The 115,343-nt window shown below is 70.3% G+C and carries 99 protein-coding genes and 1 pseudogene (1 of these 100 running past the window's edge); 60 read left to right on the forward strand and 40 right to left on the reverse strand.

Annotated features, from left to right (window positions below; translation table 11 throughout):
• Window positions 1-321: 321 nt before the first annotated feature.
• On the reverse strand, window positions 322-1,194 hold the full coding sequence (locus FJ091_05690; protein ID MBM4382844.1) for a 3-keto-5-aminohexanoate cleavage protein: 873 nt from the start codon (window positions 1,192-1,194) through the stop codon (window positions 322-324).
• A gap of 182 nt (window positions 1,195-1,376) precedes the next feature.
• On the opposite strand from FJ091_05690, the gene FJ091_05695 reads away from it, so the two are divergent.
• Window positions 1,377-3,242 carry a TonB-dependent receptor gene (locus tag FJ091_05695; GenBank protein MBM4382845.1) on the forward strand — a complete coding sequence of 622 codons (1,866 nt, stop codon included), beginning with the start codon at window positions 1,377-1,379 and terminating at the stop codon, window positions 3,240-3,242.
• A complete protein-coding gene (locus tag FJ091_05700; GenBank protein MBM4382846.1) occupies window positions 3,239-3,925 on the forward strand; it encodes a TonB-dependent receptor in 687 nt (228 codons plus the stop codon). Before FJ091_05695 ends, FJ091_05700 begins: the two co-directional genes overlap by 4 nt.
• 73 nt (window positions 3,926-3,998) lie before the next feature.
• Here the strand turns inward: FJ091_05700 and FJ091_05705 are convergent, their stop codons facing one another.
• On the reverse strand, window positions 3,999-5,447 hold the full coding sequence (locus tag FJ091_05705) for a thioredoxin family protein (GenBank protein ID MBM4382847.1): 1,449 nt from the start codon (window positions 5,445-5,447) through the stop codon (window positions 3,999-4,001).
• Window positions 5,448-5,531: 84 nt separating this feature from the next.
• On the opposite strand from FJ091_05705, the gene FJ091_05710 reads away from it, so the two are divergent.
• The 3 genes from FJ091_05710 to FJ091_05720 all read left to right on the forward strand — a co-directional run bounded on the left by FJ091_05710 (window position 5,532) and on the right by FJ091_05720 (window position 10,491).
• Window positions 5,532-6,527 (forward strand): glutathione S-transferase family protein, encoded by a 996-nt coding sequence (locus tag FJ091_05710; protein MBM4382848.1) that lies wholly within the window; start codon window positions 5,532-5,534, stop codon window positions 6,525-6,527.
• A gap of 634 nt (window positions 6,528-7,161) precedes the next feature.
• Window positions 7,162-8,391, forward strand: coding sequence for an acyl-CoA dehydrogenase family protein (locus FJ091_05715; GenBank protein MBM4382849.1), 1,230 nt, complete (start codon window positions 7,162-7,164; stop codon window positions 8,389-8,391).
• 120 nt (window positions 8,392-8,511) lie between these two features.
• Entirely contained in the window at window positions 8,512-10,491 is a 1,980-nt protein-coding gene (locus FJ091_05720; protein ID MBM4382850.1) for an N-6 DNA methylase, read from the forward strand.
• A 15-nt stretch (window positions 10,492-10,506) separates the two neighbouring features.
• Here FJ091_05720 and FJ091_05725 read toward each other — a convergent pair whose 3' ends face one another.
• The 7 genes from FJ091_05725 to FJ091_05755 all read right to left on the reverse strand — a co-directional run bounded on the left by FJ091_05725 (window position 10,507) and on the right by FJ091_05755 (window position 18,687).
• On the reverse strand, window positions 10,507-11,190 hold the full coding sequence (locus FJ091_05725) for an FkbM family methyltransferase (protein MBM4382851.1): 684 nt from the start codon (window positions 11,188-11,190) through the stop codon (window positions 10,507-10,509).
• Between the two features lie 30 nt (window positions 11,191-11,220).
• Window positions 11,221-11,940 carry a DUF429 domain-containing protein gene (locus tag FJ091_05730; GenBank protein ID MBM4382852.1) on the reverse strand — a complete coding sequence of 240 codons (720 nt, stop codon included), beginning with the start codon at window positions 11,938-11,940 and terminating at the stop codon, window positions 11,221-11,223.
• The gene (locus FJ091_05735) at window positions 11,937-12,644 is read right to left on the reverse strand and encodes a PaaI family thioesterase (protein ID MBM4382853.1); all 708 of its coding nucleotides are present in this window, start codon (window positions 12,642-12,644) and stop codon (window positions 11,937-11,939) included. Before FJ091_05735 ends, FJ091_05730 begins: the two co-directional genes overlap by 4 nt.
• Before the next feature lie 35 nt (window positions 12,645-12,679).
• The gene (locus FJ091_05740; GenBank protein ID MBM4382854.1) at window positions 12,680-15,547 is read right to left on the reverse strand and encodes a transglycosylase domain-containing protein; all 2,868 of its coding nucleotides are present in this window, start codon (window positions 15,545-15,547) and stop codon (window positions 12,680-12,682) included.
• Window positions 15,548-16,058: 511 nt separating this feature from the next.
• Window positions 16,059-16,961 carry an SDR family oxidoreductase gene (locus tag FJ091_05745; protein ID MBM4382855.1) on the reverse strand — a complete coding sequence of 301 codons (903 nt, stop codon included), beginning with the start codon at window positions 16,959-16,961 and terminating at the stop codon, window positions 16,059-16,061.
• A 5-nt stretch (window positions 16,962-16,966) separates the two neighbouring features.
• Entirely contained in the window at window positions 16,967-17,359 is a 393-nt protein-coding gene (locus tag FJ091_05750) for an MAPEG family protein (GenBank protein MBM4382856.1), read from the reverse strand.
• Window positions 17,360-17,385: 26 nt separating this feature from the next.
• Window positions 17,386-18,687: an MFS transporter gene (locus FJ091_05755; GenBank protein ID MBM4382857.1), complete on the reverse strand. Its 1,302-nt coding sequence runs from the start codon at window positions 18,685-18,687 to the stop codon at window positions 17,386-17,388.
• A 117-nt stretch (window positions 18,688-18,804) separates the two neighbouring features.
• On the opposite strand from FJ091_05755, the gene FJ091_05760 reads away from it, so the two are divergent.
• From FJ091_05760 to FJ091_05780, 5 genes are all read left to right on the forward strand, one after another.
• Window positions 18,805-20,106, forward strand: coding sequence for a M48 family metallopeptidase (locus FJ091_05760; GenBank protein ID MBM4382858.1), 1,302 nt, complete (start codon window positions 18,805-18,807; stop codon window positions 20,104-20,106).
• Window positions 20,103-21,041, forward strand: coding sequence for a tetratricopeptide repeat protein (locus FJ091_05765; protein MBM4382859.1), 939 nt, complete (start codon window positions 20,103-20,105; stop codon window positions 21,039-21,041). Before FJ091_05760 ends, FJ091_05765 begins: the two co-directional genes overlap by 4 nt.
• A gap of 13 nt (window positions 21,042-21,054) precedes the next feature.
• Entirely contained in the window at window positions 21,055-21,759 is a 705-nt protein-coding gene (locus FJ091_05770) for an iron-containing redox enzyme family protein (GenBank protein MBM4382860.1), read from the forward strand.
• Window positions 21,760-21,842: 83 nt separating this feature from the next.
• Window positions 21,843-23,051 carry a CoA transferase gene (locus tag FJ091_05775; protein MBM4382861.1) on the forward strand — a complete coding sequence of 403 codons (1,209 nt, stop codon included), beginning with the start codon at window positions 21,843-21,845 and terminating at the stop codon, window positions 23,049-23,051.
• Between the two features lie 27 nt (window positions 23,052-23,078).
• Entirely contained in the window at window positions 23,079-23,687 is a 609-nt protein-coding gene (locus FJ091_05780) for a DUF1134 domain-containing protein (protein MBM4382862.1), read from the forward strand.
• A gap of 461 nt (window positions 23,688-24,148) precedes the next feature.
• Here FJ091_05780 and FJ091_05785 read toward each other — a convergent pair whose 3' ends face one another.
• From FJ091_05785 to FJ091_05810, 6 genes are all read right to left on the reverse strand, one after another.
• The gene (locus FJ091_05785) at window positions 24,149-25,150 is read right to left on the reverse strand and encodes a phosphotransferase family protein (protein ID MBM4382863.1); all 1,002 of its coding nucleotides are present in this window, start codon (window positions 25,148-25,150) and stop codon (window positions 24,149-24,151) included.
• Between the two features lie 5 nt (window positions 25,151-25,155).
• On the reverse strand, window positions 25,156-25,542 hold the full coding sequence (locus FJ091_05790; GenBank protein MBM4382864.1) for a hypothetical protein: 387 nt from the start codon (window positions 25,540-25,542) through the stop codon (window positions 25,156-25,158).
• Between the two features lie 89 nt (window positions 25,543-25,631).
• Window positions 25,632-26,615 carry an RNA polymerase sigma factor gene (locus FJ091_05795; protein MBM4382865.1) on the reverse strand — a complete coding sequence of 328 codons (984 nt, stop codon included), beginning with the start codon at window positions 26,613-26,615 and terminating at the stop codon, window positions 25,632-25,634.
• 69 nt (window positions 26,616-26,684) lie between these two features.
• On the reverse strand, window positions 26,685-27,764 hold the full coding sequence (locus FJ091_05800; protein ID MBM4382866.1) for an LLM class flavin-dependent oxidoreductase: 1,080 nt from the start codon (window positions 27,762-27,764) through the stop codon (window positions 26,685-26,687).
• 5 nt (window positions 27,765-27,769) lie between these two features.
• Complete coding sequence (locus FJ091_05805) at window positions 27,770-28,240, reverse strand: hypothetical protein (GenBank protein ID MBM4382867.1); 471 nt, start codon at window positions 28,238-28,240, stop codon at window positions 27,770-27,772.
• The gene (locus FJ091_05810; GenBank protein MBM4382868.1) at window positions 28,237-29,424 is read right to left on the reverse strand and encodes a CoA transferase; all 1,188 of its coding nucleotides are present in this window, start codon (window positions 29,422-29,424) and stop codon (window positions 28,237-28,239) included. The genes FJ091_05805 and FJ091_05810 overlap by 4 nt, the downstream gene beginning before the upstream one ends.
• Window positions 29,425-29,537: 113 nt before the next feature.
• Here FJ091_05810 and FJ091_05815 point away from each other — a divergent pair, with 113 nt between their 5' ends.
• Window positions 29,538-30,245 carry a class I SAM-dependent methyltransferase gene (locus tag FJ091_05815; protein MBM4382869.1) on the forward strand — a complete coding sequence of 236 codons (708 nt, stop codon included), beginning with the start codon at window positions 29,538-29,540 and terminating at the stop codon, window positions 30,243-30,245.
• A gap of 46 nt (window positions 30,246-30,291) precedes the next feature.
• Window positions 30,292-31,098: an enoyl-CoA hydratase/isomerase family protein gene (locus tag FJ091_05820; GenBank protein ID MBM4382870.1), complete on the forward strand. Its 807-nt coding sequence runs from the start codon at window positions 30,292-30,294 to the stop codon at window positions 31,096-31,098.
• Here FJ091_05820 and menE read toward each other — a convergent pair.
• The 11 genes from menE to FJ091_05875 form a co-directional block, all read right to left on the reverse strand.
• Window positions 31,078-32,586: an o-succinylbenzoate--CoA ligase gene (menE, locus tag FJ091_05825; protein ID MBM4382871.1), complete on the reverse strand. Its 1,509-nt coding sequence runs from the start codon at window positions 32,584-32,586 to the stop codon at window positions 31,078-31,080. The two genes, FJ091_05820 and menE, sit on opposite strands and share 21 nt — an antisense overlap.
• A complete protein-coding gene (gene menC / locus FJ091_05830) occupies window positions 32,583-33,698 on the reverse strand; it encodes an o-succinylbenzoate synthase (protein ID MBM4382872.1) in 1,116 nt (371 codons plus the stop codon). The genes menE and menC overlap by 4 nt, the downstream gene beginning before the upstream one ends.
• A complete protein-coding gene (locus tag FJ091_05835) occupies window positions 33,668-34,582 on the reverse strand; it encodes a 1,4-dihydroxy-2-naphthoate polyprenyltransferase (protein ID MBM4382873.1) in 915 nt (304 codons plus the stop codon). Before FJ091_05835 ends, menC begins: the two co-directional genes overlap by 31 nt.
• A complete protein-coding gene (gene menB, locus FJ091_05840; protein ID MBM4382874.1) occupies window positions 34,570-35,421 on the reverse strand; it encodes a 1,4-dihydroxy-2-naphthoyl-CoA synthase in 852 nt (283 codons plus the stop codon). Before menB ends, FJ091_05835 begins: the two co-directional genes overlap by 13 nt.
• Before the next feature lie 37 nt (window positions 35,422-35,458).
• A complete protein-coding gene (gene menH, locus FJ091_05845; GenBank protein MBM4382875.1) occupies window positions 35,459-36,313 on the reverse strand; it encodes a 2-succinyl-6-hydroxy-2,4-cyclohexadiene-1-carboxylate synthase in 855 nt (284 codons plus the stop codon).
• The gene (menD, locus tag FJ091_05850) at window positions 36,310-38,073 is read right to left on the reverse strand and encodes a 2-succinyl-5-enolpyruvyl-6-hydroxy-3-cyclohexene-1-carboxylic-acid synthase (protein MBM4382876.1); all 1,764 of its coding nucleotides are present in this window, start codon (window positions 38,071-38,073) and stop codon (window positions 36,310-36,312) included. Before menD ends, menH begins: the two co-directional genes overlap by 4 nt.
• Window positions 38,060-39,487 carry an isochorismate synthase gene (locus tag FJ091_05855; GenBank protein ID MBM4382877.1) on the reverse strand — a complete coding sequence of 476 codons (1,428 nt, stop codon included), beginning with the start codon at window positions 39,485-39,487 and terminating at the stop codon, window positions 38,060-38,062. Before FJ091_05855 ends, menD begins: the two co-directional genes overlap by 14 nt.
• Window positions 39,484-40,185, reverse strand: coding sequence for a ubiquinone/menaquinone biosynthesis methyltransferase (locus FJ091_05860; protein MBM4382878.1), 702 nt, complete (start codon window positions 40,183-40,185; stop codon window positions 39,484-39,486). The genes FJ091_05855 and FJ091_05860 overlap by 4 nt, the downstream gene beginning before the upstream one ends.
• Entirely contained in the window at window positions 40,182-40,961 is a 780-nt protein-coding gene (locus FJ091_05865; GenBank protein ID MBM4382879.1) for a MerR family transcriptional regulator, read from the reverse strand. Before FJ091_05865 ends, FJ091_05860 begins: the two co-directional genes overlap by 4 nt.
• Before the next feature lie 87 nt (window positions 40,962-41,048).
• Entirely contained in the window at window positions 41,049-42,206 is a 1,158-nt protein-coding gene (locus FJ091_05870) for a hypothetical protein (protein MBM4382880.1), read from the reverse strand.
• Between the two features lie 112 nt (window positions 42,207-42,318).
• Window positions 42,319-43,419: a phosphotransferase family protein gene (locus FJ091_05875; GenBank protein ID MBM4382881.1), complete on the reverse strand. Its 1,101-nt coding sequence runs from the start codon at window positions 43,417-43,419 to the stop codon at window positions 42,319-42,321.
• A gap of 227 nt (window positions 43,420-43,646) precedes the next feature.
• Here FJ091_05875 and FJ091_05880 point away from each other — a divergent pair, with 227 nt between their 5' ends.
• Both FJ091_05880 and FJ091_05885 read left to right on the forward strand, forming a co-directional pair.
• Window positions 43,647-45,830 carry a molybdopterin-dependent oxidoreductase gene (locus FJ091_05880; protein ID MBM4382882.1) on the forward strand — a complete coding sequence of 728 codons (2,184 nt, stop codon included), beginning with the start codon at window positions 43,647-43,649 and terminating at the stop codon, window positions 45,828-45,830.
• A 385-nt stretch (window positions 45,831-46,215) separates the two neighbouring features.
• Window positions 46,216-46,746 carry a hypothetical protein gene (locus tag FJ091_05885; protein MBM4382883.1) on the forward strand — a complete coding sequence of 177 codons (531 nt, stop codon included), beginning with the start codon at window positions 46,216-46,218 and terminating at the stop codon, window positions 46,744-46,746.
• 13 nt (window positions 46,747-46,759) lie between these two features.
• On the opposite strand, the gene FJ091_05890 is transcribed toward FJ091_05885, so the two are convergent.
• Complete coding sequence (locus FJ091_05890) at window positions 46,760-49,177, reverse strand: CoA transferase (protein MBM4382884.1); 2,418 nt, start codon at window positions 49,175-49,177, stop codon at window positions 46,760-46,762.
• 427 nt (window positions 49,178-49,604) lie between these two features.
• Here FJ091_05890 and FJ091_05895 point away from each other — a divergent pair, with 427 nt between their 5' ends.
• From FJ091_05895 to FJ091_05925, 7 genes are all read left to right on the forward strand, one after another.
• A complete protein-coding gene (locus FJ091_05895; protein ID MBM4382885.1) occupies window positions 49,605-50,558 on the forward strand; it encodes an alpha/beta hydrolase in 954 nt (317 codons plus the stop codon).
• Window positions 50,559-50,633: 75 nt separating this feature from the next.
• Window positions 50,634-51,683, forward strand: coding sequence for a saccharopine dehydrogenase NADP-binding domain-containing protein (locus FJ091_05900; protein MBM4382886.1), 1,050 nt, complete (start codon window positions 50,634-50,636; stop codon window positions 51,681-51,683).
• Window positions 51,684-52,184 (forward strand): hypothetical protein, encoded by a 501-nt coding sequence (locus tag FJ091_05905; GenBank protein ID MBM4382887.1) that lies wholly within the window; start codon window positions 51,684-51,686, stop codon window positions 52,182-52,184.
• Between the two features lie 69 nt (window positions 52,185-52,253).
• Complete coding sequence (locus FJ091_05910) at window positions 52,254-53,606, forward strand: TolC family protein (GenBank protein MBM4382888.1); 1,353 nt, start codon at window positions 52,254-52,256, stop codon at window positions 53,604-53,606.
• Window positions 53,603-54,850, forward strand: coding sequence for an efflux RND transporter periplasmic adaptor subunit (locus tag FJ091_05915; GenBank protein MBM4382889.1), 1,248 nt, complete (start codon window positions 53,603-53,605; stop codon window positions 54,848-54,850). The genes FJ091_05910 and FJ091_05915 overlap by 4 nt, the downstream gene beginning before the upstream one ends.
• Window positions 54,851-54,863: 13 nt before the next feature.
• The gene (locus tag FJ091_05920; protein ID MBM4382890.1) at window positions 54,864-57,974 is read left to right on the forward strand and encodes a CusA/CzcA family heavy metal efflux RND transporter; all 3,111 of its coding nucleotides are present in this window, start codon (window positions 54,864-54,866) and stop codon (window positions 57,972-57,974) included.
• Between the two features lie 82 nt (window positions 57,975-58,056).
• Window positions 58,057-58,908, forward strand: coding sequence for a glucose 1-dehydrogenase (locus tag FJ091_05925; protein MBM4382891.1), 852 nt, complete (start codon window positions 58,057-58,059; stop codon window positions 58,906-58,908).
• A gap of 58 nt (window positions 58,909-58,966) precedes the next feature.
• On the opposite strand, the gene FJ091_05930 is transcribed toward FJ091_05925, so the two are convergent.
• The 3 genes from FJ091_05930 to FJ091_05940 form a co-directional block, all read right to left on the reverse strand.
• Complete coding sequence (locus FJ091_05930) at window positions 58,967-60,400, reverse strand: hypothetical protein (protein MBM4382892.1); 1,434 nt, start codon at window positions 60,398-60,400, stop codon at window positions 58,967-58,969.
• Between the two features lie 251 nt (window positions 60,401-60,651).
• On the reverse strand, window positions 60,652-61,824 hold the full coding sequence (locus FJ091_05935) for a hypothetical protein (protein MBM4382893.1): 1,173 nt from the start codon (window positions 61,822-61,824) through the stop codon (window positions 60,652-60,654).
• A gap of 16 nt (window positions 61,825-61,840) precedes the next feature.
• Window positions 61,841-62,536, reverse strand: coding sequence for a hypothetical protein (locus FJ091_05940; protein ID MBM4382894.1), 696 nt, complete (start codon window positions 62,534-62,536; stop codon window positions 61,841-61,843).
• A gap of 123 nt (window positions 62,537-62,659) precedes the next feature.
• Between FJ091_05940 and FJ091_05945 the strand changes: the two genes are divergently transcribed.
• From FJ091_05945 to FJ091_05955, 3 genes are read left to right on the forward strand one after another with little or no spacing between them, the layout of a single operon-like run.
• On the forward strand, window positions 62,660-63,898 hold the full coding sequence (locus FJ091_05945; GenBank protein ID MBM4382895.1) for a beta-lactamase family protein: 1,239 nt from the start codon (window positions 62,660-62,662) through the stop codon (window positions 63,896-63,898).
• Window positions 63,898-64,539 (forward strand): sulfotransferase family protein, encoded by a 642-nt coding sequence (locus FJ091_05950; protein MBM4382896.1) that lies wholly within the window; start codon window positions 63,898-63,900, stop codon window positions 64,537-64,539. The genes FJ091_05945 and FJ091_05950 overlap by 1 nt, the downstream gene beginning before the upstream one ends.
• A 3-nt stretch (window positions 64,540-64,542) precedes the next feature.
• Entirely contained in the window at window positions 64,543-65,004 is a 462-nt protein-coding gene (locus FJ091_05955; protein MBM4382897.1) for a hypothetical protein, read from the forward strand.
• On the opposite strand, the gene FJ091_05960 is transcribed toward FJ091_05955, so the two are convergent.
• Window positions 64,989-65,513 (reverse strand): DUF4440 domain-containing protein, encoded by a 525-nt coding sequence (locus FJ091_05960; protein MBM4382898.1) that lies wholly within the window; start codon window positions 65,511-65,513, stop codon window positions 64,989-64,991. The genes FJ091_05955 and FJ091_05960 overlap by 16 nt on opposite strands.
• 153 nt (window positions 65,514-65,666) lie before the next feature.
• On the opposite strand from FJ091_05960, the gene FJ091_05965 reads away from it, so the two are divergent.
• The 3 genes from FJ091_05965 to FJ091_05975 all read left to right on the forward strand — a co-directional run bounded on the left by FJ091_05965 (window position 65,667) and on the right by FJ091_05975 (window position 69,235).
• On the forward strand, window positions 65,667-66,506 hold the full coding sequence (locus tag FJ091_05965) for a hypothetical protein (GenBank protein MBM4382899.1): 840 nt from the start codon (window positions 65,667-65,669) through the stop codon (window positions 66,504-66,506).
• A 306-nt stretch (window positions 66,507-66,812) separates the two neighbouring features.
• A complete protein-coding gene (locus FJ091_05970; GenBank protein ID MBM4382900.1) occupies window positions 66,813-68,234 on the forward strand; it encodes an HAD-IB family hydrolase in 1,422 nt (473 codons plus the stop codon).
• A complete protein-coding gene (locus FJ091_05975; GenBank protein MBM4382901.1) occupies window positions 68,234-69,235 on the forward strand; it encodes an NAD(P)H-dependent glycerol-3-phosphate dehydrogenase in 1,002 nt (333 codons plus the stop codon). The genes FJ091_05970 and FJ091_05975 overlap by 1 nt, the downstream gene beginning before the upstream one ends.
• On the opposite strand, the gene FJ091_05980 is transcribed toward FJ091_05975, so the two are convergent.
• The gene (locus tag FJ091_05980) at window positions 69,157-69,876 is read right to left on the reverse strand and encodes a hypothetical protein (GenBank protein ID MBM4382902.1); all 720 of its coding nucleotides are present in this window, start codon (window positions 69,874-69,876) and stop codon (window positions 69,157-69,159) included. The genes FJ091_05975 and FJ091_05980 overlap by 79 nt on opposite strands.
• Window positions 69,877-70,081: 205 nt before the next feature.
• Here FJ091_05980 and FJ091_05985 point away from each other — a divergent pair, with 205 nt between their 5' ends.
• Window positions 70,082-71,326 (forward strand): sulfotransferase, encoded by a 1,245-nt coding sequence (locus FJ091_05985; GenBank protein MBM4382903.1) that lies wholly within the window; start codon window positions 70,082-70,084, stop codon window positions 71,324-71,326.
• A 509-nt stretch (window positions 71,327-71,835) separates the two neighbouring features.
• Window positions 71,836-72,963: a DUF1214 domain-containing protein gene (locus tag FJ091_05990; protein ID MBM4382904.1), complete on the forward strand. Its 1,128-nt coding sequence runs from the start codon at window positions 71,836-71,838 to the stop codon at window positions 72,961-72,963.
• On the opposite strand, the gene FJ091_05995 is transcribed toward FJ091_05990, so the two are convergent.
• Both FJ091_05995 and FJ091_06000 read right to left on the reverse strand, forming a co-directional pair.
• The gene (locus FJ091_05995) at window positions 72,956-73,132 is read right to left on the reverse strand and encodes a hypothetical protein (protein MBM4382905.1); all 177 of its coding nucleotides are present in this window, start codon (window positions 73,130-73,132) and stop codon (window positions 72,956-72,958) included. The genes FJ091_05990 and FJ091_05995 overlap by 8 nt on opposite strands.
• Window positions 73,129-73,926: a methyltransferase domain-containing protein gene (locus FJ091_06000; GenBank protein ID MBM4382906.1), complete on the reverse strand. Its 798-nt coding sequence runs from the start codon at window positions 73,924-73,926 to the stop codon at window positions 73,129-73,131. The genes FJ091_05995 and FJ091_06000 overlap by 4 nt, the downstream gene beginning before the upstream one ends.
• Window positions 73,927-74,238: 312 nt before the next feature.
• Here FJ091_06000 and FJ091_06005 point away from each other — a divergent pair, with 312 nt between their 5' ends.
• From FJ091_06005 to FJ091_06020, 4 genes are all read left to right on the forward strand, one after another.
• A complete protein-coding gene (locus FJ091_06005; GenBank protein MBM4382907.1) occupies window positions 74,239-75,336 on the forward strand; it encodes a hypothetical protein in 1,098 nt (365 codons plus the stop codon).
• 15 nt (window positions 75,337-75,351) lie between these two features.
• Window positions 75,352-75,660, forward strand: coding sequence for a hypothetical protein (locus FJ091_06010; GenBank protein MBM4382908.1), 309 nt, complete (start codon window positions 75,352-75,354; stop codon window positions 75,658-75,660).
• Between the two features lie 5 nt (window positions 75,661-75,665).
• Window positions 75,666-75,893 carry a hypothetical protein gene (locus FJ091_06015; GenBank protein ID MBM4382909.1) on the forward strand — a complete coding sequence of 76 codons (228 nt, stop codon included), beginning with the start codon at window positions 75,666-75,668 and terminating at the stop codon, window positions 75,891-75,893.
• 600 nt (window positions 75,894-76,493) lie between these two features.
• Window positions 76,494-77,075, forward strand: a complete 582-nt coding sequence (locus FJ091_06020) for a thrombospondin type 3 repeat-containing protein (protein ID MBM4382910.1) — start codon at window positions 76,494-76,496, stop codon at window positions 77,073-77,075.
• A 30-nt stretch (window positions 77,076-77,105) separates the two neighbouring features.
• Here the strand turns inward: FJ091_06020 and FJ091_06025 are convergent, their stop codons facing one another.
• Entirely contained in the window at window positions 77,106-79,682 is a 2,577-nt protein-coding gene (locus tag FJ091_06025; GenBank protein MBM4382911.1) for an insulinase family protein, read from the reverse strand.
• Window positions 79,683-79,732: 50 nt separating this feature from the next.
• Between FJ091_06025 and hemW the strand changes: the two genes are divergently transcribed.
• The 17 genes and pseudogenes from hemW to FJ091_06110 all read left to right on the forward strand — a co-directional run bounded on the left by hemW (window position 79,733) and on the right by FJ091_06110 (window position 98,820).
• Window positions 79,733-80,920 (forward strand): radical SAM family heme chaperone HemW, encoded by a 1,188-nt coding sequence (gene hemW / locus FJ091_06030; GenBank protein ID MBM4382912.1) that lies wholly within the window; start codon window positions 79,733-79,735, stop codon window positions 80,918-80,920.
• Window positions 80,921-81,079: 159 nt separating this feature from the next.
• Entirely contained in the window at window positions 81,080-82,135 is a 1,056-nt protein-coding gene (gene hrcA, locus FJ091_06035; GenBank protein ID MBM4382913.1) for a heat-inducible transcription repressor HrcA, read from the forward strand.
• Window positions 82,132-82,824, forward strand: coding sequence for a nucleotide exchange factor GrpE (gene grpE, locus FJ091_06040; protein MBM4382914.1), 693 nt, complete (start codon window positions 82,132-82,134; stop codon window positions 82,822-82,824). Before hrcA ends, grpE begins: the two co-directional genes overlap by 4 nt.
• Before the next feature lie 36 nt (window positions 82,825-82,860).
• Window positions 82,861-84,681 carry a molecular chaperone DnaK gene (gene dnaK, locus FJ091_06045; protein ID MBM4382915.1) on the forward strand — a complete coding sequence of 607 codons (1,821 nt, stop codon included), beginning with the start codon at window positions 82,861-82,863 and terminating at the stop codon, window positions 84,679-84,681.
• Window positions 84,682-84,754: 73 nt separating this feature from the next.
• The gene (dnaJ, locus tag FJ091_06050) at window positions 84,755-85,864 is read left to right on the forward strand and encodes a molecular chaperone DnaJ (protein ID MBM4382916.1); all 1,110 of its coding nucleotides are present in this window, start codon (window positions 84,755-84,757) and stop codon (window positions 85,862-85,864) included.
• Entirely contained in the window at window positions 85,864-87,954 is a 2,091-nt protein-coding gene (locus tag FJ091_06055; GenBank protein ID MBM4382917.1) for a penicillin-binding protein activator, read from the forward strand. Before dnaJ ends, FJ091_06055 begins: the two co-directional genes overlap by 1 nt.
• An 81-nt stretch (window positions 87,955-88,035) precedes the next feature.
• Window positions 88,036-90,456 (forward strand): endopeptidase La, encoded by a 2,421-nt coding sequence (gene lon, locus FJ091_06060; protein ID MBM4382918.1) that lies wholly within the window; start codon window positions 88,036-88,038, stop codon window positions 90,454-90,456.
• A 348-nt stretch (window positions 90,457-90,804) separates the two neighbouring features.
• Window positions 90,805-91,761 carry a thiamine-phosphate kinase gene (gene thiL / locus FJ091_06065; protein MBM4382919.1) on the forward strand — a complete coding sequence of 319 codons (957 nt, stop codon included), beginning with the start codon at window positions 90,805-90,807 and terminating at the stop codon, window positions 91,759-91,761.
• A 131-nt stretch (window positions 91,762-91,892) separates the two neighbouring features.
• On the forward strand, window positions 91,893-93,158 hold the full coding sequence (locus tag FJ091_06070; protein MBM4382920.1) for a hypothetical protein: 1,266 nt from the start codon (window positions 91,893-91,895) through the stop codon (window positions 93,156-93,158).
• Complete coding sequence (locus tag FJ091_06075) at window positions 93,155-93,619, forward strand: chemotaxis protein CheW (GenBank protein MBM4382921.1); 465 nt, start codon at window positions 93,155-93,157, stop codon at window positions 93,617-93,619. Before FJ091_06070 ends, FJ091_06075 begins: the two co-directional genes overlap by 4 nt.
• Window positions 93,616-93,984, forward strand: coding sequence for a response regulator (locus FJ091_06080; GenBank protein ID MBM4382922.1), 369 nt, complete (start codon window positions 93,616-93,618; stop codon window positions 93,982-93,984). Before FJ091_06075 ends, FJ091_06080 begins: the two co-directional genes overlap by 4 nt.
• Before the next feature lie 157 nt (window positions 93,985-94,141).
• On the forward strand, window positions 94,142-94,561 hold the full coding sequence (locus FJ091_06085; GenBank protein ID MBM4382923.1) for an Hpt domain-containing protein: 420 nt from the start codon (window positions 94,142-94,144) through the stop codon (window positions 94,559-94,561).
• A 50-nt stretch (window positions 94,562-94,611) separates the two neighbouring features.
• Entirely contained in the window at window positions 94,612-95,775 is a 1,164-nt protein-coding gene (locus tag FJ091_06090) for a chemotaxis protein CheW (protein ID MBM4382924.1), read from the forward strand.
• On the forward strand, window positions 95,772-96,362 hold the full coding sequence (locus tag FJ091_06095) for a chemotaxis protein CheC (protein MBM4382925.1): 591 nt from the start codon (window positions 95,772-95,774) through the stop codon (window positions 96,360-96,362). The genes FJ091_06090 and FJ091_06095 overlap by 4 nt, the downstream gene beginning before the upstream one ends.
• A gap of 89 nt (window positions 96,363-96,451) precedes the next feature.
• Window positions 96,452-97,201, forward strand: a pseudogene (gene larB / locus FJ091_06100) (nickel pincer cofactor biosynthesis protein LarB).
• Between the two features lies 1 nt (window position 97,202).
• A complete protein-coding gene (gene larC / locus FJ091_06105; protein MBM4382926.1) occupies window positions 97,203-98,582 on the forward strand; it encodes a nickel pincer cofactor biosynthesis protein LarC in 1,380 nt (459 codons plus the stop codon).
• A 25-nt stretch (window positions 98,583-98,607) separates the two neighbouring features.
• Window positions 98,608-98,820 (forward strand): NFYB/HAP3 family transcription factor subunit, encoded by a 213-nt coding sequence (locus tag FJ091_06110; protein ID MBM4382927.1) that lies wholly within the window; start codon window positions 98,608-98,610, stop codon window positions 98,818-98,820.
• A 39-nt stretch (window positions 98,821-98,859) separates the two neighbouring features.
• Here the strand turns inward: FJ091_06110 and FJ091_06115 are convergent, their stop codons facing one another.
• The 3 genes from FJ091_06115 to groES form a co-directional block, all read right to left on the reverse strand.
• Window positions 98,860-100,248: a response regulator gene (locus FJ091_06115; GenBank protein ID MBM4382928.1), complete on the reverse strand. Its 1,389-nt coding sequence runs from the start codon at window positions 100,246-100,248 to the stop codon at window positions 98,860-98,862.
• Between the two features lie 331 nt (window positions 100,249-100,579).
• Window positions 100,580-102,223, reverse strand: coding sequence for a chaperonin GroEL (groL, locus tag FJ091_06120; GenBank protein ID MBM4382929.1), 1,644 nt, complete (start codon window positions 102,221-102,223; stop codon window positions 100,580-100,582).
• 44 nt (window positions 102,224-102,267) lie between these two features.
• Window positions 102,268-102,555 carry a co-chaperone GroES gene (gene groES, locus FJ091_06125; protein ID MBM4382930.1) on the reverse strand — a complete coding sequence of 96 codons (288 nt, stop codon included), beginning with the start codon at window positions 102,553-102,555 and terminating at the stop codon, window positions 102,268-102,270.
• Window positions 102,556-102,801: 246 nt separating this feature from the next.
• Between groES and lexA the strand changes: the two genes are divergently transcribed.
• From lexA to FJ091_06140, 3 genes are all read left to right on the forward strand, one after another.
• Complete coding sequence (gene lexA / locus FJ091_06130; GenBank protein MBM4382931.1) at window positions 102,802-103,413, forward strand: transcriptional repressor LexA; 612 nt, start codon at window positions 102,802-102,804, stop codon at window positions 103,411-103,413.
• Window positions 103,414-103,457: 44 nt separating this feature from the next.
• Window positions 103,458-104,036, forward strand: coding sequence for a GTP cyclohydrolase I FolE (gene folE / locus FJ091_06135; GenBank protein MBM4382932.1), 579 nt, complete (start codon window positions 103,458-103,460; stop codon window positions 104,034-104,036).
• Between the two features lie 521 nt (window positions 104,037-104,557).
• Window positions 104,558-106,114 (forward strand): sigma-70 family RNA polymerase sigma factor, encoded by a 1,557-nt coding sequence (locus tag FJ091_06140; protein ID MBM4382933.1) that lies wholly within the window; start codon window positions 104,558-104,560, stop codon window positions 106,112-106,114.
• A 74-nt stretch (window positions 106,115-106,188) separates the two neighbouring features.
• On the opposite strand, the gene FJ091_06145 is transcribed toward FJ091_06140, so the two are convergent.
• Complete coding sequence (locus tag FJ091_06145) at window positions 106,189-107,781, reverse strand: peptidylprolyl isomerase (protein MBM4382934.1); 1,593 nt, start codon at window positions 107,779-107,781, stop codon at window positions 106,189-106,191.
• Between the two features lie 191 nt (window positions 107,782-107,972).
• Between FJ091_06145 and FJ091_06150 the strand changes: the two genes are divergently transcribed.
• The 5 genes from FJ091_06150 (at window position 107,973) to rodA (ending at window position 113,646) form a co-directional block, all read left to right on the forward strand.
• Window positions 107,973-108,998 (forward strand): rod shape-determining protein, encoded by a 1,026-nt coding sequence (locus FJ091_06150; GenBank protein MBM4382935.1) that lies wholly within the window; start codon window positions 107,973-107,975, stop codon window positions 108,996-108,998.
• A gap of 142 nt (window positions 108,999-109,140) precedes the next feature.
• Window positions 109,141-110,046 (forward strand): rod shape-determining protein MreC, encoded by a 906-nt coding sequence (mreC, locus tag FJ091_06155; GenBank protein ID MBM4382936.1) that lies wholly within the window; start codon window positions 109,141-109,143, stop codon window positions 110,044-110,046.
• Window positions 110,043-110,579, forward strand: a complete 537-nt coding sequence (mreD, locus tag FJ091_06160) for a rod shape-determining protein MreD (GenBank protein ID MBM4382937.1) — start codon at window positions 110,043-110,045, stop codon at window positions 110,577-110,579. Before mreC ends, mreD begins: the two co-directional genes overlap by 4 nt.
• On the forward strand, window positions 110,579-112,531 hold the full coding sequence (gene mrdA / locus FJ091_06165) for a penicillin-binding protein 2 (GenBank protein ID MBM4382938.1): 1,953 nt from the start codon (window positions 110,579-110,581) through the stop codon (window positions 112,529-112,531). Before mreD ends, mrdA begins: the two co-directional genes overlap by 1 nt.
• Window positions 112,528-113,646, forward strand: a complete 1,119-nt coding sequence (rodA, locus tag FJ091_06170; GenBank protein ID MBM4382939.1) for a rod shape-determining protein RodA — start codon at window positions 112,528-112,530, stop codon at window positions 113,644-113,646. The genes mrdA and rodA overlap by 4 nt, the downstream gene beginning before the upstream one ends.
• Window positions 113,647-113,863: 217 nt before the next feature.
• Here rodA and trxA read toward each other — a convergent pair whose 3' ends face one another.
• Entirely contained in the window at window positions 113,864-114,187 is a 324-nt protein-coding gene (gene trxA, locus FJ091_06175) for a thioredoxin (protein MBM4382940.1), read from the reverse strand.
• Window positions 114,188-114,396: 209 nt separating this feature from the next.
• Here trxA and FJ091_06180 point away from each other — a divergent pair, with 209 nt between their 5' ends.
• The gene (locus tag FJ091_06180; GenBank protein MBM4382941.1) at window positions 114,397-114,954 is read left to right on the forward strand and encodes a macro domain-containing protein; all 558 of its coding nucleotides are present in this window, start codon (window positions 114,397-114,399) and stop codon (window positions 114,952-114,954) included.
• Window positions 114,955-114,961: 7 nt separating this feature from the next.
• Window positions 114,962-115,343: the start of a cytochrome c biogenesis protein CcsA gene (gene ccsA, locus FJ091_06185; protein MBM4382942.1), read on the forward strand. The gene runs 410 nt beyond the window's last position; only the first 382 of its 792 coding nucleotides appear in the window; it begins with the start codon at window positions 114,962-114,964; its stop codon lies off the right edge, out of view.

Genomic DNA, 115,343 nt, shown 5'->3' on the forward strand with positions numbered 1-115,343 from the left:
ACACCGTCCGTCCGCACTCGAGTCTCGGCAATCTCACGCCGGCAGAGTTTGCCGCGCGAGGTCGATCAACAGAGCAACCAGGGGCCGTTCTCTAGAGACCGTTGGTCCGAGAAATGCCAGCAGGTCAGCCGCGCTCTCACGGCAGCCCGAGCATGGCCGCCGCCTCGGCGCACGTCGCGAGCGGGCGACCCACTTCGGCGCACAGCGCCGCGGCTTCGCGCACGTGGCCGGCGGGGACATTCCGCAAGTAAGTAAAGAAACTCCAGCTTTACTCACTTGCGGAACGTCCCCGGTCTTCCGCCTGCGTCCGCCGCCGCGTACTCACGGCAGCCCGAGCATGGCCGCCGCCTCGGCGCACGTCGCGAGCGGGCGCCCCACTTTGGCGCACAGCGCGGCGGCCTCACGTACCAGTTCCTCGTTCGTGGGCGAGCGGCCCGGCGCGTAGAACTCCTCGATCCCGACGTGCAGGTGGCCGCCGCGTTCGAGCGCGGCGCGCGCGACCGGCGTCGCCATCAGGTCGCCGCCCCACACCGAGACCGACCACGGCAGGCCCGAGCCTTCGAGCATCTCTAGGTAGGCGTCGAGCGCCTTCAGCGTCGGTGGAAGCCCGAACGTCACGCCCGGTTGCATCGCGAAGATCCCGTAGTCGCCGCCGAAGTAGAGCTTCACGAGCGTGCCGCGCGGGAGCTTCGCGCGGCGGTGATAGAAGAGCGTGGTGCGGAGCGAGCCGGGCTCGTAGATGCCGAGGCTCGGGCCGAGCCGGAGGCGCTCGCAGAACGCGAACGCGTACTTCACGTCGTCGTACGAGACGCCGTACACGACGCCCGCCGGCAGGCCGTCGGGCCCCGGGCCGCCGAGGTTGGTCGAGCCGGGATCCCAGCCCGCGAGGCGCAGCGGCACCTCGCGCTGGATCGCTTCGAGGTGCGCGAGCATCCCGGCCATGCCCTGACCGGCCGCGAGGGTCGGGTACCAGAGCGCGTCCGGCTTCGCGGCGAGAACGCCGCGCCACGCCGCGAGGTAGTCCTGCGCGGCGGCGTCTCCGCTCAGCGCATAACTGCTGTTATGCGCATGCACGATCGACGCGCCCAGCTCGAAGCAGCGCAGCGCGTCGCGCGCGATCTCGGCGTGCGTGACCGGCACGCTCGCGTTCTTCTCGCGGCTGGTGCCGCCGTTGATCGCGGCCTCGAGGATCACCGGGAGATCGCGCCGACTCGTCGTCATGCGGCCACGGTGGCACGGCGTGCGCGCCGAGACGAACGGGCGCGCCTTCTAGAACGCGTTTCAGGTTTTTGGCTTGACCCAAGCGTGCCGACCTGGACACAGTGCCGCTTCCGCCCGGCAGGATGCGCCCTGACCGCGGCACGGAGGTGCACTCGATGCGACTGCTGCAGAAGCTCGCCACAACCACTCTTGCCGCGTTCGCGGCCGGGGCGATCGCGTCCGCCCAGGACGCGGCTCCCGCGCCGGCGCCCGAAGCTCCGCCCGAGTCCGCACCGTCGCCCGCGGACGAGGGGGTCGAGGAGATCGTCGTCACGATCACGAAGCGCGCGGAATCCGTGCAGGACATCAGCGGAAACGTCGCCGCCTTCAATCAGGACACGATCGAGAGCGCGAACATCGAGAACGTCGGCGACCTGATCGGGTTGCTGCCGAACGTGACGGTCAAGAGCGAAGACACCGACATCTCGGTCCGCGGTGTTGCACGCGTCGCCTTCGATTCGCAGTCACCCGTGGCCTACCACATCAACGGCGTATACCAGTTCAACTCCCTCAGCTACGTCGGGCAGTTCTACGACCTCCAGAACGTCGCGATCGCGCTCGGGCCCTCGGGAACGCTCTACGGGCGCAACGCGAACGGCGGCGCGATCAACATCGAGTGGCGTCGCCCCGACAGCTCTTGGGGCGTGACGGGCGACGTCACCTACGCGCCTCGTTTCGACAACTACCAGTTTCGAAGTGTCGTCAACATCCCGCTTTCGGGAGAAGACAACGACCTCTTGAACGCGCGCTTCGTACTGACGCGCGAGGTAGGAGACGGCGCCGTACGCAACCCAGCGGGCACCGAGCGAGAGGGCGCCGGATCGAAGGACGACTGGTACTCGCGGCTCTATCTGACTTCCCAGCCGACGGAGAATCTGCGTCTCGATCTGCGCGGCTCGTACCTGAAGAGCGACAAGCGCTACGCCGGTGGTGTCTCGCTGCTTCCGCGCGGAACCGTGCCGCAGGGTGTTCTCCCGTTCGGCGCACTCGGCTCGTTCCCCTTCGACTGGGCGAGTGGCTTCGTTCAGTTCAAAACCGCGATCCAGAACTCGCCACTTCGCCCGATCATCGGATTCATCCGCCTGCAAAACCCCGGAATCTCGTTGAACGCCGCGACGGAGCTGTTGCTGTTGCAGGGCTTCCCTGCGTTCAACGTGCCCCCGCTCGTGCGCGACCCCCAGTTCTTCACTCCCATCTCTGCCGCCGAGTTCGCGAGGGGAGAACGGGCATCGGACTCGCGGCTCTTCGACCTGGGCTCGGGCAGGCTGGAAATCTGGAGCGTCGATGGCGGGCTCGAGTGGAACCTCGAGGGCCTGCCGCTGTTCGGTGATGTCGACCTGTTCGCGCTCGCCGGATACAGCCGCATCGAGAACGAGGGGCTATCCGACTCCGACGCCACCTCGTACGGCGCCCTCGACACCGAGAGCTCTCAGCTTCCTGAGACCAAGCGAACGTTCGAGTTGCGCTTCCAGTCCAACAACGAGTCGTGGCTCAACTGGACCCTCGGCTTCTTCTACGTGAACAACAAGGTCGATCAGGTCCGCAACACGCTCACGCCGCTGACGATCTCGGGGGCCTCGCTCACGCAGCAGGACAAGGGTTACGCGCCCTTCGCGAACGTCGTGCTCAAGCCGATCGACCCGATCGAAATCTTCCTCGGCGTGCGTTGGAATCACGACGAGTTCAGCCGCAACGAGGACCCGAATCCGACGCCGTTCGACCCGGTGGCAGCGCCCTTGCTCGGGCTGAACAACACCTTCCGCGAGACGACCCTGGACGCGAGCGTGAAGTGGTTCATCAACGAAGACCACATGGTCTACGTGAAGTGGGCACGCGGCTACAAGGCTGGCTTCACGCAGGTGCTGCCGGCGTCGAGCTTCGGCGGCAGCGTCTTCCCGGCCCGGCAGAACGTCGTTCAGCCGGAGACCAACATCGCGACGGAGATTGTGGGGCCAAGACGTCTTGGTTCGACGGTCGGTTGAACGCGAACTTCTCGGCGTTCCACTACGACTACTCGAATCTGCAAGTGCCAATGATTCAGTTCACCCAGATCCTCAACATCAACGCAGAGAAAGCGACGATCTGGGGCGCGGACGCGACGCTCGACATCAATCTGGTCGACAACTGGACGAACCGCTTCGCGATCGGCTGGTTGTCCGCTGAGATCGACAAGGCGTGCGCGAACGACCCGCTGGTGAACCTGACGCTGACGCCCCCGCCGCCGGACCCGGCGTGCGCGGCCCGACAGGCGGGCCTCGGCCCCCAGGATCGCAACTTGGTTGGTGACCAAGACCTCGCCGGCAGGACGCTCGAGGATGCGCCGGAGTGGAAGCTCTCTTTGCTCTCGACCTATCGCTGGGATCTCGGGGGCGCCGGCGTGATCACACCCACGCTCGAGTTCACGTGGACCGCCGACACGTGGCGGCGCCCATTCAACAACCCCGATGCGGACATCGTGGACGCATACACGAAGACCGACGTGCGAGTCCGCTGGTCCGAGCCGGAGCAGCGCTACTGGGTCGAGGCGTTCGGAGAGAACCTCGAGAACAAGTACGTCTACCCGCGCGGCATCGTGGTCGCGCTGACGGGCACGGCGCAGGGTTTCGGCTTGCTGCAGCCGCGCACCTACGGCGTGCGACTCGGGTTCAACTGGGGCGCGAAGTAGCGCGCTTCGCTCGCTTTCGAAGGAGCGCCCCATCGCCTCGCGGCGGTGGGGCGCTTCGCATTCGCGACGGTTGTTAGGCGCGAATCTCGCGCCACACGGGCGTCGAGCCCGTCGCGCCGTTCGCCCAGCCGCCGATCACCGCGGAGAAGAGCCCGGCGCCGCCGCCGCACTGCACGATCAAGAGGCCGTTGTTCGGGCGGAACTTCGGGAACTCGGCGTCGAGCGCCGCGCCGGTGAACGGAAGCCCTTCGGCGATGCCGCCGGCGCCGCGCGCGAGCTCGTGGCCCGACACGCGCGTCAGCTCGTTGATGCGTTCGGCGACGCGCTGCTTCGTCCAGCCCGCCTCGCGGTAGATGCGCGCGTGCTCGGGGCCGATCGCGAGGATCGCGTCGAAGCCGAGCACGAGCTTCGGGTGGTGCACCGCGCGCAGGTTCAGCGCGAAGGTGCGCGACAGCGATTCCGGATCGCGCGAGAGCTGGTCGACGATGCTGCGCGGCCCTTCGCCGGGGAACAGCGTCACGGTGTTCGCGCCCTGCGGCGCGCCGAGGTCCGCCGAGAGCGGACCCCACGGCGAGTTCGCTTCGTCCTCGGCGAAGCAGAACGCGATCTTGCCGGGGTTGCCGAACGTCGCGCGGTCGACGTCGCCGGGCCGCCCGCCGCCCACGTTCCGAACCACCAGCTGGAGCGCGCGGCCGATCGTCAGGTTCGCGCGGTTGCCCTGGCCAAACACGTTCTTGCCCGCGTTCATGCCGATCGCGCGCGCGATCGGGCCGTTCACGACGATCACGGGGCCGACGGGCATCGTCGTCGCGAGCACGCCGTGAATGTTGAACGTGTCGTTGCAGGCGGCTTCGACCGCGGCGATCACGACGGGCAGGTACTCGGGCTTACAGCCCGCCATCACCGCGTTGATCGCGATCTTCTCGACCGTGCACTCCACGAGGTCCGGCGGCACCGTCGCGACGACTTCCTGCGGCGCGCGCGTCGTGCCTTCGAGCATCGCGAGCACGCGCGCCTCGGTGGGCGGCACCACGGGCAGGCCGTCCGTCCAGCCCTTCGCGAAAGCCGCCTCGAACTCGTCCTCCAGCGCTGCGAGCTCGACGCGGCGCGCGTGCAGCTTCGAGCCCGAGTACTTCGCGCGCAGCGCATCGACGCGATCCGGGTCGACGGAGAGCGAGCCGCAGCCGGGCCGCCACTCGGGCAATCCCGCGCCGACCCCGCGCACGCCCGTGAATTGCTCCCACTCGCCGCGCTGCCAGCCGAGAATGCGCCCCGTCTCTTGGCCGCTCTCCACCCGTAACAACGTCGGCACCGCTTCGATCTCGTAGTGCCACGAGCGCGCGAGCGCGGTGTCGTCTTCGGGCGAGAGGCCCTCGGGAAACGCGAGATCGTCTTGCGTGTAGACGGTGATCTTCGTCTTCGCAGCGATCTCCGCGAGCACGGACGCCACGAGCACGCAGGTGGGGCAATCGCGCTTCACGAACGCGACCAGGCCCGAGGGCAGTGCGGGCTTCTCCGCCATCACGACTCCTTCCGCGCGCAGCGACGAAAACGCGCGACAAACGAGGATGGCATACTCGTTCGCCCTCGTTCGCAGGAGAACCCCATGAGCGCGCGATTCCAGATCTACGGCTCCGAAATGTCCCCGTACTCCGTGAAGGTGCGCTCGTACTTCCGCTACAAGGCGATCCCGCACGACTGGAACGTGCGCGGCCCCGCGAATCAGGCCGAGTACGCAAAGCACGCCAAGCTGCCGCTGATCCCGCTGGTTGTTACGCCCGACGACAAGGGCCTGCAGGATTCGACGCCGATCCTCGAGACGATCGAGGCGCAGTTCCCGCAGCCGAGCATTCACCCCGCCGATCCCGTCGCCGCGTTCGTCTCCGCGCTGCTCGAAGAGTGGGGCGACGAGTGGGGCAACAAGTGGATGTTCCACCTGCGCTGGGCGCGCCCCGCCGACCAAGACTCCAGCGCGGAGCGCATCGCGCGCGACATGACGGGCGGCGCCAGCGGCGACGCGCTCGCGAAGGCTGCGGCGATGGTGAAGGAGCGCATGGTCCCGCGCGTGTGGTTCGTCGGCTCGAACGCCGAGACCGCCCCGCAGATCGAGCAGTCCTACCTCGATACCCTCGCACTGCTCGAAGCCCACCTCGCCGCGCGCCCCTACTTGTTAGGCGCGCGCCCCGGCTTCGCCGACTTCGGCGTGTGGCCCCAGCTCTACGAGTGCTGGACCGACCCCACCGCCGGCGCCTGGCTGCGCGACAAAGCCCCGCTCGTCGCCGGCTACGTGCAGCGCATGCTCGATCCCAAAGCCCTCGGCGCGTTCGAGAGCTGGGCGGCACTCGCTCCCACCCTCGAACCACTCCTGACCCAACAAGTCGGCGCGATCTTCCTCCCCTGGAGCGACGCCAACGCAAAGGCCATCGCCGCGAACGCCGAAGAGTTCAGCGTCGAGCTCGGCAGCGGCAAGTGGACCCAGAAGCCGCAGAAGTACCACGCGCGCTCCCTCCAAACGCTGCGCGCGAAGTACGCCCAGGCGAAAAGCACGAACCTCGACGCCGTACTCGCGAGAACGAACTGCCTGAAGTGGCTCGCCACCTAATCACTCGCGCGCAGCACGCCACGCACAGCAAGCAGCACGCGCCGAGCGCCGCACCCGCACTAGAAGCAGCAACCCACCCGCGCCGCGCGAGTCCGCGACGCGCGGGCTCGTGAACCTCGCTGACGCGAACACGCCGACCATCTCCCTCACACCTCGGTAGAGAGCGCCGCCGCTGCGGCTCAACGCCGCAGCGGCGGCGCACGTCCTCCCAACCCACGAGGTGGCACTGCCGCACAGCAAGGAGCGCGGGGCGGGACCGGGGGTCTGGCGCGCAGGGCCGTAGCCTGCGAGATCGCCGCACACCTCGATGTGCGTGCGCAAATCGGGCGCACGCATACGCCCAGATCCCCAGCCAACCGGCGCGCGAGCGGAAGCGCATAACCCACCCCGCTGCCCGCACATCTCGCCGGCTGCACTGCACCCAAGCGAAGGCCCGGAGTCGCCAGGGCCCCCTCCCGCCCCGCGCGGCGTCCCGAGCGAGACGAAGTCCCCAGCAACCACCCCCCGCGCCAAGTTCCGCGCGCGAGGAGTCCGCGACCTCGCGCGCTCTTCGCCCCGGGCCCCGATGCACCGCAGCAACCGCCCGTACTACCGTCACTCCCTTCCAACAAATCCCTGGCACAGGAGCCGCGCCATGCAATTCGAATACACCGACAAAACCAAATACCTCATGAAGCAACTCCAAGGCTTCATGGACGAGCACATCTACCCCAACGAGAAGAAGTTCTACGAGCAGCACGCCGCGCAGGCGGACCGCTGGCAGATCCCGCCGCTCATGGAAGAGCTGAAGGCGAAGGCGAAGGCCAAGGGCCTGTGGAACCTCTTCCTCCCCGAGTCCTCGCACGGCGCCGGCCTGACGAACATGGAGTACGCGCCGCTCTGCGAAATCATGGGCCGCGTCGGCTTCGCGAGCGAAGTCTTCAACTGCGCCGCGCCCGACACCGGCAACATGGAAGTGTTCGAGCGCTACGCGAGCCCGGAGCTGAAGAAGCGCTGGCTCGAGCCGCTGCTCGACGGAAAGATCCGCAGCGCCTACGCGATGACCGAGCCCGCGGTGGCGTCGTCGGACGCGACCAACATCGCGACCGAGATCAAGCGCGACGGCGGCGACTACGTCATCAACGGCCGCAAGTGGTGGACGAGCGGCATCATGGATCCGCGCTGCGAAGTGCTGATCGTGATGGGCAAGAGCGACACCAGCGCGTCGATCCACGCGCAGCAGTCGATGATCGTCGTGCCGCGAAACACGAAGGGCATCAAGGTCGAGCGCTACATGCCCGTGTTCGGCTACGACGATGCGCCGCACGGCCACGGCGAAGTCACGTTCGACAACGTGCGCGTGCCGGCGGACCACATCCTGCTCGGCGAAGGTCGCGGCTTCGAGATCGCGCAGGGCCGCCTCGGCCCGGGTCGCATCCACCACTGCATGCGCGTGATCGGCGTCGCCGAGCGCGCGCTCGAGAAGATGTGTCAGCGCCTGATGACTCGCACCGCGTTCGGCAAGAAGATCTACGAGCACTCGGTGTGGGAGGAGCGCATCGCGAACGCGCGCATCGAGATCGAGTGCGCGCGCCTGCTCACGCTGAAGGCCGCCTACATGATGGACACGGTCGGCAACAAGGTCGCGCGCGCCGAGATCGCGATGATCAAGGTGAAGGCGCCCGTGATGGCCCTCGCGATCATCGACGACGCGATCCAGGCCCACGGCGGCGTCGGCGTCACCGACGACTTCGGCCTCGGCAAGACCTGGGCGTCGATGCGCACGCTGCGCCTCGCCGACGGCCCCGACGAAGTGCACCGCCGCACCGTCGCGAAGCTCGAGCTGAAGAAGCAGGCGGAGAGGGCGGGAATCAAGCTGAAGTAGTTAGGTCTGCGGACCCAATGGGCCCGGCGAGCACACCAGCTCACCGGGCCCGTTGATTTCTGTGGCGACGAAGCGCCTGCTCTGCTCGTAGAATCGCCTCGATCGCTGGAGACGCATACTGTGCCGCTGAAGAAATCCGAGCTCTACTCCTCCATCTGGAAGAGCTGCGACGAGCTGCGCGGCGGCATGGATGCGTCGCAGTACAAGGACTACGTGCTCGTCCTCTTGTTCGTGAAGTACGTCTCGGACAAGGCGGCGAGCCAGAAGGACTTCCTGCTCGACGTGCCGAAGGGCGGCGGCTTCGCCGACATGGTCGCGCTGAAGAGCGACAAGGCGATCGGCGAGAAGATGAACACCATCATCTCGAAGCTCGCCGAGGCGAACGATCTGCGCGGCGTGATCGACGTCGCGGACTTCGACGACCCGACCAAGCTCGGCAGCGGCAAGGAGATGGTGGATCGCCTCACCAACCTGGTGGCGATCTTCGAGAACTCGGCGCTCGACTTTCGCGCGAATCGCGCGGACGGCGACGACCTGCTCGGCGACGCGTACGAGTACCTCATGCGCCACTTCGCGACGGAGTCCGGCAAGAGCAAGGGCCAGTTCTACACGCCGGCGGAAGTCTCGCGGGTGATCGCGAAAGTCATCGGGGTCGGCGCGGCGAAGGATCAGGCCGCGACGATCTACGACCCCACGTGCGGCTCGGGCTCGCTCTTGATCAAGGCGGCCGACGAAGCGCCGCGCGGCATCACGATCTACGGGCAGGAAAAAGACAACGCGACGCGCGCGCTCGCGAAGATGAACATGATTCTGCACGGCCACGCGACCGCGGACGTCGCGCCGGCCGGCAGCAGCACCCTCGCGAATCCGCACTATCGCGACGCGAAGAGCGGCGGGCTCAAGACGTTCGACTTCGCGGTCGCGAATCCGCCGTTCTCCACAAAGGCCTGGACCAGCGGCTTCAATCCAGAGCACGACGAGTTCGGGCGTTTCGCGTTCGGCGTGCCGCCGGCGAAGAACGGCGACTACGCGTTCTTCCTGCACCTGCTCGCGTCGCTGAAGAGCAGCGGGCGCGGCGCGATCATCCTGCCGCACGGCGTGCTCTTCCGCGGCGGCACCGAGGCCGCGATCCGACGCGAAGTCGTCCGGCGCGGCTACATCGAGGGCATCATCGGGCTGCCGGCAAATCTGTTATACGGCACCGGCATTCCCGCCTGCATCGTCGTCGTCGATAAGCGAGGAGCCGCGGCCCGCAAAGGCGTCTTCATGATCGACGCCTCGCGCGGCTTCGTGAAGGACGGCAACAAGAACCGGCTGCGCGCGCAGGACATTCACCGGATCGTCGACGCCTTCACGCGCCAGCTCGAAACGCCGCGCTATGCGCGCATGGTGCCGCTCGCCGAGATCAGCGATCCGAAGAACGACTTCAACCTGAACCTGCCGCGCTACATCGACAGCAGCGAGCCCGAGGATCTGCAAGACATCGACGGCCACCTGCGCGGCGGCATCCCCGAGCGCGACGTCGATGCGCTGAGCCGCTACTGGGAAGTGCTGCCAGCGGTGCGCGCGCTGCTCTTCGAGTCTGCCGGGCGCGCGGGCTATCTCCGCTTGAAGCTGCCGATCGCGGAGGTGAAGGCCGCCATCTTCGCGCACCCGGAGTTCGGCGCGTTCAATGCCGGCGCGAGTGCGCTGTTCGCGAGCTGGCGGAAGGCGCACGCGCCGCGCCTGCGCGCGATCGAGAAAGGCGCGAACCCGAAGGCGCTGATCGAGACGCTCTCCGAGGCGCTGCTCGAAGGCTTCGCCAAGGCGCCGCTGCTCGATGCCTACGATGTCTACCAGCACCTGATGACGTACTGGGAGACGACGCTCAAAGACGACGTCTACCTGATCGCCGAGGCCGGCTGGAAGGACGCCGCGAAGCCGCGGCTGCTGGTCGAGTCGAAGGAGCAGAAGGCGAAGGAGCAGCCGGACTTCGTCAGGATCGATCGCAGTCATGGTCCGCGATTCATCCAGACGCTCGATCGACACCTCCCGCACTGGCGAGCGCTCCGAGGCGAGTTGAGCGCGGCGCCCCTGGCTCACGAGGAGTGGAGCTACTGACGCTCTGCGCGCGGATCAGATCGGTGGCGAGCACACCAGCTCGCCGGGCCCGATTCGTTCGATCGCGTAGCCGAGCTTCGAGAGCGACTCGCAGCAGCGCGCTTCGACGCCAGGGTTCGCGCGGTCGTGGGTGGAGAGGAAGAGCACGGGCTCGTGCGCGCGCAGCGTGCGCTCGCCGCCGCGCAGCACCTCGAGCTCGGCGCCTTCGACGTCGATCTTGATGCAGCGCGGTCGCAGCGCTCGCTCGCTCGCGATCTCGTCGATCGTGCGCAGCTCGACCTCGGCATCGCCGCGCGCGTCGAGGCGCCCGCGGCCGCTTCCCGCTCTCGCGAAGCGCGCGCGGCCGATGCGGTCGGAGAGCGCGCAGGGGAGGATCTCGATCTGCTCGAGCGCGTTTCGCGCGGTGTGTGCGCGCAGAAAGCCGAGATTCGTCGCGTCGGGCTCGCACGCGATCACGCGGCCACTGGCGCCGACTCGGCGCGCGGCGAGCAGCGCGTAGAAGCCCGCCGCTGCGCCGACATCGAGCGCGTGGTCGCCGGCGCGCAGACACGCGGCGAAGCGTCGCGCCTGTTCCGCTTCGTACGTGCCGAGCAGCATGCGCGCGACTTTGCCGCCGCTCGCAGGTAGCCAGCGCATTCCTCGCAGCGGGCCCGCGAGGATCGGCAGCGCGATGCCCGATGCGATCTCCGCCCTTCGCATTCGCACTGGGTAGCAGCGCGCGCCCTCGCACTACGCCCGCGGGCTCGGCGCGAGCACGAAGCCCTCGCGCCAGATTCCCTCGACGCGCGTCGGCTCCTCGCCCGCGAGCCCGTAGCCGTCGCGCGCGCCCTCGAGCAGCGCGAGGCCCGCGACGCCGGCGACGAGCGCCTGCAGCTCGTCGTGGCTCGGTGTGCGGTTCGTCTCGATCGCGAGCCGCGTGCAGATCTCGCGGTGCTTTGCGCGCAGTCGCTGCTCGGTGCACTTCGCCTTCGCGGGCAGCGGCTCCATCCCGAGGCGCTTCCACGCGAGGTGCGGGAACACTTCGACCGCGCGCCGCCGCGTCGCCTTCGAGTCCGCGAGGCGCGGCCAGCCGAGTGCGTGCAGCGCGTCGAACACGGCGACCGAGAACTCGACGAACGCGGTGTACGGCCGCGGCTTCACCTCGCCCGGCGCACCCACCTTCGCGGGCGCGTGAACCGCGCGGTCGCAGGTGCGCGAGTGCGGGCTCGGATTCGCGGGATGCTTCCATGCCTGCGGGCCGTCGAGCAGCAGCAACTCCGCGCCGCGCGCCTCGGCGAGCTGCGCGCACAGCGCCGCGACGTGCTGCGGCGTCGGGGCTTCGCTCTCGTCGCGTGCGAGCGCGACGAAGTCGGCGCGAATTCCTCGCGCGCGGCGTTCGATCACGCACACGCCGATGTCGACGTATCGCTTGTACGCGAGATCGACCGAGACGACGCGCGCGCGGCTCACGCTAAGGTGCCGGGCGGCTTCTTGCTCCGTGCGAGCTCCGCAAACTTCTCGCCGCCGACCTGGATGAACAAGCCATGCGCGGTGCTGGTGCGCACGCCGTTCGCTTCGCAATCGGCGGAGAGGAACAGCCGCCGGCCCTCGCTGCGCTCGAGGCGCCCCGTGAACACGAGCTCCACGTGCAGCGGCGTCGGGCGCTCGTAGCGGACGGTGAGCTCGCGCGTCATGCCGGGGTGGCCGGAAAAGCTCGTCGCGTACCCCAACAACTCGTCGAACGCGGCCGCGAGGATGCCGCCGTGCAGGAGGCCGGGCGCGCCCTCGTGCGCGGCGCCGTACGTCGCGCGCCCGTGCACGACGTTCGCCTCGAGGTCGAGGCGTAGGTCGAGCGGCGCGGCCATCGGGTTTGCGAGACCGACGATCGGACCGCGATCGTGAAAGTTCTCCATGCCGGCGTACATGCCGTCGCGCGGCGCGAGATCGAGCTGCGCGTGTCCCGCAGCCTGAAACATGCGCGCCGCATCCCGCACCTGCGCCGCGATCGCGCGGATCTCCGCTTCGTTTGCAGCCGTCGCGGAGATCTCCGCGAGCAGGCCACGCAGCGCCGCCGCCAGATCGCGCTTCGCGGGCCACGTACCGCCCGCACTCTTCACGTTCTCGCGCGACGCGACGATGCGCTCGAGGTGCGCGCGAATCTCATCGGACGTCATCGCGCGGAGATAGCTCGAAGCGAACGTCGTGTGCCTCAGTGCGCCGCGATTCGCTCCGGCGCCGCGAGCGCGTCGCTCGCGATCGGCGCGGCCCCCACGAGCGGGGCGATCGCCGGCGAGAGCGCACGCAGCACTTCCAGCGGCAGCGCGCTCGTGAACTTGTATTCGGCGGCGGATTCGCCCGCGACGTACGCGGTGACGACGCCGAAGTGGCGTTCGCCGATGATGAACGTGAACACGGCCGACCGGTTCAGCACGCGCTCGCCGGTCTTCACGCCGCCGCGCGAGAAGGTCTTGAAGCGGTGGTCGCCGGTGCCCGTCTTGCCCGCGATCGGGATGAGCGCGCCGTCCGCGCTCTCGAACGTCTTCGCGACGCGGCGCGCGGTGCCGTTCGCGACGACGTCGCCGAGCGCGCCGCGCACCGCGCGCGCGACATCTTCGTTCAGCACGCGCACGGCATTCACGTCGCCTGCTGCGAAGTTCGTCTCGTACGGCGTCGCGGTCGCGAAGGCGAGCGCTTCGACGCGGCGCTCGCCGAAGCGAACACCGCCCGAGGCGAGGATGCCCATCAGCTCGGCGAGCGTCGCGGGGCGATCGGCGGAGGAGCCGATCGCGGTCGCGTACGAGGGCACCAGCGAGTCGAACGGGTAGCCCACGCGCACCCAGCGCTCGTGGATGCGCAGGAACGCGTCCTGCTCGCGCAGCTCGTGGAGGCGGCGCTCGCGCGCGCGCTCGTTCTTCGTCTTGAACAGCCACTCCGAGGCTTCGAGCCGCGCACGGTCGCCGGCAGTGATCAGGTCTGCGCGCGACGCGGCGGGGTTCGCCCAGAGCTGCTGCGCGGTCCACAGCTCGAGCGGCTGCACGCCCGCGAGCCAGCCGCGGTCGGAGAGGCTCAGCTCCGCGGGATCGAGCACTTCGTAGAGCCGGCGGCGCGCGTCGGCGCTGAGCGCGATCGCCTGCGGCGCGCGCGCGAGCAGCTCGGCCTCGAACCAGGCGCGCTCGCCGCTCGGGTTCACGCTGCGCAGGATCGTCGCGACACGCTTCGGTGTCGGCTGCTTGCGCGCGACGAGGCGCGAGATCAGCTCGTGACGCGAGGCGTCCGCGAGCCGGCGATGCGCGCTCGCGACGATGCTGCGCCCCTCCTGATCCGCGTAGCGCAGCAGCGCGCTGTGGCGCTCCGCGGGCGTCTCGGCGCGCGCGATGCGCGCAGCCTCGTAGCGCGCGAGGTCGCGCATCATGCGCACGAAGGGCAGGTTCACCGAGCGCCGGAACGCCTCGCGCACGCTCAGCACGCGCGTGTTGTCGCTCGCGTCGAAGTTCGCGAAGTGGTGCACACCGCCGCCGGTGAAGAAGCGCTCGTGCGGGCTCGCGGAGTAGCGGCCATCGAGCGCGGCTTCGAGCAGCTCGGGCAGCGTGAGCTCCGGGTTCGCCGCCAGCTCCGACACCGCGAACTCGGTGAGCGGGTCGGGGAGATGGCTCGCATAGAGCGAGTCGCGCAGCGCAGCGAGATCTTTCGGGCTCTTGCCCGCGTGCTCGGCGTGCAGCTCGGCGAACACCTCGAGGTAGCTGACGAGCGTGCGCAGCTTCGCGGTGGAGCCGAGGTCGAGCTTGATGCCGTCGTTCACGTCGAGCTCGGCGCCGAGGCTGTCGGCGTGCACCCGTAACAAGTTCCCGCGCGGCGTCTGCTCGTAGAGGGTGAAGGCGTAGACGACGCCCGCCGGGTCGCCGCTCGCGAGCGCGTTCTTCTGGCGCAGGCCGAGCGCCTCGACCGCAGTGGGGCTCGCGAGCTCGCGCAGGCGCCGCGTCACCTCCGCCTGCGCGCGCGCGTCGAGCGTGGTCGCGACGCTGAGATCGAGGCGATCGAGCTCGTACGGCGACGCGCCGAGCGTCGTGCCGAGCCAGGCGCGCAGCCTCGTCACGCCCTTGCCCGCAGCGACCGCCTCCATGTCGCGGTGGCCGCGCGCGAAGCGCAGCGCTGCCGCGAGCGCGGCGTCGCGCAGCTCGGGTGTGATCACCCCGTCGCGCGCGAGCGCGCGCAGGTGCTGCGCGGCGAGCTCGTTCAGCGCGGTTTCGTCGCCGTGCAGAAGGCCCGTGGGGCGACGCGCCGAGAGCACGAGCGAGAGCGCCTGCCGGAACGCGAGGCCGCGCGCAGCCGCGTCGTCCAAGTTGTCGGGGGAGGCGCGCAGCAGCTCGGCCACGCGCGCGGGGTCGGCGTCGTAGTAAGCGCGCAGTCCGTCGCCCACGCCGAACACTTCGCCCCACTCGGGCGTCGCCGAGAGCGGCAGCGTGTTCAGGTACGTGAGCGCCAGCGCGCGGCGCTGCGAGGTCGTGTCGCGCCCCTGCGCGTAGGCGCGCACGCTAGCCGACGCGATCTGTCGCAGCTTCTCGCGCGGCTCCGAGGTGAGCCCGCCCGGCGAGTGGCGGTACTTCTCGATCTGCGTCGCGAGCGTGCTGCCGCCCGGCACGTTGCCGCCGGCGCCGAGCCGCCTCCCGCCGAGATCGAGCGCGGCGCGCGCCAGGCGGTCCCATTCGACGGCCGGGTTCGCGTAAGGCCGATCTGCGCCGAGCAGCTCGCGGTTCTCGACGTAGAGCAGGCTCCGTAACAACACGTCCGGGATCGCCTCGAAGCTCTCGAAGCGGAAGCCCGGGTCCTCGAACGCGAAGAGCGTGTCCCCGTGCGCATCGAGCAGGCGCAGGCCGGCGGCGTCCTTCTCGGCGTAGGGCGGCGTCAGGCCGAGGCGTTCGGCTTCGCGCAGCTCCGGCGAGAAGCTCGCTTGCGACGCGATCGCGAAGCCATCTAGCCAGAGCGCCTCCGCGAAGGTGGGAATGCGCGAGTAGCCGAGGCGCGTGTCGTACGGGCCGGCGTTCGGGAACGCGATGCTGCGGCTTGCACCGGGCACCACGTCGTGCGTGAGCTTCTCTGCGTACCGCGTTGCGAGCAGCGACTGCAGCGTAGACGAGCGCGCTTCGTACGCGACGCCCGCAAGCGCTCGCGCCCGCGGCGAGCGCGAGCCACATCCACAAGGGGGGACGCCATCCGCGCCGCGTCGTCGCGAGCGCTTCGGTTCGCGCAGCAGTCGTGAGGGTGGGATCGGCGGCCATGCGTGAGCTTGATTCTGCGATGCCGGACGCTTGGACCGTGCAACCCGCGCCGGGCGCGAGGGTCGCGCGGGCCCATACATAGGTGGCTGCGAGGGGCTTCCGTGTGGCAGTCCGCTGCGCTCGTGAAGCCGGCTGAGCGCGCTCACGTGGAACTGCACGTGGGAGTGGGGGTTGCTGCCGCATCCTGCGAGGGCTCCTGCCACGCCGCTGCGGGGGAATTACCTCCGCGCTGCCGTAGGTGAGACGCGCGCGCCGCCGCGGGGATTCGCACCGGGCGCGAAGGCGAGCGCTTCGCGAGAGGCAACTCCGGCGCTACGTACCGTCGGGCTTCTTCGTAAAGCGCTGGTAAGGCGAGCCGGAGAAGTCGGTGGTCAGGTGGAACCCGTTCCACGGCGTGAGGCCCGCGTGGCCACCGGGCTCGATCAGGCGGAATTTCTGGAACTGCGCACCGCCGTCGACCTTGATCGTCTCGCCCGTGATGAATGCCGCCGCCGGCGAGAGCAGGAACACGATCGCGGCGGAGACTTCGCTCTCGGTGCCGAGGCGTGCGGCGGGCTGACGCACGGCTTCGTCGGCGGTGCGCTGCTGCACGTCGGGTGTGTAGGTGAGCATCCCGTTCGACAGGATCGTGCCGGGCGCGATGCAGTTCACGCGCACGTCGCTGCGCGCCCACTCCATCGACATGGTGAACGTCATGTTCTCGATGCCCGCGCGCGCGGCGGACATGTGGCCCATGCCCGGATAGCCCGTCCAGATGTCGGCGAGCATGTTCACGATCGCGCCGCCGTGGCTCTGCATCCACGCGCGATAGGCGGCGCGCGAGACGAGGTAGGTGCCGTTCAGGTTGAGGTCGATCACGGTGCGCCAGCCGTTCGGCGACATCTCCGCGAGCGGCGCGACGAACTGCCCTCCCGCGTTGTTCACGAGCCCATCGAGGCGACCGTGCCGCCCTAATACTTCGGCGATCATCGCCTCGATCGCTTTCTCGTCGCGGATGTTCACCGAGACGGTGCTGCACTTGCCGCCGGCGTCGGCGATCTCCTGCGCGGTCTTGTCGAGCAGCTCTTGCCTGCGCGCAGCGATCACGACCTGCGCGCCGAGCGACGCGAGCTCGTGCGCCGTGCAGCGCCCGAGGCCGGTGCCGCCGCCCGTGACGAGCACGACCTTGCCTGCGAACAGGCCGGGCCGGAAGACGGAGTCGAACTTGCCCGGCATGCGCGTTACAACGCCTTCACGATCAGCGCGATGGCCGCGACCATCGTGACGAGGCCCGTCAGCACGGCGCCGCCGATGCGCAGCGGCTCGTTCACCTTGTCCTTCTTCAGCCCGAGCGGGTGCGCGATGCGCGCGGCGAGCAGCGCCGCGCCGAGGCCGTGCAGCAGCGTGCTGCCCGCGCCGTTCAGCTCGAGCAGGCCGATCAGGAGCAGCGCGAGCGGCACGTTCTCCGCCCAGTTGCCGTGGCGGCGAATCTTCAGCAGCAAGTCGGCGTTGCCGCCGTCGCCGATCGAGATGCCGAGCTTCCCGCGCGTGGGGCCGATGCCGGCAGAGAGCGCGAAGCCGAGGATGGCCTGAATGCCCGCGTAGAGGCCGGTGATCGGAACGGCGAGATCCATGGCGATTCTCCCGAGTTGTTAGGGGGTCAGGGGCGCCGCGCGGCGAGCTCCGCGCGAAGCTGCGCGTGGCGGGCGGAAGTGATCGGGTAGTTCCACACCAGAAGCAGCCCGATCAGATAGAGCACGCCGGGGCCGGCGGAGTAGAAGATGCGCAGGCCGAGCAGCTTGTCGGGCGGGTTCACGCCATCGGTCTGAAAGCCGATCAGCGCGAGCGAGCCGAACGCGATGAACTGCCCGAGCGCGACGATCGCCTTCACCGCGAGCGACCACGCCGCGAAGAACAGCCCTGCGCGGTCTTCGCCGCTCTCGATCGCGTCGAGGTCCACCACGTCGGCCTTCATCGACGAGGGCAACGCCGTGAGCGCGCCGGAGCCGATGCCCGAAGTCATCAGGACCGCGAGCATCAGCTTCTCTTCGCCATGCCCGACGAGCATGTAGAGCGACGTCGCGAACACCATGAATGCCATGCCGCACATCCACGCCTGGTGCTTCTCCATGCGCTTCGCGAGCAGGCCCCACAGCACGATCCCGCCCATCACGAAGGGGATGTACGCGATCAGGTTCGACATGCCGGCGCCGGCGGAGCCGACGATGTGGCGAACGAAGAACGGGTACATCACGCCCTGCAGCGCCGGGCCGAGGCCGACGATGGTGAAGGCCGCCAGCAGGCGCAGGAACGGCCCGTTGCTCAGCATCACGCGCAGGCCCTTCAGCACGGGGATCGAGGCGGCGCCCTGCCCGGTGTCGGGCACGAAGAACGCGATCCCGAGCATCGCGACGGGCAGCAGCACCGCGGTGTAGGTGGCGACGAGCTCGAGTGCGGGCCCGGGCTTCGGATCCATCCCGAGTACGAGCGTCGGCACCGTGACGCCGACCCAGAAGCCGCCCGAGCCGGCGAACGTGCGCCAAGTCGTTATGCGCGTGCGCTCGTGATAGTCGGGAGAGAGCTCCGCGCCCCAGGCGTAGTAGGGGATGTTGATCATCGAGAATCCGAGCCAGAACAGGACCATCCAAGTCGCGAAGTAGGTCGCGTCGACCTCGCTGGGCGGTACGAACAGGCGCCACACCGCGAGCATGTACACGGGCGTGCCCGCGATCACCCAAGTCTTGCGGCGGCCGAGGCGCGCGCGCGTGCGATCGGAGAGGAAGCCGACCGCGGGGTCGATCGCGACGTCGAGCAGGCGCGCGACGAGCACGATCAACGCGACGTCGCCGAGCGCGACCCCGAGCTCTGCGTAGCGGAAGCCGAGGAACAGAGTCATTAGGTTGAGCGCGCCCATGACGGGCAATTCGAGCGCCGCGTACGAGAAGAGCTGGCGGACCGGCACGCGCCCCGCGCTCAGGGCGCTGGCGACAGGTTGACTTGCCGGATCGGTCCTCTGTGCTGCGCTCATTCGAGCACTCTACATCGACGCCGCAGCGAGCCGCGCAGATAGACTGCGCCGATGCGCCGTTCGCTCGCTCTCGCACTGCTCGCCTCGGTCGTGCTGCTCGCGAGCACGGCGTTCGCGCAGGAATCCACCGCCGCGCGCCTTCCGCTGATGGAGCAAGAGCTGGCCGAGCTGCGCGAGCCGGTCGCCGTGCCAGAGCCGACGCCCGAGGCGGTGCGGCTCTATCGCACGAGTCATTGGGTTTTGGCCGCGAGCATTGCGATCGATGCGGCGATCCCCGCGCTGATCCTGTGGAGCGGCCTCGCCGTCGCGCTGCGCTCGCGCATCGAGCGCGCGGTGAAGTGGTGGCCGCTCGTCGCGGGTCTGTTCTTCGTCGCGTACGTCGCGGCCGACTGGCTGCTCTCGCTCCCGTTCTCGTACTACCGCGGCTTCGTGCGGCTTCACGAGTACGGGCTCTCGAACCAGTCGCTCACGGTGTGGCTGCGCGAGCGCGCGATCGGCCTCGGCGTCGAGGCGCTCGTCGGGATGCTCGTGATCTGGGTGCCGGTGCTGCTCGTGCGCAAGCTGCCGCGGCTGTGGTGGCTCGCGACCGGCGCGCTGCTCGTGCCGTTCGTGACGCTCGTCGTGTTCGTGAAGCCGATCGCGATCGACCCGCTCACGGACGACTTCGGCGCGATGAAGAGCCCGCAGCTCGAGGCGCGCATCCTCGCGCTCGCCGAGCGCGCGGGGATCGAGGGCGCGCGCGTGTACGAGGTGAACAAGAGCGCAGACACGAACGCGGTGAACGCCTACGTCACGGGATTCGGCTCGACCAAGCGCATCGTGCTGTGGGACACGCTGCTCGCGAAGCTCGCCCCCGAGCAAGTGCTGGTGGTGATGGGTCACGAGATGGGCCACTACGTGTTGGGGCACGTCGTGCGCGGCATCGTCGTCTACTCCGCGCTGCTGACGTTCGCGCTGCTGCTGATCCACCTCGCCGCGAGCGCCGTGGTGCGCCGCCGCGGCGCGAAGCTCGGCCTGCGCGGCCTCGCCGATCCCGCGGCGCTGCTGCCGCTCGCGATGCTCTTCGCCGCGCTGCTCGGTCCGCTGCTGATGCCCGCGGCACTCGCCTACTCGCGCCACAACGAGCGCGAGTCCGACCGCTTCGGCCTCGAGATCACGCGCGACAACCGCGCGTGCGCGGAGGCGTACGTCGCGATGCAGGCGAGCAACCTCGGCTACCCGCGTCCCGACGCGTGGGTGCAGTGGCTGCGCGGCTCGCATCCCTCGCTCGGCGAGCGCATCGACTTCTGCAACACGTACCGCCCGTGGGAGCGCGGCGAGGCGCTGCGCTACGAGCACCTGTTCCGCGAATGAGCGCCGCGTACTCGTTGCGGACGCTCGCGTTCGCCGCGCTGCTCGGAGGATGCATGGCGCTGCCGCTCGCCGATCTCGACTCGCTGTGGGACTACGACAAACCCGCCGAGAGCGAGGCCCGCTTTCGCGCGCGCCTCGTCGAGATCGCGGACGACGCGGATGCGTCCCTGGAGACGCGCACTCAGCTCGCGCGCGCGCTCGGCTTGCAGCAACGCTTCGAGGAAGCGCACGCGGAGCTCGATCGCGTCGAGGCGAGGCTGAACACGCGGCAGGGGAGGGCCTCGCCGCGCATCCGCGCGCGGCTGCATCTCGAACGCGGCCGTGTGCTGCGTTCGAGCGGGAAGGCAGCGGAGTCGCGTCCCGAGCTCGAGCGCGCGCTCGCGGAGGCGGACGCCGCGGGCGAGGAGTTTCTCGCGTGCGACGCGCTCCACATGCTCGCGATCGTGGCGCCGCTGGAGGAGCAGGTTGCGGCGCACACCCGCGCGATCGAGCGCGTGTCGCGAACGCGCGACGAGCGCGCGAGGCGCTGGCTCGCGCCGCTCACGAACAACCTCGCCTGGGCGCACCACGACCGCGGCGAGTACGCCGAGGCGCTCGCCACTTTCGAGCGCGCCGTGCCGCTCTTCGAGGCGCGCGGGGGTGCGAATGAAGTGCGCATCGCGCGCTGGAGCGTGGCGCGCGCGCTGCGTTCGCTCGGGCGCTGCGAGGAAGCGCTGCCGCAGCAGCTCGCGCTGCTCGCGGGGCACCGCGCCGCCGGCAGCGAAGACGGCTTCGTGCACGAGGAGATCGCCGAGTGCTTACTCGCGCTCGGCCGCGGCACCGAGGCGCGCGCGCACTTCGCCGATGCGCACCGCCTGCTCTCCCGAGACGCGTGGCTCGTGCGCGACGAGGCCGCGCGGCTCGCGCGGCTGAAGCAGCTCGCGGAGGCGCCGTGATAGCTTCGCGCACATGGACGCCTCGAACCGCGCATTCATCGACGAGCTCGTTACGGAGATCCGCGCCCGCCGCAGCTTCGGTGGTCATCCACTCTGGCACGCGATCGCCGCAGGCAAAGTCTCGCGCGAGGGGCTGAAGATCTTCGCGCGCCAGTTCTACCTGCAGGTGAACGAGTTTCCCCGCGCAGTCTCGGCGCTCCACGCGAATTGTCCGTACTCGGATCTGCGCCACGAGCTCGCCGAGAGCGTGTACGAAGAAGAGACGGGGCGAATCTCGGGCTGCAACCTCCCGCACCCGCGCCTGTTCGGCCTGTTCGCCGCGGCGGTCGGCGTGCCCTGGGAGTCCCTAACAACCAGCGAGCCGCTGCCGTCCACCGCAGCGCTGATCCACTGGTTCGAGAACTCGACGCGCAACCGCCCGTTCCTCGAAGGCGCCGCCGCGATCCAGCTCTCGGCCGAAGGGCAGGTGCCCGGCGCATTCGGCCCGTTCGCGCGCGCGCTCGAGAAGCACTACGGGCTCTCGAAAGAGGCCGTCTCGTTCTGGGACGTGCACGAGATCGCCGATCGCGATCACGCCGACGTCGGCGATCACGCGGTGGGCCGCCATGCGAACGGCGATGAGGTGCGCGCGCGCATTCGCGCGGCGGTGCGCCAATCGCTCGCCGCGTGGTGGGGCTTCTTCGACGGCATCGAGCGCGAGATCGCGCGCGCGGCCTGAATCCGTCGACTCAGCTCGGTTCGGCTCGCGGCAGCGCCGTCGCAGCAGGCGTAGCATCGGCGCCGTCGTGGAGGAGGCTTGCCATGCCCGGACCGCTAGACGGCATCCGCGTCGTCGAGATCGCGCAGGAGATCCAAGGCCCGTACGCGGCGATGCACCTCGCCGACCTCGGCGCCGAAGTCATCAAGGTCGAGACGCCGAAGGTCGGTGATCTCTCGCGCCACATGAAGATCAAGCTGATCGCCCCGACCGGCGCGGAGAATCCCGAGTTCAGCCACTACTTCCTCGCGATGAATCGCGGCAAGAAGAGCATCACGCTCGACCTGAAGAACGCGGCGGCGAAGGAAGTGCTCTGGCGTCTCGTCGAGCGCGCCGACGTGCTCGTCACCAACTACCGCCCCGGCGTGCTCGACCGCCTCGGCTTTCCCTGGGACGAGCTGCAGCGCCGCAACCCGCGCCTCGTGTTCGCGCAGGGCTCGTCGTGGGGACCGCGCGGGCCGTGGAGGACGCGGCCGAGCCGCGACACGCTCGCGCAGGCCGTCGGCGGCCTGATGGCGAAGACGGGGCCCGACTCGGGCGAGCCGCACGCGGCGGGCGCGCTCGTCGCCGATCACTCGGGCGCGCTCACGCTGTTATCAGGGATTCTCGCCGCGCTGTTCGCTCGCGAGCGCACGGGCCGCGGCCAGCGCGTGGACGTCTCGATCTACGGGACGGTGCTCGCCCTGCAGCCGATGGAGCTGAACTTCAGCTCGCTCTCGGGCCTCGAGACGCCGCGCGCCGGGCGCGGCCACCAGTTTCTTCACGGCGTGTGGGGCGCGTTCGCGACGAAGGACGGGCACATCTGCCTCGCGGGCGTCGACGACAAGCGCTGGCCCTCGTTCTGCGACGCGATGGGCATCGCGCATCTGCGCGACGACCCCGCGCACGACAACGTGACGCGGAACTATCACGGCTACGCCACCGCGAAAGTGCTCGACGAGATCTTCCCCACGCGCACGACGGCGGACTGGATGGAGCGCCTCACCGCGATCGACGTGCTGGCCGCGCCCGTCGCGAGTTATCAGGAAATTCTGGCCAGCGAGCAGGCCGCCGAGAACGGCTACCTGACGCACATGCAGCACCCCGATCTCGGCAGGATCAAGATCGTGGGCTCGCCGATCGGCCTTTCTGAGACGCCAGTCACAGTCTCGGGGCCGCCTCCCGAGCTCGGCGCCAACACCGAAGAGATCTTGCTCGACGCCGGCTACAGCTGGGAAGAGGTCGAGGCCTTGCGCGGCAAAGGCGCGACGTGAAGCTCTCCCCATCACGTGGGTGAGCTCATGCGTGCGACCAGATCGCGAGCGTTCGGCATCGGCATCTTGATCGGCATGGTTGTCATGGCCGGCTGCGCCTCGAGCGGCGGCGGCAGCCAGGCGCAGCGCAACGAAGATCGCACCGTCGGCAACAGCACCTACTCCGAAGACACCGTGCTGCGCCAAGCCGAGGGCGTGTTCGGTGAAGGCGCCGAAGGCATCGGCGAGCTGATCGCGCGCGCCTTCAAGAGCTACGGCCGACCCAACGCGATCATCCGCGGCGAAGAAGGCGGCGGCGCGGTCGTGTTCGGCCTGCGCTACGGCAAAGGCCAGCTCTCCTACGCCGGCGGCGGCCAGCGCAAGATCTACTGGCAGAGCCCGTCGCTCGGCTTCGACGCGGGCGGCAACGCCGCGAAGACCTTCATCATGGTCTACAACCTGAAGAGCACGCAGGACCTCTTCCAGCGCTACCCCGCCGTCGACGGCAGCCTCTACTTCGTGGGCGGCGCCGGCCTCAACTACAACCAAATCGGCGACACCGCGCTCGCCGTCATCCGCGTCGGCGTCGGCTGGAGAGCCGGCGTCAGCGTCGGCTACCTGAAGTTCACGCCCGAAGCGAGCGCGAATCCGTTCTGAGGTCTTAGGAGCGCCCGCCGCCGCAACTACGCCCTCGCCCAACTCGAAAGTGAATCCAGGGCGCCTCGATGGCGCCCTGGATTCACCCACCCCCACGCCCAACGCTGCGCGACCTAACAAGCGAGATCGCGGCACGAGACCGCACCCCCGAGGAGCGCAGGGGCGGGACGGGGGGTCTGGCGCGGAGGGCCGTAGCCATCACCCGGGAGGCACGCCTCGCTGCGCGTGCGCACGTCGGGCACCCGCGTACGCCCACACCTCCAGCCAACCGGCGCGCGGGCGGACGCGCATCACCCACCCGAATGCCCGCACCTCTCACCGGCTGCACTGCACCCAAGTGAAGGCCCGCAGCGCCACGGCCCCCTCCCGCCCCGAGCGGGACCACGAACGAGCCGCGTCTTCTCCGACTCCTCGGCGGCGAGTCTTCGACGCCGCCGATCCTCAGTAACAACTCGCTCCCGCTAAGCCCCGAACCCCCGCCTCAGCAGCATCAGCGTGTCGTACTCGAGCTCCGCCACGCGCCGCCCGGAAGCCGCGAGCACGATCGAGGGCACCGAGCCATCGAGGTGCTGCTTCGCTTGGCCCGCGAGCCCGAGGCCCCAGCGCAGCGTCCCCTGCGCCTTCCACCATTGAAACCGCGCCTCGTCCCACTCGCCGCCCGCTTCCTGATAGCCCGCGCGCATGTCGGCCACCGATCCGAAGCCGCCGACTTCGAGCGCGTCATTGCGGAAGCGCCACATGCGCTGCACGACCCAGCCGCAGTCCTCCATCGGATCGCCGAGGTGGCAGCCTTCCCAGTCGAGCGAGGCGCGCAGTCCGTCAGCGCCGACGATGAGGTTGCCGTTGCGGAAGTCGCCGTGAACGACGGTGATGCGCTTCGGCGCCGGCGGGATGTTGCGCTTCAGCCAGTTTAAGCAAAGCGTGAACGCGGGCGAAGGCTGCAACAACTCGTCGATCGAGCGGCGCGATACCGCGAGCGCGGTCTCGAGCGGATGCCCCGCTGGCCGCGGCACGAGCGGGTGCGCTCTCGCGGCGTCGGCGGAGTGAAGGCGCGCGAGCGCGGCACCGCATTGCCGCGCCATCTTCGCGCCGAGGCCCGGCGTCTTCTCGACGAGGCGCAGCACTTGGCGCGGAATCGTCTCGCCCGCGATCTGCGTCGTGATGAAGAACGGTCCGCCGACACACGACGTGTCGCTGGTCGCGAAGTGCACGTGCGGCACCGGCATGCCCGCGGCCTCGGCGAGCTGCAGGTTCGAGGCCTCCACCTCGATCGGGTTCAGCTGCATCGCCGCGAACGGCACGATCGTGGCGACGAGCTTCGTGCGCTCGCCGCCCGCGACCGCGTCGAACAGCATGTTGCGCCGCCGCGCGCCCGCCGAGGCCTGCGTCATGTTCTCGATCGCGACCTGCTTGCCCCACTGCTGCGAGAGGAACGCGGCGAGCCCCTTCGACGTCTCGTCGATCACGCTCATCGGAGCTGCTCCCCGGCGAAGTCGTAGTCGTCATGTCCCGGCTTCGCGATCGCGAGCTTGCCGCGCACGATTTCGAGCAGCGCCGGGAACGCTCGCCGCTCGAGCGCCGCGTCGTGGCCGGCGTCGAGGCGCGCACACAGCGCCGCGCTCAGCTCGCGCGCGCCGCGGCCGCCCGCGGGCTCCCCTAACACCTCGGTGAGCAGCGCAATCTCGCGCGCTTCGTGCGCCGGCCCGAGCTGCGCCTCGCGCTCGAGGATGCGGCACAGATTCCCCGCGACGCGCACGTTGTGTTGCAGGCCGCCCTTCGTGGCGGCGAGCACGTCGCCCTCGAGTAAATCCGCGATCGTTGCGAGCAGCTCGCTCGCGGTGGGCCGATCCTGCATGCGCTCTCTCCTGCAACGAGCGCGCACGATATCGCCGCAGAGCGCCCGGTTTCGAGCGCCCGCGCTCGTGCGCTCGCACGGGGCTGCGGTCAGACGCTTCGCGTGTCGTGCCTCACGCCCCAGGGCAGCGTCGTGCTCGCGATCATGCCCTCGAGAATCTGTGGCGGTTGGTGGTAGTGCCGCGTCCTCGAAGCCAGGCCCAGCGCGGCCGCCACGTGTGCGAGCGTTTCGGGGCAATAGCCGTAGCTGCGGATGCGCGACACGCGGCCGTCGACTTCCTCGAAGCGCGTGATTCCGCAGAGCCAGTCGCCGTCGCGCACGCTGGCGACCAGCCACTCGCCGCGGAACTCGCGCGCCTCCGCGCGCACTGCGCTCTCGGCGAGCGAGCTGGCGACCCACACGCCGTCGTTTCGCCGGCCGCCGCCGACCCCCATCACTTCGATCGTCACCGTCTCGAGCAGGATCGCCGTCACGCGCGCGACGTCGCGCGCGTTGAAGGCAGCCACGAAGCGGTCGACCAGCTCGCGCGAGGGCCTCCCGTGGTGAACCCGATCGGGCTCCGCGTGCAGTCGCGCGCGCCCGCGGTGCAGGGCCGCCTTCACCGCGCCGACGGTCGTCGACAGCACGTCGGCGATCTCGGCGTGCGACAGCTCGAAACCCTCCGCGAGCACGATCGCGGCGCGCTCTTGCGGGCTCGCGCGCTCGAACAGCAGCTCGCCGGCCTCGCGCGCTGCGAGAGGAGCAGAAACCTCTGCCGCGATCGACTCGGGCGCGTCGTGCGACTCGTGGCTGCGTCGACGCGCGGCGTCGATCCAGAGGTTCGTCGCCACGCGCAGCAGGTACGCGCGCGGATTCGCGACGCGGCTGTGCTCGCCATGGAGGTCTCCGCGGCCGATCGCCGCGAAACCGCGCAGCAGCGTCTCCTGCGCGAGATCCTCCGCGTCCCAGACGTTCCCGCACATCCGCAGGCAGTAGGCGTGAAGGTTCGGGCGGAAGGGCTCGAGCGTGTCCACGTAACGAAACCACGCAGCTCGCAGCGCGCGGGCCAGCTCGTCGGTGACGGGCTCCAGCATCGTGGGCACCTCCCTCACGAAGACGGCCAGGCGCTCCCTCGGGATACGGCCGACCTCGAAAAATCGTGCTCACCGCACCCCCGGCATCACCTCGCTCGCGAGCCGCTGCGCCGCTGCAGCGGCTTCCTTCGGGTCGACGCCCGCGGTGGCGCCGATCAGCACGAGCTTCGTGAGACCCAGGCCGACGAGCTCGCGCAGGCGCGCGATGCACGCGGCGGGCGGACCCACCACCGCGAAGCGGTCCACGAACGCGGGCGAGAGCAGGCCCGCCTGCGCGGAGTCGCCGCGCGTGTGCTGCGTCATGTGGTAGCCGCGGTGCACCGAGGCGAGCACTTCGCGCTGCACCTCGCTCGCGGGGCCGGCGACGCGGCCGTGCATCACGCTGAAGCGCGCGAAGGTGCTGAGGCCGCCGCGCACGAGCGTGCGCGCGACGGCGACGTCGGGGTGCGTGGCGACGTTCACGAACGCGCCGATCCGCAGCGACGCGGGATCGCGCCCCGCAGTGCGCGCGGCGTCGCGCGCCGCGGCGATGCCCCACGCGATGCGCTCCGGGTCCGCGCCCACCGCGAGCAGCACGCCGTCCGCGTGACGCGCCGCCGCCTCGATCACGCGCGGGCCGGTGCACGCCACCTCCACCGGCACCTTCGCGAGCTCGCGCGGCAGCGAGTGCAGCTTGCTCGCCTTCGGCGCGTCCGCGAGCCCTAATGACTCGACCGGCGGCGCGGCGCGTTCGTCGAAGCCGACGCGCGCGAACGCCACCTCCTCGCCGCGCAGATACGCCTGCAGCTCCGCGAGGTAGCGCTCCAGCACGGCGACGCGCGCGGGAGCGCGCCCGAGATGCGCGAGCGCCGAGTCGCCGCGCCCGATGCCGAGCACCGCGCGTCCACCCGAGATCGCGTGAACGCTCGCGATCGCGGATGCAGTCGCCGCGGCGACGCGCGTCGCCGGGTTCGTCACGCCCGTCATCAGCTTCACGCGCTCCGTCTCGCGCGCGGCGAGCGCGAGCGCGATGTACGCGTCGCCCGACAGATTCTGCGAGTCCACCACCGCGAAGCCGTCGTAGCCCGCTCGCTCCGCCCGCTGTGCCTGCGCGCCCGCGCTGCGCGCGTCGGCGACGCCGAGGGTCCAGAGCTCGAGGGGGGCAGGCATCGAACTCACACTCCTGGCTGGGAAGAACTCCTCAGCACTGCGCGCATCGCGAGGCGGTTCAGCTGCGCGGCACCGTAGAGGACGGGCGCGAAGATGCTGATCATCGCGTAGGCCCCGAGGTTCCCCGAGATCGCGTCGAACGTGTAGATGTCCGGCCGATCGCCAATCGTCAGCACGACGAGTCGCAAAAACCCGGAGAAGATGAGAACGGAGACCGGGATCGCGAGGTACGGCGCCAACCAACGCGACCAGCGCGAATCGGACGCCCAAGAGGAGCGGAAGATCAGCGCAATCAGCACGCCGGTAGTCACTGCGGCTAGAAAGCTCGCGGACCTCGTCCGCCAATCGTCGAACGGAATCACGGGGTAGTTGAAGTCCTGCACGCCCTTGTCGAACGCGAGCGCCAGGCAGAACCAGGCCGCGCCTGAAAGCGCTCCAGCGACGACGAGGCGCCGGTGGTTGGGGGTCTCTCTCACCTTCGCAGCACCTCGGCGATCTCCTCGTCCTCGAACCCCATCTCCCGCAACACCGCCTCGGTGTGCTCCCCGAGATGCGGCGGACCCTGTCTCACGTCGGTAGGTGTCAGGGAGTAGCGCGGCGGCGAGCGCAGTAGGTGGAGCGCGCCTGCGTGGGCGTCGGGCACTTCGACGAGCACGTGGTTCGCGACGGCTTGGTCGTCGGCCGTGAAGCCGGCGAGGTCGTTGATCACGCCGATCGGCGCCTCGTACTTGCGCGCGCGCTCCTGCAGCTCCGCGTTGGTGTGCTTGCCGATCTCGCCGCGGATCAGCTCGTAGAGTGCGGGCGCGTTCATGATGCGCGCGACGAGGCTCTCGAAGCGCTTGTCGCTGATCGCGTCCTCGCGGCCGAGCACGCGCATCACCGCCTCGAACTGGCGGTTCTCGATGATCACGATCGCGACGTGACCGTCTTTGGTCGGCCACGCGGTGTAGAGGCCGTCGCCGACGCCGGGCGGCGGAGGCGGCGGCTCGCCGAACAGGCGCGGACCCAACACGTCGGGCAAGAGGAAGCTCGCGAATGCGTCGAGCATCGGGACGTCGACGCGTTGGCCCCGACCGGTGCGCTCGCGCTCGAAGAGCGCTGCGAGCGTCGACCAGGCCGCGGTCATGCCGCTGGTCTTGTCCGCGAACAAGTTCGGGATCAGCTTCGGCGGGCCCGCGCCGCCGAGCACGCGCGCGAAGCCACTGCGCGCCTGGATCACCATGTCGTACGCAGGCTGATGCGCGTCGGGGCCGTCGGGGCCGAATCCGCTGATGGCGGTGTAGACGAGGCGCGGGTTCTCGCGCGCGAGCCGCTCGTAGCCGAGGCCGAGGCGGTCCATGACGTCGGGGCGGAAGTTCTCGATCAGCGCGTCGGCCTTTGCGGCGAGCTTGCGCAACACGCGCTGCCCCGCCTCCTGCTTGAGATCGAGCACGACGCTGCGCTTGTTACGGTTCACCTGCGCGAACAGGCCCGTGATCGAGCCCTTGCGCTCGCCCATCACGCGCGTCGAGTCGCCACTCGGCGTCTCGATCTTGATCACGTCGGCGCCGAGATCGCCGAGGATCTGGGCGCACAGCGGGCCCGAGATGATGGTGGAGAGGTCGAGCACGCGCAGACCGCGCAGCGGTCCGGTGCTCGCAGTTCCGATTCCGACGCGCATTTCAGCCATCTCGTTTGGGCTCCGCTCGCCTGCGGCTTCTCGAGCCGCGTTCGAACGATACGCGAATGGCGCACGCGATCGGGAAGGAATCTCGGTCGCGGTAGCGTCTCGCCATGCTCGCCCGCGAAGTCGCACTCCGAGAGTCGCTCGCCTTCGTGTCGCGCTGGCTCGCGCCAGCGTCGCGTGTGCTCGAGGTCGGCTGTGGCGCCGGCGACCTCGCCGCGGCGCTCGGCGCGGCGGGCCACCGCGTCGTCGCGATCGACGCGCATCCCGAGCGCGTGGCCGAGGCGCGCGCTCGCGGAGTCGATGCGCGGCAGGCGGCCTTCCCCGACTTCAGCGCCGACGCGTTCGACGCGGTGCTCTTCACGCACTCGCTCCATCACGTGCACGACCTCGCCGGCGCCGTCGCGCGCGCGCGCGAGTTGTTACGCCCAGGCGGGCCGCTCGTGATCGAGGACTTCACCTGGGACGAGCTCGATGCGGGTAGCGCGGGGTGGGCGTACGCCTACTTCGCTGCGCGTCGCGATGAGCTGCGCGCGCCCGAGCGCATGTGGCGTCACGACGGCGACGTGCTCGCGACGTGGCGCAAGCACTTCATCGAGCACGAGCTGCACGGCGCGAGCGCACTGCGCGCGGCCCTGGCAAGGCACTTCGCGACGGAGTCGAGCGGAGCGGTGCCGTACTTCTTTCGCTTCGCGTGCTTCTCGCTCGGCGACGCGGAGAACGGGGCCGAGCTCTCAGAGAGCGTGCTGCGCGACGAGCGCGCCGCGATCACGCGCGGCGAGCTCGCACCGCTCGGCTGGCAGCTCGTGCTGCGCTGACCCGCGCCCCGGTGCATCCTCGCGCGTTCACGACGAGGAGCGCGCGATGTCTGATCCGTATGCCGAGTACACCGAGCTGAAGTTCGAGCGCCCGAAGCCGGGCGTGCTCGCGGTCGTGCTCGACGCGCCGGGGCTCAACAGCGTGAACCAGCGCATGCACCGCGAGCTCGCCGACGTGTGGCGCACGATCGACCGCGATCCGGAGACCCGCGTCGCGTTGTTACGGGGCGCCGGCAAAGCGTTCTCCGCCGGCGGCAACTTCGACATGGTCGAGGCGATCATGGGCGACTACGCCACGCGCGTGCGCATCCTGCGCGAGGCGCGCGACCTCGTTTACAACGTGCTCGATTGCAGCAAGCCGATCGTCTCCGCGATGCATGGCCCCGCGGTCGGCGCGGGTCTCGTCGCGGGCGTGCTCGCCGACGTGTCCGTCGTGGGCCGCACGGCGCGCATCATCGACGGCCATACACGCCTCGGTGTCGCTGCGGGCGATCACGCGGCGATCTGCTGGCCGCTGCTGTGCGGCATGGCGAAGGCGAAGTACTACCTGCTGACGTGCGACACGCTCACGGGCGAGGAAGCGGAGCGCATCGGGCTCGTCTCGATCTGCGTCGACGACGCGCAGGTGCAAGAGCGCGCGCTCGCGGTGGCCGAGCAGCTCGCGAACGGCGCGCAGGGCGCGATCCGGTACACGAAGCAGACGCTGAACCTCTGGTACCGCCAGTTCGGCGCCGCCTTCGACGCCTCGCTCGCGCTCGAGTTCATCGGCTTCGGCGGCCCCGACGCGCGCGAAGGCGTCGCCTCGCACCGCGAGAAGCGCGCGCCGAAGTTCTCAGGGCCGACGGCGGAGTAGCCGGTCCCGCAGCTCTCGCCGCAGCAGCTTGCCCGCGGCGTTCCGTGGGAGCGCGTCCGTGAAGACGAACGCGTCGGGCGTCTTGAAGCGCGCGAGGCGCGCGGCGCAGTGGGCGCGCAGCGCGACCTCGTCGATCCGCGCGCTGGGGCGCGGCACGACGAACGCGACTGGCCGCGCGCCGAAGCGCTCGTCCGCGCGCGCGACCACGCCGGCTTCGAGCACGTCCGCGTGTTCGTGTAACGCGTTCTCGATCTCGGCGGGATAGACGTTCTCCCCGCCGCTCACGATCAGGTCGGTCCGGCGATCGAGCACTTCGAGTCCGCCCTCGTCATCGAGGCGGCCGACATCGCCGGTACGCAACCAGCCGTCGCGCAGCGCGCGCGAGGTCGCGACTTCATTCCCGACATAGCGAGTCATTAGGGTCTCGCCGCGCACACAGATCTCGCCCTCGCTGCCCGGGGGCGCGAGCGCGCCATCCTCGTTCATGATCCGCAGCTCGGTCCCGGGCAGCGCGCGCAGCCGCCCGCCGAGCGGCTCGCGCTTCTCGGCTGGCGCGCGCGTCGCCACCTGCGACGCCGCTTCGGTGAGTCCGTAAGTGGGCGCGATCGGGAAGCCAAGCGCTGCGGCCCGCGCGAGCAGCGGCGCGGGCGCGGCCGCGCCGCCGAGCAGCACGCAGCGCAGCCTGGGTGGAGGCGGCCGCTCGCCCCACGCGTCGAGCACGCGCGCGAGCATCGTCGGCACGAGCGACACGAGCGCGATGTGCCCGCTCGTGAGCTCGGCGACCACGGCGCCTTCGTCGAAGCGGTCGTGCAGCACCGCGCTCGCGCCGGCGAGCGTGCAGCGCACGAGAATCGAGAGGCCGCCGATGTGGAACATCGGCATGCACGCGAGCCAGCGCTCGCCGGTCGCGAGGCCGATCGAGCGCTCGTGGCCGCGTGCGCTTGCGCGCAGCGCGCGCTGCGAGAGTTCGGCGGCTTTCGCTTCGCCCGACGTGCCCGAGGTGAACAGCCACAGCAGCGCGCGCTCCTCGCCTCGAGCGAGCGTGTCCGCATGTCGAGCCGAAAGCCGTTGCCCAGAAACGTGCGTGAGCGTCGGCTCGAGGGACGGGCTCTGCGCGTCGACGCGAAACGCTGCGATGCCACAGCCTGCGGCGAGCGCGCTCGCGCGCTCGACGCTCGAGGGCTCGGCGACGATCGCGCGCACGCCGCTCGCCGCGAGCTGGCGCGCGAGCTCCGGCTCCGTGAGTCGTGCGTTCAACGCGAGCAGCGTGCAGCCGAGCGACTGCGCGGCGTGCAGCAGTAGCGCGACTTCGAGCGCACCCGCGGCGAGCAGCGCGATCGCCTCCCCCGGCGCGACGCCCTGGACGTGCAGCGCGGCTTGGAGAGCCCGCGCGCGTCTCCCGAGCTCTCCGTAATCGATGCACACGTCGCCAATCACCAGCGCCTCCGCGGCGCTGCTGCGAGCGGCTCGCTCGGCGAGCCAGCTCAAGCGGCGATCTCCCACCGCGGTGCGGTTGCGCACGCAGAGAGCGCATCGGGATCGGGCGCCACGCCGAGGCCGTCGCCCGCCGGCAGCCGCATCACGCCGCCCTCGACCGGGAGCGTGGCGAGATCGCGCGCGAGCAATGCCCCGGTTGCGAGACCGCAGGCGCGCTCGCCGAGCGGGAGCGTCGTGGCGCAGTGCAGCGCCGCGGCGACGCCGATCGCCGAGTCGAGGAACGAGGTGACGACGACGTCGACGCCGGCGTCCCCTGCACGGGCGGCGACCGCGCGCGCGGAGCGCGGGCCGCCGAGCAGCGCAGGCTTCAACACGAGCACGTCGCAGGCGCGCAGCGCGAGCGCATGCGAGATGGTGTCCACGTCGCCCGCGCCCTCGTCGAGCGCGATAGGCACGAGCGCCCGGGCGCGCAGGCGCGCGCAGGCCTCGATGTTCGCCACCGGCTCCTCGACGTACTCGGGCGCGAAACGCGCGAGCGCAGTGAGCGCCGCACTCGCCTCGACTTCCGTCCACCCGCCGTTCGCGTCGAGGCGAAGCCGCGCCTGCGCGCCGATCGCCTCTCTCAGCACCGCAACGCGCGCGACATCTTCGGCCAGGGGCGCCGCTCCGACCTTCAGCTTGAAGCTCCGGTAGCCGCTCGCCGCGAGCCGCTCGGCCTCCCTCGCGACCTCGTGGGGAGCACGGGCGGAGAGCAGCGCGTTCACGGGAACGGCTTGCCGCGCAGAGCTCTTCGCGAGGCTCGCCGCGAGCGGGACGCCGCACTCGCGCGCCGCGAGGTCGAGGAGCGCGCACTCGAGAGCTGCGCGCGCGAGCGGCGGACCGGCGATTTGCCGGGAGAGCAGGTCGCTCGCGCATTTCTGCAACAAGTGCGGCGCGGCGCGCTGCAGCCACGCCTCGGCCTGCGCGAGCGACGCGCCCGGCCAGCCCGGCAGCGGCATCGCTTCGCCGTGGCCCCTCGCATTCCTCGCTTCCAGCGTGAGCAGCACGCCTTCGCGCTGCGCGATCGCGCCGCGCGCGGTCGCGAGCGGCACGCGCAGCGGAAGCGCGAAGCGCTGAAGCGAGATCCGCTCGATCACGCCGGCCAGGCCCAGCCGATCGCGCACAGCACCCCATGTGCGAGGCCGAGCTGCGCGGTGCGCGCGAGCACGGCGTTGAGGGCAGTGCCGCGCGCGTTCGGGCCGCCGGCGAGCACAAGGCGCGCGAGTGGGAACGCGAGGCGCGCGCCGAGCAGCGATGCGAGCAGGACGGGGCGCGCGAAGACAGCCGCGCTCGCGAGCGGGGCGAGGCACGCGAGCGCGATGAGCGCGGCGTAGAGCCGCCGCGTCGCGGCGTCGCCGAGGCGCACCGCGAGCGTGCGCTTGCCCACGCGCGCGTCGCTCTCACGGTCGCGCAGGTTGTTCACGACGAGCACCGCGGTCGCGAGTGCGCCGACCGAGACCGAGGCCGCGAGCGCCTCGGGCGAGATGAGAAGCGACTGCACCCACGCGCTCCCCACGACCGCGACGACACCGAAGAACAAGAACACGAACGGCTCGCCGAGTCCGTAATAACCGAATGGGTAGTGGCCGCCGGTGTAGGCGAGCGCCGCGGCGATCGAGGCGGCGCCGATCGCGAACACGGGCCAGCCCGCGACGAGCGCGAGGCTCGCGCCGAGCGCGCCCGCGATCGCCAGTGCGGCGCCCGCGCCGCGCTTCAGCTGCGCCGTCGTGAGCCAGCCGAGCGCCGCCGCGCGCGGCGGGCCCACGCGGTCCGGGCCGTCGGCGCCGCGCTGCGCGTCGAACGCGTCGTTCGCGAAGTTCGCCGCGACTTGCAGCGCGAGCGCGCAGCCGAGCGCCGCCAGGGCGGGTAGCGCCTGCGCCCCGCCCGCGCCGAGCGCAACAGCCGTACCCACTACTACGGGCGCGGCAGCGAGAGGCAGCGTGCGCGGCCGCGCCGCGAGCCACCAGGCGCGCGGCGCGCTCGGAGTCGTAGTTGTTACGGACGCCACGGGTAGCGCGCGAAATCGGGCTGACGCTTCTCGACGAATGCGTTGCGACCTTCCTGCGCTTCCTCGCTCATGTAGAAGAGCAGCGTCGCGTTGCCCGCAAGCTCCTGTAGGCCGATCTGTCCGTCGCAGTCCGCGTTGAACGCGCTCTTCAGACAGCGAATCGCGAGAGGGCTGTGCTCGAGAATGCGGCGGCCCCACGCCACGCCGGTGGCCTCGAGGTCCGCGAGCGGAACGACGCAATTCACGAGGCCCATCTGCTCGGCCTCGCGCGCGCCGTATTGCCGGCACAGGTACCAGATCTCGCGCGCCTTCTTCTGGCCGACGCTGCGCGCGAGATAGGACGCTCCGAGGCCGCCGTCGAAACTGCCGACGCGCGGGCCGGTTTGGCCGAAGCGTGCGTTCTCGGCCGCGATCGTCAGGTCGCACACCACGTGCAGCACGTGGCCGCCACCGATCGCGAAGCCAGCCACGAGCGCGATGACGGGCTTCGGCATGCCGCGGATCAGCTTCTGCAGCTCGAGCACGTTGAGGCGCCCGATGCCGTCGCCGCCGACGTAGCCGTCGTTCCCGCGCACGCGCTGATCGCCGCCGGAGCAAAACGCGTCGGGGCCGTCGCCGGTGAAGAGGACCACACCGACGCGCGCGTCGTTCTTCGCGCGCGTGAAGGCGTCGATCAACTCGATGATCGTCTCCGGCCGAAACGCGTTGCGGACCTCGGGTCGCGCGATCGTGATCTTCGCGAGGCCTCCGCCGTCGGTTTCGAAGCGGATGTCGGTGTAGTCGCGGGCCGTCTTCCAGCCCACGGCGGGCTCGAACGGGGGCATCGGTGCGTTGGACATGGCGTCTCCTGGTGGGCGTGAAGAAAAATCGAAGTGGTTAGGGAAGCGCGCGCGACGGCGCGCTTGCGCCTGCGCGCGCGAAGAAGTCGAGCGCGAGTGCGGCGAAGGCGTCCGGCGCATCGAGGTGCACGGCGTGCCCCGCGGCTTCGATGACGCTCGACTCGCCGCTCGGCGAGATCGCTGCGAGCTGCGCTGCGATCGCGCGGAACTTCGCGTCCTCGGCGCCCGCAACGAAGCACGCCGGCGCGGCAAGGCGCTCGAGCGCGTCGTGCAGTGGCGGCTGCGCGCCAGAGCCCATGCCGCGCAGGCTGTTCGCGAGCCCGTGGGGCCGATTGCGCAGCCGCTGCGCGCGCGCCGCGGCGAGCGCTTCGGCGCCGAGGCGCGCTTGGCTCGCGAACAGCGGCAGCGCCATCCAGCGCTCCACGAATGGGGCGATCCCGTCGCGCTCGATCGACGCGGCGAGGGCCTCGTCGTCCCGCACGCGCGCCGCGCGCTCGTCGTCGTGCACGAGCCCCGCGCTCGCGCCGACGAGCACGAGCGAGCGCACGCGCGCGGGATGGAAGGCGGCGACCGCTAGCGCCGCTCGCCCTCCCATCGAGTAGCCGAGCCAGTGCGGCGCACCGATGCCGAGCACGTCGCAGAGTGCGTCGAGCTGCGCGGCGCAGGCCTTGATCGCGTAGGGCGCGAGCTCGCGCGGCGCATCGCTCGCGCCGTGGCCGACGAGGTCGACGCGCACGACGCAGTGCCGATCGCGCAGGCGCTCAGCCACGCCGTCGAGGCTCTCGCACGCACCAGTGAAGCCGTGCAGCGCCACGACCGGCGTGCCCTGGCCCTCGCGCACGACGTGCAGGCGCACGCCGCACACTTCGACGTCGAACGCGCTGGCGTTCACGCGCACGCCTCCGCCGCGGCGTCCTGCGCCACGCGCGCGAGCGCGCGAAACGCGGTGACGTTCGCTGCTGGATCCACGGGCACTTCGATCACCGAGACGCCGCCGCGCGCGAGCGACGTCTTCAGCGCCGCGCGGAAGTGCTCCCACGAGCCGACGCGCTCCCACTCGATTCCGAACAGCTCGCTCGCCTTTCGGAGCGGCAGGCCATGAGGCGTGTGGAAGAGGCGCTCGAACGCGATGGACTCGCGGTGCTCGGCGATCGGCAGGAAGGAGAAGATTCCGCCGCCGCCGTTCTCGATCAGCACGATCGTGAGATCGCGCGCGTCGCGCACCGCGGCGAGGCCGCCGAGATCGTGCAGGAACGCGAGGTCGCCGGTGAGCAGCGCGACCGGGCCGGGCCACGCAGCGGACGCGCCGAGTGCGGTCGAGGTCACGCCGTCGATGCCGTTTGCGCCTCGGTTGACGAGTACGCGCAAGCGCCGAGAGGAGGCCGGCGCGAACGCGTCGACGTCGCGGACCGGCATGCTGTTCGAGAGGGCGAGCAGCGCGCCATCCGGCAGCGCGGCGGCGAGCTCGCGCGCGAGGTGCGGCTCGAGCAGCGCAGCCTCGGCGTCGAGCGCGTGCGCCACCGCGGCTTGCGCGGCGCGCTCGGCGTTCGCGAACGCGCTCTGCCAGCGGCTTACCCGCGCGCGATCACCGAGCGCGTCCGCGGCATGGGTGAGAAGCGCCCCGGGATCACTCGCGCTGCGCGCGGTCGCGAGGCGGCTCACGTCGCTGAAGCGCGCCGCGGAGTCGATCAGCCAATAGTCACTCGGCGCATGCGACTCGAGCCAAACCCGCAGCGCCTTGCTCGTGGGCGCGCTGCCGAGGCGCAGCACCGCGCGCGGTGCGTGGGCGCGCGCGAACGCGCCGTCGCGTAAATACAGCTCGTAGGCGGCGGCGACGTTCGCGCTCTCGACGTGTGCGCCGAAGCGAAGCTGTGATGCGGCGTCGGCGAGCACGGGCCAGCCCGACGCGCGCGAAAAACGCACCGCCGCGTCCGCGAGATCGCTCTGCAGCGGCAGGGGCCCCGCGACGATCACGCCGCGCTCTTCGCGCCGTGTGAGTGCGGCGAGCGCGTCGATCTCGGCGAGCGACGGCGACGGGAGATCGTTGCGCGCGAGCACGTTTTCGCTCGCGAGCGGCGCAAGTGGCGCGAGTCCGTGCGGCGGTGTGAGCGGTTCGCGCAGCGGCCAGTTGAGATGCACGGGGCCCGGGTTCGCGCCCTGCGCGTGGGCGAGTGCGCGGTTGGCCACGCTGCGCGCGACGCGCTCGGCCGCAGCGCCCGCCTCGGGCAGCGGCAGCTCGTGGAACCAGCGAACGTGGCTCCCGTAGAGCCGCACCTGATCGATCGTCTGCCCCGCGTCGCAGTCGCGCAGTTCCGGCGGCCGATCCGCGCTGAGCACGATCAGCGGCGTGCCGCCGTAGTGCGCCTCGATCACGGCGGGGAAGTAGTTCGCCGCCGCGGTGCCGGACGTACACAAGAGCAGCGTCGGCGCGCCGGACGCCATCGCGAGGCCGCGCGCGAAGAATCCGGCGGAGCGTTCGTCGAGCTGCACGAAGATGCGCAGCCCGAGCGGCTCGCAGCGCAGCGCGGCGACCGCGAGCGGCGCGCTGCGCGATCCCGGCGAGAGCACGCAGTGGCGCACGCCGCCCGCGACGAGCGCGCGGAAGAACTCCGCCGTCATCGTTGCGGTGGCGGCGGGATCAGCCGCGCGCATGCGACGTCTCGCGCAGCGCGTGAAACACGGTGCGCAGCTTGAGGCGCGTCTCGCGCTGCTCGGCCGCCGGCTGCGAGCCGGCCACGATGCCTGCGCCGGCGTAGAGACGCGCGTGCTCTCCGCGCAGCAGCGCGCAGCGCAGCGCGACGAACAGCTCGCCGTCGCCGCGCGCATCCTGCCAGCCGATCGCGCCCGCGTACCAGCCGCGCTCGAGCGGCTCGTTCGCCGCGAGCCAGCGCGCGGCGGCTTCGCGCGGCGCGCCCGCGACGGCGGGCGAAGGGTGGAGGCGCGCGGCGAGGTCGAGAGCGCTCGCGTACGCGCTCGGGGCGAGCCGCCCGCACACGCGCGTTTCGAGATGCTCCACGTCGCCGGCGGCGAGCGGACGCGGGGCCGCGGGCTCGCTCAGCGCGTCGCACAGGGGCGCGAGCGCGCTGCGCAGCGACGCCACCACGTGCTCGTGCTCTGCGCGTTCCTTCGCGCTGGCGAAGAGCGTGGAGCGCGCGCGTGAATCGCGCGCCGCGCTGCGCCCGCGCCGCGCGGAGCCTGCGAGCGCCTGCGCCTCCACCACGCCGCCCGCGAGGCGCACGAGCAGCTCGGGTGTCGTGCCGAGAAACGCGGGCCCGCGGCGCTCGAACGATGCGTGAGGAGCGAGCGCGAACGTCGCGCCGCGGGGATGCGTCGCGCGCAGCGCGCGCAGGATGTGCGCGACCGGCGCGCGCACGCCGCGGCAATCGATCGCGCGCGCGACGACGAGCTTGTCGATCTCGCCCTTCGCGATCGCATCGAGTGCCTCCGACACGAGTCGCCGATAGCCGCGCGCGGGCCGCAACAAGCGCAGCGGGCTCGCGTCGCTCCGAGCGGGCGGCTGCGAGTGCGCCGCCGCGTGAGCCCACGCCTCGGCCTCGGCGCGCGCCGCGTCGAGCGCAGCGAGCGCGACCTCGCGCGGGTCGCCGGGCTCGATGCGAGTCGACCACGCGAGCCGCGCGCCGCGCGGGTCGCGGGCGAGGAGCGCGCGCGGCAGCACGAAGCGGCAGCTTCCGAATGCGCGCCACGGGCCGTCCTCGCGTGGCGCTTCGTGCGCGAAGGCGAAGCCGCCCACCCAGCGCGCATCGGCGCCCGGCGCGGCGTGAGTGCGCGCCGCCTGCTCGCGCAGCTGCGCGCTCGCGAGCTCGAGCCGATCCGCGCCATCACTCTCGACCACGGCGCTGGCGCCGAGCGCTGCGAGCGCGACCGATGCGCAGGGGCGCTCGAGCATGAAGCGCTCCTCGGCGCGCGCTGCGGAGAAGGCGTGCGTCGAGTCGAACGCGGCTTCGTGCGCCGCGAGCGCGCGGCCCGCGACGACGAGCTGCGCGAGGCCGCTCGCGCGCGCCGCGGCGAGCGCGGCGTCGACACACCGTTCGCCCGCATCGCTCACGACTTGCGCTCCGCGATCACGAGCTGTGCGGCTCCGAACAGGAACCTGCGCTTGCGCAGCGCGGTGAAGCCCGCGCGCTCGATCATCGCGAGTAGCTCCGCTTCGGGCGGCAGGTACGAAGTGGACTCCGGCAGGTAGCGGTAGGCCGCGCGGTCGGAGAGCAGCGCGCCGATCAGCGGCACGACGCGATCGAAGTAAAACGAATGGCCCGTTCGCACGAAGCGCGAACGCGGACGATCGACCTCGAGGATCGCGAGCCGACCGCCGGGCCGAAGCACGCGTGCGCACTCCGCGAGAACCGGTTCGAGCGAGATGAAATTGCGCAGCGCGAAGCCGCAAGTGAGCGCACTCGCGCCGCCGCTCGCGAACGGGAGCGCGAGCGCGTCGCCCTGCACGAGCGTCGCGCCGACCTCGCGCTCGCTCGCGCGGCGCAGCATCTCGCGCGCGAAGTCCACGCCGACGACGCGAGCTCCGCGCCTGGCGGCCAGCTCGCAAAGATCGCCCGTGCCGCACGCGAGGTCGATTACGAGATCGCCCGGGCCGACGGCGATCGCGCTCAGCGCGGTGCGGCGCCAGCGCAGGTCGAGACCGAACGTGAGCAAGCGATTCATGAGGTCGTAGCGAGGAGCGATGCGATCGAACATCGACTGCACGAAGCGCCGCTTCGTTTCGGGCGTGGGAATGCTCACGGGCTTCATCGCCACGAAATCTCGAGCTGCCCGGAGGTAGCGGCCCGAAGCGCGTCCTCCACCGCGCGCGCCTCGCCGACATCCGAGAGACGCGCGAGCGCGCGGCGCACGAGCGTGTTGTGGAAGTGCAGCGCGACGAGCCGCGTGGCCTCGGGCAGCAGCTGGCGGAGGAGCGCCGCGAGGTCGAGCGGCGGCACGCTCGGCGATTCCGCAGCGGCGCGCGCGCGTTGCTCGAAGATCGCGATCGCGCGATCGGCGGTGGTTTCGGTCGCGCGCGCGTGTTCGCTGGAGAGCGCGAGCAGCTCCTGGAGGGGCATGCCCGAGCTGAAGATCACCAGCGCCGCGCGGCACATGCCGAGGTCGGACTCGCTGAAGCGCTCCTCGCCGTCGATCGCGACGGGCTGCAGCAGGCCGGTGCGCTGCACCACACCGAGGATCGGCTCCGAGATGCCGGACAGCGCGGCGAGCTCTGCGCGCGTATAGGTGCGCTCGCCGACGCCCTCTGTCAGCAGGGCGCTCAGCAGCTGCGGCGTGGCGGACTTCCGGCCGCGGCGTGCGCCGCGCGGGCGGCCCGGCTGCTTCGCGAGCTGACCGATCTGCTCGAGCTTGAAGCCGCTACGCGCGAGCTTCTGGATCTCGCGCAGCCGCGCGAGGTGCTCGTGGCCGTAATAAGCGACGCGCCCAGCGTGCGTGGGCGGCGCGAGCAGGCCGCGGCGCTGATAGAAGCGCACGGTGTCGACGTTCACGCCCGCGGCCGTCGCCAGCTCTTCTACTCGGTATCGCATGAGCAGTGTCTATAGGAGTAGATACTCTCATGGTCAAGCCTAAGCTCCGACGGTGGTCGCGAGTGAGGTCTGAGAAATCGGCGCGGCCTACATCCACGCGTCGTCGCCGAGGCCGAGCTTCGGCCACGGGCCGGAACAAATCGGCTGGCAGTTGCCGACGCCTTCTCCGCCGCCGACCGGGTCGATCACGCGCACCGCGGTGTCCCGGATCTGGTGGAGGCGGCGCGCTGTCGCGGGCTCGCTGCAGTCGAGGATGCGCTCGCCGTCGAGGTGGCTCGGGCCGCGCCACTCGCCGTGGTGGTGCCCGTCAAAGCCGAAGTAGAGGCCCGCGCCGAGCTGAACGCCGGTGTCGCTCAGCACTTCGAGCGTGATCGGCCGCTCGCGGCCGTCGGCGGTGCGCGCGAGCACGCGGCCTCCGAGCAGGCGGCGATTGCGCGGGTCGAAGCGCAGCTCGGGTGTCAGGTCGACGAGCGCTTCTTCGCGCCCGTCCGCGTGCTCGACCTTCGCGGTGACGTGCTTCTGCGTGAAGCCCGCGCCTTCGATCAGCGTGTAGTGGAGGAACAGGCCGTAGCGAGATCCGTCCGCGCGGGTGAGCAGGGAGGGGCACCAGATCATCTGAAAGCCGAAGCCGGGCGGAATCGCAGGACGCGGCTTCGTGTCGGTGGGCGGCGTGCCTACGTCGTAGCGCACGCCCCACGAGTGATCGCGCGTCGAGACCCAGCTGTTAGGCGACATCTCGATGCGGCGGCCGTCGAGCTCGATCCAGCCCGCGCAGGTCCCGATCTGGTGGTATCGCACGAGCTCCGCCGACGCGCGGAAGTCGTGGCGCATGAACGTGCGCTCCTCGACCGCGGGATTCAGCGCGGCTTCGAACAGCCAGTCGAACGCGAGCGGCTGGCACGAGTTGGCCTCGAGGCGGAAGCGAATCTTGCGGAGCGGCTCCACGACTTCGTAATGGATCGGCCCCGCGAACGTGCGCGATGGATCCGCCGCGAGCTCGCGGCTCGCGCGCACCGTGAGCTGCTCCTTGCCGCGCGAGAGCGCCGCGTAGGCGTCCATCACGTTGCGGTTCGTGTACTTGCCGAGCCCGAAGCCGAGCTGCAGCGAGCCGTCGCGCGCCATCGCCATCGCGCACACCTTCTCGGTCCACGCGGGATCGCTCGTGCCCACGTGCGCGAAAGTCTCCGCGACTTGGTGCGTGAAGGACTCGTCGGCGGGAAGGATGGGTCCGATCGGATTCGTCATGGGTGCTCCAGCTTCGAAACGCGCACAGGGGACGTACGCGCACCTTTACGTGTGAAAGTGCACGTACGTCCCAGGTGCGCGCTTTCGTGCACGTACGTCCCCAGTGCGCGCGCTAGCGCCAGTACGCGCCGCTCAGCATCTGCTCGAGCAGCGGGCGGTGCGGGATCGTGGCGTCGAGGTCGGCGGGCCAGGTGGCTTCGCCGAAGTGCACGGAGCGCGCGTGGATGCGCGCCATGATGATGCCGTGGCGCAGCGCTGCGTAGGCCTCGTACCAGCGCAGGTCGATGCGCTGGCTTGTTAGGCGCGCGTACTCGGCGGCGACATCCGCGGCGCGCAGGAAGTCGGGCATGCCGGGCAGCTTCGCGCCGACGGCGATCATCTGGAAGAACGCGTGCATGAACGAGAGCCAGCCGAGATCGAGGCCACGCGGGCCGAGCGCGGCCATCTCCCAGTCGAGCACCGCCGCCGGCGCGAAGCCGTCGTACATCACGTTGCCGATGCGCGAGTCGCCCCAGCTGATGCGCGCGTCGCCCTCGTCCGCGGGCCAGTGTGCTTCGAGCCACGCGAAGGTGCGCTCGATCAGCGGGTAGCTGCGGCCCTGGCGCATCCAGTCGTAGAAGCGGCGCTGGTTCTCCACGTGCCGCCGCAGCGCCGTCGCGCCCGGCAGCGCGAGCTCGAGGAACTCCGCGCCCTCCTTGTTAGGGTCGATCGCGTGCAGGCGCGCGATGGCGGCGATCGTCGCGTTCTGCAGCGCGCGCTGCTCCGCCGCGCTCGCGTCCTTCAGCCAGCTCGTCATCGGATACGGCATGATGTCCGGTGGCACACGCCCGCTGACGCGCTCCATCACGAAGAACGGGGAACCGATGCGCGCAGGGTCTTCTTCGAGCCAGCGCACGACCGGCACGGGCACGCCACCGCGCGCGGCGAGCTGCATCACGCGGAACTGCTTCGCGAGCTCGTAGCTCGGGAACACGGGCACGTCGCGCGGATCGGGCGCCACGCGCGCGACGAACGCGCCGCTGCGCTCCGCGCCCGCGTCGCGCCAAGTCGCGTCGAACAGCAGCGTCTCGCTCGACATGCCCGTTCCGCTCGGGCTGCCGAGCTGCGCGATGCGCGCGCCGGGCAGCTTCTCGCGGAGCCACGCCTCGAGGTGCGTGCGCGTCTGCTCGACGTCGCGTGTGGAACGCTTCGGCGCCTTGATCTCGTCGGCCATCTCTCTCCCTAACAGTTAGGCGCCATGCGCCGCGACGAGCGGCAGCGTTGCGTGCGTCGCGAGGCCCACTGAATCGCGCGGAGTCGCTTCATGCGGGCAACGTACGCCGTCGGCGCGAGCGGAATCCACCGCCGACCCGCCTTGCAAGCGTCGATGGCGCGCAGTTGGCGCGGTAGCGCGCGTGCGCGTTCTGGCGTTTCCTCGCGTCGCCCACCCGGAGGCCGCGAATGCCCGTCACCACGCACCGCTCGCTCTGCCGCTTCTGCCACGCGCACTGCGCGGTAAAGGTGCGCGTCGAGGACGGGCGCGTCGCGAGCGTGATCGGCGACAAGGACGACCCGCTCTACGCCGGCTTCACGTGCGCGAAGGGGCGCGAGGTGCCGCGGCAGATGGAGCACGCAGAGCGCCTGCTGCACTCGCAGCGCCGCCGCGCGGACGGCACGCACGAGCCCATCGCGAGTGCGCAGGCGATCCGCGAGATCGCGGACAAGCTGCGCCGCATTCTCGATCGCGACGGCCCGCGCGCGATCGCGGCCTACACCGGCACCTATTCGTTCCCGTATCCGCCCACGCAGCCGATGGGCTGGGCCTTCATGGATGCGATCGGGTCGCCCATGCGCTTCACCTCGAACACGATCGACCAGCCCGGCAAGACGATCGCGCTCGCGATGCACGGCAGCTGGGGTGCGGGCCCGCAGGTATTCGACGACTCGGACACGTGGCTCTTGTTAGGGCTGAACCCGCTCGTTGCGATGAGCGGCGGCGTGCCGAACACGAATCCCGCGAAGCAGCTGCATCAGGCGAAGAAGCGGGGCCTCCAGCTGATCGTGATCGACCCGCGGCGAACGGAAGTCGCGGAGCACGCGACCGTCCATCTCCAGCCGAAGCCCGGCGAAGATCCGACCATTCTCGCGGGCCTCCTGCGCGTGATCATCGCCGAGGGCCTGCACGACGAGCGCTTCATCGATGAGCACGTGAACGGCCTCGAGGCGCTCCGCGCTGCGGTGGAGCCGTTCACGCCGGAGTACGTGGAGCGCCGCGCGGGCGTGCCGGCCGCGGAGCTGATCCGCGCGGCGCGCATCTTCGCGAGCGCGAAGCGCGGCTGCGCGAACGCGGGCACGGGCCCGAACATGGCGGGGCACGGCAACGTCACGGAGTACTTGTTACTGGCGCTGATCACCGTGTGCGGGCGCTGGCTGCGCGCGGGCGAGCGCGTGCCGAACCCCGGCGCGCTGCTGCCGCAGTTCCCGGCGAAGGCGCAGGCGAACCCGCCGTGGCAGGCGCACGGCTACGGCGAGAAGCTGCGCGTGCGCGGCTTCACCGACGCCGCGTGCGGGCTCGCGACTGCCGCGCTCGCCGAAGAGATCCTGCTCGATGGGCCGGGACAGGTGAAGGCGCTGTTCGTGCTCGGCGGCAACCCAATGATGGCGTGGCCGGATCAGAAGAAGACCCACGCGGCGATGAAGAAGCTCGAGCTGCTCGTGACGCTCGACATCAAAATGAGCGCGACCGCGAAGCTCGCGCACTACGTCGTCGCGCCGAGAGTTGGCTACGAGGTACCGGGCCTCTCGCTGCCGAACGAGACGCTGAGCTTCTTCGGCGTCGGCTTCGGCTACACGCAGCCCTACGCGATGTACGCGCCGAAGCTGGTCGACCCGCCCGCGGCCTCTGATTTGATCGAGGATTGGGAGCTGTTCTACGGCCTCGCCCAACAACTCGGGCTGCAGCTGAAGCTCTCGTCCTCGTTCTCGTGGGGCCCTTCTGCGAGTGAAGGGCCGACGCCGCTCGACATGCAACGCAAGCCGACCACGGACGAGCTCTACGAGCTGCTGTGCAAGGGATCGCGCGTGCCCCTCGCGACGGTGAAGGCTGGGGGCCGCGGCGCGCTCTATCCCGACGACTCGATCGTCGTCGCCGAGAAAGACGCGGGCTGGACGGGCAAGCTCGACGTCGGCAACGCATACCTATTAGGCGAGCTCGCCGAGATCGCGCGCGAGTCCGCCGCAGACGACGCGCGCTTCGCCTACCGCCTGATCTCGCGGCGTCTCCCCGACATCTACAACTCGAGTGGCCGCGACATCCCGCGGCTCACGCGCAAGTGGACCTACAACCCCGCCTTCATGCATCCCCACGACCTCGCGAAGGAAGGCCTCGCGACGGGCGACACGGTCGAGATCGCAAGCGGCTACGACCGCATCCTCGGCATCGTCGAAGCCGACGACAGCGTGCGCAGCGGCGCGATTTCGATGCCGCACGCGTTCGGCGGCCTACCGGAGGAAGCGCACGAGGTCGCGCGGCTCGGCAGCAACACGGGCGCCCTAACACCTGTCGACCGCGACTACGACCCGATCACGGGCATCCCGCGCATGAGCGCGATTCCGGTGAACGTGCGGAGAGTGAGGGGGATGTGAAAGACAATGATCAATTCAACAGGATCATCGCGCTGGCGAGGCAAGAATTTGCGGAGCTGACGCAACACGTTCCGCGCGCGAGTTTCGTCGATCCGCCAAGCTTGGAGCAAAGTGCTGCCGATCGTTGCGCGGCCCTGGTCGCAACACTTCTTTCGAGAATTGCCTCCCTCAACGTGCTCGTCGCACGGAGAAACCTCGTTTCGCCAGCAATACCGGCGACGCATGACGAACCGGGGGCGCAGTTCCTAAGGGAACACTTGCTTTCAGCCGAGGGCGATCTGAGGGTTCTCGACTCGCGCCTGATCGACATGGGGCGTTCGGCTTCGACGTTCCTGACGTACGGGATCCAGAGCCAGCGAAGGTCGCTGCCTATCTTCGGTTCGCGGTGGAACGATGCGACGGGATCTGGGATTGGAACGACGAGGACTTCGCATTCCAGCAGGAGGATCACGGAGCTGCACTCCGATTGATTGACTCGCCGCTGTTCGACCCGGAGAGTTGGCTCCGAAGGGTGGCAGAGATCCCTCCGTTCGCGATCCGCAAGCCCGAGCATTTGCCGTACCACGTTCGCGTTCGGATCGAGGAAATGAGGCAGCACTACATCTTCGGTTCCTGGATCGGATTCCTTGCAACCGCTCGAGCCCTGATTGAGTTTGCGCTGGTGGATAGATCCAATCGCCTTGGGATCGATCCCTACGTTTATGCGAGGCGATTGAAGGGACTCAGCGAGTTAGTTGAAGAGGCGCGCCCGAACTTGGGGGCGATGTCCACGCGCCTCGCCGCTGTGGTCCGCGCCGCGAACAGCGTTCTGCACCCCAGACGCGATGACAAGTTGGTGACGATCCCACAGCTGATGGAGCGCGAAGCCCGGAGGGGCTTCGAGGTTTGCGTCGCCCTCGTCGAGCGCGTCTACTGATGGTAACTGGCCGCTAGGTCAGCACTCCCTTGTTGCCCAACTCCGCAATCTTCTCCTCGCTGTACCCGAGGATCCCCTTCAGCACCGCGTCGTTGTCGCGCCCGAAGTGGATCGCGGCCTTCGGACGCAGCGGCTCGCAGGCGCTGAGCTTCACGCGGCCGTGCTCGACGTGGGTGGTCTGGTAGATCGAGTGCTCGCACTCGATCCAGTGGCCGCGGTGCTGCATCTGCGGGCACTCGTAGAGCGTCGCGGTGTCGAGGACTTCGTGCGCGGGAACGCTGCGCGCTTGGAGGGCGCGCTCGATCGCGCCGGCTTCGCGCGTCTTGCACCACGCGGCGACCGCCTCGTTCACGGCGGCGCGGTCTTCGCGGCGAGTGATCAGGTCCTCGCGCTGCATCTCGGCGCACAGCGCGCGCCAGTCGCGCTCGTCGCGCACCGAGAGCGCGACCCAGCGATCCTTGCCGGCGCACGGGAACACGTCGTGCGGGAAGTAGCGCTCGTCCTCGTTGCCGCAGCCGCGCACGACGCGGCCGTTCACGCGGTAGTCGAGGTAGCCGGGCGCGGCGAAGTGGAGGGCGCTCTCCGCTTGTGACTGGTCGATGCGCTGGCCGCGACCGGTGCGCTGCTGCTCGGCGATCGCGCCTAACAACGCGAGCGTGTTGTACCGGACCGCGATGAAGTCGGTGTACGCGGCCCATGGACCGGACGGGATGCCGCCCTTCTCGGCTGCGAGGGTCATGTAGCCCGTCACGCTCGCGGCGAGATTTCCGAACCCGGTGAAGCTCCTCCACGGCCCGGTCTGACCCATCAGGCACGACTCGATCAGGATCGCGCGCGGGTTCTCGCGCTGGATCGTCTCCCAGCCGAGGCCCAGGTGGTCGAGTACGCCGGCGCCGAAGGACGAAGTGACGACGTCGGCCCAGCGAATGAGATCGAGAATCGCGTCGCGACCCTCGGGCGTGTGCATTTCGATCGTCACGCCGAGCTTGTTCGCGTTCGCGCTCTGGAAGCCGCCTGCGCCTTCGGGGTGCGGGTTCGCGAACTGGTAGGGCGGGATCACGCGCAGCGTGTCGATGTGCTTGCTCGACTCGACGTGCACGACCGTCGCGCCGTAGTCCGCGAGCACGCGCGTCGCGCCGGGACCCGCGAGCACCCAGAACAGGTCGAGCACCTTGAGCCCCGCGAACGGCAGCTCGCCCGCCGCGCCGGCGCGTACATCTGTTAGGGAGAGCGGCGCATTGCGCTGCTCCGCGCGCACCTCCGCGTCGTGCTCGCCGAGCCGCGGTGCGCGGCGCGTGATGCGCAGCGGCGTCTCGCTGAACTTCGCCCAAGCGCCGGGGTGGAGAAGCGGCGCGCCGTCGAGCGGGCTCGGCAGCGTCGCGGCGAACTCGCGCGCCTTCATCTGCGGACTACTCGTGATCTCGCCCAGATCGAAGACCGGCGCGACGAGCAGGCGGCGCTTCACGCTCTGCTCCATCAGCTCCGCGCTCGTCTTCGTCGCGAAGAACGCGCGCAGCGCGCGGTCGACCGGCTCGTACGAGCTCTCGGGGATGACGCCGCCGCCGATGCGGAGCGCGAAGCTGTTCCAGTCTTCGTCGATCAGCGCGGGATCGCAGCGGCCCTCTTCGGCGAGCCATCCCAACAAGCGCTTCATGAAGTGCCCCGTCGAGGGCAGGAACGCAGGGCCGAGCGTGACCCAGCCGTCCGCGGTGGGATACCGCGTACACAGGAACGCGCCCTTCACGTAGGCGCCGCCCGAGATGCGGCGCGCGGGCGTCTCGCCGATCGCGGCGTCGAGCGCACGGAACTGCGTCGCGAGCGTGGTGGCGTGCTGCATCGCGGCGTCGACGTGCTGGCCGCGCCCGGTCTTCTGGCGCGCGAAGTGCGCGATCAGCGCGCCGACGGCGCCGTCGGCCGCGGCGTGCAGCCCCGCTTGTGGAACCGCGGCGCGCACGGGGCGGCCGTCGGCTTCGCCAGAGAGGAAGAGGGTGCTGCCGGCGGCGAGGCCGATGAGATCGGTGTAGGCGTAGTGCGCCTTCGGACCGTCTTGGCCGAAGCCGCTGATCGAGACGTAGATGAGCGCGGAGTTGATCGAGGCGAGGTCCTCGTAGCCGAGGCCGAGGCTCGCCATGTGGCCGGGCGCGAAGCTCTCGATCAGGAAGTCCGCGCCGCGCGCGAGCTGCTTCAGCTCTGCGCGGCCCGCCTCGGTTGTTAGGTCGAGGACGATGCTGCGCTTGCCGCGCGCCCAGGCCCACCAAGTGAGCGAGCGCTCTTTGTCGCGCGTGTCGCCCGCGAACGGGCCGCGCTCGCGGGCGCTCGACCCACCGGTGGGCTCGATGGCGATGACGTCGCAGCCGAGGTCGGACAGGAGCTGACCGCACAGGATTCCGTCTTCGGTGGAGAGGTCGAGCACGCGGTAGGGCTTGAGCATTCGGGGATTGAATCACAACGAGGGTTGGTGACGGGAGTCGATCGTTGCGGGGTTGCCTTGTTCTCTCGTTCACGGTGCCGCCGCGCGGTCCGGCGGGGGCTCGGCTGCGCTCGGCCGCGTGGGCGCGTCGGGGGATTGCCGTGCCGAGATCGTGCTTTCTGGCGCACTCATCCGAGTGTGCGCGCGCCCACGCCCGGGCACTCGCTCCGCGACCCCCGCCTCCCCGCGCGGCTCCTTGCTGTTACGTCTCCCCGCGTGTGTGTTGGGAGAACCGTGACGCGGCTGCGCCATCGAGGCGCAGCCGCGTCACTTTTCTGTGTCGGCGGCGTGTCGCGCTCGTGCCCCCTCGGCGAATCGTGGTTCGCGGAGCCACGAAGACGCCTCGCGACCGCGGCATCGAGGCGTGATCGCATCTACCGTGCGCGGCATGGCGACCACATTTCCTGCTCCGAGGTTCGTTCGTCTTCCGGAAGTGACGCTCGAGGTGCACGAGGCCGGTGTCGGTCCGGCGGTCGTGATGTGTCACGGGTTTCCCGAGCTGGCGTACTCGTGGCGTTATCAGGTGAACGCGCTCGCGGCGGCGGGGTATCGCGCGATTGCTCCGAATCAGCGCGGGTATGGCTGGAGCGATGCGCCGGCGGCGATCGAAGCGTACTCGCTCGATCACTTGTGCGACGACATGGCGCACCTGCTCGACGCGCTCGGGATCGATCAGGCGGTGTTCGCGGGCCACGACTGGGGCGGCTTCGTGTCGTGGGGGATGACGGTGCGGCATCCCGATCGCTGCCTCGGCGCGATCGGCGTGAACACGCCGTACATGGCGTTCCCGACCACGGAGCAGCTGCGCGCGATCTTCAAGGAAGACGAGAAGCTCTACATCCTGTGGTTCCAAAAGCCGGGCGTCGCGGAAGGCGTGATGGATCGCAATCCGCGCCTCATCTTCGAGAAGATGATGCGCCGCGCGACGGCCCCGCCGGCGGGTCCGCTGTTCCGCGGCGATGCGCCGGTCGACGCGAATCCGTTCCGGCGGCTCGAGTCGATGCCGACCGTGGGCGCGCCGCTCCTGACAAGTGAGGAGCTGGACTTCTACGTGAAGTCGTTCGACCACTCGGGCTTCCGCGGCGGCATCAACTGGTACCGCAACGCGGACAAGGACAAGCGCGTGATGCCCGAGCTCGGCGTGAAGAAGCTCACGCTGCCGTGCTTGATGGTGACGGCGTCGTGGGACGGCGCGCTGCCGCCGCAGGCCGCCGCCGGAATGCGCGCGTTGTGCAGCGATCTCGAGCTGCAGGAGCTGCAGTGCGGGCATTGGACGCAGCAGGAGCAGCCCGCGGCGCTCGCGCGCGTGATGCTCGACTGGCTGCGGCGGAAGGTGGGGTAGTGCAAGCGAAGCGCGCAGCGAGGCGAAGTCTTCGGAGCCGAGCAGCGCAAGCTGAGTCGGGTCGCGACTGACGCGATGGCTGGCCGACTCCTCATCTACGGCGCGACGGGCTACACGGGCAAGCTGCTCGCGGCGCACGCGGCCGCACGGGGGCTCGCGCCGATCGTGGCGGGGCGCAGTGCGCACAAGGTGAAGGAGATCGCGGCGCAGCACGGGCTCGAGGCGCGCGTGACTGCGCTCGACGACGCGAGTGCGCTGCGCGCGATGCTCGACGGCGTCGCGTGCGTGCTGCACGCCGCCGGGCCGTTCTCGGCGACGGCGCGGCCGATGCTCGGCGCGTGTCTCGACGCGCGTGCGCACTACCTCGACGTGACGGGCGAGATTCCCGTGTTCGAGCTGTGCGAGTCGTTCGGGGCGCGAGCGCGCGACGTGGGCGTGATGCTGATGCCCGGCGTCGGCTTCGACGTGGTGCCGAGCGATTGTCTCGCGGCGCACGTGGCCGCACGCGTCCCCGAGCCGCACACGCTGCGCATCGCGATCGATGCGATGGGCACGCCGACGCGCGGAACCGCGAAGACGAGCATCGAGATGATGGGCGTGGGCTGCCTCGTCCGGCGCGCAGGGCGAATCGTCGCGCTGCCGCCCGGCTCGCTGCAGCGCGACTTCGATTTCGGTTTCGGACCGCAGCGCTGCGCCGGCGCGCCGCTCGGCGATCTCGTCACGGCCTGGCACTCGACGCGCGCGGAGAACATCGAGATCTACCTGCGCGCCGGTGTCGGCATGCGCGCGATGCTGCGCGCGAGCGGGCCGCTCGGTCCGCTGCTGCGCCTGCGCGGCGTGCAGCGCGGCTTCCAGCGCATGATCGACGCGATGCCCGAGGGGCCGAACGAGGCGGAGCGCACGGAGCTGCGCGGGCACATCGTCGTGGAGGCGATCGGCGCGCGGGGTGAGACGGCGCGCGCGCGGCTCGACACGCCGAGCGGCTACCAGCTGACGATGCTCGCGGGTGTCGAGATCGCGCGGCGCGTGCTCGCGGGGGAGGCGAAGCCTGGCTACCAGACTCCCTCGACCGCGTTCGGCGCCGACCTCGTGCTCGGGCTCGATTGCGTGCGGACGAATGATTAGGTGCAGCGCGGTTGCGGTTCGCGGAGCCTCGGGCAAGCTGAGTTCCCGCGAGAAGGGGCCGAACGGGTCGTGATGCGCATAGCCAGTCGCCGCCTGTGCTCACTGTTCCGCTGTGGGCTCGTAGTTCTGCTCGCGCTCGGCTGGGCGGATCTCCTGGTCGGCGGCGTTGCTCTGGCGTTCGGGCTTGACGATCACGCGCACGCGACCTCGCTGGTTCGGCACGACGGGCACACGCACGTCGTGTTCGCGCACGAACACGACGAGACTTCGGGTCCCACTCCTCGCGAGATTTCTCTCGAGGGCGGCGACCACGTCTTCGATGTCCCGAGCCCGGGCGATGCCATTCGCTCGAAGCCGAACGCGCTCGAGCGGAACGCGCAGCCGCTCGCGGCGGCCCTGCGGTTGCTCGAAGCGCCCGTGAGAGCTCGCTGCGCGCTGCATGTCGTGCAGTTGCCGCGCTCCCAGCTCAACTCGACGCGGACCGTCGTTCTACGCCTGTGAGCGGGTCGTCCTCGCCGCGCAAATCCCGCGCGGCGGATCGCTGACCTTCCTCATCGCACAGGACGACTCATGCGCACCCACGCTCTCTCGTGGTGCGCGGGTGTACTCGCCGTCTGGCTCGGCATGCCGCTCGCCAGCTACGCCGAGAGCCCGCCACCGTACCCGCTTGGCCGCGGCCTTCCGGCGTTCGAAGCCCCTGCGGAGCCTCGCGAGTCCGCCTCGGTTCCGATCGCTGACCCCCGAGGCGATCTCACGCTCGACGCCGCGCTAGCCGCCGCGCTGCTCGGGAACGCCAACCTCGCGGCGGACGCCTACGAAGTCCGAGCGCGCGAAGCCGCCCTGCTGCAGGCTCACGCGCGACCCAATCCCACGCTCGCGCTCGAGCTCGAAGACTTCGCCGGCTCGGGAGAGTTCCGCGGCGCTCGCTCAGCGCAGACCACGCTGCTGCTCGGGCAGCTCGTCGAGCTGGGCGGCAAGCGCGCAGCCCGCGTGCGCACCGCCGACGCGGACCTTGAAGCCGCCGCGTGGGACTACGAGCTGCGCCGCATCGATGTGCTCGCGCGCACTGCGGGGGCGTTCGCGGCGGTGCTCACCGCTCAGGAGCGCCTGCGGCTCGCGGACGAGTCCGTCGCCCTCGCAAAGGAGACACAGCGCGTTGCGGGCCTTCGGATGCGGGCGGGAATCGCTTCGGCGGCGGAGGAGATTCGCGCGGGTGTGAGTGTCGAGATCGCCGCGGTCGAGCGCGAGCACACCGAGCACGAGCTCGAGACGGCACGGCAGACGCTCGCTTCGATGTGGGGCGGAGAGGAGGCGCGCTTCGAGCGCGCGCAAGGAGATCTCGAGGTGTTGCCCGAAGTTCCTTCAGAAGACTCGCTCGCGCTTCGTCTTGGCGAGGCTCCAGGAGTGGCGCGTTGGCAGGCGGAGCGCGCGCGCCGCGACGCACAGCTCGCGCAGGCGCGCAGCGCGCGCGCCCCCGATCTCACGCTGCACGCTGGCCCTCGGCATTTGTCCGGGCCCGGGAACACGGCGCTCGTTGCCGGCGTGTCGCTGCCGCTTCCTCTCTGGGACCGCCGGCGCGGCGCGATCGCCGAAGCTGCGCAGCGCGCGGCGAAGGGCGCCGCCGAAGCGAGAGCGGAGCGCGTACGCGCGGCGACGGAGATCGCGACCGCTCGAGTCGGTCTCGCCGCCGCCGCAGAAGAGGCGGAGTTGTTACGGACGCGCGTGATCCCCGGCGCCGAGCGCGCCGTGGCGGCGCTGCGCGACGGCTATCAGCGCGGGCGCTTCGCGCTGGTCGAGGTGCTCGAAGCCGAGCGCGCGCGACTCGATGCGCGCACGCAACACCTGAACGCGCTCGCGGAGGCGCATCGCCACGCCCGCGAGCTGGAGCGTCTCACCGGCGCGCCGCTGGAGGTTCGATCGTGATGCGCTCACTCGCGCTGCTGCTCGCGCTACTCGCCATCGGCTGCGATGGCGGCCACGAACATGCCGACGAACACGATCCCGGACACGGCGCCGAAGCCGCCGCTGCAGCCGACTACGAGCGAGGCCCGCATCGCGGCCGCTGGCTCGAGAGCGGCGACTTCGCGGTCGAGCTCTCGATTTTCGAGGACGGCGTACCGCCGGAGTTTCGTGCCTACCTCTACCGCAAGCGCGAGCCCGTCGATCCAGCCGGGGTCGAGCTCTCGGTCACACTGCGCCGCCTCGGCGATCGCGTCGATCGCATCCGCTTCGCGCCCCGCGGCGCGTACTTGCTGGGCGATCTCACGGTCTACGAGCCCCACTCTTTCGATGCCGAGGTGATCGCGCGCGCGGATGGGCGCGAGCACCGCTTCGCGTTTTCGACCTACGAGAATCGCGTCACGATCACTCGCGAGCACGCGGAGGCCGCGGGGATCGTCGTCGCGCGGGCTCGTGCGGAGACGATTCGCGAGCGCATCGTGCTGAGCGGGCGCATTTCGGCGAATGAGGATGCGCTCGCGCACGTCATGCCGCGCTTCGCGGGCGTCGTGCGCACCGTGCACAAGCGCCTCGGCGACGCCGTCGCGCGTGGCGACCTGCTCGCCTCGATCGAGAGCAACGAGAGCTTGCACGCGTTCGAGCTGCGCGCGCCCCTCGCGGGCACCGTGATTGCCAAAGACGTGGCGCCCGGCGAGTTCGTCACGACCGAGCGTGCGCTGTTCGAGATTGCGGACCTGTCGAGCGTGTGGGTCGACCTCGATGTGTACCGCCGCGACTTCGCGCGCCTGCGTCCCGGGCAGCCGGTGTGGGTCGACGCGGGCGATGGCTCGCCGCCCGTCGAGACGAAGCTCGCTTACTTGTCGCCGATCGGAGCCGCGAGCTCACAGACGCTGCTCGCGCGCGCAGTGCTCGCGAACCCGGATCGCTCGTGGCGCCCGGGTTTGTTCGTGACGGCGCAGGTCGAGGTCGGCGCCAACGAGGCGCCGGTGGCCGTAACGACCGGCGCGCTCCAGCGCGTGCGCGACTGGGACGTGGTCTTCCTCGCAGACGGGGACGTGTACGAGGCGCAGCCCGTGGAGCTCGGGCGCAGCGACGGCGAGCGCGTCGCGATCACGAGCGGTCTCGAGGCCGGTCAGTCGTACGTCTCTGCCGGCAGTTTTTTGCTCAAGGCCGAGGCCGGCAAGTCCGGCGCCAGCCACGACCACTGACGAGAGGCGCGCCATGCTCGAATCGATCGTTCGCTTCGCCCTCGCTCGGCGCTGGCTCGTGCTCGGCGCGACGCTCGCCGCGGCTGCGCTCGGCGTGCAGAGCTTCCTGCGCGTGCCGATCGACGCGGTGCCCGACATCACGAACGTGCAGGTGCAGATCAACACCGAGGCGCCGGGCTACGCGCCGGTGGAGGCCGAACAGCGAATCACCTTCCCGATCGAGACCGCGCTCGGCGGTCTGCCGCGACTTCAGTACACGCGCTCGCTCTCGCGCTACGGGCTGTCCCAAGTGACGGCCGTGTTCGAGGACGGCACCGACATTTACTTCGCTCGTCAGCTCGTGAACGAGCGGCTGCGCGAGGCGATGTCGCGCTTGCCGGCGGGCATCGAGCCCGAGCTGGGGCCGATCGCGACCGGTCTCGGCGAGATCTTCATGTTCACCGTGGAGCCCGAGCCGCGGGCGACCGCCGAGCTCGATCCGACCGAGCTGCGCACGCTGCAGGACTGGGTGATCAAGCCGCAGCTCCGCACGGTCTCGGGCGTGACCGAGGTGAACAGCATCGGTGGGTTCGTGAAGGAGCTGCACGTGACGCCGCAGACCGCGCGGCTCGTCGCGCACGGCCTCACGTTCCGCGATCTGTTGGACGCGATCGCAGAGAACAACCTCGGCGCCGGTGCGGGCTACATCGAGCGCAATGGCGAGCAGTACCTCGTGCGTGCTCCCGGTGTGCTGTCGAGCGCGGACGACGTGCGGCGCATCGTGGTCGGCCACGCGAACGGCGTGCCGGTGCGCGTCGGCGACGTGGCGGAGGTCGCGCTGGGTCGCGAGCTGCGCACCGGCGCGGCGACCGAAAACGGGCGCGAGGTCGTGCTCGGAACGGTCTTCATGTTGATCGGCGAGAACAGCCGCGAGGTCGCGCGACGAAGCGCGATGAAGCTCGCGGAGATCAACGAGACGCTGCCGCCCGGCGTCTTCGCACGGGCCGTCTACGACCGCACGGAGTTGGTCGATCGCACGATCGCAACCGTGCAGCGCAACCTGCTCGAAGGCGCGCTGCTCGTGATCGCGGTGCTCTTCCTGTTGTTGGGGAACGTGCGCGCCGCGCTGCTCACCGCATTCGTGATTCCGCTTTCGATGCTGCTGACCTTCGTGGGCATGGCCCAAGGCAAGATCAGCGCGAACCTGATGAGTCTCGGCGCGCTCTACTTCGGCTTGATCGTCGACGGCGCGGTGATCATCGTCGAGAACTGCATCCGGCGATTGGGTGAAGCCAGCCGCGGGCGCACGGACCCGCTGCCGCTCGCTGAGCGCCTCGCAGTCGTCGCCGAGGCGACGCGCCAGGTGATCCGCCCCAGCGTGTTTGGCGTCGTGATCATCTTGATCGTTTACGTGCCCATCCTCGCGCTCACCGGCGTCGAGGGAAAGATGTTCCGGCCGATGGCGCTCACCGTGATCCTCGCGCTCATCGCAGCGCTGGTGCTGTCTGTGACGTTCGTGCCCGCCGCGATCGCGGTGCTGCTCGGCGGGCGCGTCGCAGAGCATACGAGCCCCGCGTTCACAGCCGCGCGGAGCGCCTACGCGCGCGTGCTCGACCGCGTGCTGCGCCGCCCGGCGCCGGTGATCGCCGGCGCGGTCGCCTTGTTACTGGGCTCGCTCGGGCTCGCTTCTCGGATGGGGAGCGAGTTCATCCCGAGCCTCGACGAGGGCGATGTCGCGCTTCACGCGTTGCGGATTCCCGGCACGAGCCTCACGCAAGCGGTTTCGATGCAGCGGTCGCTCGAGGGTGCGCTGCGCTCGTTGCCGGAAGTCGAGACCACCTTCGCGAAGATCGGCACGGCGGAAGTGGCGACGGATCCGATGCCGCCGAGCGTCGCGGACGGCTTCGTGATGTTGAAGGAGCGCGCCGATTGGCCGAACCAGCGCAAGCCGAAGGACGAGCTGGTGCGCGAGCTCGAGGCTGCCGTCGCAGCACTGCCGGGCAACAACTACGAGTTCACGCAGCCGATCGAGATGCGCATGAACGAGCTGATCGCCGGTGTGCGAAGCGATCTCGCCGTGAAGGTGTTCGGCGACGACCTCGACGTCCTTCGCGAGCTAGGAGAGGAGGTCGCCGCGGTCCTGGAGCGGGTGCCAGGCGCAGCCGACGTCAAGGCGGAGCCGATCACGGGGCTCCCGATGCTCGAGATCGAGGTCGACCGCGAGGCGATCGCGCGCTTCGGACTGTCGCAATCGGACGTGCACGACGTGGTGCGCACAGCGATCGGCGGTTCGGTCGCGGGGCAGATCTTCGAAGGTGATCGCCGCTTCGACATCGTCGTGCGCTTGCCCGAGGCCGCACGCACCGATCTCGCCGCGCTCGATCGCATACCGATTCCGCTCCCGCGCGGCCCGAACCGCGCTGCGGAATTCGTGCCGCTCTCGGCGGTTGCGAAGCTCGCGATCGGAGTCGGGCCGAATCAGATCAGCCGCGAGAACGGCAAGCGGCGCGCCGTCGTCACCGCGAACATTCGTGGACGCGACATCGGCTCGTTCGTCGCAGAAGCCGAGAGGCGCATGCGGGAGGAGGTCGCATTGCCCCCGGGTTACTGGACCTCCTGGGGCGGACAGTTCGAGCAGCTTCAATCCGCGTCGCGGCGGCTTCAGCTCGTCGTCCCGCTCGCGCTGCTGCTGATCTTCGGAATGCTCGCCGCGGTGTTCGGCTCCGCACGCAGCGCCGCGCTCGTGTTCAGCGGAGTTCCGCTCGCGTGGACCGGAGGCATCGTCGCGCTCGCCGTGCGCGGAATTCCGCTCTCGATCTCGGCAGGCGTCGGCTTCATCGCGCTCTCTGGCGTCGCGGTGCTGAACGGGATCGTGATGGTCTCGTTCATCCAGGAGCTGTTCCGCGAAGGCCGCCCGGCGGAGGAAGCCGCGCGCGAGGGCGCGCTCACGCGCCTGCGCCCAGTGCTGATGACGGCTCTCGTGGCCGCACTCGGGTTCGTCCCGATGGCGATTTCGACCGGAGCCGGCGCCGAGGTGCAGCGCCCGCTCGCGACCGTGGTGATCGGCGGCATCGTGTCGTCGACGCTGCTCACGCTCGTGGTCTTGCCCGTGCTAGTCGCGCGGATGGGTCTGCGACGGAGCTGAGCGGCGCCCGGGCGCGACGCGTGCGGACGTGCTGGTCACGAGCTTCCTCACGCGCATACCCTGCGCCGCGGAGGAAGTGCACATGCTCGACGCGAAGGCGATCTCGCTCGCCGGCAAGGTGGCAGTTGTTACGGGCGCGGGCGCCGGCATCGGGCGCGCGATCGCGGAGACGTTCGCGGCGTGCGGGGCCGCGGTCGTGATCGCGGAGCGCGACGCCGCGCGCGCGCAGGAGGCCGTCGCCGCGATTTCGGCGCGGGGGGGACGCGCGCTCGCGCACGTGGGCGACGTGTCGCAGCAGGCGGTCGCGGACGCGCTCGCGCGCGAGAGCATCGCAGCGTTCGGGCGCATTGACGTGCTCGTGAACAACGCCGGCGACTGGCTCGGCTTCTCGAACCCGTTCCTCGACAGCACGGACGAGCAGTGGCGCGCGCTGTTCGACGCGAACTTCGGCGCCGCGCTGCGCTGCACGCGCTCGCTCGCACCGCAGATGGTCGCGCGCGGCGAGGGCGGCTCGATCGTGAACGTGACCACGATCGAGGCGCACCGCGGCATTCCCGGCAACGTGATGTACTCCGCGTTCAAGGCCGCGACCGAGGGCTTCGCACGCAGCCTCGCGCTCGAGCTCGCGCAGCACCGCATCCGCGTGAACTGCATCGCGCCGGAGACGACCGACACGCCGCAGGTGCCGGTGATGAGCTGGCTGCCGCCCGAGATGAAGGCGCACATCCCGCGCTGGATCCCGCTCGGCCGCTTCGGCACGCCCGACGATCTCGCCGGCGCCGCGCTGTTTCTCGCGAGCGATCTCAGCGCGTGGGTCACGGGCACGACGCTGCACGTGAACGGCGGCGCGCTCGCGGCGGCGGGCTGGTATCGCACGCCGCGCGGCGGCTGGACGAACATGCCGATCGTTACCGGCGGCGGGCTCGGGGGCTGAGCAGCCGCTTCGGGAGGCGAGTCGGCCACGCTCCGCGCCGAGGCGAGCGGCGGCAGCGCTACTCGCGGCAGCAGTCCCGGTTGCGCGGTTCTTCGAGCAGCCAGAAGAGGACGTTGTCGCGAAAGATGGGGTTGCTGGTGAGACCGAGGTGGGAGTCGGGGAGGAAGAGGACTTGGCCCAGGGCGAGCGGCGTGTCGACGTTCGGGCGGAAGGCGCCCCCAGCGCGTTCGTCGAGCAGGGCGCTCGAGCGCAGCACGGTGCCGTCGCCCGGCGCGGGGGTCGTGATGCGGAGCGCGCCCGTCGCGCGATTCACGGCGACGCGTGCGGCGGTGGGCTCGGCGTCGCCGGCAACGAGGCGTAGCTCGAGGCCGGCGGGTGGCGTCGCGCCGCGGCGATCGAGCGCGGCGTGGAAGGCGCGGGCGCGTTCGAGCGCGCGGCGTTGGAACGCGAGCCCGATTGCTCGACGCGCCTCGGGGTCGCGCTCGTTCGGAAGCAGCGTCGCGAGCGCTTCCGCCTGCGCGGGGCTCGCGAGGCCCCAGTTGTTATGTGCCCACAGCGCGGGGTCGAGCAAGTCCGCGAGCGGCTCGCCCTGTGCGTCGTCCCACACAGCGGCGCCGTGCCGCGCGCGCGGGAGCAGCTGGTAGATCGACGGGAAGGTGCCGAGCACGGCGGGCGGATAGAACGGCAACAGCGGACCGATCTTGCGGCCATCGACGAGCTGCACGAGCGCATCGACCGAGCCCGCGTTCGGCGTGCCGATCAGCACGACGCGTTCGACGCGCTTTGCGCCCGCCCAGCTGAGCTCAGGGACGCCGCTCGCGGGCAGGTCCTGATCGCCGTACATCAGGTAGTACCGCGCGATCAGACCGCCCATCGAGTGCGCGGCAATGTCGAACTTCACGTCCGCGTTCACGATGCCGAAGCGCTTCGCGTACTCGCGCTGGACGTATGCGCGCTTCTCCTCGATGAATGCGTGGAGGCGCTGCGCGTTCTCCACGTTGTCGCGCCGCCAGTCGTAGTCGAACTGGAAGCAGGTGAAGTGCTCGCCGCCGTAGTCGACCTCGCCGCCGAGGCCGAGCGCCTCGTCGCGGTATCCGCCCACGCCGAGCGTCGCGAGAATTCCGGCGTAGGCCTGGATGTCGAGCGCGACTCCCGCGAGCGAGATGTGCACCGCATCGAGCACGCCGCTCGGCACGATCTCGTCGCGCAGCTCCGCGAGCGGGCGCAAGGCATCGATCGGCAGCGCGATCAGCCGCGCGCCGACGGGCTTCTCGGGATCGGCCGCACCGCCCTCGAACGCACCCCACGCGAGCGTGCCGCTCGCCGGATCGCGCAGCTTCGACCCGAGAATCCCCGGAATCACGATGATCGGATTCCGATCCGCCCCGTGATGCCTCGCCGCCGGCGTGTACAGCAACGAAAAATCCGGCGCTCGCCCCGTCGATGCGCAAGCGAAGAGTGCCAGCGCCATCGAAAAGACGAGCAACCTCATGCGGCCAGCCTCCTGTCTTGGATTACCTCCAAGGCCACGAAGCAACGCGACTCAATCTCACGCACCACCTCGCCGACCGCCCGAGCACGGCAAACGACGCGCCGCCACCGAAGTCAGAGCGACCCCGAAGTCGAACGCTCCTCCCAGGCATGTCGGCCGAGGCCGCAAGCGAAGCGCGCAGCTTTCCGCGGAGTCTTCGGAGCGGAAAGCGAAGTCAACAAGGAAAACGGAGCCCGGCCCTCCCAACCCACCTAACACCCAGAATTCCGCGCCACACAGATGCCGGAGAATCCCCCACCCGGGCTCCGCAGGTTCGTCACCTGCCCCTCGTACACGCGCGCGCCGAGCATGAGCACGCGGTCGCGGTAGGCGTAGGCGCGCACGTCGAACTTCATGTCGCGCGGGCCGTCGGTCGTCTCGACTTGCACGAGGCCGGGCTGCGCGAAGCGCTGCGCGACGTAGCCAGGCTCGGCGGCGATCTCCGCGAACTTCTTGCGCGAGATCTTGTCGCCGCGGTAGACGGCGCGGCTACCGAACGCGGCGGCGGGCTTGAAGACCCAGCTCGCGCGCTCAGCCCACGCACGCTCGAGGTCGAGCTCAGCGAGCAGGCGCGTCTCGGGCACGACCTCCGCCAGGAAGCGCGCGTCGTCTTCGCTCATGCCGAGGGCCGTGAGGTTGTTAGGCGACGAGAACGTGGCGAGGCGGCGCTTGTCGGCGAGCAGGAAGTGCTCGCGGGGCGACGGCGTCACCACGACTTCGTTCGCGAGGTAGGCGGCGCGCAGCGCGCGCGTGCGCTCGCTCGCGAGCTGGAAGTCGGTGTCGCGCAGGTAGACGAGATCGACGGGCCAGTCGCCGAGCGCGACGCCGCGGCCCGGCGTGTGCGCGAGCTCGCGCGTGTCGGCGATGCGCGCGTCGATCCCGGCTCGCGCGAACAGCGCGCGGAACAGCGCGAACTCGGGCGCCAGGAATTGCTGCGCAGGTGCGTCGTCGACGATCGCGATGCGCGCGAGCTTTGCGCCCGCGCCGCGCACCGCGGCGAACTCGTCGCGGAACGTGCTCGCGATTTCGCTCTCGATGTCGCTGACCGAGAGCAGGCGCGAGCACAAGCACGCGAGCTTCTCGGGATCGCACAGCGACGCGGTGTGCAGGCCGTTCAGCAGTGCGCCGCCCGCGTTCGTGTTGATCTCGATCAGGCGCGGTCCCGCCGGCGTGACGTGAAAGTCGTACCCCATGAACACGCCGAAGTTTCCGGGCGCGTGGCGCGCGACTTCGTCCGCGAACGGTGCGATCGCCGCCTGATGTCTCGGCGCGTGTGCGAGGGCGAACAGCAGCCGCGCCGTGCGCTGGATCGCCGCGAAGTGCGCGGCGTCGAGGCCGATGACGGTCGAGCCGGCGTACGGGATCGCCGCACGCTCGGCGCTCACGGCTGCGTTCGCGCGCTCAGTGCCCGTAGCTCACCACGAGGTCGTCGTACGCCATGTGCGCAACCACGTTCGGCACTTCCTCGCTCCCGACCCTGGTGGTGTCCGGCGTGCCATCGCTGAGAGCCTGAATGCGCGTGAAGTCTTCGGATGTGGTCGTCAGATCGAACGGGACTTTCGTCGCGCCGGAGCGCTGAACGAAGAACAGGTTCCCCGTCAGCGGAAACAACCTGCCCTCGGCGTCGAAGAGGCGGAACTGTGCGCCGCCGGGGCCGTCGTACGCGGCGATCTCGTCGTCGAGCCGGGGATTGGGATTCGTGCCGGTCGTCGTGCCCTTGTCGTCGATCCGCGCGCCGATGTTCACCGGCGTGAACGAGTCGAAGCGTGCGCCGCGCGACTTGCGAATGCGCATGTCGATCAGGCGGCGCGGCTGAATGCGCCCCTTCTTGTTCACGCCCACGACCGCAGTGCCGAGGTGCGTGGTGACGAGCGCCGCGTACTTCGCGCCGCCGCGCGTGCGCAGGCTCACGAAGCCGCCGCCGGCGAGTGAGATCTTCTTGACGCGCGCCGACTTCGGGACCGTCACGAGCGACTCGAACGGAATCGGCGTGGCGACGCCTTCGAACGTGATCGTCTCGGTCGCGGGCGTCTGGGCGAGGGCTGGGGAAGCGAGAGCCAACGCGGCGAGGAGTGCGATTCGGGACAGCTGGCGCACGCGGGCGTCCTCCGGAGGAGGGCAGGTGTTAGCTGCGCCCGAGAAAGGCTGTCAGGGGCAGCTTGCAGACGCGGAGTCGCGGCACACTGCGGCTCCCGCGGCAGCGCGGCAGGAGAGGGAGCCATGGGCGCGATTCAGCAAGACGTTCCGAACGGCCGCATCGCCGGCACGTGTGACGACCGCTTCGCCGAAGTTGCGCGCGAGTTCGCGCGCAACTTCCAGGAACGCGGCGAGGTCGGCGCGAGCGTGAGCCTCGAGCTGCACGGCGAGACCGTCGTCGATCTGTGGGGCGGCGTCGCAGACCCGAGCACCGGTCGCGCCTGGGAGCGCGACACGGTCAGCATCGTGTTCTCGTGCACGAAGGGCGCAACCGCGCTGTGCGCGCACGTGCTTGCGTCGCGCGGCCTGCTCGATCTCGACGCGCCGGTGAAGGAGTACTGGCCCGAGTTTGCGGTGCGCGGCAAAGAGCGCGCGACGGTGCGCATGATGCTCGACCACTCGGCGGGCGTGCCGGTGATCTCGGCGCCGCTGAAGCCGCTCGGGAGCGCGGACTGGGACTACATGGTCGCGCAGCTCGAGGCGCAAGAGCCGTTCTGGAAGCCGGGCACGCGCAACGGCTACCACATGATCAACTTCGGCTGGACCGTGGGCGAGCTCGTGCGGCGCGTCAGTAACAAGTCGCTCGGCGCGTTCTTCCAGAGCGAGATCGCACAGCCGCTCGGCATCGAGTTCTGGATCGGTGCGCCCGAGAGCGTCGAGGCGCGCGTCGCACCGATCGCGATGTACAAGCCTGCGCCTGGCGAGGCGCCGAGCGAGTTCGTCGTGAAAATGCTCAGCGAGCGCGAGTCGATTCAAGGCCTCTCGATGCTGAACCTCGGCTTCGACGCGAACTCGCGCGAGTGCCACGCGGCCGAGATCGGCGGCGCGGGGGGCATCTCGAACGCGCGCGGCCTCGCCGGCATGTACGCGCCCTTCGCGTGCGGCGGGAAGCTGCGCGGCAAGACCTTCGTCGACGCCGCCACGCTCGCGCGCATGGGCGAGGTCGCCGTCGCGACGCACGAAGACGCGACGCTGCTGATTCCGTCGCGCTTCGGGCTCGGCTTCATGAAGTCGATGGACAACCGCCGCCGCCCGAGCGGCGATCGCGACAGCGCGATCCTTTCGTCCGCCGCGTTCGGCCACGTCGGCGCGGGCGGCTCGATCGGCTTCGCGGACCCGCGTGAAGAGCTCTCGTTCGGCTACTCGATGAACCGGATGGGGAAGGGAATCCTGCTCAACGAGCGCGGCCAGTCACTCGTCGACGCCGCCTACCGCGCGCTCGGCTACACGACGAACGCGCCAGGCGTGTGGACCAAAGGCTGATGTCCCTCGAAATCATCGGCACCGGCTTCGGACGCACGGGCACGCTCTCGCTGAAGCACGCGCTCCAGCTGTTGGGCTGGGATCCCTGTTACCACATGCTCGAGGTCGCGCAGAACCCAGGGCACGCGGCGCTTTGGAGCGAAGCGCATCGCGGCGCGCGCACGGACTGGGACGCGCTGTTCGCGAGGTATCGCGCCACGGTCGATTGGCCGAGCACCGCGCTGTGGCGTCCGCTGGTGGATCACTTCCCGAACGCGCGCGTGATTCACACGCAGCGGCCGGCGGCCGCGTGGTACGCGAGCGTCAAGAACACGATTTATCAGGTGATGAAGCACCCGACTCCCGCGCAGGCGCCGCCCGCGTTCCACGAGCAGCTCGCGATGGCGCGCGAGGTGATCCTGCGCGGCACCTTCGACGACCGCTTCGAGGACGAGGCGCACGCGATCGCGATCTACGAGGCGCACAACGCGCGCGTGAAGCGCGAGATCGCGCCGGAGCGGCTGCTCGTCTACGAGCCCGGTCAGGGCTGGGAGCCGCTCTGCAAGTTCCTCGGCGTGCCCGTGCCTGCGCGCCCATACCCGAAGGTGAACAGCACCGAAGACTTCCGCGCCGGCATTCGCCCGCGCGCGAGCGCGAGCTGAGCCATGCCGCGCCGCTTCAACCACATGGAGCTGACGCTGCCGAAGGGAGCGCTCGAGGCGTCGCGTGCCGAGATCAAGGCGTTCTATGCGGACCTGTTCGGTTGGGACGCGCTCGACGTGCCGATCCTGAAGCAGACGGGGTTGTTACTGCGCAGCGACGCCGAGACGAGTCAGTTCATCCTCGTCACCGAGCAGCGCGCGCACATGACGTCGCCCGGCTTCGATCACTTGGGCCTCTTGTGCGACACGCGCGCCGAGGTCGATGCGCTGCTCGCGCGCGCGAAGGACTGGCAGCGCCGCGACGCGCGCGTCGAGATCAAGGAGTACGAGGATCTCGTCACCGGCCCCGTCACCACGCACGCGTTCTACGTGCGCTACCTGCTGCCGATCTGGTTCGACGTGCAGGTGCTCGAGTACGCCGCGGGAGCGGAGCCTGCGATGCGCTGGCGCTACGGCGCGGGCTGAGGCGCTGGCGCGGCTTCGGCAGGCGCTTCTGAGCTCGGCGCAGTGGGCGCGGGGCGGTTCGAGTTCCAGATGTCGCGGTGCATGCGCCAGCCCGCGTCGGTCTTCTTCCAGATCACGATGAACTTCGCTTCGTCCGCGATCGTGCCGTCCGCGAGCGCGAGCTGCGCGTGGCCGACCTCGCTCGCGATGTCGCCGCCGGCGTAGAACACTTCGTCGCTCGTGATGGTCGCGCTCGCGACGCCCGAAGCGCGCACCGCGCCCCAGAGCGAGGCGAGCGCGTCGGGGCCGGCGGCAATGGCGCCGTTCGGCGGAAGCGCCGCGCCGTCGGCGGTGTAGAGCGCGGCGATCGCCGCGGTGTCTCCGCTCGCGAAGGTCTCGCCGAAGAGCGCGTTGCGCTCCTCGATCGCGGCGCGCACCTCGGCTTCCGTCGGCGCGGGCGGCGCAGGCGGTGCGGACGGGGTGCAAGCGAAGCTGAGCAGGGCGAGCGAGATCACGAGGCGGGATTTCACGGGTGGCTCCTTCACTCCGGGTGTGAGCGTGGCACGCTCCGAGCGACCTCACATCGCGGGGGGAGCATGAAAGCGTGGATCGTTGCAGCCGGGATCCTTCTGGCGGGTGCTTCTCTTGCCGCAGATTCGGAGTGTCCCGCCGCGGCGCCCGCCGTGCGGGTCATGCTGCACGAGCCGGAGCTGCTCGCGGCGCGGCTCGCGGTCGTGACCGACGCGCCCGACTCGCACTCGGGCCGTCTCACCGCGGCGCGAAAGCTGTTCGCAGCCGCGGGCTGCGCCCGAGTCGAAGAGCGCGGCAAGGGTGAGCGCCGGAACCTCGAGTGCGTCGTGCCGGGCGCGTCTGCCGAGACGATCGTCGTCGGGGTCAGTCAGAGGTACGACAGCGTCGGCTCACTCGCGCTCGTGCCTTCGCTGATGGAGGCGGTGTCTGCCGCACCCCGCAAGCACACCTTTCGCTGGGTGGCGTTCTCCGCGCACGAGGGGCGGACCGGCAAGCTCGAGGTCGGGCCCCGGCCGAGGGGAGCGATGCGGCTTCTGGATGCGCTCACGCCGAAGCAGCGCAGCGAAGTCGCGCTGATGCTCCACGTGGGGCCGATCGGGTTCGGCTCCGCCGAGACCCATCCCGACGTGCGCAGTCCATCGCTGGACTGCGCATTCTCCGCCGCCGCTCGAGCCGCCGGTTTGCAAGTGGTGGACTCGAGGGCGAGCGCAACGGAGTGTTATCAGGGCGGAACGGCCCCCAGCTCGACGAATCGCGACTACCTCACCTGCCAGCCCGATCGCGATTGGCGCGGCGGTGCAGACTGGCAGCCCTTCGAGCGCGTCGGCCTCCAGGTTTTCGGAGTGCACTCGCGCCCCGGCGAGAGGGCGCTCTCCGGCGAGATCGACGGCGCCGCCTACGTACGCAGTTATCGCGCGCTCGCGATCTTCCTCGCGCTCGCGGACGAGGCGCTCGCCTCGCCCGCAAGCTCAGGAGCTACTTCGAGCCGCTGACCGCTTCGTAGGCGACGCCTGCCGACGCGGCTCTCAGGAGCGGCGCCACAGCGCTGCCGCAGCCGCCGAACACGAGCCAGAACGTTCCGAGGAGCTCCGCCGAGGGCTTGTTCCCGAGAGTCGTCGCGACTGGCCCCCACGCGCGGCGCGCCGCCCGTATCTGCTCGCGCCGGCATGGCGCGGGCTCCAGCGATCCTGAGACTGGGCCGAAGAGAATCGCTCGGCGAAATTGCTCGCATCTTGCGCGCGTGCAGCGAGCTTCCCGCGCTGCGAAGCGGTCGGGCATACTGAGAACGGAGCGAGAGCGTGAGACTTCACTCGGACTTGACGCGGGAGATTCTCGAAGGGCCGTCTGGCCCCGAGATCGGTGCGCTGTTCGATCTCGACCAGACGCTCGTCGCCGGCTTCTCCGCCACCGCTTTCCTGCGCGAGCGCGTGACCTCGGGACGCATCTCGCCCAAGGAGCTGAGCGACACGCTGGCTGGCGCGCTCTCGTTCGCGCTCGGGCGCACGGGCTTCTCGGGCATGCTCGCGGGCGTCGTCGCCACGTATCGCGGCCTCAGCGAGTCGGTGATGCGCGAGCAGGCGGAGGACGTGTTCGAGAAGCGGCTCGCGAAGGACATCTATCCCGAGTCGCGCGCGCTCGTGGAGGCGCACCGCTCGAAGGGCCACACGCTCGGCATCGTGTCGTCGGCGCTCACTTATCAGGTGGAGCCGTTCGCACGCGCGCTCGAGATTCCGCACGTGATGTGCACGCGCCTCGAGGTCGAGGACGGCGTGTTCACGGGCGAAGTGGTGAAGCCCACGTGCTGGCAAGAGGGCAAGCTTCACTACGCGCAGATCCTCGCCGAGCGCGAAGGCTTCGATCTCGCACAGTCCTACTTCTACACCGACAGCGCGGACGACCTCCCGCTGCTCGAAGGCGTGGGCAAGCCGCGCGCGCTGAACTCGGGCTCGCGGCTCGCGGGCATCGCGCGCAACCGGGGCTGGCCGATCCGCCGCTTCACGAGCCGCGGCCGCCCCGACGCCGAGGCGATCGCGCGCACCGCGCTCGCGTACGGCTCCGTGATTCCGAGCGTGCTCGTGGGCATGGGCGTGGGCTTCGCGAACCGCTCGCAGCGCGAGGGCGCGAACGTCGCGGTGTCCGCGTGGTCGGAGCTCGCGACGGCGTTCGCGGGCATCGAGCTCGACGTGCGCGGCGAAGAGCACCTGTGGTCGCACCGGCCGGCGGTGTTCATCTTCAACCACCAGAGCGGCGTCGACGCGATGCTGGTCGCGAAGTTGTTACGGAAGGACTTCGCCGGGATCGCGAAGAAAGAGATCCAGAGCGTCCCGATTCTCGGCCAGGCGTTCGAGTTCGCGGGCACCGTGTTCATCGACCGCAGCGACACGCAGGCCGCGATCGAGGCGATGGCGCCCGCGGTCGAGGCGCTGCGCGAGGGGCGCTCGATCGCGATCGCCCCCGAAGGCACGCGCTCGCGCACGCCGCGGCTCGGGCGCTTCAAGAAGGGCGCGTTCCATCTCGCGATGCAGGCGGGCGTGCCGCTCGTGCCGATCGTGTTCAAGAACACGCTCGACGTGCTGCCGCGCGGCGCGATCGTGATGCGGCCCGCGAACGTCGAGGCGGTGGTGCTGCCGCCGATCGACACCAGCGCGTGGACGCGCGACACGCTCGACGCCGAGATCGAAGCGGTGCGCAAGCAGTTCCTCGACGTCTTGGGTCATTGATGTCGCTGCGCGTGTGCGTGCTCGGCGCGGGCTCGTGGGGCACCACCGTCGCTTCGATCGCAGCGAAGCGAAGCCCCACCACGATCTGGGCGCGGCGCGAAGAGACGGCGCGCGAGATCAACGCCGCGCACACCAACGCGCGCCATCTGCCGAAGGTCGAGCTGCCCTACACGCTGCGCGCCACGGCCGCGCTGGAAGAAGCGGTGCGCGACGCCGACGTGATCGCGGTGGGCGTGCCGTCGCACGGGCAGCGCGCGGTGCTCGATGAGGTGAAGAAGCACATCCGCCCCTGGGTGCCGCTCGTGTCGCTCAGCAAGGGCCTCGAGCAGGGCACGCACAAGCGCATGACCGAGGTGATCGCGGAGGTGCTGCCGAATCACCGCGCGGGCGTGCTCTCGGGCCCGAACCTCGCGCGCGAGATCATGAGTGGGATGGCGGCGGCGAGCGTGATCGCGATCGACGACGACATGATCGCGCGCCAGCTGCAGGACGTGTTTCACGGCGGCCTGTTCCGCGTCTACACCAACCGCGATGTCGCAGGCTGCGAGTTCGGCGGCGCGCTGAAGAACGTCATCGCGATCGCGGTCGGCATGGGCGACGGCCTCGGCGTCGGCGACAACACGCGCAGCGCCGTCATCACGCGCGGACTCGCCGAGATGACGCGGCTCGGCTGCGCGCTCGGCGGCAAGCCCGAGACGTTCGCGGGCCTCGCCGGCATGGGCGATCTCGTGGCGACGTGCATCTCGCCGCAGAGCCGCAACCGGCACGTGGGCGAGCAGTTGGGGCGCGGGCGCACGATCGAGGAGATCACCGCCGAGATGCACATGGTCGCCGAGGGCGTGAAGACGACGCGCGTGGTGCTCGAGCTCGCCGAAAAAGTCGGCGTCGCGATGCCGATCGCGCGCGAGGTGTACGGCGTGCTCTACGAAGGCCGCAGCGCGCGCGACGCGTACCGCGGTCTCGTGCGCATGCGCGCGGGCGACGAGGCGGAGCCGGGGTGAGGGCCGCGGCGATCGCAGCTGCAGCGCTCATCGCAGCGGCGGCGGGCGCGGAGGAACAGCCGCCGCGCGAGTCGGACTGTACGCCGTTCGGCCTCACGCTTCGCGTGCGACTCGATCCTCCGGAGCGCGTCATCGAGGCGCTCGAGCGAGTGGCGCAAGAAAAACGGCGATCCGGAAAACGAGACGCAATCGCAGCGCTGTTCCGCGAGGCCGGCTGCGAGCAAGTCGAGCTGCAGAGCGATCGCTGGCAGAGTGAGCCCAACTTGCTGTGCCGAATCGGCAACCACGGCGGCGCGCCTGTCGTGCTCGGGCGTCAGGTAGAGCAGCGTGATCTCGCCGTGCGGCACGACGCGGTGCCAGAGGCCGCGCGGCACGATGCAGGCGCGCATCGGCTCGAGGGCGATGCGGTGGGGGTCGCCGCCGCGTTCGAGCAAGAGCTCGCAGCGCCCCGCGATCAGCAGCAGCACCTCGTCGCCATCGAGATGACGCTCGCCCGCGTGCGGCGGCGCCTGCGACATCACCGCGATGCCGAGCGAGTGCCCATCGACGCGCGGCGGAGGCCGCGTCGTCGCGAGCGCGGAAGCGGAGCCGTCGCGCGCGATCGCGAGCGTCACGGCCGAAAGATCGAGCGAGGTGTTCACCGCGGTTTCTCCCACTCCGACGCGCGGAATCGAGGATTCTGCGTCTGACGCTGACTCGGCGATTTTCTCGCAACAACCGCCGCAACTCTGCTCCTTTCGCCGCGGTGCACGCGCGGCGTCAGACGCTGGGCATGCGGATCCGCGCCCGCTTGCGTCCGGCTGCGTCCGCTCGCGACCCTCGGCGTTCGCTCTCGGGAGGCGACGCGTGCTGAAGAAGCTCGAGCATCCGCAGTGGGTCCGGCGGCTGAACTTGTTCGGGCCGTCGGTCGGCGACCCGCGCCACGTCGTCTCGCTCGAGGCAGACGAGCTCGTCTCGCTCGCGCGCACGACGACGGGCCTGGCCGACTTCGGCGACGCAGGCTGGGAGACGGCGTACCGCGCCCTGATGACATCACTCGACTCCGAGGCGCAGCTGCACCTGCTCGGCCGCGTGCTCACGCGCGCGGAGGTGCTGCGCGTGCTGCAGACGAAGCTGCGCCTGCAGCACGCGCTTCGCTTGCGGCCCGCGATCCTGCGCGAGCCGATCGCGGCGCCGATCTTCGTGCTCGGCCCGCCGCGCTCGGGCACCACGATCCTGCTCGAGCTGCTCGCGCTCGATCCGCAGCTGCGCGCCCCGATCGCGTGGGAGGCGCATCACCCGCTGCCGCTGCTCGCGGACGCGGATCGCGACATCGCGCACCGCATGGAGCTCGCGGAGTCCGAGCAGGAGCTGTGGGCGGAGATCGATCCGGCGTTCCTCACGATGCACGAGCTGCGCCACGACCTGCCGTGCGAGTGCGTGCACTTCACGCAGGTCGACTTCGCGGGCCCGTATTGGTCGATGCAATACGACGCGCCGTCGTACATGCAGTGGAAGCTCGCGACGCCGGGCCTCGACGCGCGCTTCTACGCCGGCCATCGCCGTTTCCTGCAGACGCTCCAGCACGGCGGCGAGCCGAAGCCGTGGCTGCTGAAATCGCCCGCGCATCTCTCGACGCTGCCCGCTCTGTTCGCGGAGTACCCCGATGCGCGCGTCGTCCACACGCACCGCGATCCCACGAAGTTCGTCGGCAGCGTCGCGAACCTGATGTGCACGCTGCGCTTCATGCGCAGCGACCACGTGGACGTGGCGCAGCAGGGGCAGGTCGCGCTCGGCACGTTCAAGTACCTGCTCGAGCTCGGCATCGAGCTGCGCAAGAGCGGCGCGCTCCCTAACAAACAGATCGTCGATTCCCACTATCTCGACCTGATGAAGGACCCCGTCTCGCAGCTCTGGCAGATCTACGATCGCCTCGGCCTGGCGTGGCCCGCCGGGCACGACGAGCGGGTTCGGACGTACCTGCGCGAGAAGCCCAAAGCGAAGTTCGGCGCGCACACGTACCGCTACGAGGAGCTCGGCCTCGACGCGAGCGCAGTGCGCGAGCAGTTCGAGCCCTACGCGCGCCACTACGGCATCCGCAGCGAGGCCTGAAGGCGCGCACCTGGGACGTACGTGCACGAAACCGCGCACCTGGGACGTACGTGCACATCGGGTCGCGCGGCCCCGAAGACTCGCCGCGCGAGGAGCGAAGAGCATCGAGGCGGCGCGAGTGGCGGGCGGCAAGCGAAGCGCGCAGCGAGGCGAGGCCGAGCGGAGCCCAGAGAGATCGGTCGGGACTCCGACCCTTGACCTGGCAGGCGCGCCGGGTTGGGTGGAGGCGAACACTCTGCGCTTGGGCGTGCTTTCGCGCTCACGCCGCTGGCAGTGGAAACGAGGCGCGCCGCGTTGGTCGCTAAGGACCGGGTCTCCGCTCCGACTCCGGTCCCCGCCCGCCACTCGCGCCGGCGCGGGGTCGTGGAGCCCGGTAGCGAGCGTGTGCGCTGGAAGAAGAGCGGCGAAGCTCGGCGGCCGTCGAGGCCCCCTCGCTTCGCTCTTCTGTATGGGCGTGCGGTCGCGGTGCTACAGACGCTGCTTCAGTTTGTTCGCGAGGAAGAGTTCTCATGGCCGAGATCGCTGCCGAGTCTCGAGTCGCGCTGCGTGAGCTGATTGCGTTGCTGCAGGAGATCGATCAGCGCTGGCTCTCGAACGAGTGGAACTTGATGAGTCCGGCGGACGTCGCCGAGGCGACGCGCGCGCTGATGCACATGCTGCAGGGCGGGCTCGCGCTGCAGTTCGAGCGGGCGCCCGAGCGGCCGGCGTTTCGGCGCATCGTGACGCCGACGCGGAAGTTCACCGGGGACAACGCGGACGCGATTTATTACGACGCGCCGGTGTCGGGGAAGTACGCGTATCGCGTGCGCGGGAACATCGCCGGCGCGGTGTACGTCTCGGTCACGATCGAGGCGGGCGTGGAAGATGGCGGGCTGCGCGGGCGAACTGCGGGCGTCATCAACGACACGCAGTTCGACATCGACGCGAGCGGCAACTTCGAGCTGTGGCTCGGCGGCGCCGAGCGCGCGCGCAACTGGCTGCCGCTTCCCGACGATGCTTACGCGCTCACCACGCGCCACTACTTCGAGGAGAAGCACTGCGTCGCGGCCGATGCGTCGCGCGTGGTTCCCCTCCACATCGAAGTTGTTGGGGGATCCCCCGCGCCCGCGCCGCCGAGCGACGCGAGCATCGCGGCTGGTGTGCGGCGCATGATGGGCTTCGTACGCGACCGCTCGATCGGGATGCCGCCGATGGCGCAGCGCGAGCAGCCCGCCTTCGTCTCGCGCATCCCGAACCAGTTCCCCGCGCCCGCGAAGCCCGGCGCGCTGGGCCTCGCCGCCTTCGACGCCGCATACTCGATGGCGCCCTACGTGATCGGCCCCGATCAGGCCCTAATCATTCGCGCGCGCTGGCCCAAGTGCCGCGCCGGCAACGTCGACCTCTGGACGCGCCACCAGATGACCTACGACTACGCCAACCGCAGCGTCACGCTGAACCGCGCGCAGACCGTGCTCGACGCCGACGGCAGCTTCCGCGTCGTGATCGCGCACCAAGACCCCGGCGTGCCGAACTGGCTCGACACCGAGGGGCGCCCGTTCGGCCTCGTGTTCTGGCGGTACATGCTGCCGGAAGGAGAGATCGAGACGCCGCGGGCGGAGGTGGTGAAGCTCGCGGACTTGATGCGATCGCCTAGCTGATTCGCGCCCGCCGGAAGCCGAGCTTCAGATTCGAGATCGCAATGCCCAGGTTGAGCTGGGCCTCAATCGCCCTCGAAACCGAGATTCGCGCGGGAACGAAGGGAGTGATGTAGGCGAGTGCGGCCAACAGCAACGGCAGCCGTAGAGGCTCGGCCAGCCAGTCCGTCATGGCCTCACCCCCCGCACCACGAACTGCGGCAGCACTCCGAGGTACTCCCCGCTCGCGATTGCGCTCTCCACCTTCGCACCCAGCTCCGCGGCGCGCGCTTCGCTCATCGTCCCGAATTTCTTCGCGTAGCCGAGCATGTTCTCGACGATGGGGCGCATGAAGCCCTTGTCGTCGGCGCTGGCGGCGATGTCGACTTGCACGTCGCGGAAGCCGGCGCGGCGGAAGGCGGCGCGCAGCTTGCGGCCGATGAGCGGCTCGCGGAACGCGGGCGCGGCGGCGGTGAAGAGCTCGCGGGTTTCGTCTGGGGTGAGGGGCTCGATCAGCACGAACGCCCAGTCGGAGTCCATCGCGGTGAGCGTGCCGCCGGGCTTCAGCACGCGGTGCAGCTCGCGCAGCGTCGCGCCCGCGTCGGGCACGTACTCGAGCACGTTCTTGGCGAGCGCGCGATCGCAGGTCGCGTCCGCGAGGGGAAAGCGCTCGCTTGTTAGGTGGTGCACCTCGACGCGCTTCTCGACGCCGGCTTCAGCAGCCACCGCGCGAGCCCGCGCGACGAAGTCGGCATTCACGTCGAGCGCATGCACGTGGCCGCCCGGGCCCACGATGCGCGCGAGGTGCGCGGCGACGTAGCCGGGCCCGCAGCCGAGATCGAGCGCGGTCTGGCCGGGCGCGAGCGCGAGCGGCGCGAGCAGGCGGTCCGCGCGCTTGTCGTCGAGCTTGAACATCTCGTCGTAGCGCGCGAAGCGCTCGGGCTCGATCGCGAGCCAGTGATCCTTGTAGTAGGTGGCGAGGGACATGAGCGGGCACCTCCGGACGGTTCCGGGCGTGTACCGCAGTGATCGGCCGCGTCGCGAGGGCGACCCCACTTCGGGAATCGTCAGGTCGGCGTCAGACGCCGTCACGATGCCGCGTTCTGAACCGCGCTGACCGCGCCCCGCGCGCTCGCTGAGCGGATCTCGCGCACGCAACCGGCAGCCTGCCCGCGAGTTCCCGCGCTGCACGGATGAAGCTCGCGTGAAGCCATCAAACTTTTTACAACGTGATCAGCTTCTCGATGGCATGCTGAGATCTGCACAGGGGTGCAGATGACTCGTTGCGCAGGGGCTCTGTTGGGCTTGCTCGCTTGGCTGCCGCTCGCGAGCTCCGCCGCCACGCCGCGCCAGGTCACGCTCGATGTGAACGACATCGCCTGGGACGCCGCGAGCGGCCGCATCTGGGCGAGTGTTCGCGGCGGTACGACGCTCGTCGCGATCGAGCCCGTGAGCGGCGCGCTCGGGCCCTCGATCGCACTCGGCGGCGAAGGCGGGCCGATCGCGATCTCGGCAGACGGCACCACGCTCTACGTGGGTGTGCGGAGCCCCTTGCCCGTCGTGAGCCGCATCGATCTCGGGACGCGCGCCGTGACCAGCAGCTTCGCGGTCGGCTCGCACCCGCAATACGGGCCGCTGCACGCACTCGACATCGCAGTCCAGCCGGGCACGAACCATGTGATCGCCGTCGCGCGCCAGAACGGCCTCGTCTCCACGGCAGACGGCATCGCGATCTTCGACGACGGCGTGATGCGTCCGAGCACGACTCCCAGCGGATACGTCGGCCGCCGAGTCGTCTTCAACGGCGCGGGAGATCGCGTTTACGGCTACGACACCGGCACGAGTGGATCGACGCTCGAGACCATTCGAGTCGATGCGGCAGGCGCCACTTTGCTCAGCCAGCAGGGCGATCCGGGCGTTGGCCCACACTTCGTCGGCGGGTGGCTGATCGGCGGAAGCGCGTACGAACCGGCCGCGAACCGCATGCGCGGGAGCTACCCCGTGAGGACGATTGCGCCGGCGGGCGGCGTCGAGGTCGACCCAGCGCTGCGCGAGGTCTACCGCGCCACCACCGCCGGGGTGTTGGTGTGGGATCTCGACACGTTCGCATCGCGTGGCCGGGTCGCGGTGCCGTTCTTCCAGGGCATCCAGGATCAGTTCCTACGCTGGGGCACTCGCTCGTTCGCGATCGCGGCGGGGAACGCCAATCAGCCGACGCTCGTGATCGTGGACGACGCCGACTACGCGCCCGACGCGGATCACGACTTTCTCCCCGATGTGAGTGACAACTGTACGCAAGCGCCGAACGCGAATCAGCTCGACGCCGATGCCGACGGATTGGGCGACGCATGCGATCCGACGCCCCGCGCCGATCCGTTCCCCGCGCTGCAGCAGTGAGCAGACGAGCTCGCAGTGCAGAACGTCACGATTTCGCAGATGCTCGCCCAGCTCGCACAGGTCCGCGCGCAGTTTCAGCAGCTTCGCGGCGAAGTGAATCAGTGCCTCGCCGTGTTCGACGCGGACGGTGACGGCGAGCCCAACGCGACGGACCGCTGCCCGGGCTCGCAGTCCTCGACGGACGAATCGGGCTGCACGCTCGCTCAATTCTGCGCCGCGCAGCCGATGTCGGTTTGCGCGCGAGCCGACTTCAACAACGACCAGCCGGGCATCAAGAAGCCAGGCGACTGCTTCAGCGTAGGGGGCGCATGCACTCCGTTCTGACTTGCTTGGCGCTCGCCATCGGCGTGTCGGCCGCGGCGACCGCGGCGACCACCGTGGTTCCGCTGCTCGCGAACGATCTCGCGTGGGACGCGGTGCGCGGCGTCGTGTGGGCGAGCGTTCCGGGCAACGGCGGCAGGCACGCGAACTCCATCGTCGCGATCGACCCCACGAGCGGCGCCTTCGGTACGAGCATCTTCGTGGGCAGCGAGCCGACCGAGCTCGCGCTCTCGTGAGACGGCACGAAGCTGTTCGTCGCGATCGATGGCGCAGCGAGCGTGGTGCGCGTCGATCTCGCGAGCTCCTCCGTCGATCTCGACATCGCGCTCGGTATCGATCCTACCTACGGAACTTTCTTCCCGGCGGGCGACCTCGCGGCGGCCCCCGGCACCAGCGGGACGATCGCCGTCGCATCACAGGGCGTTGCGGTCTTCGACGCCGGACTTCGGCGCCCGCAAACCGCCGGCGGCGCGGGCACGCTCGTATTCGGCGCGGACGGCACGCAACTGTTCGGTGCGGACCCGAACAGCTCGAGCTTCGAGCTACAGCGGTTCACGGTGACTGCGAACGGGGTGGCGAGTGCCGGTGCGATCTCGAACGCGCTGCTCGGCTTCGAGCACGACCTCGTGTTCGACGGCGGTTGGGTGTTCGGCAGCCGAGGCGCCGCTGTCGACGTCGTCGCGAGCGCGCGCGCTGGCATCTACCCCGACGTTTCGCTCGCGCGTGGCATCGCCGTGGACGCCTCGACCGGCGAGGTCGCGTTCGTCGCGGACCGCGCGGTGATCCTCTTCGATCGCGCGAGCTTCGCGCCGCGTGGGACGGTGCAAGTCGCGCACATGACCGGCGACGCGCGCGGCTTCGTGCGAACCGGCGCGCGGCGCTGGGCGTTCGCCACGAACGCGGGCCGCGTCTATCTCGTGAGTGCGGATGCGGGCAGCGCCGACGGCGACGCCGACGGCATCCCCGACGCGCTCGACAACTGTCCGAGCTTCGCAAATCCGTCGCAGGTGAACTGGGACGCGGACGGTCTCGGCGACGCGTGCGACCTGCCGGGACCGAACGATCCGGTCGTGCTCGAACCGATCTGCCAGTCGAGTCTCCGGTCCGCGACCGGCTCGATCCCCGGGATTCAGACCTCGATCGATCAGGAGCAGGCGCTGGTCGACAGCGCGAACGTCGAGCTCGCGTATTGCCAAGCGCCGACGGACGCGGATGCCGACGGCCACTTCGATCGCGACGACGCGTGCAGCGCAACCGCAGCGGGCGTGTTCACCGACGACCTCGGCTGTTCGCAGGCGCAGTTCTGCGCGGCTCAGTCCACCGCCGTGTGCAAGCGAGCGGACTTCCGCAACGACGAGCCGCGCAGCAAGAAGCCGAGGGATTGCCGCGTCGTCGCCAACGCGTGTAGCTCGCGGTAACGGCGGAGCTACCCGCGAGGGCGCGAGAGCTCAGCCCGCGCCGACCGTCGCGAGCGTGTAGGCCGAGAGGTCGATCACGCGCCGCGCGACCCGTAACAAGTCGTCGGCGCTGACGGCGCGCACGCGCTCGGGGAACTCGCGGTCGGCGAGGGCGCCGAGGCCGTAGCGCGCGTCGAGCGCCATCGAGAGCGCGCGCTGGCTGCTGCGCTGCTGCGCGATCGCGTGCGTCCCGAGCAGGTAGCGGCGCGCACGTTCCAGCTCGGCCTCGCTCGGCGGGCTCTGCAGCACGCGCTCCAGCTCCTCGAACATGCCGCGCTGCGCGGTCTCGACCTTCTCCGGCGCGGTCGCGATGTACACGCTGAAGTAGCCGGGCGCGTAGCCCACGAGGTTCTGCGCGCTGACCGAGTACGCGAGGCTCTGGCGGTCGCGCAGCTCGACGAACAGGCGCCCGCCTTGTCCGGCGAGCAGCTGCGACAGCACGTCGAGCGCCTCGCGATCCGGGTCCGCCACGGTCACGCCGCGGAAGCCCAGCACGAGGTGCGCCTGCGCGCGCGCCTTGCGCTCGGCGGCGCGGCGGATCTCGCGCGGCGTGGGCTCGGCCTCGGGCAGCGCGAACAGCTTCTCGTCGCTCGGCTCGAGGTCGGCGAGCTCGCGCGCGAGTGAAGTCGCCGCCTCGTCGGGGTCGACGTCGCCGACGACGGTCACGACCAAGTTGTCCGGGCGGACGAGCAGCGCGTGATGGGCGGCGACCGCGTCGGCGTCGAAGCGCGCGACCGAAGCCTTCGTGCCGGGCAGCGGCAGGCGGTAGGGATGGCGCTCCCAGTGCGCGCGCTGGAACAAGTCGAAGGCGAGCGCGCCGAGGCGGTCCTCGCGCCGATCGAGGGAGGCGAGCACGTCGCGCCGCTCGCGCTCCAATTCTTCTTCATCGAACGCGGGGAACACGAGCGTTTCGGCCCAGAGCTGCAGCACCTCGCCGAACGCGTCGGACGTGCAGTCGAGCGTGAGGCCCGCGGAGCTCCGTCCCGAGAACGCGTCGATGTCGCCAGCGAGCGACTCGACGCTGCGCGCGAACTCGGCGGCGCCCCGCGCGCGCGTGCCGCGCAGCCACACGCCCGAGAGGAAGCTGCCGAGCCCCGCGGTTTCTTCCGTCTCCGCGAGCTGGCCGCCGAGCACCGCCGCGCGCACGGCGACGACCGGCACCTCCCGCCGCGGCAGCACGAATGCGCGCGCGCCGTTCGGCAGCGTGTAGGCGTGGAGCTCGTCGCCGCCGCTGTTGTTACGGACGGGCGTGGTGAAGCGGCGTGCCGTGCGCGCGGCGCCGCTCGCGACCGCCGCTTCGAGTGCAGCGTGCGAGGGCTGCGGGGCGCGCTCGGGCAGCACGGTCACCACGGCGAGCCGCGCCGGATCGAGCCAGTCCTGCGCGGCGCGTAACAACTCCTCGCGCGTCACGCCCTCGATGCGCGCGAGGTACTTCTCCTCGAAGCTCGGGTCGCCCGTCGCGAGCTGCGCGCTGCCGAGCTTGCGCGCCATCCCGGAGACGCTCTCGCGCTCCCAGGCGCGCGAGGCCGAGAAGTTGCGGCGCGCCTTGGCAAGCTCGTCCGCGCCGAGCGGCTCGCGGCGCACGCGCTCGGTCTCCGCGATCGAGGCCGCGATCGCGCTCTCGAGCTGCGCGGGATCCGTGTCGAGCGAGACCGAGAACAGGCCCGCGTCGATCGGGGAGTAGCAGCCCGCGTCGACGCCCTCGGCGAGGCCGAGCTCTTCTTTCACGCGGCGGTGAAGGCGCGAGCTGTCGCAGCCGCCGAGCGCGTAGGCGAGCAGATCGAGCAGCGGTGCGTCGGGGTGCGAGACCGCGAGCGCAGGCCACACCAGCTCCGCGCTCGCGCGCTCGAACGGGCGCGCGACCACGCGCGTGCGGAAGCCGCGCGCCGGCGGCTCGCTCGCGCGCTCGCGCCTCGCGCTGCCGCGCTTCGCGGCGCCGAAGGTGGCGCGCACGTGGGCGATGAACGCGTCCGCGTCGAGATCGCCCGCGGCGGAGACGACCATGCGCTCGGGTGTGTACCAGCGGCGGTAGAAGCCGAGCAGCTTCTCGCGCGTGAACGATGCAACGCTGTCGCTGCTGCCGAGCACCGGGAAGCGATACGGGTGCGCCTGATAACAGAAAGCGAACACCTCGTCGTTCAGCACGTGACCCGGGTCGTCCGCGCTGCGGCGAATCTCTTCGAGCACGACCTCGATCTCGCGCGCGACTTCCGCGGGCTCGAACAGCGAGGCCTGCACGGCGTCGGCGAGCACGTCGAAGCCGGCCAGTGCGGCGTCGGCCGGAAGCGTCGCGTGATAACAAGTCGTGTCGAAGCCGGTGAACGCGTTGATCGCGCCGCCCACGCCTTCGACGCTGCCCGCGATCTCGCCGACGCCGCGCGTCGGGGTGCCTTTGAACAGCATGTGCTCGTGGAAGTGCGCGAGGCCGCGCTCGCCGTCGCGTTCGTCGGCCGAGCCTGCGTCGATCCAGATCTGGACTTCGGCGACTGGCTCGAGCCGGCTCTCGCGCACCAGGACGATGAGGCCGTTGTCGAGCACTTCGCGGCGGAACGATGCGGGTTGGGTCATGGGGCGCGGAACGTAACGGCGCGCCGAGGCCGCCACCGTATGCTCGGCACGTGACGACCCCGAGCGAGCTCGAGCGGCCCAGCGTGGGCGCGTACGTGCACGTCCCGTTTTGCGAGCGCATTTGCCCGTACTGCGACTTCCCGGTCGTCGCCGCGCGTTCGCTCACACGCGCCGAGGAGGACCGCTACGTCGCCGCGCTGCTCGGCGAGCTCGCGGGTCGCGCGGTCGACTTCGCGGGGCGCGCACTCGACACGATCTACTTCGGTGGCGGTACGCCATCGCTGCTGCGCCCGGACTCGCTCGCGCGCGTGATCGAAGCGCTGCGCGGCGCGTTTCCCGGCGAACCGCGCGAGGTCACGCTCGAAGCGAATCCGAGCACGACCGAGCGCGAGCGGTTGCCGGCGTTTCGCGCCGCTGGCGTGAATCGGCTGTCGCTCGGCATCCAGTCCTTCGACGACGACACGCTGCGCCGCCTCGGCCGCGCCCACCGCGCGCGCGAGTGCCACGAAGCGATCGGCGCCGCGCGCGACGCTGGCTTCGAGAACCTCTCGCTCGACCTGATCTTCGGCGCGCCGGGGCAGACCGAGGCCGCGTTGCGCCGCGATCTCACGGCCGCGCTCGCGCGCCGACCCGAGCACGTCTCGGCCTACGCGCTCACGCTCGAGCCGGGCACACCGTTCGCGCGCGCCGTGGCGGCGGACAAGCTCGAGGTGCCCGAGGACGACGCGGCCGCCGAGATGATGCTCGCGCTCGGCGAGCGCCTCGAAGCGGCGGGCCTCGCGCGTTACGAGATCTCGAGCTGGGCGCAGCCGGGCCGCGAATCGCTGCACAACCGCCGCTATTGGCAGCGGCGGCCCGTGCTCGGCCTCGGTGTGGGCGCTCACTCGACCGAGCCCGCGCGCGAGGGCGCCCCGCACGGGGCGCGCAGTGCGAACGAGCGCGCGCTCGGGCAGTACCTCGAGCGCATCGAGGCGGGGCACAGCGCGCCGCCCGAGCGCGAGGCGCTGAGCGAGGCCACCGCGCGCGCGGAGGCGGTGTTCCTCGCGCTGCGAATGCGCGAAGGGCTCGGCGCCGCCGCGTTCGCCGCCGAGTTCGGCGCCGCGCCGCGCGCCTACTTCTCCGCCGCGATCGAGGGCGCCCGCGCGGAGGGCCTCGTCGCCGAGAACGAGGCGGGCGACCTCGCGCTGACGGAGCGCGGCTGGCTGTTCGCGGACGACGTGGCGGCGCGGTTCGTGTGACGCGAATCGAGGGTTTCGCGTCAGGCGCGCGATCCTCGATTCGGAGAATCGGCAATCGAGCGTCAGACGCCGAATCCTCGATTCTCCCGAGGGCCCCTCAGCACGCGTTGACCGCCCCGCACTCTCGGCGCAAGACTCGCGCTTCGGGGGAATCGCAGCGTGCGCGCACAGCTCGGCCTCACGTCGTCACTCGCAATCGCGCCGGCGCTCTTGTCGGAGCGGCAGTGGCGTGTGCTGCGCGAGGTGGTCACGCGCTTCGTCGCGGACGCGGCGCCGGTTGCGTCGGAGGCGATCGCGGGGCAGCTGCCGATGCATCTCTCGCCGCAGAGCGTGCGCAACACGCTCGCCGAGCTCGAGGAGCTCGGGCTCGTCGACAAGCCGCATCGCTCGGCGGGGCGCGTGCCCACCGCGCTCGGGCTGCGCGCGTTCGTGGATCAGCTGCTCGCGGTGCGCGAGCTCGGCTCTTACGAGAAGCGCGACGTCGAGGGCGCGCTCGAAGACGGCGCGAGCCGCGACGAGAGCGCGTCGCGCCTGCTCTCGCAGCGCACGAAGCTGCTCGGCTTCGTCGCGCCGCCGCGGCTCGAGGAGGTCGTGCTGCGGCACCTCTCGTTCGTACGGCTCTCGAGCGAGCGCGTGCTCGCGGTGCTCGTCAGCGAGAGTGGGCGCACCTACCAGCGCACGCTCGAGCACGCGGGCCACCACGATCAGGCCGAGCTCGATCGCATGGGCGCGGCGCTGTGCGAGCGGCTCGCAGGCAGGGCGCTGCGCGAGATCCGCAGGCGGCTCGTCGCGGAAGCGCAGGCGCTGCGCAGCCGCGCGGACTTGCTGCTCGAGCGCATGCTGCGAGATCTCCCGCTGGCGGCGGATGCGACCGATCAGGAGCTGGTGATCGCCACGCGCCTCGCACTGCTCGACCAGCCCGAGTTTCGCGACCCAGAGCGCTTCCGTGTGCTCGTGCGCGCCGTCGAGGACAAGGAGCAGCTGCTCGCGCTGCTCGATCAGATCCTCGGCGCGAGCGGCGTGCGCGTCGCGTTCGGCGCCGAGCTCGCGGGCGACGCGCTCGGCGAGCTCGCCTTCGTGGCCGCGCGCTACGGCCGCGGCGGCGCGAGCTCCGGCACGCTCGGCGTGATCGGCCCGCGCCGCATGGACTTCGCGCGCGTGATCCCGCTGGTCGGCTATGTGTCCCAACTCTTGTCGGAGCCGCCGCGCGCGTGAGCGATCCCAAAAACGAGACAGAGGCTGAAGGCGGGACGCTCGAGCTGAATCCGGAGCTGGAGGCCGCGCTGCGCGAGGCGACCGAGTCTGTGGACGCGCGCCGCGCGGCGTCGTCCGAGGACGCGAAGCCCGAGGCCAAGCACGACGCCACCGAGGCGCTGATTCACGCCTACAAGGCCGAGGCGGAGAAGCTGGGGCAGGAGCTCGAGGCGGCGAGGCAGGAGGCGGCGGGGTTCAAGGATCGCTTCGTCCGCGTGTCGGCGGATCTGGACAACTTGCGCCGCCGCCAGCTCAAGGAGCGCCAGGAGGCGCTCCAATACGGGCATGAGAACCTCGTAAAGGACCTGCTCAACACGGTCGATAACCTCGATCGCGCAATCGACCACGCGAAAGGAAGTGATGCCAAGGACTTGTCCGCGCTCTTGCAGGGCGTCGAGCTGGCGCAGCGAGAGCTCACGGGGGTGCTCGGCAAGCACGGCGTCGTCGTGATCGAGGCCGAGGGGGTCGCGTTCGATCCGAACGTCCACGAAGCCGTCGCGCAAATCGAGGAGGGCTCCGTACCGCCAGGACACGTCGCTCGCGTCTACCAGAAGGGCTATCGGCTGCGCGATCGGTTGTTACGGCCGGCGCGCGTGGTGGTGGCGATGGGCGTGAAGGCAAATCCGGGCAGTGAGGAGCCCGTGAACTAGCCGGCGCTGTGGGGCGCCGGAGGGGGCGCGGCAGCGATGGCGAAAGTGATCGGGATCGACCTCGGCACGACGAATTCGTGCGTCGCGATCATGGACAGCGACGCGCCGACGGTGATCCCGAACTCGGAAGGCGCGCGCACGACGCCGTCGATCGTCGCGTTCACCGACGCCGGCGAGAAGCTCGTCGGCCAGGTCGCCAAGCGGCAGGCCGTCACGAACCCCGGCAAGACGATCTTCGCGGTGAAGCGCCTGATCGGCCGCCGATACGACTCCGAGGAAGTGAAGCGCTTCTCGTCCGTCGCGCCGTTCGAGGTCGCGCAAGCGAACAACGGCGACGCGTGGGTGAAGGTGGGCGACAAGCTCTGCCCGCCGCAGGAGATCAGCGCCGCGGTGCTCGCGAAGATGCGCGACACCGCGCAGGACTTTCTCGGCGAGCCCGTGAGCGACGCCGTGATCACGGTGCCCGCGTACTTCAACGACGCGCAGCGCCAAGCGACGAAGGACGCGGGCAAGATCGCGGGTCTGAACGTGCTGCGGATCATCAACGAGCCCACCGCAGCGGCGCTCGCCTACGGCCTCGGCGAAGAGGCGAACAAGACGATCGTGGTGTTCGACCTCGGCGGCGGCACGTTCGACGTGAGCGTGCTCGAGATCGGCGACGGCGTGTTCGAGGTGAAGAGCACGAACGGCGACACCTATCTCGGCGGCGAGGACTTCGACCAGCGCGTCATCGATTTCCTGATCGAGCGCTTCAAAGCCGAGACGAACATCGACCTCGCGAGCGACCAGATGGCGCTGCAGCGCCTCAAGGAAGCTGCCGAGCGCGCGAAGCACGAGCTCTCGTCGTCGGTGCAGACCGACGTGAATCTTCCGTTCATCGGCGCCGATGCGAGCGGGCCGAAGCACCTGAACGTCTCGCTCACGCGCGAGAAGCTCGAAGCGATGTGCGCGGACCTGATCGATCGCCTCGTGAGTCCGTGCGAGACGGCGCTGGCCGACGCCGGGGTCGCGAAGGAGCAGATCCACGACGTCATCCTCGTGGGCGGCATGACGCGTATGCCGCGCGTGCAGGAGAAGGTCGCGGAGATTTTCGGGCGAGCGCCGCACAAGGGCGTGAACCCCGACGAGGTGGTGGCTGCGGGCGCCGCGATTCAGGGCGGCGTGCTGAAGGGCCACGTCGAGAACGTGCTGCTGCTCGACGTGACGCCGCTGTCGCTCGGCGTCGAGACCCAGGGCGGCGTGTTCACGCCCATCATCGAGAAGAACACGACGATTCCGACGCGCAAGAGCCAGGTGTTCTCGACCACCGAGGATCACCAGAGCGTGGTGCGCATCCACGTGCTGCAGGGCGAGCGCGCGATGGCGGCCGACAATCACAGCCTCGGCCGCTTCGAGCTGGTGGGCATCCCGCCGGCGCCGCGCGGCGTGCCGCAGATCGAGGTGACGTTCGAGATCGACACCGACGGCGTGGTGGCGGTCTCGGCGAAGGACCTCGGCACGGGCAAGACACAGCAGATTCGCGTCCAGGCCTCGGGCGGCCTCAGCGCCGAGCAGATCACCGCGCTCGTCGGCGAGGCCGAGTCGAACGCGCTCGACGACAAGCGCCGCCGCGACTCCGCCGAGATCAGCAACAAGGCCGACGGGCTCGTGTACTCGACCGAGCGCACGCTCGAGGAGTACGCCGAGCACGTCAGCGACGAAGATCGCCAGAGCCTGCTCGCGGCGCTCGAGAAGACCAAGGCAACCCTCGCGGCGAAGGACTACGACTCGCTCGCAGTCGCGGTCGACGAGCTGTCGGCGCTCTCCTACCAGCTGACGGAGCGGCTGTACGCGGCGCTCGGGTCGAAGACGGAGTGAGGGCGAGGCGGAAGCCTCGATGCCCCTGATGGACACGCGCTCCGCACGTCGCCCCGGCTAAGGTGCGCGCCCGATGACGAAGCGCGATTACTACGAGGTCCTGGGCGTCGGCCGTAGCGCGTCGGCCGATGAGCTGAAGAAGGCGTACCGCAAGCTCGCGCTCGAGTTTCACCCCGACCGCAATCCCGACAATCCGGCGGCGGAGGAGAAGTTCAAGGAGGCGTCCGAGGCCTACGCAGTGCTGTCGGATGCGGACAAGCGCCGGCAGTACGACCAGTTCGGCCATCAGGCGATGGGTGCGGGCGGCGGCTTCCAGGGCGACTTCCAGAACTTCGGCGACATCTTCGGCGACCTGTTCGGCGATCTCTTCGGCGCGATGGGCGGCGGCGGCCGGCGCGGCGGGCGCGGCCAGCGCGGGGCGGACCTGCGGTACACGCACGAGCTCGGCCTCGAGGAAGTGCTCACGGGCGAGGAGACCACGCTCGAGCTTCCGCGCATGCTGCGCTGCGAGAAGTGCACGGGCACCGGCGCGAAGCCGGGCACCCAGCCCGAGCGCTGCGGGCGCTGCAACGGCACCGGCCAGGCCGTGTTCCAGCAGGGCCTGTTCCGCATCAGCCGCCCGTGTGATGCATGCCGCGGCGAAGGCTCGGTGGTGCGAAATCCGTGCACGAGCTGCCGCGGCTCCGGGCGCACCGAGGGCAAGAAGACGCTGAAAGTGCGCGTGCCCGCGGGCGTCGAAGACGGGATGCGGCTGCGCGTCGCGGGCGAGGGGGAGGCGGGCCTCGCTGGGGGACCGGCGGGCGACCTCTACGTGGTGATGGCGGTGCGCGAGCACCCGCTCTTTCAGCGCGAAGGCGCCGACCTCGTGTGCGAAGTCCCCGTGCTCTTCACACAGGCGGCGCTCGGCGCCGAGATCGACGTGCCCACGCTCGAGGGCCGCGTGAAGCTGAAGATCCCCGAAGGCACGCAGTCGGGCCGCACGTTCCGCCTGCGCGGCAAGGGCCTCCCGAGCGTGAGCTCGCCGGCGCGCGGCGATCTGCACGTGCGCATCTTCGTGGAGGTGCCGTCACGCCTCAACGCTCGGCAGCGCGCGCTGCTCGAAGAGTTCGCCGCGGAGAGCGGCGCCGAGGGGACGCCCGTGACGAAGGGCTTCGTCGACAAGCTGCGGGACCTGTTCGATTGATGCGAGCGCTCCTCGCCGCGGCAGTTGTTACGGCTCTCGCATGCGCGGCGTCGGCCCAAGACGAGAAGCCGACCCCCGAGCGCGCGTACGCGGAGGCGCTGCGCATCGCGAGCGAAGACCCGGACGACGGAGCCGAGCAGCTCGCGGCGTTCGTGAAGCAGCACGCGCGGCACCCGCTCGCCGACGACGCGGGCTTGCGCCTCGCGGAGCTGCACGGCGCGGCGAAGCGGCGGCGCGAGGAGCGCGCCGTGCTGGAGCGCGTGGCTGCGATGGAGGGCGCGGACCAGGCGGAGCGCGCGCGCCTGCGCCTCGCGGTGCTGATGCGAACGACGAACGATCTCGCCGGCGCGTACGACGTCGCGGGCGAGCTCGAATTCGCGCAGCTCTCGCAGCCCGAGCGCGAGCAGGCGCACCGCATGCTCGCCGACCTCTCGCGCGAGCTCGGCAAGAAGCGCGCGCAGCTGCGCTGGCTCGGCCAGCTACGCGGCGACGTGCGCGGGAGCGCGCGCGTCGCGGCAGTCGACGCCGAGATCGACAGCGAGATCGCGGTGCTCACCGACACGGAGCTCGCGAAGACCGCCGCGAAGCTCGGCGCGCGCGTGCCCGCCGCGCGGCTCTGGCTGCGCAGCGCCGAGCGCGCGCTCGGGCGCGGGGATCGCGACGGCGCCCAGGCCGCGCTCGAGGAGGCGCGCCGCGCGCCGCTCGCGGGCGGCGACGCCGCGGCGCTCGCGCAGCTCGTGCGAAAGCTCTCGGGCGATCGCGGCGCGGAGGACCTGTTGGGGATGTCGGCGGCGAGCGACGGCCGCATCGACGCGAGCAAAGCGCGCGGCGTGATCGGCGTCGCGCTGCCGCTCACGGGCCCGCTCGCGCCGTTCGGCGAGGAGACGCTGCAAGGCGTGCTGGTGGCTGCAGGCTTTTTCGGCGCGCCCGGCTCGCCCGCTCCCTCGCTCGTGCTCGACGTGCGCGACACCGCCGGCTCCGCCGACGGCGCGCGCGCTGCGCTGGAAGCGTTCGCTGCGGACCCCGAGATCGTCGGCGTGATCGGGCCCCTCGCGGGCGCCGAGACTGAAGTGGCCGCCGAGATCGCGGAAGAGAACGAGCTGCCGCTCATGACGCTCTCGCGGCGCGAAGATCTCGCCGCGGGCCGCGAGTTCGTGTTTCCCCTCGCGCTTTCGCCGCGCGTCGAGGCCGAGCTCGTCGCCGAGTACGCCACGACGACGCTCGGGCTGCGCCGCTTCGCGCTGCTCTACCCGAACGACGAGTACGGGCTCGCGGTGCGCGCCGCGTTCTGGGACGCGGTGGCCGCGCGCGGCGGCGAAGTCGTCTCCGTCGTGCGCTACGCGCCCAAGACGCAGGACTTCTCGACCACGGTGCGCAAGCTCGTCGGCTTCGACTTGCTCCCGGCCGGCGTGATTGCGGCGGTGAACCAGCGCGAGGCGCTGCTGAAGCGCGCGAAGCGCCTTCCGCCGAAGCAGGCACAGGAGCTGCGGCTCGAAGCGAGCTCGCTGCTCGCGAGCGACGGCGCGCCGCTGCCGCCCTACGTCGACTTCGAAGCGCTCTTCATCCCCGACGCCGCCGAGAACGTGGGCCTGATCGCGCCGCATCTCGCCTTTCAGAACGTGCTCGGCGTGCGCCTGCTCGGGACGAGCGGCTGGCACGAGCGCAAGCTGCTCGAGCTCGCCGGCCGGCACGTGGACGGCGCGGTGTTCCCGAGCGGGTTCATCGCCGGCAGCACGCAGCCTCAGCTGATGGAGTTTCAGGCCGCGTACCAGCGCGCCTTCGCGCGCACGCCCGGCTACCTCGCGGCGCAGAGCTACGACGCGGCGCAGCTGATCGTGCGCGCGCTGCTCGAAGGCGCGGACGAGCGCGACGAGGTCGCAAAGCGGCTGCGCAAGGGCACGCTGCACGCCGGCGTTTCGGGCGTGATCGCGATCGGGCGCGAGAGCGGCGTCACGAAGCGTCCGCATCTCGTCGGCGTCGAGCGCGGCGCCTTCATGTCGGTAGACGAAGCCGGCGGTGCGCCTTTCTTGCGCGGGCGCAGCGCGCCGCCTGCTCCTTACGCCGGCGGCGAGAAGAAGCCCGAGAGCTGAGAGAGCGCGCGCTCCTTCGCCGAGCGCCGACTGACTCGTTTCCCGTCAAGTGGCGCACTCGCAGCGTCGAAACGCAGCGAAATGACCCGACGTCCCGCTGGCGACTTCGAGATTCCTGGCGAGCTGCCGATTCTGCCGCTGCGCGAGTCGGTGGTGTTCCCGTACATGGTCATGCCGCTGTTCGTGACGCGCGAGAAGAGCGTCGCGGCGATCGAGGACGCGCTCGCGGGCGACCGCTTGTTATTGCTGCTCGCGCAGCGCAATGCCGAGCTCGAGAGCCCCGGCCCCGACGACCTGCATCGCGTCGGCACCGTGGCGATGGTGATGCGAACGCTGCGCATGGCGGACGGCCGCGTGAAGGCGCTGGTGCAGGGCATCGCGAAAGCGCGCGTCGAGTCGTTCGTGGAGAACGAGCCCGCGCAGTGGGCGCAGCTGAGCGTGATCCCGGACGAGGACGGTGACTGGAGCCCCGAGGCCGAAGCGCTCGGGCGCACCGTGCGCAGCCACGTCGAAGAGCTGCTGCCGCTGAAGAACCTGCCGCCCGAGATCCTGTCGATCACCGCGAACATCCACGAGCCCGGCCGGCTCGCGGACCTGATCGAGTCGAACTTGCGCCTGCGCCTCTCGGAAGCGCAGGAGGTGCTCGAAGCGATCGACCCGCTCGCGCGACTGCGCAGAGTCGACGCCTTGTTACGGCGCGAGCTCGAGATCGTCTCGATGCAGGCGGAGATTCAGTCGCAGGCGAAAGAGGAGATGTCGCGCGGGCAGCGCGAGCATTACCTGCGCGAGCAGCTGCGTGCGATCCAGACCGAGCTGGGCGAGACGGATCAGCGCGGCGAAGAAGTGAGCGAGTACCGCCAGAAGCTCGACGAAGCGGGCCTGCCCGCCGAGGCGAGCGAAGAGGCGCTGCGCCAGCTGCGCCGCCTCGAACGCATGCACCCCGACGGCCCCGAGGCGCAGGTGGTCCGCAGCTACCTCGATTGGATGTGCGAGCTGCCGTGGTCGAAGCTCTCGCCCGATCGCCTCGACCTGAAGCGCGCGAAGCAGATTCTCGACGAAGACCACGCGCACCTCGAGACGATCAAGGAGCGCATCCTCGAGTTCCTGGGCGTGCGCAAGCTCCGCCAAGATTCGCGCGGCCCGATCCTCTGCCTCTCCGGCCCGCCCGGCGTCGGCAAGACCTCACTCGGCCGCTCGATCGCGCGCGCGATGGGCCGCGAGTTCGTGCGCATGTCGCTCGGCGGCGTGCGCGACGAGGCCGAGATCCGCGGGCACCGGCGCACCTACGTGGGCGCGCTGCCGGGCCGCATCCTGCAGGGACTCAAGCACGCGAAGACGCGCAATCCCCTCTTCATCCTCGACGAGCTGGACAAGCTCGGCGCCGACTTCCGCGGCGATCCGAGCGCGGCGCTGCTCGAAGTGCTCGACCCCGAGCAAAACTCGAAGTTCAGCGATCACTACCTGAACGTGCCGTTCGATCTCTCCGCAGTGTTCTTCATCGCCACGGCGAACGTGCTGGAGCGCGTGCCCGCGCCGCTGCGCGATCGCATGGAAGTGGTGCGCGTGCCCGGCTACACGCCGGAGGAGAAGCTCGACATCGCGCGCTCGTACCTGATCCCTCGCCAGACCGAGGAGGCGGGCCTGCCCGCGGATCGCATTCGCTGGAGCGAGCCGGCGCTGCGCTCGATGGTCACGGACTACACGTTCGAGGCGGGCGTGCGCGAGCTCGAGCGCAAGGTCGCTGCGGTGTGCCGCAAGGCGGCGCGGCGCGCGGCCGAGGGCGACACGAAGGTGGTGCGCGTAGAGCCGAAGACGCTGAGCAAGTTCTTGGGGCCCGCGCGCCACGAGCAGACCCTCGCCAGCGCGGTGCCGGAGATCGGCGTCGCGACGGGCCTGGCGTGGACCGAGGCGGGCGGCGACGTGCTGCGCATCGAGTCGACCATGACGCGCGGGCGCGGCCTCGTGCTCACGGGCCAGCTCGGCGACGTGATGAAGGAGTCGGCGCAGGCGGCGCTCACCTGGGTGCGCTGGCGGCTCAGCGAGTTCGGCGTCGACGAGGACCTGTTCTCGCGTCGCGAGCTGCACGTGCACGTGCCGGCCGGCGCGATTCCGAAGGACGGCCCGAGCGCGGGCGTCACGATGGCGACTGCGCTCGCGTCGATCGCGACCGGGATTCCTGTTCGGCCGAACGTGGCGATGACGGGCGAGGTCACGCTGCGCGGACGCGTACTGCCCGTCGGCGGCGTGCGCGAGAAGGCGCTCGCGGCGCTGCGCGCGGGCATCACGACGATGCTGCTGCCGGAGAAGAATCTCGAAGACTTGCGCGAGGTGCCGAAGGAGCTCGCGCGCAAGATGAAGTTCGTGGGTGTGGCGCACATGGATGAAGTGCTGGAGCACGCGCTCGAGCGCAGCCCGAGTGCGCGGAAGAAGACGAAGCGAGAGCCGATGCGCGTAGCCACGCGGGGGCACGTGGCGAGCGTGAAGGCGAGAGGGCGGCGGTAGGAGAAGATCGGCCGGCCTCGAAGACTCGCCGGCCGAAGAGTCTCTCGCGCGGGCAGCAGCCGCGCTGCGGCGGGGGCTCGCGCCGCTCGGCCGCGTGGGCGCGTCTGGGTGTTGCCGTGCGCCGACCGAGGATTTTGGCGCGATGCAGCCGAGCGTGAGCGCGCCCACGCCCGGGCACTCGCTCTGCGACCCCCGCCTCCGCGCGGCTGCTGGGGTGGACTCGAAGAGGCTCTCGGCGCGGGCTGGGAGGAGACGCGGGTGAATCTCCGCCGGCCATTGGGGCCGGGGGAGATTCACTTGGGTTCGAGGCTTGCGTCGGTTCGAGTTGGTGCGGGTACCGTGGTTTGCGTGAAGACGCGGATTCGTGACGTGGGAGAGTTCGGGCTGATCGCGCGCATCGAGGCGCTGAGTCGACGCGCCTTTGGGTCGCGGGCTCTGCCGTCGGTCGCGCTCGGGATCGGAGATGACGCGGCGCTGTTGCGGGTGCGCGCGGGCGAGCAGGTAGTCGTCACGACGGACGCGCTGGTCGAGGGTGTGCACTTCGACTTTGCGCAGGAGTCGGCGCGCACCGCGGGGCGGCGCGCGCTCGTCGCGAATCTGTCGGATCTCGCGGCGACGGGAGCGCGGCCGCTGGGGTTCGTCGTCGCGCTGGCGGCGCCGCCGAGCTTGGAGCTGGCGCGGGCGCTCGGGATTGCGCGCGGGCTCCTCGATGTCGCGGCGCAGCTCGATTGCCCGCTCGTGGGTGGGAATCTCGCGCGCGCGTCGGAGGTGAGCGTCGCGATCACGGCCATCGGGGCGGTTCGCGCGGGGCGGGGGTTGTTACGGAGCGGGGCGCGTGCGGGGGACCGAGTGTTCGTTACCGGCACGCTCGGCGGCGCCGCGCTGGACCGCGCGCGGAAGCGCGTCACGCGCGCCGCGGTTCCGCGCATCGGGGCGGGAATCGCGCTGGCGCGGACGCGTGGCGTGGGGGCGTGCATCGACGTGTCGGACGGGCTCGCGGCGGATCTGATGCACGTGTGCCGCGCGTCGGGTGTTCGGGCGCGGCTCGAGGTCGCCGCGATTCCGACGCCGTCCGGGTTTGCCAAGGCGTGTGCGCGGGTGCGGCGCGATCCGCTCGCGCTCGCGCTCGCGGGTGGGGAGGACTACGAGCTGCTGTTCACCGCGCGCGGCGGCGCGGCGAAAACGGGTTTGCTGTCGCGAAGGCTCGGCGTGCGCGTGACCGAGATCGGGCGGATCGAGGCGGGGCGGGCGGCGGTGCTCGGGTTGCCGGAAGGGCTCGGGGCCGGCGGGTTCCGGCACTACTGAGGCGCCTTCGCGCGGCCGATCGAAGCTGAAGCGGGGCCGCGCATCCCCCGCGCGGGGAGGGGCGCCAAGCGTCCGGAATCGCTTCGGCTTCGGGCGTCAAGCCCGGCATCGGCAATGCCGATGAATCGCCCGTGCGTCTCTCCCTCGTCCACAAGTTTGCGCTCGGTTCGGTAGCCGCTGCGGGCTCGGCGCTGATCGTGCCTCCGCTCGCGGCTTCCGTGGGTTTGCCTGCGAGCCCGGTGCTCGTGCACTCGCTCGCGGTCGTGATCGGCGCGGGCGTGGGCGTCGCGTTCGCGCGGCGCTTGTTGGGCGAACCGAGTGAGGCGGCGAAGCTGGCGAAGCGCGCAGTGCGCGGGGACTACGTGGCGCTCGACGCGATGCCGGCAGCGCCGCCGATCGAGGATGAAGCGCACGAGCTCGCGGTGGCGGCGGCGCAGCTCGGCGAGCGGCTGCGCGCGCTCTCCGGCCAGTCGCAGGCGCTGGCGGAGCGCATGCAGCGTTCGGTCGAGTCGTTCGCGCAGGGCGGCAAGCGCGCGGACGCAAGTGCGCGCGAGATCGCCGAGACGGCGAACGGGCTCGCGAAGGGCAGCGCGAATCAAAAGCAGCTGCTCGCGGACGTGCAGCGGCTGTCGGCGGAGATCGCGTCGGCGATCGAGGCGAACGCGTCGCGCGCGCGCGAGGCGTTCGGCTTCGCGGCCGAGGCGAATCAGAAGGCGAACGCGGGCGTAGACGTGTCGCGCCTCGCGATCGAGAAGATGCGCAGCGTGTTCGAGCGCATGGAGCACGCGGGCAAGCTGGTGTTCGATCTCGAAGCGAAGACGCGCCACGTGCACCAGATCACGGAGCTGATCACGAGCGTCGCGTCGCGCACGAACTTGCTCTCGCTGAATGCGTCGATCGAAGCGGCGCGCGCGGGCGAGGCGGGTCGCGGTTTCGCGGTGGTCGCAGACGAGATTCGCAAGCTCGCCGAGAGCGCGCAGCGCAGCGGCGACGAGATCTCGAAGCTCGTGGGCGAGATCGAGAGCGGCACGCGCAGCGTCGCCGACGAGATGCGCCAATCGGGCCAGGTGATCGCCGAGGGCCGCGACGACGTGAACACGATCTTCCACTCGCTCGAGCAGATTCGCGCCGCCGTGGGCGAGGCCTCGACGCGTGCGGAGGAGATCTTCGAGCAGGCCGACGTGCAGGCGCAGGGCGCCGAGCGCATGGTCGCGGCGGTGAGCGAAGTCGCGGGCGTCTCGGGCGAGAACGTCGCGAGCGTCGACCTCGTCGCGGGCAGCGCGGAGCAGCAGCTCGAGACGATCGCGGAGCTGGTGGCGGGAGCGCACGAGCTGGCCGTCGTGGCGCGCGAGCTGGGTGAAGCGACCGTGCGTTCGCGCAGCGGAGCCGCGCGATGAGCGCCGCAGACGAGAGCCGCATGCTCGCGTTCGAGCTCGGCGGCGCGCTGTTCGCGCTACCGATTTCGGGCGTGGTGGAAGTCGCCGAGGCCGCGCGCATCGCGCCGGTGCCGATGCTGCCGCGCGGGAGCTTCGGCGTGGTGAATCACCACGGCGACGCGTTGCCCGTAGTGTTCGGCGGCGGGCTGCTCGAGTTCGCGGGCGCGAGCTCGCCCACGCGCTTGTTGGTGCTCGCGGGCGACGCCGATGATCCGGATCGCTACGGGTTGCCCGTAGACCGCATCGTCGGTCTCGTGGCCGGTGAGGCGAAGATCGCGCGCGGCGAGAGCCCGGTGGCGGAGCGCCGCCAGCACGAAGGCCGCGTGATGAGCGTGATCGATCCGCGCAGGTTGCTCGCCTGCGCGCTCGCGAGGGTCGAAGAGTCGATGAGCGGCGCAAAGCCGCAGGGGGAGGCGCAATGAAGAGGGTTCTCATCGCAGACGACGCATCGTTCATGCGTCAGATGATCCGCGACATCATCGAGCCGGAGGGCTACGAGGTCGTGGGCGAGGCGTCCGACGGCGTCGAAGTCGTCGACAAGTTCCGCAAGCTGCGGCCGGACCTCGTGATGATGGACATCGTGATGCCCAAGCGATCGGGCATCGACGCCGTGCGCACGATCCGCTCCGAGGACGCGACCGCCACGATCGTGATGTGCAGCGCGCTCGGTCAGGAGACGCTCGTGATGGAGGCGATCCAGGCCGGCGCCAAGGACTTCATCGTGAAGCCCTTCAAGCCCGACGCCGTGATCGCGACGCTCGCGAAGGTGGTGGAGAAGGCCGCGTAGCGGCGCCACGCGCACGTGCTCAACCCTCCCCTCCTCCTTCCTGGAACCTCCGTGCCCTTCAGCGCCTCGCGGGTCGTCGTGAGCGGCAAGCCGCCGAGTACCGCGCAAGCGGTGTAGGCGGCGCGCAGCGAGGCCAGCCGAGCGGAGCTCGGAAAAGATGGATCTAGCCAAGTACCGCGCGCTCTTTCTCGAGGAAGCGACCGAGCACCTCGCGGAGCTTTCGCGCGCGCTGCTCGCGCTCGAGAAGAACGCCGCCGACGCGGAAGCCATCGACGCAGCGTTCCGCATGGCGCACTCGATCAAGGGCATGGCGGCGTCGCTCGACTATCAGGGTCCGACCGAGCTCGCACACAAGCTCGAGGACCTGCTCGCCGCGCAGCGCGCGGCCGGCGCCGTCGACGCGCGGGCGAGCGCGCTCTTGTTCCGCGCGCTCGAGGGCCTCGAGCGCATGGTGGCAGCGCTGCGCGCGACGGGGGAGCCGCCCGCCGCCGATCCTGCGCTGATCGCCGAGTTATCAGGGACGGCGACCGAGCCGAACGAGTCGCCGCCAAAAAAATCGTCAGCGCGGCGCCCGTAGCCGAGGCCGCCGCGCCGCCCGAGAGGCCGCCAACGCAAGCACAAGTCGCGGTGCCGTCCGGCGCGCAGCCGCCGACCCTGCGAGTGCGCGTCGAGATGCTCGATCGCTTCATCTCCTCGGTCGGCGAGGTCGTGCTGTCGTCGAGCCAGCTGCGCGGCATGGCGCAGCGCGAGCGCGGCGCGTCCGCGGAGCTCGCGGCGGGGCTCGATCGCATGGACCGCGTGGTCGCGGACCTGCAGCGCCGCGCGCTCGGCATGCGCACCGCGCCGCTCCAGCGCGTGGTCGAGCCGTTGCCGCGCACGGCGCGCGAGCTCGCGCGCGAGCTGGGCAAGCAGGTCGAGGTGGAGATTCGCGGCGCGGAGCTCGAGCTCGATCGCTCGATTCTCGACCGCCTCGGCGATCCGCTCGTTCACCTCGTCCGCAACGCCGTCGATCACGGCCTCGAGTCGCCGAGCGCGCGCACGCAGGCGGGCAAACCGCCCGCGGGCCGCATCGTGATCGAGGCGCGCCGCGAACGCGATCACGTGCGCATCGCGGTCTCCGACGACGGCAAGGGCATCGACCTCGAGCGCGTGAAGCGCCGCGCCGTCGAGGCGGGGCTCTTGCACGCGGACCTCGCCGACGACCTCCCGCCCGACGAGATCGCGGCGCTCGTGTTCCGCCCCGGGCTCTCGACCGCGCAGGAAGTCTCGAAGATCTCCGGCCGCGGCGTCGGCATGGACGCGGTGAAGGCGACCATCGAGGCGCTCGGCGGCGGCGTCGAGCTCGCCTCGCAGCCCGGCCTCGGCACCACGACGTTGCTGCTGGTGCCGGTGACCGCGGCCGTGCAGCGCATGTTGTTGTTAGTGGTCGCGGGCGAGATCGTGGGTCTACCGATCTCGAAGGTGGAGCGCGTCGTCGAGCTCGACACCGCTAGCATCGAAGATGCTGGCCGCGAGCGCTTCGCGATCGTCGACGACGCGCCGATGCTCGTGATCGATCTCGCCGAGCGCCTCGGCCTCGGCGAGCGCCGCCGCGCTGGGGTCGCGCCGCTCGTGATCGTCGACGTGCGCGAGCAGCAGATCGGCCTCGTCGTGGAGCGCCTCCACGGTCAGCAGGAGATCTACGTGAAGCCGCTGCCGCGCCTGCTCGCGCGCGCACGCGGGCTCGCGGGGCTCACGGTGCTCTCGGACGGTGCGCCCGTGTTCCTGCTCGATCTCGGGCCGCTCGCATGACGCAGCTCGCAAATCACGACGCAGCGAGCGCGCGCCGCATCGACCGGCTGTGCGAGCTCACGAGCATCGGCGCGGGCCACGCAGCGGGCGCGTTCGCCGCGCTGCTCGGGCGCGCGTGGGAGATGCGCGTGCCGCGCGCGCGCGTGCTCGAGGCAGGCGAGCTGGACGCGCCGCTCGCGCAGCTCGGCGGGGCCGACGCCTCGGAGTGCAGCGGCGTGATTTTCGAAGTGCAGGGCGGACTCGGCGGCGTGCTCGGGTTGTTATGGCCGCCAGCGAGCCGCGACGCGCTGCTCAATGCGCTCCTCGGCGAGAACGCGAGCATCGAGGCGCAGGCGCAGTCGGCGCTCCAGGAGGTCGCGAACATCGCAGCCTCGCACTTCGCGACCGCGCTCGGGCAGATGCTCGGCGAGAGCGTGCTCATCTCGGTGCCGCAGCTCGAGACGTCGGGCGCGCCCGCGGCCTTCATCGCTCAGGTGGCTGCGAACGCCAGCCAGCGCCCGGTGCTGCGGATCGAGATCGCGCTGCGTGATCGCGCGACCGGGCACGAAGTGCTGCTCGCGTACGCGCCCAGCGAGCTCGGCGCCTAGAACCCATCTCGAGATTCCTCCCGTCGCCGGGCGCGCGGCGAATCCGAGCGGAGTCGAGGCGGTGGCCGCGTGATAAGTTCGCGCGCCGCATGAACGCCGAACGACTCCGCGCGCTGCTCGACTCCGTGAAGGCCGGCGAGCTCTCGACCGACGACGCGCTGGAGCATTTCGCGCAGCTGCCGTTCGTGACGAGCGAGCACGCACGCGTCGACACGCACCGCGCGCTGCGCCAGGGCATGCCCGAGGTGGTCTTCGGGCTAGGCTAGACGCCGGAGCAGATCGCGTCGATCGCGCGCACGCTGCGCGGCGCGGGCCAGCATGCGCTCGTGACGCGCGTCGAGCGGGACGCCACGCACGAGGTCCTCGCGCGCGAGCCGGGCGGCGAGTACGACGCGGGCGCGCGCCTGCTCTGGTACGGGCCCGCCGAGGTCGCCATCACCGGCGCGGGCACGATCTGCGTCGTGTGTGCGGGCACGGCGGACCTGCCGGTCGCGCGCGAGGCGGCGGCGGTGGCGCGCGTGCTCGGCAACAAGGTCGAGCTGATCGCGGACGTCGGCGTCGCCGGGCTGCACCGCCTGCTCGCGGCGTCGGAGGCGCTGCGCGCCGCGCGCGTGCTGATCGTGATCGCGGGCATGGAGGGCGCGCTGCCGTCGGTCGTGGGCGGCCTCGTTGCGCGGCCCGTGATCGCGGTGCCGACGAGCATCGGCTACGGCGCGTCGTTCGGTGGACTCGCGGCGTTGTTAGGGATGATGTCGAGCTGCGCGTCGAACGTGACGGTCGTGAACATCGACAACGGCTTCGGCGCCGCGGTGGTCGCCTCGCTGATCAACCGGGCCTGACGTGGCTGCCAAGAAGCGAAGCGGGAAGGCGCTGCGGGCGCGCGTGACTTCACCGGGACACGGCGCCGCGCGCCCGCAGCGCGTGCTGCACCTCGATCTCTTCTCGGGCATCGCGGGCAACATGTTCCTCGGCGCGCTGCTCGACGCGGGCCTGCCGCAGCGCGAGCTGTCGGCCGGGCTCGCGGGGCTCGGCGTCGCCCACGCGCTGCGTGTGACGCGAGTCCGCCGCGGGGCGCTCGCGGCGCGTTACGTCGAGGTGCGCGTGCCAGGTGAGAAGCGCCGCGCTCATCACGAGCGCGTGCGTCATCGGCATGCACATGCGCATCACTCGCACGATCATTCTCACGACCACGACCACGACCACGACCACGACCGCGCGCACTTCCATCCTCACGCGCACGGCCGCGGCTACGACGAGATTCGGCGTTTGCTCGATCGCGCGAAGCTCGCGCCGGCGGTGCGAGATCGCGCGCAGGCGATCTTCGGCGCGCTCGCGCAAGCCGAGGCGCGCGTGCACGGCATCTCGGTCGCGAAGGTGCACTTCCACGAGGTCGGCGCAGTGGACGCGATCGTCGACGTGACGGGCGCTGCGCTCTGGCTCGAGCTGCTCGGCGTGCAGCGCGTGACGGCGTCGCCGGTCGCCCTCGGTCACGGCGCGCTCGACATGGCGCACGGGCGGCTGCCGCTGCCCGCGCCGGCGGTGCTCGAGTTGTTACGGGGCGCGCCGGTCGTGCCCGCGCCGGTCGCGTGGGAGACCGTCACGCCCACGGGAGCGGCGATCCTGCGCGCGAGCGTCGACGAGTGGTGCGCGCTGCCGGCGATGACGATCGACGCGATCGGCCACGGGGCGGGCAACGATCGGCCGGGTCCGATGCCGAACGTCGTTCGCGCCGTGCTCGGGCGCAGCGGCGGCTCGCAGCGCGACACCGTCTCAGTGATTACGGCGCACCTCGACGATCTCGTGCCCGAGCACTTCGACCTCGCCCTCGAGCGCCTGCTCGCCGCGGGCGCGCTCGACGTGGCGCTCCAGCACGCGCAGATGAAGAAGAACCGCCCCGGCTTTGCGCTGACGGTGATCGCGCCGCCGCACAACCGCGCCGAGCTCGCGCAGCTCGTGCTGCGCGAAACGGGCAGCCTCGGCGTGCGCGTGCAGGATGCGGAGCGGCTCGTGCTGCCGCGCGAGGTCGTGACGGCGCGCACGCCGCACGGCCGTGTTCGGGTGAAGCTCGCATTCGGCGCGAGCGGCGAGGCGAGCGCGTCGGCCGAGTACGACGACGCGAAGCGCATCGCGCAGGCGCGCGGTGTCGCGCTCGCGCGCGTGATTCGCGACGCCGAAGACGCCGCGCTTCTCGCGTTGACAATGAGAAGCCGCCGCTCGTAGAGTGCGCGCCACTTTGGAGGGCAACGTGTCCGACCTACCCAACGCAGTCGTGAAGCGACTTCTGTCGAAGCACGGAGACGGAATGCGCGTCTCCGGCGACGCCATCGAGAAAGCGGTCGCCGCTGCGGAGGACTACATCGCCCGCCTCGCTCGCGAAGCGCACGCGCTCGCGGTCGCCGACAAGCGCAAGACGATCATGGAGAGCGACATCGTCCAGGCGCGCGCGCGCGTTTCCTAGCGCCGTTCGCGCTCTCGCGGCGCGGTTCGCGCGCCTAGCTCATTCGCTGCGCGTGCCGCGCGCGATCGGGCTGCCGAAGAGATCGCTCAGGTAGTTGATCCAGTCGGCTTCATCGCGCTCGCCAAAGCCGCGGAAGAGAACGCCGACACCGGCGCCGCGCGCTCCAACCGCGTCGAAGCGGTAGACGGCTTCGGCTTCGACGCTCAGCGTGCGCCCGAGCTCGGGCAGCTCGATCTGGAATTGGCGGATTTCGTCGAGCGGGTCGCGCCAGCTCGCGCCGATGAACGCGCCGAGCCGAGCAACCGACGTCGTGAACGCGCCGCGCCCGTCGGCGAGTCGCACGCCGAGCCGCCAGTCGAGGCGGCTGAAGCGTCGCTTCGCGCGCGAGCTGAGCAGGCGCAGCGCGCCCGGAGCGATCTTTTCGGGATCGAGCGGATGCACGAGGTAGCCCGAAGCGCCGACACCGCGCGCGGCCTCGCGCACGGCTTCGCGCACGTGGTCGTCGACGAGCACGACCGGCAGCTCCTCGACGCCAGGCAGCGCGTGCAGATCCGAGAGCAGCTCGATGCCCTCCGAGCGGCCGAGATGCGTGTCGGCGAACACGAGCTCGTAGCTGTGGGCGCGGAAGGCATCGAGCGCATCGTGCGCCGTGAAATCGCTGCGCACGCGCAGGCCCGCCTGCTCGAGGCGCCGCGCGAGCGCAGCGTTGCGTCCGAGGTGCGGGCCGACCAGCAGCACGCGCGCACCGGCGCGTGGCTGGCGCTCCGCCGCCGGCGGGCGCGCGAGGCGGTGCGGGAGCGCGCGCACGGGCGTGATCAGCGGCGCCGGTGCGGCAGCGAGACGATCGCGCAGGCTGTCGAGGCGCTGCGACAGCGCGAGCTCGGCGTCGGAGGCGCCACTCCACGCGGCGTCGAGCCGCGCGACGCGCTGCTCCGGAGCCGTGCAGCGCAATGACGCGAGCGCGCCGCGGCCCGGCAGCACGACGCGATTCGGCTCGATCGCGCGCGCGGCGGCGAGCGCGTCCTCGTGCCCGAGCGAGAACGCCAGCACCTGCGCGCCGGATTCGGGCGTGTACGCGATGCCGAGCGCGTCGAGGCGGCGCGCCGCCATGCGCAGGTTTCGCTCACGCGCCGCCCATGCCCCACGCACGCGCGCTTCCAGCTCGCTCGCGGAGCCGCAGCCGCCGAGCGCGATCATCGGGAGAAAGAAGAACGGCAGCGGCGCGAGACACTTGATGTGCGTGGTGCCAACCGCGCTGAACGAGATCGACTCGAAGCGCTTCGCGCCGGCGAGCGTGGCGAAAGGCTCGAGCGAGAGGCGCAGCTTGCCGCGCAACGTGCGGCCGCCGGGAAGCGGCGTCACCTCGACGCCCATCTCGGCAAATCGCGCTGTGAGCTCGGCGAGCGAGCGTTCGGGTAGCTCCGCCACGCGCGCACTCCTCCAAACAGTGCGTTTCGTCGGAGCGCGGGCGCGGCTTGAACGCCGCGCGCGCCTTCGGGCGCACCGCCGCGTTGCGTGGCGTCCGAGCTCGCGCGCCCGGGCGAGCCCCGAAAAGTGAAGGCCCGGGAAGCTCGCGCCTCCCGGGCCTTCCATCAGAACTGGGGCGACCTACATCATCCCCGGCATGCCGCCGCCGGCCGGGCGGCGGCTTCGTCTGTCTGGCTTCGTTGCGCCGCGCTCGCCGTATGAGGAATACGGCTTCGCTTGCGCGCCTCGCCAGCCAGCCGAATCCGCTCGCCGGGCTCGGCCGCGAGGGCCGTTACATCATCCCCGGCATGCCGCCGCCGGCCGGGCCGTGGCTGTGGCCGCCGCCCGCTTCCTTCTCTTCGGGCTTGTCGGCGATCATCGCCTCGGTGGTCAGCAGCAGCGAGGCCACGCTGGCCGCGTTCTGCAGCGCCGAGCGCACGACCTTGGTCGGGTCGATGACGCCGGCCTTGATCATGTCCTCGTAGGTCTCCGTCGCGGCGTTGAAGCCGAACGCACCCTTCCCGCCCTTCACCTTGTCGACCACGATCGAGCCTTCGACGCCAGCGTTCTCGCTGATGCGGCGCAGCGGCTCCTCGATCGCGCGGCGGATGATGGAGACGCCGGCGGCCTGCTCGGGCGAGAGGTCCTTCTCCAGCCCGTCGAGCGCGGCCTGCGCGCGGATGAGCGCGACGCCGCCGCCGGGCACGATGCCCTCTTCCACCGCGGCGCGGGTCGCATGGAGCGCATCCTCGACGCGCGCCTTCTTCTCCTTCATCTCGGTCTCGGTCGCGGCGCCGACCTTCACCACCGCAACGCCACCCGCGAGCTTCGCGAGCCGCTCCTGCAGCTTCTCCTTGTCGTAGTCGCTCGTGGTCTTGTCGATCTGGCCGCGGATCTCGGCGATGCGGCCCTCGATCGCCTTCTTCGCACCCGCGCCGTCGATGATCGTGGTGTTGTCCTTGTCCGCGACGACCTTCTTCGCGCGGCCGAGGTCCTTCATCGTCACGTTCTCGAGCTTGAGCCCGAGCTCTTCGCTGATGACCTGCCCACCGGTGAGGATCGCCATGTCCTGCAGCATGGCCTTGCGGCGATCGCCGAAGCCGGGCGCCTTCACCGCGCACACGTTCAGCGTGCCGCGGATCTTGTTCACGACGAGCGTCGCGAGCGCCTCGCCTTCCACTTCCTCGGCCACGATCACGAGCGGCTTGCCGCCGCGCGCGACCTGCTCGAGCACCGGCAGCAGGTCCTTCATCGCGCTGATCTTCTTCTCGCTGAGGAGCAGCAGCGCGTCGTCGAGCTCGGCTTCCATGCTCTCCGTGTTGGTCACGAAGTACGGCGAGATGTAGCCGCGGTCGAACTGCATGCCCTCGACCACGTCGAGGGTCGACTCCATGGACTTCGCTTCCTCGACGGTGATCACGCCTTCCTTGCCGACCTTCTCCATCGCCTCGGCGAGCATCTTGCCGATGGCGTCGTCGCCGTTCGCGGAGACGGTGCCGACCTGCGCGATCTCGGCGCTGTCGCGCGTGGGCTTGCTGAGCTTCTTCAGCTCCTCGACGAGCGTCACGACGGCCTTGTCGACGCCGCGCTTCAGCTCCATCGGGTTCATGCCCGCAACCACGAGCTTGCTGCCCTCGCGGAAGATCGCCTGCGCGAGCACGGTGGCGGTGGTGGTGCCGTCGCCGGCGGTGTCGCTCGTCTTCGAGGCGACTTCCTTCACCATCTGCGCGCCCATGTTCTCGAACTTGTCCTCGAAGGAGACTTCCTTCGCGACCGTGACGCCGTCCTTCGTGACGGTGGGCGAGCCCCAGCTCTTCTCGATCACGACGTTGCGGCCCTTCGGCCCGAGCGTCACGCGCACCGCGTTCGCGAGGCCGTTCACGCCCGCGAGCAGCTTCGCCCGCGCGTCTTGGTCGTACTTCACTTCCTTGGCCATGTGTGGCTCCTAATCAGTGGGAGGGAGTTGTTACGGCGAGCGGACTACTCGATGACGCCGAGCACGTCCTCTTCGCGGATGATCATGTGCTCTTCGCCGTCGAGCTTGACCTCGCTGCCGGCGTACTTGCTGAACAGCACGCGGTCGCCCTTCTTCACGTCGAGGGGGCGCACCTTGCCGTCGTCGCCTGCCTTGCCGTTGCCGACGGCGACGACGCGCCCCTCTTGGGGCTTTTCCTTCGCGGTGTCGGGAATGATGATCCCGCCCGCGGTCTTCTGTTCCTCGTCGACGCGCTTGATCAGGATGCGGTCGCCAAGGGGTCGAATCTTCATTGCGAGAGTCCTCCGGAGGGGCGCCGCGCGAAATGCGACGCGATTCGAGTTGCGGCCGCGCCCTTGCGCGGAAACCGCGGATCCGGCGGCGACTGCTTTGGTTGGCACTCGACACGCCAGATTGCCAAAAGGCGGGCGCACTCTATCGCGAGGCCGAACTCGGTCAACGGAATCGCGGAGTTGCGGCTGTGCCCGGCGAAATCCTCGGTTAGCGTCCGAGCGAATCTCCAGCGAAGGAGCGCGCCGATGGCGGTGCTGACGCGAAGACAGCGCGAGATCTACGACTACCTCCGCGATTTCGTCGGAACGCACGGCTACTCGCCGAGCCTCGAGGAGATCGGCGCGAAGTTCGGGCTCACCTCGGTGGCGACCGTGCATCGCCACATCGAGCTGCTCGTCGAGAAGGGCTTCGTGCGCAAAGTCGCGAACAGCTCGCGCTCGCTCGAGGCGGTGGAGGAGCGGCCCGCGGCGCCGACGATGATCGAGCTGCCGGTGCTCGGCTGCGTGGCCGCGGGCTCGCCAATCGAGGTGTTCGAGCAATCGGAGCGCGTGACGGTGCCCGCCGACATGGTGCGGCGGCGCGGCGAGACGTTCGTGCTGCGCGTGCGCGGCGACTCGATGATCGACGAGCAGATTCGCGACGGCGACCAGATCGTCGTCGAGCGCGCGCACGAGGCGCGCAAGGGCGAGATGGTGGTCGCGCTCGTGCGCGGCAGCGAGGCGACGCTGAAGCGCTTCTACCGCCGCGGCCCGAAGGTGATCCTCGAGCCCGCGAATCCCGCGTACCGCCCGATGGAGCTGCCCGCGAGCGAAGTCGAGATCAGCGGCATCGTTCGCGGTCTCCTGCGCACTTACTGAGGCGAGGTACAGTCCGCCGCCCCAATCGCCCCGAGGTCCCCCCGATGGCTGAGCCTGATCCGCTGGAGAAGTACGTCCGCGGGATTCTCGAAGGGCTAGGCGAGGACCCGGACCGCGACGGCCTCGAGCGCACGCCGCATCGAGTCGCGCGCTCGTACCGGTTCCTCACGAAGGGCTACGCCGAGGATCCGGTCACGATCCTGAACAACGCGCTCTTCGACGTGACCTACGACGAGATGGTGCTCGTCAAGGACATCGACTTCTTCAGCCTGTGCGAGCACCACCTGCTGCCGTTCTTCGGTCGCGCTCACGTCGCCTACATCCCGAACGGGAAGGTCGTCGGCCTCTCGAAAATTCCTCGGCTGGTCGAGATGTTCGCGCGGCGCCTGCAGGTCCAAGAGCGGCTCACGATGCAGATCGCCGAGACGATCGAGAAGGTGCTCGCACCGAAGGGCGTCGCGGTCGTCACCGAGTCGGTGCACCTGTGCATGATGATGCGCGGGGTCGAGCAGCAGAACGCGTTCGCAATCACGAGCTCGCTGAAGGGCCTGTTTCAGTCGGATCCCAAGACTCGCTCCGAGTACATGGAGCTGATCCGGCATCGGAAGGCGAGCTTCGCGTAGGCCACCTCCAGGCCGTCCACGCGCCGGTCAAGGCGGCGACCAGTGGGGCAGGGGCCCCGATCGGCCGATCGGTCTGACGCGGTGCAGCGAGCTGCCCCGTTTGTCGCAGCGCGTCAAAGCGACCTCGAGTTGTGGGCACATCATCCGAGAAGTGAATGAATCAAAAAGATTAAATTGCGAATTGATCGCTATTGGCTTTTGCGTCACGGCGTCATACGCTGCCGCCCGTTCGGAGGTGGGAGGCGTCATTCGACTCCCTCCAGTCGGGCAAAAGTCGAGAAAAAACCGCTAGTCCGGAAGGAAGTTGCAACTTTGGCGCAGCGCGTCGAAAGCGCTGCCGAGTGCAACCGCGGAAGAGATCGACACGACCTCGCACCTCCGGTCGCAGGCGGGACGTCCGCCCGCGACGTCGCGGCGTTGCCGAGCACGGCGCGCCCCGACGGAAAAGAGCACATGGCCTGCACGCGAAGAACGGCGGGACCGCAACGAGGGCAGGCAGGGCCCTAACAACAGGAGCAAAGGTGGAGAACAAGATCGACTTCTCCATGTCGGCGCAGCGCCGTGCGACGTGGCGCAAGATCGCGCCCGACCACGAGCTCGGTCAGGAGACCGATGCGGCGGCAGTGAAGAACGTGCGGAGCGTCGGCGGCGTGCCGATCAACCCGTCGCGCTCGAACACGAACAGCGAATCGCAGCGCTCGGGCGAGCGCGGCGCGCTCGTGTCGTACTTCAAGGACATCGCCGAGATCAAGACGCTCGGGAAGGAAGAGGAAGTCCTTCTCGCCAAGGAGATCGAGGCGTCGGTGCTCGGATTCCGCGAGGGCTTGCTCGCGATTCCGTGGACGGCTCTCGAAGCGGTCCGCATTTGGCTGAACCTCAAGGAAGAGGGCCGCGCGACCGGCAAGATGTGCGAGCAGTTCGGCTCGGGCTCGCCGGAAGGCGAGGACCTCGGTGCGAAGGTCGACGCGATGCTCGGCCGCGCGCACACGCTGCTGCGCAAGCGCGAAGAGGCGCTCGCGGCGGGCGACGCCGCGCTCGTCGAGAAGCACAACAAGCGCGCCGCGCGGCTGCTGAAGGAGCTGGAGCTCTCGATGCACCTGCTCGGCCGCATGCGCCGCACGCTGCTCGAGAAGAAGTCTGAAGTCGCCCAAGCCACGCGCCGCGCTGCGCCGCTCGACGCGAAGAAGGCGGCTGCGATGAGCGACACCGCGAAGCAGCGCCGCAAGGCTGACGCGCATCGCGCGGAGCAGCAACTCGCGGCGTTCGAGCGCGAGCTCGGCATGGCGCCGCCTGCGTTCCTCGAGGTGGTCGGCCGCATCGAGTACCACTGGGACCACTTGATGGAAGTGAAGAACGTGTTCGTTCAGCACAACCTCAAGCTGGTGGTCGCGATCGCGAAGGACTTCCGGAACATGGGCATTGCCTTCCAGGACCTGATCCAGGAAGGCAACATCGGCCTGATCCGCGCGGTCGAGAAGTTCGAGTACCAGCGCGGTCACAAGTTCTCGACCTACGCGGTGTGGTGGATTCGGCAGGCGCTGATCCGCGCGATCCAGAATCACTCGCGCACGATCCGCATCCCGAGCCACGTGCACGACACGCTGCTCAAGTACTACCGCGCGTACAACGCGCTCGAGAAGAAGCTCGGCCGCGATCCGACCACGCTCGAGATCGCGAACGAGATGAAGATCGACGAGGAGCGCGCGGAACAGCTGCAGCGCATGGTGCGCGAGCCGGTGAGCCTCGAGAAGGAAGTGCCGGGCACGGATTCGAAGAAGGTGAAGGATGTCGTCGCCGACCCGAATCCGATCTCGCCCGCGAACGGCCTCGACCACTTCCGCCTCGAAGAGGCGGCGGATCTCTCGGTCGCTCAGCTGTGCGAGCGCGAGCGCAACATCCTGCGCTGGCGCTTCGGCCTGAAGGGCGAGCGCGAGCACACGCTCGAAGAGATCGGCGGCAAGCTCGGCCTCTCGCGCGAGCGCGTACGCCAGCTCGAAGCGCGCGCGCTGGCGAAGCTCCGCAACTCGGAGAATCGCCTGCGCCTCGAGGCGTTCGTGCAGGACGTCGTCGGCGTCTGACGATCGCTCGCTAGAAGGCAACGCCCGGCTCGGATCGCTCCGAGCCGGGCGTTCTCGTCTCGGCCCTGCGCTTGTTAGGACGCGCTCGGGCTCGCGCCATCGATCGGATCGTCGAGGAACGCGGAGAGATCGACGCGCAGCGGCGCGGGCATGCACAGCCACTCGCCGACGAGGCAGCGCGGCGCTTCGAGGCGCTTGCGCTCGCCTTCGAGCCACGCGCTCTCGACCGCACGGCGTCGCTCCTCGAGCACGCGCTGGCGCTCGGTCGCAACGGCCGCCTCGACCTCGGCGTCCGTCGGCCCCTTCTTGTCGACCAGCTGAATCAGCGCGTAGCTGTTCTCGCCGAGCGTGTGGACGGTCGCGTCTGAAGGCTTCTCCTTCGTGAGCGCGAACGCCGCGGTCATGAGATCCGTCGACGCGCCGACCTCAGGAACGAACCCCTCCGGGCTGCGCCGGAACGCTGCGGGGCGAAGGATCGGCAGGTTCTTCTCGCGCGCCGCTTCCTCGAGCGACTTCCCGCCCTTCACGGCAGCCGCGAGCGCATCCGCATCCGCCTTCGCGACGCCCGCCGCCGCATCCGTGCGCGCGAGCTCCTGCGCCACCTTCGCGCTCGCCTCGGCGTACGGCATCGTCACCGCGGGACGCTTCTCCTCCACCTTGATCAAGTGCAGGCCGAAGGGCGACTCCACGATCTCGGAGAGCTCGCCAGCATCCAGCGCGAACGCGGCCGTCTCGAACTCCGTGACCATCGCGCCGCGGCCGAAGAAACCGAGATCGCCGCCCGCCTCCTTCGAGCCCGGGTCCTCGCTGACTTCCTTCGCAACGGCCCCGAAGTCCTCGCCCGCCTTCACGCGCTTCTGCGCCGCCTCGATCTTCGCGAGCGCGGCCGCCTTGGTCGTCTCGTCCGAGCCCGCCGCGAGCGACACCAAGATGTGTCGCGCCTTCACCTGCTCGGGCGTGTCGAGCTCGGAGCGGCGCTCCTCGACGGCCTTGCGCACACGCTCGGGGTCCTTCGCGAGCAGCGCCTTGCCCGCCTCTTCGGGCACGTCGAGGTCCGCGCGCGGCGTCGCGCCGTCGAGGCGCACGGCGAGGATCTGCACCTCCTCGCGTCCGTAGCGGATTGCGTCGCGCGTCTCGGCATCGGACACGGCCACGCTCGCCTCGATCAGGCGCGCGGTCTTCGCTGCGAGGAGATCGTCCGAGAGCTGGCGGTTGAACGCGAGCTGCGAGCCGAAGTTCTGCTCGATCACCGTCTTCACCTGCTCAGGGTCGTACTGCCCGGCCTCGTTCTTCGACCAGGACTGCGCCGCGACGAAGGCGCGCAGCTCGTCGTCGCTCACGCCGAGCCCCATGCCCTCGCCGACGTGCGCAAGCAGCGTGGTGCGGAGAACGCCCGAGGCCGCCTGGCTCACGATGAAAGGCATCGCGGCCTTCTCGTCGAACTGCGCGCCGAGGGCACTGCGGTACTGCGAGAGCTGTTGGTCGATCGCGCGCTGCAGCTCGAGGGTCGTGACGCGCCGGTCGCCGAGCTCGATGGCGTTGCCCGCGCCGGGCATCGGGCCCGTGTTGGTGCCCTGGGCGCCGAAGTAGACGGCGAACGGGACCCCGATTCCGACCAGAATCGCCGGCATGATCCAGCGCTGGCCGCGGCGCAGAACGTCGAGCATCGAAAGTTCTCCGTGATGAGCCGCGACACACGGCGTTTGGGGCGGCGCAAGGTAGAAGAGGGAGGGTCTACAGCAACGGAAACACGGGTTTTTCGTTGTTGCGTTCCCGAGGGGCTGATAGAGTCGCCCCGCTTTCGCACGAGAGGAAAAACCTCGCCGGTCCGAAGGAGCTTCAGGTGCCTCTCAAGCGAATCCTCGGCTGGTTCTCGAGCGATCTCGCCATCGACCTCGGGACCGCAAACACGCTCGTCTACGCCAAGGGCAAGGGCATCGTCGTCTCGGAGCCGAGCGTCGTCGCCGTGATGAAGGACCGACGCGGTCCCGACAAGGTGAAGGCGGTCGGGGAAGAAGCGAAGGAGATGCTCGGGCGTACGCCGGGCAACATCGTCGCGGTGCGCCCGATGAAGGACGGCGTGATCGCCGACTTCGACGTGACCGCGGAGATGCTGCGGTACTTCATCAAGCGCGTGCACAACCGCTCCTCGACATTTGTTAGGCCGCGCATCGTCGTGGCGGTGCCGTCGGGCATCACGCCGGTGGAGCAGCGCGCAGTGCGCGAGGCCGCGCAATCCGCGGGCGCGAGTCAGGTCTTCCTGATCGAGGAGCCGATGGCCGCGGCGATCGGCGCGGGGCTCCCCGTGACCGAGCCCTCCGGCAACATGATCGTCGACGTGGGCGGCGGCACGACGGACATCGCGGTGATCTCGCTCGCCGGCATCGTCTACTCGAATTCGACGCGCGTCGGCGGCGACAAGATGGACGACGCGATCATCAACTACGTGAAGCGCCGCTACAACCTGCTGATCGGCGAGCGCACTGCCGAGGCGATCAAGATCGGCATCGGCACCGCGTACCCGACGGCCGAGCTGCGCACGATGGAGATCAAGGGCCGCGATCTGGTGGCCGGCGTGCCGAAGACGCTCACGATCAAGTCGGACGAAGTGCTCGAGGCGCTGCAGGAGCCGGTGAACGCGATCGTCGAGGCGGTGAAGGTCGCTCTCGAGCGCACGCCGCCCGAGCTTGCGGCCGACATCGTCGACAAGGGCATCGTGATGGTCGGCGGCGGCTCGCTGCTGCGAAACCTCGACGTGCTGCTCCGCGAGGCGACGGGCCTGCCGGTGATGGTCGCGGAGAGCCCGCTCACGGCGGTATGCCTCGGGACCGGTGCGTGCCTCGACAACATCGACCTGCTGCACGAAGTGAGCATTCGCAGCTGAGCGCGCGCCAAGCAGCACGTTTGGCGCGTCATCGCGGATTTTTCGCGCCGGGTGCGTGACGCAGGCCGCTTCGCAGCGCGAAGCGTGAGCTAAACCTCTTCGCGGTTTTCGCGTTCCCGACGCCCCCCGCGTTGGGGAGGACATGGGCGACTTCTTTCGTCGGATCCGGCTGCCGCTCGTCTTCGTGGCGCTGGTTCTGCTCACGACGTTCTTCATGATCGGCGACCAACGCGCCGCGCGCGGCGAACGTGTCGACGCGCCCTGGCCGCTCTCGCTCCTGCTCGAAGCGTCGCAGCCGGTGCAGCGCGCGGTGCGCTGGCCGTTCGAGCGCGCGGAGTCGAGCTGGAAGGAGTACGTCGCGCTCGTCGAGGTCGGGCGTGAGAACGATGCGCTGCGCGGGCGCGTGCGCGCACTCGAGGAGGAGAATCTCCAGCTGCGCGAGGCGCTCGTAGACAGCGGCAACCTCGCGCGCGTCGCGGCGTTGCGCGGCGAGCTCGCAGCGCAGCTCATGCCCGCGCGCGTGATCGGGCAGGACGTATCGCCGTACTTCCGCTCGCTGCTGGTCGACCGGGGCCGAAGTGCGGGCGTTCGCTCCGGAATGCCCGTCGTCTCGGATCGCGGTTTGGTCGGGCTCGTCACGGCGACGGCGCGAAGCGCGTCGCGCACCATGCTGCTCGTCGATCGGCGCGCCGCCGTCGACGCGGTGATCGAGCGCAGCCGCGCGCTCGGCATCGTGCGCGGCACCGGCACCGCCTCGCTCGAGTTCGAGTTCTTGATGCGCGGCGCGGACGTGAAGGCAGGCGACCAAGTGCTCACCTCGGGCGTCGGCGGCGTCTACCAGAAAGGCCTGCGCGTCGGCGTCGTGACCGAAGTGCACGCGCGCACGGGCGAGCTCGTGCACACCGCGCGCGTCGCGCCCGCGGTGGAGTTCGGCGAGCTCGAAACCGCGTTCGTGCTGCTCGAGCGCGGACCCTCGATGCGCCTGCTCTACGAGGGCGACGGCGACGCAGCGGAAGACGCGCCTGCAGACGTGGCGGCCGCGCCGTGAGGGAGGCGCTCGCGCTGCTCGCCGCAGGAGTGGTCGGCCTCGCGGTCGAGGCCGCGCTGCTCGCGCAGCTTCCCGCCGGCCTGGTCCCGGAGCTCTCGCTGCTCTTCGCGATCGCGGCAGCGCTCTTGTTGGGTCCGCTCGCAGGCCTGCTCGGGTGCGCCGCGCTCGGTTTCGGCGCCGACGCGCTCTCGGGTGCGCTGCTCGGTCAGCACGCGTTCCTGCGTCTCTTCGAGTACGCGGCCGTGCGGCTCGTGATCGGGCAGTTCGACTTGTTACGGCCGCTGCCCTTCGCGGCCTTCGCGTTCGCCGTCGCCGTGGCCGACGCCGCCGGCTCCGCTGCGCTGATCCAGTACTTCCTCGGCGGCTTCACGCCGGACCGCGACACGCTGCTGCAGGTCGGCGCGCGCGCACTCGCCAGCGCACTCGCGGCGCCGCTCGTGCTCGCGCTCGCGCGCCGCGTGGTCGCGCTGGCGGGCGGCGATGCGGATGCGCGCCGCGAGATGCGCCTCGAGACGAAGCGGCCGGTGCTCTGATGGCGCACCTCGCGACCCCGACCGGCGCCTCGCTCGAGGGGCGGCTGCGGCTCGCGGCGGCGGTCGTGGTGCTCGTGTTCGGTGGCTTCGCGATGCGCCTCTTCCACCTGCAGGTGGTGGAAGGCGAGGTGCTGCGCGAGCGCTCGCAGAAGAACTCGGTGCGCATCGTCGACCTCGACGCGCCGCGCGGCGAGGTGCTCGATCGCGAAGGGCGCGTCGTCGCGACGTGGCGTCCGTCGCGGGCGCTGCGCGTGATCCCCAACGATATCGCGAATCGAGAGCGCACCTTCGCCGCGCTCGCGGGCTTGATCGGCGCGAATGCCGCGGAGCTCGACGCGAGGGTCGGCCCGTCGACGGGCCTCGCGCGCTTCCGGCCCGTCACGCTGGTGGACGATCTCGACTGGGATCGCCTCGCGCGTGTCGAGTCGCACGGCTACGCGCTGCCCGGCGTCGAGACTTTCGAGCAATCGCGCCGCTTCTATCCGGGCGGACGGCTCGCGGCGCACTTGTTGGGAACGCTCGGCGAGATTCAGGCGCGCCAGCTCGAGAGCGCCGAGTACGCGAGCTATCGCCAAGGCGACGTGATCGGACAGACGGGGCTCGAGGCGAGGTTCGAGCCGCATCTGCGCGGCGAGATCGGTAAGCGGCAGGTCGTGGTCGACGCCGCGGGCCGCGAGATCGAGCAGCTGCGCGAGTCGCCGCCGCAGCTCGGCGGGCGCGTCGTGCTGGCGCTCGACCGCGATCTCCAGGAGATCGCGGAGGCCGGCCTCGCGGAGCCCGCCGACGGCCAGCCGTATCGCATGGGCGCCGCAGTCGCGCTCGACGTGCGCACCGGCGACGTGCTCGCGATGGCGTCGTCGCCGACCTACGACCCCAACGTGTTCGCGACGCGCATTCAGAGCGACGTCTGGAGCGCGCTCACGGGCGACGAGTGGAAGCCGCTGCGCAATCGCGCGGTGCAGAATCACTACCCGCCCGGCTCGGTGCACAAGGCGGTCATGGCGGCGGCCGCGCTCGCCGAGGGCGTCGCGGATCGCGGCACCCGCGTGTACTGCCCCGGTTATTACTACTTCGGTGGCAGGCGTTTCGGCTGCTGGAAGAAGGAAGGACACGGCAGCGTCGACGTCATCACGGCGCTGCAGCGCTCGTGCGACGTCTACTTCTACACCGTGGGCTCGCAGCTCGGGATCGATCGCATCGCGAAGCACGCCGCGGGGCTCGGGCTCGGGGTCGCGACCGGAGTCGATCTCCCGAACGAGTCGCGCGGGATCAATCCGAGCAGCGCGTGGAAGCTCGAGCGCTTCAAAGAGCGTTGGTACGCGGGCGAGACGATCTCGGCGTCGATCGGGCAGAGCTACAACGCCTACACCCCGATCCAGCTCGCCGTCTCGTACGCCGCGATCGCGAGCGGCGGGCGCGTGATGAAGCCGCGCCTCGTGCTGCGGCTCGAAGATCGCGACGGGAAGACGGTGCGCGAGTTCGAGCCCGAGCAGCGCGGCACGTCGACCGTGTCGCAAGAAGTGCTCGCGATCGTGCGCGATGGCCTGACGGCGGTCGTCGAAGTTCCCGGCGGCACCGGCGGCCGCGCGCGCGTGCCGGGCGTTCGCGTCGCCGGAAAGACCGGCACGGTGCAAGTCGTGAGCCTCGACAAGCTGCGCGGCCTCAAGGAGCTGCAGATCCCCGTGCGCTTCCGAGACCACGCCTGGTTCGCCGCCTTCGCGCCTGCGGACGATCCGCAGATTGCCGTGGCGGTGTTCGTCGAGCACGGCCTGCACGGCAGCAGCGCGGCGGCGCCGATCGCGCAGCGCATCATGGCCAAGTACTTCCAGAAGAAGGGCATGAGCCCGCTCCCGGACGCGCCGAAGCCGCCGCCTGCGAATCCGCCGACGCGCACCGCGCAGCAGGTCGGGCCTAACAACACGCCAGCCCCGGCGGCGGGGGAGGGCACGTGATCTCCATCGACCGCCGCTCGCTCCAGCACTTCGACTGGATGCTGCTCGCGCTGATCCTCCTCATCGTCGCGGTGGGCCTCGTGAACCTGTTCTCGACCACGCAGCCGCTGCCGCCGCCCGCGGTCGGCGTCGCGAGCGAGTTCAAGACGCAGCTCGCGGCCCTGATGCTCGGCCTCGTCGGGCTCGTCGTGATGGTCGCGATGGACTACCGGCGTCTCGAGCGCATCGCGCCGTTTCTCTATGCGCTCGTGCTGCTCGCGCTCGCGGCCACGATCGCGTTCGGCACCGAGATCCGCGGCAACAAGTCGTGGCTGCGCATCGGGCCCGCGTCCGTTCAGCCCGCGGAGTTCGCGAAGCTCGGCCTGATCGTGATGATGGCGCGCTACTTCCACCGGCATCCGCCCGGCGAGATGCGGCGCCTGCTCGATCTCTTCCTACCGCTGCTGATCCTCGCGGTACCGGTGGGCCTCATCATCCTGCAGCGCGACACCGGCGTGGCGGTGCTCACGCTCGCCATCGGCGCGACGTACTTCTTGTTCGTGTCGCTGCCGTGGAAGACCTGGGCGCTGATCGTCGCGCTCGCCGTCGCCGGCGCAGTGGGAGCCTGGAACGTCGCGCTGAAGCCGTATCAGCGAGAGCGCGTGCTCTCGTTCGTGAACGCGGGCAGCGGCGATTCGCTCGGCACCGATTATCAGGCGATTCAGTCGCGCATCACCGTCGGCTCGGGCGGCCTCACCGGCCAAGGTTGGCTCGAAGGCCCGCAGAATCGAGGCCAGTTCCTGCCCACCCAGCACTCGGACTTCGCGTTCTCCGTGATCGCCGAGGAGTGGGGCTTCGCCGGCAGTGCAACCGTGCTCGGCCTCTACGCGGTGCTCTTGCTGTGGGGCCTCGCGATCGCCGCGAACTCGAAGGACGGCTTCGGAGCGATGCTCGCGATCGGCGTCGTCTCGATGTTGTTGTGGCCCGCTCTCATCAACATCGCGATGGTCTTGGGCCTGGCTCCCGTGATCGGAGTGCCACTGCCCCTGATCTCGTACGGCGGATCCCAAATGCTGGCGAATTTGGTCGGGCTGGGGTTGCTACTGAGTGTGTCGATGCGGCGGTACATGTTCTGACGCGATCGCACCGGGCCGCGAAGACACCGGACTCGTCGCACGCCGCAATGTGTGACGCGCCGCAGCTAGCGGTGGACTGGTCTCGATGTGAGGTGTCTGCCAGTTGCGCGACCGCTCACGCAAGCGAAGCGCGCAGCGGAGGCGGCGTCTTCGCCGCCGAAGCGAAGTAAACAAGGAAGAGCGCGGCCGTGCCGCGTAATGGCAGGAAGCCAGCGCACTACAAGACTCGCTGGACCAGTTCCTCAAACGCTGAACGCGGCCGCGCGCCGGTGATTTGGCCGACGACGGCGCCGTTCTTGAAGGCGAGGACGGTGGGGATGGCGCGGACGCCGTACTTGCCGGGAGTCGCGGGGTTCTCGTCGATGTTCATCTTCACGACCTTCAGCTTGCCGTCGTACTGCGCGGAGAGGTCTTTGACGATCGGCGCGATCGCGCGGCAGGGCGCGCACCACTCGGCCCAGAAGTCGATCACGGTGGGGATGCTCGACTTCAGTACCTCGGCTTCGAAGTTCGCGTCGGTCACGTCGATGATGCCTGCCATCGCTGCGCTCTCCTGGGTGGGAATCGTGGTTGGCGGCGGAACGTGGCAGAGGATCGCCGCGCTCGCTCGCGAATTTGCGCAGCCGCGCGGCAAGTCGGGCGCAGCTCGCGCGCTTCGCGCGTAGCAGCGGGAGTTCGCGGCGGTTAGCTTGCGACATCTTCGATCTGCTCGATTTCGCTCGGCTTTTCGCCGCGTTCGGGGCTTCGCGCATGAGCGTTCGCATCACGCTGAAGGAAGGCGACATCGCGAGCGAAACGGCCGACGCGATCGTGAACGCGGCCAACAGCGCGCTCGTGCTCGGCAGCGGCGTTGCGGGTGCGATTCGCGCGAAGGGCGGCCCCGAGATTCAAGCCGAGTGCGACCGCCGCGGCCCGATCGCAGTCGGCGAGGCGGCCGTAACAACTGCGGGGAAGCTCGCTGCGCGCTTCGTGATTCACGCCGCCACCATGCCGCCGGGCGGCGGCGCCACGGAAGCGAGCGTGCGCGCCGCCATGAAGAGCGCGCTCGCCCGCGCGCGCGAGCTCGGGCTGAAGACGATTGCGGTGCCCGCGCTCGGCGCCGGCGTCGCGGGCTTCTCGCTGCAGCGCTGCGCGGAGGTGCTGCTCGAGGAAGCGCGCGCGCACGCGGCGGGCGAAACCTCGCTCGAGGAGATCCGGTTCGTGCTGTTCGGCGAGCCGGCCTATCGCATGTTCGAGATGGTGAACGACGCGGGCCGCGTCGCGGACCAGCTCGCGAAGCTGCGCGCCCGCCCGCGCGCGACTCGCTAGCCGCCACATGGCGACCGCGCTTCACGACGCCACCACGCTCGCGTACTTGCTCGCGGCGGTCGCGGCGGTGCTCGGCCTCGCGCTGCGCCTTCGCGCCGCGCAGCGCGCCGGCGTGGCCCTGCTGGCGCTCGGCGCCGGGCTCCACGCCGCCGCGTTCTGGGGCATGCACGCGCTCTCGCCGACGCCGTCGCTCACCGAGGCGCCGCTCGCCGCGTCGCTGATGGCGTGGCTCGCGGTCGTCTCGTTCCTGCTCTTGTTGTTGCGCGTGCGCGGCCTCGCGCTCTCGGCGCTGGTCGCCCCCGGCGCGTTCCTCGGGGCGCTCGCCGGCGCGCTCTGGCTCCGCATTCGCACCGGCGCAGGCGAGGAGATGCATCCCGCACTCGCGCATC

Source organism: Deltaproteobacteria bacterium, from assembly GCA_016875395.1.
Classification (GTDB): domain Bacteria; phylum Myxococcota_A; class UBA9160; order UBA9160; family UBA6930; genus VGRF01.

Coding starts and splice junctions, on each gene's coding strand:
- FJ091_05695 (MBM4382845.1), top strand. CDS start 1,377: ATGCGACTGCTGCAGAAGCTCGCCACAACCACTCTTGCCGCGTTCGCG.
- FJ091_05705 (MBM4382847.1), bottom strand. CDS start 5,447: ATGGCGGAGAAGCCCGCACTGCCCTCGGGCCTGGTCGCGTTCGTGAAG.
- FJ091_05710 (MBM4382848.1), top strand. CDS start 5,532: ATGAGCGCGCGATTCCAGATCTACGGCTCCGAAATGTCCCCGTACTCC.
- FJ091_05715 (MBM4382849.1), top strand. CDS start 7,162: ATGCAATTCGAATACACCGACAAAACCAAATACCTCATGAAGCAACTC.
- FJ091_05725 (MBM4382851.1), bottom strand. CDS start 11,190: ATGCGAAGGGCGGAGATCGCATCGGGCATCGCGCTGCCGATCCTCGCG.
- FJ091_05735 (MBM4382853.1), bottom strand. CDS start 12,644: ATGACGTCCGATGAGATTCGCGCGCACCTCGAGCGCATCGTCGCGTCG.
- FJ091_05745 (MBM4382855.1), bottom strand. CDS start 16,961: ATGCCGGGCAAGTTCGACTCCGTCTTCCGGCCCGGCCTGTTCGCAGGC.
- FJ091_05750 (MBM4382856.1), bottom strand. CDS start 17,359: ATGGATCTCGCCGTTCCGATCACCGGCCTCTACGCGGGCATTCAGGCC.
- FJ091_05760 (MBM4382858.1), top strand. CDS start 18,805: ATGCGCCGTTCGCTCGCTCTCGCACTGCTCGCCTCGGTCGTGCTGCTC.
- FJ091_05765 (MBM4382859.1), top strand. CDS start 20,103: ATGAGCGCCGCGTACTCGTTGCGGACGCTCGCGTTCGCCGCGCTGCTC.
- FJ091_05770 (MBM4382860.1), top strand. CDS start 21,055: ATGGACGCCTCGAACCGCGCATTCATCGACGAGCTCGTTACGGAGATC.
- FJ091_05775 (MBM4382861.1), top strand. CDS start 21,843: ATGCCCGGACCGCTAGACGGCATCCGCGTCGTCGAGATCGCGCAGGAG.
- FJ091_05780 (MBM4382862.1), top strand. CDS start 23,079: ATGCGTGCGACCAGATCGCGAGCGTTCGGCATCGGCATCTTGATCGGC.
- FJ091_05790 (MBM4382864.1), bottom strand. CDS start 25,542: ATGCAGGATCGGCCCACCGCGAGCGAGCTGCTCGCAACGATCGCGGAT.
- FJ091_05795 (MBM4382865.1), bottom strand. CDS start 26,615: ATGCTGGAGCCCGTCACCGACGAGCTGGCCCGCGCGCTGCGAGCTGCG.
- FJ091_05800 (MBM4382866.1), bottom strand. CDS start 27,764: ATGCCTGCCCCCCTCGAGCTCTGGACCCTCGGCGTCGCCGACGCGCGC.
- FJ091_05810 (MBM4382868.1), bottom strand. CDS start 29,424: ATGCGCGTCGGAATCGGAACTGCGAGCACCGGACCGCTGCGCGGTCTG.
- FJ091_05815 (MBM4382869.1), top strand. CDS start 29,538: ATGCTCGCCCGCGAAGTCGCACTCCGAGAGTCGCTCGCCTTCGTGTCG.
- FJ091_05820 (MBM4382870.1), top strand. CDS start 30,292: ATGTCTGATCCGTATGCCGAGTACACCGAGCTGAAGTTCGAGCGCCCG.
- menB (MBM4382874.1), bottom strand. CDS start 35,421: ATGTCCAACGCACCGATGCCCCCGTTCGAGCCCGCCGTGGGCTGGAAG.
- menD (MBM4382876.1), bottom strand. CDS start 38,073: ATGCGCGCGGCTGATCCCGCCGCCACCGCAACGATGACGGCGGAGTTC.
- FJ091_05860 (MBM4382878.1), bottom strand. CDS start 40,185: ATGAAGCCCGTGAGCATTCCCACGCCCGAAACGAAGCGGCGCTTCGTG.
- FJ091_05865 (MBM4382879.1), bottom strand. CDS start 40,961: ATGCGATACCGAGTAGAAGAGCTGGCGACGGCCGCGGGCGTGAACGTC.
- FJ091_05870 (MBM4382880.1), bottom strand. CDS start 42,206: ATGACGAATCCGATCGGACCCATCCTTCCCGCCGACGAGTCCTTCACG.
- FJ091_05875 (MBM4382881.1), bottom strand. CDS start 43,419: ATGGCCGACGAGATCAAGGCGCCGAAGCGTTCCACACGCGACGTCGAG.
- FJ091_05880 (MBM4382882.1), top strand. CDS start 43,647: ATGCCCGTCACCACGCACCGCTCGCTCTGCCGCTTCTGCCACGCGCAC.
- FJ091_05890 (MBM4382884.1), bottom strand. CDS start 49,177: ATGCTCAAGCCCTACCGCGTGCTCGACCTCTCCACCGAAGACGGAATC.
- FJ091_05895 (MBM4382885.1), top strand. CDS start 49,605: ATGGCGACCACATTTCCTGCTCCGAGGTTCGTTCGTCTTCCGGAAGTG.
- FJ091_05900 (MBM4382886.1), top strand. CDS start 50,634: ATGGCTGGCCGACTCCTCATCTACGGCGCGACGGGCTACACGGGCAAG.
- FJ091_05910 (MBM4382888.1), top strand. CDS start 52,254: ATGCGCACCCACGCTCTCTCGTGGTGCGCGGGTGTACTCGCCGTCTGG.
- FJ091_05920 (MBM4382890.1), top strand. CDS start 54,864: ATGCTCGAATCGATCGTTCGCTTCGCCCTCGCTCGGCGCTGGCTCGTG.
- FJ091_05925 (MBM4382891.1), top strand. CDS start 58,057: ATGCTCGACGCGAAGGCGATCTCGCTCGCCGGCAAGGTGGCAGTTGTT.
- FJ091_05930 (MBM4382892.1), bottom strand. CDS start 60,400: ATGAGGTTGCTCGTCTTTTCGATGGCGCTGGCACTCTTCGCTTGCGCA.
- FJ091_05945 (MBM4382895.1), top strand. CDS start 62,660: ATGGGCGCGATTCAGCAAGACGTTCCGAACGGCCGCATCGCCGGCACG.
- FJ091_05950 (MBM4382896.1), top strand. CDS start 63,898: ATGTCCCTCGAAATCATCGGCACCGGCTTCGGACGCACGGGCACGCTC.
- FJ091_05955 (MBM4382897.1), top strand. CDS start 64,543: ATGCCGCGCCGCTTCAACCACATGGAGCTGACGCTGCCGAAGGGAGCG.
- FJ091_05975 (MBM4382901.1), top strand. CDS start 68,234: ATGTCGCTGCGCGTGTGCGTGCTCGGCGCGGGCTCGTGGGGCACCACC.
- FJ091_05990 (MBM4382904.1), top strand. CDS start 71,836: ATGGCCGAGATCGCTGCCGAGTCTCGAGTCGCGCTGCGTGAGCTGATT.
- FJ091_05995 (MBM4382905.1), bottom strand. CDS start 73,132: ATGACGGACTGGCTGGCCGAGCCTCTACGGCTGCCGTTGCTGTTGGCC.
- FJ091_06000 (MBM4382906.1), bottom strand. CDS start 73,926: ATGTCCCTCGCCACCTACTACAAGGATCACTGGCTCGCGATCGAGCCC.
- FJ091_06020 (MBM4382910.1), top strand. CDS start 76,494: ATGACCGGCGACGCGCGCGGCTTCGTGCGAACCGGCGCGCGGCGCTGG.
- FJ091_06025 (MBM4382911.1), bottom strand. CDS start 79,682: ATGACCCAACCCGCATCGTTCCGCCGCGAAGTGCTCGACAACGGCCTC.
- dnaK (MBM4382915.1), top strand. CDS start 82,861: ATGGCGAAAGTGATCGGGATCGACCTCGGCACGACGAATTCGTGCGTC.
- dnaJ (MBM4382916.1), top strand. CDS start 84,755: ATGACGAAGCGCGATTACTACGAGGTCCTGGGCGTCGGCCGTAGCGCG.
- FJ091_06055 (MBM4382917.1), top strand. CDS start 85,864: ATGCGAGCGCTCCTCGCCGCGGCAGTTGTTACGGCTCTCGCATGCGCG.
- lon (MBM4382918.1), top strand. CDS start 88,036: ATGACCCGACGTCCCGCTGGCGACTTCGAGATTCCTGGCGAGCTGCCG.
- FJ091_06075 (MBM4382921.1), top strand. CDS start 93,155: ATGAGCGCCGCAGACGAGAGCCGCATGCTCGCGTTCGAGCTCGGCGGC.
- FJ091_06080 (MBM4382922.1), top strand. CDS start 93,616: ATGAAGAGGGTTCTCATCGCAGACGACGCATCGTTCATGCGTCAGATG.
- FJ091_06085 (MBM4382923.1), top strand. CDS start 94,142: ATGGATCTAGCCAAGTACCGCGCGCTCTTTCTCGAGGAAGCGACCGAG.
- FJ091_06095 (MBM4382925.1), top strand. CDS start 95,772: ATGACGCAGCTCGCAAATCACGACGCAGCGAGCGCGCGCCGCATCGAC.
- groL (MBM4382929.1), bottom strand. CDS start 102,223: ATGGCCAAGGAAGTGAAGTACGACCAAGACGCGCGGGCGAAGCTGCTC.
- groES (MBM4382930.1), bottom strand. CDS start 102,555: ATGAAGATTCGACCCCTTGGCGACCGCATCCTGATCAAGCGCGTCGAC.
- lexA (MBM4382931.1), top strand. CDS start 102,802: ATGGCGGTGCTGACGCGAAGACAGCGCGAGATCTACGACTACCTCCGC.
- folE (MBM4382932.1), top strand. CDS start 103,458: ATGGCTGAGCCTGATCCGCTGGAGAAGTACGTCCGCGGGATTCTCGAA.
- FJ091_06145 (MBM4382934.1), bottom strand. CDS start 107,781: ATGCTCGACGTTCTGCGCCGCGGCCAGCGCTGGATCATGCCGGCGATT.
- mreC (MBM4382936.1), top strand. CDS start 109,141: ATGGGCGACTTCTTTCGTCGGATCCGGCTGCCGCTCGTCTTCGTGGCG.
- mrdA (MBM4382938.1), top strand. CDS start 110,579: ATGGCGCACCTCGCGACCCCGACCGGCGCCTCGCTCGAGGGGCGGCTG.
- trxA (MBM4382940.1), bottom strand. CDS start 114,187: ATGGCAGGCATCATCGACGTGACCGACGCGAACTTCGAAGCCGAGGTA.
- FJ091_06180 (MBM4382941.1), top strand. CDS start 114,397: ATGAGCGTTCGCATCACGCTGAAGGAAGGCGACATCGCGAGCGAAACG.